Below are 115,343 nucleotides of genomic sequence, written 5' to 3'. Positions count from 1 at the left end.
TTCAGCTCCTTTTGCAATCAATTCCTCGATTTTGTGGCCGATTTCCTGGAGTAAGTTTTCTACTTCTTCAAATGATGATTTTTTAGTAGTCATGCTTCCTTGGTTATGGTAAAAGAATATTCTATCAATATACAAACAGATAAGGATAAATGTGGTTCGCATCGATATGAATTTATACCTTTTTCGGAGTGATTTACTGGAAGTTCAGCAATACGGTGATGGATTTTCTTCTCAATTCTTCAATGGCACCGGCAAATTCAGGCTCAGTGGTTGCTGGTTCATAGATATTTGATAGGCCATGGGAAAACCTGATTTCGGGGGAGAATTTGAAGAATTTAAAGTAAAAATCGAATCCCATACCCAGCTCCAAAGCCACATCCTTTCCTTTTATGACCAGTGGATCTGCGTCTGCTTCGTCTTGGGACTTGGTCCTAAACATCGGGTTGGCTCCTCCTGTAAAGAACATTCGGGTATTGTTGAAGCGCATGGATTTATACTTAAATATCAAAGGCAACTCCACCATGGTGGCTTCGGTTATGATTGATTCTGTCCTCACTCCAACTCCAGTTTGTTCAAAATCATCATCCCGGAAATAATTGATATCAGTCTGGTATTCGTAAAAACCAACTTTGGGAGTAGCTAAAAAATTAAGCTGATCGTGCAACCTGAAGGTAAGTAAGAAACCCAAAGAAAAGCCAGGAGAAAATACAGGCATGATGCTTTGTATTTGCCTGTATTGGGTCTGCGTTGGATCCATATAGGCATTGCTGTATTTAAGCCTTAGGCTAGACGTGTGACCAGCCAAAAAGAAGCCGTAGCTGAGAAACTGGTTGTCTTGGCCAGACTGGTTAAGCGGAGCATAACTGCTCTGCGCAAAAAGTGGACACAATAATAGTAAAGAGAAAATAGCCGTGAGGCTTATTTTTCTCCGATATAAATTGAGCTTATGCCGAATGTCAGCGGTCTGCATTTTGTATTGGTAAAACCTACTTTCTTTAACACTGTCAGAAAATCATCCCCATCAGGGAAAGCCTGTACTGACTCAGGTAAATAAGTATAGGCAGATTGATCTTTGGATATAAGCTTGCCTATCTGAGGTAAAATATACTTGAAATAAAAATTGTATCCTTGCTTAAGAGGAAACTTTTTAGGCTTGGAGAATTCAATGATCACCACTTTGCCTCCTGGTTTAAGTACACGGAACATATCCGCAAGTCCTTTCTCCAAGTTTTCGAAGTTTCTTACCCCAAAGGAAACGATGACAGCATCAAATTTATTTTCTTCAAAAAGCAACTTTTCGGAATCACCCATTTGTAACTCAATAAGGTGATCCAGCTTTTTGTTTTTGATTTTCTTTTTGCCTTCAGCCAACATGCCTTCGGAAATATCCACTCCGATTACCTTTTCGGGGTTCAGCGCCAGCGCTTCAATAGCAAAGTCACCAGTACCAGTAGCAATATCCAAGATCAGCTTTGGCTGATCTTTCTGAAGCATTTTGATGGCTTTTTTCCTCCATGTAATATCAATGCCCAGACTCAGGAGATGGTTCAGTAAATCATAACGCTTGCTGATATTGTTGAACATGTTGGCCACTTGGGCCTTTTTTCCTTCTTGTTGATCTTTGTAGGGAACTACTGACATTGAATTACTCTGTTTGGATGCGCAATATTACTAAGTAAACACGAGCAATGGAAAAATGTTAAAGATTAATTGGTGTAAGGGTTTTGGAAGGAAAGGCTTACCTTTGTGAAAAATGAGAAGGAAATGATTAAGAAGGCGACATTTTTAACAAGTAATTCAGACTATAGAAAGTGCCCAACTCCCAACAAACCGGAGTTTGCTTTTATAGGCAGATCCAATGTAGGGAAAAGCTCATTGATCAATATGCTGACCAATAATAAGAGCCTGGCCAAAATATCTGGAAAACCGGGTAAAACTCAGCTTATCAATCATTTTGAGGCTGATGGAAAATGGTTTATTGTGGATTTGCCCGGGTATGGATTTGCTCAGGTGAGCAAGACCTTAAAGTCTGATTGGGAGAAAATGATCAAAGGATACCTGACCAATCGGGAAAATCTTCAAGCTACTTTCGTTTTGATTGATAGCAGACTTGACCCGCAAAAGAAAGACCTGGAGTTTATCCTTTGGTGTGCTCAAAATGGCGTGCCTATTGTTTTGGTGTTTACCAAAGCCGATAAATTATCGGTCAGCAAGGTAAAGGGGAATATCCAGAAGTTTATGGCTACGTCGAAGACTATATTTGAAGAAGCTCCTTTGTACTTCGTGACGTCAAGTGCTACAGCCGTAGGAAGGGAGGAGTTGACGGACTTTATGCGACAACTGACTGAAGAATTTTATGCTGAACAGTGATTTGCCTTGAGCTTTTAAGGCGAAATCATATATTTGCAAGCTGATTTTAAAAGATGAATTATGGGATTTAATGAAATAGCTACCGTAGCTGGTAAACCTGGATTATACAAAGTGCTTAAGCCAAGCAGAAGTGGGGTGATCTTAGAATCAATGGATGCCAAGAAAGCAAAATTGGTTGTAGGTGCTAACCACCGCGTTTCCATTTTAAGTGAAATTTCGATTTATACCATGACGGAAGAGGGGTCGACTCCTTTGCAAGAAGTCATGATCAATATCGAAAAGGAATTTTCAGGAGATACTGGTTTGGCCAAAGGTGCAGACAATGATGAGTACATTGCTTTTATGAAACATATTTTGCCTGATTTTGATGAGGAGAGAGTATATCCTTCTGATATCAAGAAGTTGATCTCTTGGTACAAAATCATCAGGGAAAATACACCTGAACTCTTGGAAGAACAGGCTGAAGGTGGTGAAGAGACTGCTGAGGAGAAAGAGGCTTAATAAAAACTTACAGTTTGAAATAGAATAATTAGCTACTTTTTGGGATTTTTATATTGTCTCAAAAAGTAGCTTTTTTTATTATGAACTCAGTGTACATATCCGAAAGTGCGCAACTTCTTCAGAAGGATTTTGAACTATCACTTCCTGAGGAAGACCTCACAAGGGAAGCACTTATTGAACTTCTTTCGCCAGTTGTAAGCAACTTGCTCAATCGTGACTTCGAAAGGCTGCTGCACATTTGTTACAGGATTGATCTTGGGGAGCAAAAGCTTAAGTACATTTTGCACCAAGCTAATCCTGAGTCTTTGGCAAAAGAATTAAGTGCTGCGTTGGTAGACAGGCAGATTCAGAAAGTTGAAATCAGAAGAAGGTACCAATAGACCCGGTCTGAAGTTTAAACTGTAGCTTCTTTCAAGTGTCCTTCCGCTTCTTCTACCATCACCGTAGAACCAATGTATAGTGGGGTTCTTTGGTGGAGGGAAGTAGGTTGGATATCCAAGATCCTGTTTTTTCCATCAGAGGCTGAAGCGCCAGCTTGCTCCGCAATAAAGGCCAGTGAGTTGGCCTCATAAAGTAACCTAAGTTTGCCTTCAGGTGCTTTTGCAGTGCTTGGGTAGATGTAAATTCCGCCTTTCAATAAGTTTCTGTGAAAGTCGGCGACCAAACTGCCAATATATCTTGCGCTAAAATCCCTTTCCTTGCAGGAGGTTATATAATTTTTGATTCCCTCGCTGATTTGAGAGTTCAAGCCTTCATTGATGCTGTATATTTTTCCATCTTTTGGGGCGCAGATATTGGGGTGTGAGAGGAAGAATTCTCCTAAAGATTGCTCATAAGTAAAGCCATTGACACCCTTTCCTGTGGTGTATACGAGCATGGTGGAGGATCCATAAAGCACATAGCCAGCGGCTACCTGTTTGTTTCCTGGCTGCATGATGTCTTCTGGCTGAATGGGACTTCCTACAGGCGTAACTCTCCTGTATATGGAAAAGATTGTTCCGATAGAAATATTTACATCGATGTTTGAAGAACCATCGAGAGGATCCATGGCCACGACATATTTTCCGCTGCTGTTTTGTAAATCAATGACTTCATCATCTTCTTCAGACACGATAGCACACACTTCTCCTCCTTTAGTCAAAGCCCTTGAAAATCTAATATTGGCAACCACATCTAATTTTTGCTGTTCTTCTCCTTGCACATTAGTGCTGCCAAAGGCACCGCCAATATTGGAGAGTCCCGCTCGGTTAATCTCTCGATTTACTATCTTTGAGGCCAAGGCAATGTCTCGAAGGATTTGTGATAACTCTCCCGAAGCAAAAGGGAAGTCATCTTGTTTCATTTTGATAAAACGGTCTAAAGTGACGCCGACGGAATAGCCCAAGGCAGAGTGATCAGGCTGGTATGGTTTTGTCTTCATATCCTTGAAAAGTGCAATTTTAAATATAACCCACTGAAAAATACAACTAATATTTTTATGACAAAAGCAATTGTTTACAAATTTGGAGGTGCTTCAGTAAAAGATGCTGATGCAATCAAAAGCCTCTTTAATCTTTTATTCAATCGATTGCGGAATCCAATGATTATTGTGGTCTCCGCAATTGGGAAGACCACAAATTTGTTGGAGGAAATATTGAGACAAAAGTATGAGCAGGAAGATTTTTATTTGAATTTTACAATTTTAAGAAAAAACCATTTAGCAATATGTTCTGAATTGTTTGAGGAAGGCGATATGGTTTTTTCAATGGTTGAAAATATTTTTCTAAAGCTGGAAAAAGAGCTTGGGAAAAAACTCTCAGCAGAAAACTATGATCGGTTTTATGATGCTGTGGTGAGCTATGGAGAGTTGTTGTCAACAAAAATTATTCATGCTTATTTTTGTAAAGAAGGTTTGTATTGTATTTGGCAAGACGCAAGGGAGGTGATCATTACAGATGATAATTATCGTTTGGCTCAAGTAAATTGGCAAGAGACCGAAAAGCAGTGCTTACAGCAACTTGTTCCAAAGCTTAAAAAAATGCCCTTGGTGATCCAAGGTTTTGTCGGAGGAACCATTGCTGGAGATACTACTACTTTGGGAAGAGAGGGATCAGACTTTTCAGCAGCTGTTTTGGCCAAATGCTTGAAAGCTGGTTCTGTAACTATTTGGAAAGATGTCCCAGGGGTCTTGAACGCAGATCCCAAGAGATTTTCAGATACAGTCAAGTTTGATCATTTGGGATACAAGGAAGCCGCGGAAATGACCTATTACGGCGCCTCTGTGATTCATCCTAAGACCATCAAGCCGCTGGCAAATATGAAAATCCCACTTTATGTAAAGTCTTTTCTAGACCCTTCATCTAAAGGAACAATCATAGGCGATTTTGACGGGGATAGAGAGGTTCTTCCTGTAATAATCGTAAAAGATAATCAGATGTTGGTGACTTTTGAGGTTACTGACTTTTCATTTGTTTCGGAATCGCATATTCATCAGATTTATGCGGAATTGCATAGGTTAAAGCTTAGGGTAAATGTATTGCAGATTTCAGCAATTACAGTGTCCATTTGTGTGGACAGGGAGTTGTTTAAGCTGGAAAGGCTATTGTTGGAGATGAGACCTTATTTTAAGGTTAGGTATAATGAAGATTTGCAGTTGATAACTGTCAAGAATTACGATGAGGCTACAAAACTGAGGTTTTTCAAAACGGAGGATATTTTGCTAGAACAAACCACCAGAAGTACGTTTCAATTGGTCTGCCGGCCAATGGCTAAATAAATTTCTTGATGACTTTTTTGATTCCGGGAAGGTAGCTTAAGCCGAAAAGGTTAAGATGTACCAACAAGGGGTAGAGATTATGAATGTCAGCTCTTGTTTCAAAGCCTGGTTCTAACGGGAAGATGTCGTTATAAGCTTCGTAAAAAGCTCCTTGAAACCCACCAAAAAGTTTAGAGAAAGCCAGGTCCATTTCACGATGTCCATAATAGACAGCAGGGTCTATTAAGCATGGGGCTCCATTAGAGTTGACGATGACATTTCCTGACCATAGATCGCCATGAAGTAAGGCTGGCTTTTCGTTAGGGACAAGGTCATCCAGCTTTGAGTAAATTTTCTGGAATTTTTTGTAAAAATTTAACTCGATCAATCCATCATAATAGGCTTTGCCAAGCATCGGCTCAAGCCTTTCTTCAGCATAGAAGCTAGCCCAGCTTTTGTGGAAATTGTTTCTTTGGGGAAGAACCGCGATGAAATTATCGCTGTCTAACCCATAAAGTGGAGCCGTGGCCATATGAAGTTCGGCAAGTCCGTGCCCCAAGTCTGTCCAGTAGGAGCTGTTCGGATAACCTCCTTTGATCCATTCGATCAGTAAATAGTTTTGATCTTCAATGCGACCTGCTCCAATTGTTTTGGGAATTTGAAGTGGTGCGTGTTTATGCAATAAGGTCAAGCCTTTTAGTTCTTGATGAAAGACGTCGGATGAATTAAGATGGTTGGATTTTAAAAAAAGCGCCCCCTTGGTTGTTTCCAAAAGCACGCTTTGATTCATGGCCCCGGCAGAAATAAGCCGGACAGATTTTATTTGTGTAGGTTCATGTATGGCATCAAATAAGACATTTTCATAAAATGAATTTTGACTATGCATACACTTTGTGTTCTTTTCTTAATTGGGTAATCAGTTCTTCAATCGATTCGTTCAAGATGTTGTAAACTTTTTCGAATCCATCCTCTCCTCCATAGTAGGGGTCGGGAACTTCTTCATGGTCTGCATTAGGCTGAAATTCCCTCATTAAAAAGATTTTGCCATGGCTTTGGTTATAAGACTCCATTAATTTGTAAATGTTCTTTTTATTGGACTTATCCATGGCAATGATGTAATCAAAATCTCGGATATCGGTGTGGTTAAGCTGTCTACCTCTGTGGGAAATGGCCATACCATGCCCTTCTGCGCATTTAATGCTTCGCTCATCAGGAAGCTCCCCAATGTGATAGTCGGACGTACCACAGCTATCACTTTGGAATTTGTGTCCCAAATCAAGTGCTTTAATTTGATGATTAAAAATGGCTTCAGCCAATGGTGATCGGCATATATTGCCCAAGCAAACGAATAAAACTTTGATCATTTTTGTTTTTATAAACCTAATGCAATTTCTAAGTTCAAATATAGCAAGCTATGACCCATTAAAAGAAAATAGGTTTGTATTTATGCCTTTTTCTTTGATTTTGGATGCTGTTATATGGTCGAATAACACTTGGTAAAAGTGTCTCTTCCATTTCTAGTGCTTAAAAGAATAGTAAGTTTCTGCTGAGGTGTAAAATGAATCAACCTTGGTGAGCCTATTCAACAATACTATGCATTATAGTTTGAGAATTGATAAAAATCAAGCCTTGATTTATTTTATTCAAAAGTAAAACGGTTTTTCACTTTTGAAAGGCTTTTTAAGGGGGATGAAAGTTTGCTGGAGAAAGTATTGAAAGCGATGAACCAAAAAGAAAACCACCATTCATCTTGAACTAACTTAATGATGAATGGTGGTTGAACGGCTTTATCGAATTGATACGCCAAGTCCTAAACTGACTGTGTTAAACTCTTGGAAAGTATAGTCGGCATTGAGAAAAACAGGGCCAAACTTAAACCTTGCTCCTAAAGTGGCCATAGCCCCTTTTGCATCGTATTCAAGATTGACTGGATCGGTAATGCTTTCAGAAGTGCCTTCTATGGAGTATGTACCCAGCATGTTATAGGTAGAAGAACCAGTATTGTAACCTGCTGTCCCATATACGGTCAGGATTGAAAGCTTTTTACTTACCAAAGCTTGAAATGTCCAAGTATCGAGGCTCATTTCGCCGAATTGCCCCATGTCCTCTTCTATAAAATATTTCGCATTTAGTGAATTGTATGCAGCCAAAACGGAAAGATCAAAAGGGAGGATTTTGATGCCTGGAATGTGTTGTTTGATGTCATGTTTTACACCCAATCCCCATTGGGAAATTTCAGCATCCTCAACTGACACTTTGGGGATAAATCTACCAATAAATTCAAATCCAGCTGGAAGCCCAATCGCTCCTTGGATGGTTGGGGCTGGGACATATTTTACAGGGATGTCTAGCCCTGGTGGGATGTCTACTTCAGCAATTAACGTTTCTCCTTCATAGATTTCCAGCGTTCCGTTGGCATCAGGATCACCATAGAGTGTGGGCAGAGAAGTAGTTCCATTACTCCCTTTTACCCTTATATTTTCATATTCTGAAGGGTCAAAAGTAAAGTTCTCATACCTGGCAGGAACCCTTGCTCCACTTACGGAAAACTTAAGGTCAAACCCTAAAGTACTATGAGGTTTGGCGGTATGTGCCCAGCCTGTTCCCATACTGTAGATGAAACCTTTGGCTGCAGGTTCTACATAATACCCCATATAGGTGTTAAGGTCACTTACTCCAGCTTGTAAGATTTTTTCAATATCAATGTCGCCTTGGCCAAAAACTTTAGTGCCGGAGAGTAAAAGGCCTACTAAACAAAAAGATAATATTTTTTTCATTCTTATAGTTGGTTATGTTAAATAAAGGTAGCGAAATTTAAGTCAAAGATGTGACCATAAAAGTAGCTCGGGGATTTTTTTTTGAAAATTAATTTAACTTTTCTACTTTTGCGGAACTATTACTAAATAAGAATCATTCTTATCTCTGAATGAATATTGAAGCGGTAAAAAATAAAATTGTAGAAGGTGGACTGAAGTTTACCCATCAGCGGATGGTGATCTATGAGGCAGTGTCTAGTACTCATAATCATCCCACTGCCGAATGGGTATTTGAGCAGATTAAGGAAAACAACCCGTCCATTTCACTAGGTACCGTTTATAAAACGCTGGATACTTTTGTGAACGCCCAGATCATTCAAAAATTTGTTGACAACAATGGAGTAATGAGGTTTGATGCCATTCTCGAGGCCCACAGTCACTTATATGACAAAGAGACCAATGAAATCAGGGATTACCAGAATAAAGAGTTGGAGACTTTGATTAAAGGCTTCTTTGAAAAAAATAAAATTAAGGATTTTGAAGTAGAGGATATATCCGTGGTCATCAAAGGCCACAACAAATAAAAGTAAATTAAACATAACTAATCATTTAAAATTAAAAGTATGTCATTAGTAGGAAAAAAAGCCCCTTTATTTAGCGCACCAGCAGTTATCAACGGAGAAGAAATCGTTGAAAGTTTTTCTTTGGAGGAGTTCATTGGTAAAAAAGAAGTGATTTTCTATTTCTACCCAAAAGATTTCACTTTTGTTTGCCCAACTGAAATTTTGGCTTTCCAAGAGAAATTGGCTGAGTTCGAAAAAAGAGGTGTAGCTGTAGTAGGTGCTTCTTGCGATACAGAAGAAACTCACCTTGCTTGGTTGTCTACTCCAAAAGCTAACGGTGGTATTGAAGGTGTTACTTACCCATTGGTTGCTGACCCTGCAAAAACTATCGCTCACAACTATGGTGTTTTGGCCGGTGAGTGGAACTATAACGAAGAAGGAGAATTGACTTATGAAGGTGCTCCAGTTGCCTTTAGAGGTTCTTTCTTGATCGACAAGGCAGGTGTGGTTAGACATGAAACTATCAACGACCTTCCTCTTGGAAGAAACATCGACGAAATGATCAGATTGGTAGACGCACTTCAGCACGTAGAAAAATACGGTGAAGTTTGTCCAGCTAACTGGGAAGAAGGTAAAGAAGCCATGAAAGCAACTAAAGAAGGTGTGTCTGAATATCTTTCTAAAAACTAATCATTGCTTAATGCAAAATAATGAAGCCTCGGTGTTTTGCCGAGGCTTTTTTTGTGGCGTTTGTTGGGACTGCTCCGTCTAGAAGGGGAATCTTATTTTTAATTAAAAAACCTGTTTTATGAATGCACTTAGGTACACTCCGGCAATTTTAATAGCTCTTTTCCTTTTTTCTTGCGATAGTGGCCAAGATGACCACCAAAACCAATTGGAGAAAAGTGAAAAAAACTGGCAAGTTCTGAAATCGGAAAATGGAGAATCTTACCGCTATCAAGTAAGTACCTCTTCATGGACAGGCTACAGTTCGATTACCACCATTACGGTATTGAAAGGTTTGGTGACCAAAAGGGAGTTTCAAAGTTATCTTCCGGACAATGAAGGAGGCCAGGAATTAGTCTATAGTTATGTGGAGGAAGGTGAAAAGATTGGAGCTGATACAGAAGGGGCTGAGCCAATTACCTTGGATGAACTTTATGATGTTTGTAAGGAGGAATACTTGACCGTGGATCCCAATTCAAATACCATTTATTTTACCGAATTTGACAATGGACTTGTAAAGAGTTGTGGGTATGTGCCACAAAACTGTGTGGATGACTGCTTTTTTGGTTTTAGTTTGAAGATTATTGAATGGCTGGAATAGCGATTAAGAAATTGATCCTTGAAGGAGTTTTACAATGGTGATGTGAGGCTATTTATTGACCTACAATGAAGGAGGTTTGTTCCGATCTTGTTAATTTTGGGTATGAAATTGTTTTATGATTTTTCTGTTTGGGCCATGTCTGGCTTATTACAATTGACCAAAGGAGGTGAGTCTAAACTGTCGCGACTTGTAAAGGGGAGAGAAGGGGTTTTTGATCAACTTGAAAATTTCATGAAAGAATTTTCAGGGAGCTTGGCTTGGTTTCATGTGGCCTCTTTAGGGGAGTATGAACAGGCAAAGCCGGTGATAGCAGCATTTAAGAATGCTTTTTCTGATCATGCTGTTTTGGTTACTTTTTTTAGTCCAAGTGGCTATGAAAATGTGATTAAAAAGCCTCAGCTCCATGTCGATATGATTACCTATTTGCCTTTTGATACCCAAGCCAATGTACAGCGGTTTTTGGACTTAGTAAATCCAAGTGTGGTTTTTTTTGTGAAGTATGATCTTTGGGCCAATTATATCTTTGAAACAAAAGCACGTGAAATTCCATTGTTTCTCTTTTCTGCCTCTATGCGTAAGGACCAGATTTATTTCAAGTCCTATGGTAGCTTTTTCCGAAAAGTATTAAAGTGCTTTGACCATATTTATACCCAAAACCAACAAACGGTGAAGTTGTTGGATGAAATAGAAATATCCAACACTAGTATTGCAGGTGACACACGCTATGATAACGTACAGCTGATTTCTGAAGCTCCAAAAGTATTTCCTGAAGTAGAGACATTTGTGGGCACCGATCCAGTAATTGTGGTGGGGAGTGCTTGGGAAGAGGATATGGAGTTGATCATTCCATTTATCAATAAGCATGACCAGTATAAATATATCATTGCACCTCATGATATCAATCACATTGTTATTGATTCATGGAGGAACCAAATTGCCAAGCCCTGTTTGAAATACTCTGAAATGATTGATGGTGAATCTGGAAAAGCCGATGTGCTGTTTATTGATAATATAGGGATGCTTTCTTCCCTTTATCAATTTGCCCATTTGGCTTATGTGGGTGGAGCTTTTGGAAAAGGTCTACACAATATATTGGAGCCTTTGGCTTTTAGGGTTCCGGTGTTGTTTGGGAAGTTAAAGCGAGTAAGTAAGTTTCCAGAAGCAGCTATCAGTGAAGGTTGTGGTTGTGGCTTTGAAGTGGCAGACAAAGCGGCGTTTGAGAAAATAGTCTTAGCTTTGGAAGAAGTAAAGGCTTATGAGAAGGCAGCCAAATCTGCAGATAGATTGGTGAGAGATAATCTGGGAAGTGCGCAAAAAATCATCAATGGAGTGCAAAGAATCATCTTATGAACATAAAAGGAAGGGTAATTAAGTCAACAGGTAGTTGGTATCTTGTGAATACTGATGAGGGGCAGGTCAACTCCAGGCTACGAGGGAAGTTCAAACAGGATGACCTGAAGCTGACCAATCCGATTGCTGTAGGGGATTTTGTGACTTTGTCAAAAGAGGAAAACCAAGATACAGCCATAATTTCCAGTATTTTGCCCCGAGAAAACTATATTATCCGAAAGTCCACCAGAAAGAGCCATTTTTCCCACATCTTGGCTTCCAACATAGACCAAGCCTTTTTGGTGATCACATTAAAACAGCCAAGGACCTCCTTGGGTTTTATTGATCGGTTTATTGTAAGTACAGAAAGTTTTCGAATTCCCACCACTTTGGTTGTCAATAAAATTGATGTAATCAAAAAAGAAAAGGATCAAGAGTTTTTGCAGGATATTCGTGAGATTTATGAGCCCTTGGGGTATCCGGTCTTGGAAATATCCGCTTTGCATGATGCCGATTTGAAAAGTCAGTTTTCGGAAAAACTTAAAGGAAAGACAACGCTGCTTTCTGGACATTCTGGAGTAGGAAAATCCACCTTGCTTAACAAATTGGTGCCAGATGCAGGGCAGTCTACCAAGGAAGTTTCAAGTTTTACCTCCAAGGGAGTGCATACCACTACTTTTGCAGAAATGTTTCCAGTGGAAGATGGTGGTTATTTGATTGACACGCCCGGTATTAAGGAGTTTGGGATTCTGGACATTGAGGACGAAGAACTCTCCCATTATTTTGTGGAGATGAGAAAGTATTTGGGACAATGTAAATACAACAACTGTAAGCATCTCAATGAACCTGGCTGCAAGGTGTTGGAGGTGCTGGAAGAAGGATACATTCACCCCTATCGATATGATAGCTATGTCAAGATTCTTCATGAAGAAGATTCCTTCAGGTAATTGATGCTGAGTTACACGTGATTTACCTAGGGCTACCTATTTTACCAAGGATCTCGGATCGATAATTTCACCTTAGTTTACAAGTCATTGATTCTTTTGCCTTCTCCTTGTTCAGTAAAAAATATTGATGCTACAAGTACTTCGTAAAGCGCCTCCCCCCCTTATTCAATATCTTAACTAAGCGCCCATAAATTTTAGGCTTGATGGGTTGCTGCCTTGATGCAGTTCAGACGTTTCTGTCTATTCCCGTTTACCTAGTCTTTGCCTTCGCTTAGCTCATATTTGGGGAAAAACAGAATTATCTTCGGATCACTCAGGGATCACTTACGGATCACCTTCGGATCAAGCTCGGATTATACCGAGAGAAATCCGAAGATAATTTGGGTGTAAGGTTTGTTTGATCCAAAAATAAGTAAACGGAGTAACTGATCTACCTTAGGGGAATTACCAAGATGTTAAAGGACAGCTGTAAGTCAGTAGTATTAAAACCATAACTTTCCCTTTCTTCTGATTGGCAAAAGGTATACCTGGTTGAGTGTGGAAGTATGATCACAAAGTAATGGAAAAAATTAATCTTGAAAATGGTTCTTTTCTTCAAGACCAAGGGCCACAAGGTGAATCAGTTTATATTTTCCCAAGGAATCCAAATGATGTCATTACCCTACTTTCGTTGACTGGATTGTCACACTATTTTATATGGAGCCCAATTCTGTTATTCTAGTCTTGAGAGTCGTGGTATATATTATCTAGTATAAATCTTTGAATCCACTCGGTTTTAAACTAATTTTCCCTTTTAAAACAGTTTGATCAGATCATCATGAGTGAAATAAAAACTTTGGTGCTGAACCATAAGCAAATCCAACAAAAAATCACCCGGATAGCATATGAAATATATGAAAGAAATGTAGGTGAGGGGGAAGTAGTTTTTGCAGGAATTTCAGGAATGGGCTACGTCTTAGCGGGCTTGCTGGTGGATAAAATAAAGGAAATATCTCCTTTGAAAGTGGAGAAGATGAAAATCACGCTTGATAAGTTTACCAAAAAACAACCTGAAGTGGAGCTTTCCCATGATATTGACTTTGAGAATAAGTGTCTGATCATTGTAGATGATGTGCTTAATTCAGGAAGGACATTGACTTATGCCATGGAGCCTTTTTTGAAGTATGAGATCAAGAAAATTGAAGTAGCTGTTTTGGTCAACAGGAGTCATAAATTATTTCCAGTTTCCGCCGATTATACGGGTTACGAACTAGCAACCACCTTGAGTGAAAATATTCAAGTAGAACTTAATGAAAGCGATTCTACTGTTTACTTACAATAATTCCAAACAACCATGTCTGTTCATCAGTCTACCAATATAAAAAGAATTACCACTCATGTGCTTCAGGAAATGAAAAACCGAGGAGAAAAAATCTCCATGCTGACAGCATATGATTTCTCCATGGCTGGGATTTTGGATGCCGCGGGAATTGATATCATTTTGGTTGGAGATTCAGCTTCTAATGTCATGGCTGGACATGAGACCACCTTGCCCATTACTTTGGATCAAATGATTTATCATGCCTCATCTGTAGTAAGGGCTGTGAAACGTGCCTTTGTGGTAGTGGATATTCCTTTTGGCTCTTATCAAGGGAATTCATCTGAGGCTTTGAGGTCTACCATCCGGATCATGAAGGAGGCTGGTGCGCATGCGGTGAAAGTGGAAGGAGGAGCCGAAATCAAGGAATCAGTGGTGAGGATCTTAAGTGCAGGGGTTCCGGTAATGGGGCATTTGGGATTGACCCCTCAGTCCATTTACAAGTTTGGAACTTATACAGTTCGGGCAAAAGAAGAGGATGAAGCGGAAAAGCTTATTTCAGACGCTAAGGTGTTGGAAGAATGCGGTTGTTTTGCCATTGTTTTGGAAAAAATCCCTGCAGAACTTGCCAAGCGTGTAGCTGAAAATGTGTCCATTCCAGTAATCGGAATTGGGGCAGGTCCTCATGTGGATGGACAAGTATTGGTCGTACATGATATGTTGGGGATTACCCAAGAGTTCAAGCCTCGCTTTCTCCGTCAGTACGCCGATTTACGGGGGATCATGACAGAGGCCGTTGAGGGTTATATCAAAGATGTGAAGTCCAAAGACTTTCCAAGTGAGAAGGAAAGCTATTAATCTTTTACGATTTTAGTAAGATAAAATCAAGTTGATTTCCAGAAAATTAAATGTTTCAATAGCAGCAGGTTTATGATTGTAATCCCAATTAATTTTATCAATAACCTGATGTCATAGAATATTTGTTGGTATAATGTTGAGTTGTAGCAGGTAAACAAAGTTTTTGTTCATTTAGATTCGTCTAGTCTTTTAGCCTAACCACTCCCAATTCCGCTTTTAACCTTTGAATACGCGATATTTTGCGTATTTTAGCGGCAAAATCAAGTGCACCGGCATTTAATCATATAATTATTTAGTCAATATACACACAGGCCAACTTTGGGTTGTGCTTTGTCGTGTCGAAATTTTAATAAAATGACCACTACAAAAACACCGAAGATCCTTTATACGCTGACCGACGAAGCGCCAGCTTTGGCAACCTATTCTTTGTTGCCTATTATCAAATCTTTTACAGATTCAGCTGGTGTGTCAGTAGAGACCAGGGATATATCTTTATCGGGTAGGATTATCGCCAACTTTCCGGAATACTTAAAAGAGGATCAGCGCATCAGTGATGCATTGGCCGAACTGGGAGAGATTGCTAAAACTCCAGAAGCCAATATTGTAAAGCTGCCTAATATCAGTGCTTCGATTCCCCAATTAAAAGCAGCTATCAAGGAGCTTCAAGGACAAGGCTATGCATTGCCGGACTATCCAGACGAGCCAAAAACCGAAGAAGAAAAAGGCGTAAAGGCCAAGTATGATAAAATCAAAGGCAGTGCAGTAAATCCAGTTTTAAGAGAAGGTAATTCAGATAGAAGAGCTCCTCAGGCGGTGAAGCAGTATGCCAAAAACAACCCACACAGTATGGGTAAGTGGAGTGCTGACTCCAAATCCCATGTGGCCAGCATGAGCGAAGGTGATTTCTACGGAAGTGAGCTTTCATTAACTATGCCGGCAGAGGGAACTGTTAAAATTCATTTGGAAGGTAAAGATGGAGCTGTAACTATCCTAAAAGAGGGTTTGAAGCTTCAAGCAGGTGAAGTGATAGATGCTTCCGTGATGAGTGTTAAAAAACTGGAAGCTTTCTTGGCTGAGCAAAAAGAAGATGCTAAAAAACAAGGCATTCTATTTTCATTGCATATGAAGGCTACTATGATGAAAGTTTCTGATCCTATCATTTTTGGCCATGCTGTTAAGGTTTTCTTTGCACCAGTATTTGAAAAACATGCCCAGACCATTCAGGAGATTGGTGTAGATGTTAATAATGGGTTTGGTGATTTGATCAGTGCTTTGGACAAACTTCCCGCTGAAAAGCGTCAGGAAATAGAGGCTGATATAGAAGCATGCTATGCTGATAGCCCTGATTTGGCCATGGTTAATTCCCACAAAGGAATAACCAATTTGCATGTTCCAAGTGATGTGATTATTGATGCTTCCATGCCAGCAATGATCAGGACTTCTGGTCAAATGTGGAATAAAAATGATGCATTGCAGGATACTAAGGCGATTATTCCAGATCGTTCTTATGCAGGTGTTTATCAGGAAACCATTGACTTTTGTAAGAAAAATGGTGCTTTTGATCCAACTACTATGGGGAGCGTACCTAATGTAGGGTTGATGGCTCAAAAAGCAGAAGAGTATGGCTCTCATGATAAGACATTTGAAATGCCTGCAGAAGGTACTGTAAAAGTACTTAGTGCTGCTGGTGAAACATTGATGGAGCATGCAGTAGAAAAAGGTGATATCTGGAGAATGTGCCAGACCAAAGATGCTCCTATCCAAGATTGGGTAAAACTAGCTGTGAACCGTGCCAAGGCCACAGGAGTACCTGCTATCTTCTGGTTGGACAGCAATAGGGCGCATGATGCCCAGTTGATAAAAAAAGTGAATAAATATCTTCCAGAGCACGACGCTAAAGGATTGGATATTAAGATACTTTCTCCGGTGGAGGCCACCCGTTTCTCATTGGAAAGAATCAAAGAAGGTAAAGACACCATCTCTGTTACAGGTAATGTGTTAAGAGATTACTTGACGGATCTTTTTCCTATTTTGGAATTGGGTACAAGTGCCAAAATGCTTTCCATTGTACCATTGATGAATGGTGGAGGCTTGTTTGAAACGGGGGCCGGAGGATCTGCTCCTAAACACGTTCAGCAGTTTGTGGAAGAAGGTCACCTTAGATGGGATTCTTTGGGTGAGTTTTTGGCATTGGCTGTTTCTTTGGAACATTTGGGCAATACTTTTGACAACGAAAGGGCCATTGTGTTAGGTAAGACTTTGGATGAGGCTACTGGTAAATTCCTTGAAAATGGAAAATCCCCATCCCGAAAGGTGAATGAATTAGATAACAGAGGCAGTCATTTCTATTTGGCGCTTTACTGGGCAGAAGCATTGGCGGCTCAAGATAAGGATGCTGCGTTGAAAGAGATTTTCACCAAAGTGGCCAAGGCTATGGAGGAAAATGAGGCAACAATTATTAATGAATTGAATGGTGCTCAAGGAAATCCTGTGGATATCGGAGGTTACTTTAAGCCTGACGAGGCAAAGACTTCCAATGCCATGAGACCAAGTAAGACGCTAAACGAAATCTTGGAAATGGTAGTAGCGAGTGTGTAATTTATCACTCAGTGAATGTAACAGAAAAGGCCATCCACACTAAGTGGATGGCCTTTTCTGTTTTAATGTGACAAGGGAGATTTATAGTTCCTTGATCATGATGTTTTTGAAATAAACATTGTTGCCATGGTCTTGAAGGGCGATTTTGCCTTTCTTATATATACCAAAATGTTCTGCGTTTTTGAATTTACTTCCAGCGATGAGTGCTTTCCAGTTGTCATCCCACATGGTGGTTTCCACTGTGGTCACCCCATTGAGCTTGAAAGTTAACTTGGCATCGTCAACGATGATTTCAGTAGTGTTCCATTCTCCAACAGGATTGGAAGCTTCTTCTGTTGCTTGGATCATGTCATAGAGGTCTCCAGTGCGATGCTTCAGGTTTTTGCCATCCGGGTGTCCTTCATCATCTAACAACTGATATTCAGGGCCTGTAACATACGGATGTCTGAATTGCTCATCCTCATGTACCATGAACATGATCCCAGAGTTCCCATTGTCGGAAATTTTCCATTCCAATTTAAGGTGGAAGTTGCTGTATTCATCTTTGGTGACAAGGTCCCCTCTACCTTCTTTTTCAGAAGAGTCAAGGTATAGAACACCATTTTCCATTTTCCACGCAGCACCTAAAGATTCTTTATTGTAGGTTTTCCAGCTGTCCAAGTTGGATCCATCAAAAAGAATGGTCCAATCTCCTTCAGTTTCATTGGAAGTGCTTTGAACGGTCACAGTCTCTTCGGACGAGGTGTCCTCAGTTTGACCAGCTCCGCAGGATGTGGCCAAAAGCACTAGGACTGTTAGGGATAAAATGTTTTTTTTCATATCTGATTAAGATTATAAAAGAGGCCTTTTAAAGGCCTCTTTTGGGTTTATTTTTTCAGCATTAAAACGTACTTGACCATTATTTTTGCATCGTCTTCAGAGAGTCCAGGGTGCGCGGGCATGGGAATTTCTCCCCATTCTCCTACACTACCGTTAACCACTCTTTTGGCGAGTGTTTCAATGTTTTCGTCTGTGCTTTCGTATTTGGCTGCCACATCTTTATAGGCAGGGCCCACGATTTTTCTTTCTACCATATGACAGCTGGGGCAGTCAGATTCCTTAACTAAAGCAAGTCCACTGACATAGTCAGGATTGTCTTTATACATTTCATCAAAGCTCATTTCTTTGGCCGGAGCGGCCGCTGGAGTGCTGGTAGCTTCCTCACTGTTGGTATCGGAGCTCCCTCCGCATGCGTACGCTAATCCTGCAAGTGCGATCACACCTGCGCTTGCTACTTTACTGAAGTTCATTGGTTCTATAGGTTTGTTTGATTTAAATTATATTCCTAATACTTTTTTGTTCAGCGCTTCATCGGTACCGGCTGAAGCAAAGTCATCGAATGTCTTTTCAGTGACTTTGATGATTTTCTCACTGATAAATTTCGCCCCTTCAATGGCTCCTGCTTCGGGATGTTTGATGGCACATTCCCATTCCAGTACTGCCCATCCATCAAAATCATATTGAGAAAGCTTGCTGAAGATGGCGTTGAAATCAACCTGGCCATCTCCAAGAGATCTGAACCTTCCTGCTCGGTTGATCCAGCTTTGATAGCCCCCGTATACTCCTTGTTTGCCAGTTGGGTTAAACTCAGCATCTTTCACATGGAACATTTTGATCCTGTAGTGATAGAAGTCAATAAATTGAACATAGTCCAGGCATTGCAAGAGGAAGTGGCTTGGGTCATAAAGGATATTTGCTCTTGGATGTTGGTTTACTTTCTCCAGGAACATTTCAAAAGTCACTCCGTCATGCAGGTCTTCACCAGGATGCAGTTCATAGCATAAATCTACACCATTTTTATCAAATTCATCCAAAATAGGCAACCACCTCTTGGCCAATTCTTCGAAACCTTTATCCACTAAGCCTGCTGGGCGCTGCGGCCAAGGATAAACGGTGTGCCACATTAATGCACCACTGAAAGTTGCGTGAGCAGTAAGTCCCAGGTTTCTGGAAGCTTTTGCCGCATACATCAGCTGTTGGGTGGCCCATTCTGATTTGCCTTTAAGGTTTCCTTTCAACTCTTCAGGAGCAAAAGCATCAAACAATTCATTATAGGCCGGATTTACAGCCACCAATTGCCCTTGTAAGTGGGTGCTGAGCTCTGAAATGACCAATCCAGCATTTTCAACAGTGCCTTTGATTTCATCAGCATAAGATTGATCTTCGGCGGCTTTTTGCAAATCGATAAAGCGACTATCCCAAGATGGGATCTGAATGGCTTTATAACCAATGCTTTTGGCCCATTCACTGATGTCTTTTAGGTTGTTAAAAGGAGCCTTATCGTCTGCAAATTGGGCTATAAATAGCGCAGGTCCTTTGATGGTCTTCATACTACAGGGTCTTTTAAGTTTATCTCAATTAATCGTTTTAGCATAAGTTTTGAATTGCAAAATACATCCTTTTGAAATATTTTTTCACAAAACCGTTGTTTTTTGAACTGGAAAATCCAGTAAGGGACAGTATTCAGTGCCAATGGCAATGGCTTTGAGCAACTCTCTTGAATTACAGTTTGAATTTGGTCCATTTTTGCTCAGACTGACCACTTTTTACCACATGCTCTATAAAGGCCATGCCTCTAAGCCCGTCCTCAGTGCTTGGAAAGTCAAGCCATTCTTTTTCTGGTTCTGTGCCGTTTAGTTTAGCAGTGAGCGTTCTGGCAAAATTTCTGTAGTGGTTGGCAAAAGCTTCCAAGTAGCCTTCAGGGTGTCCTGCCGGTGTTCTTGTATTGGCCAATGCATAGCTGGAAAGGTACGGGACATTGGCTCCCGCACGATAAATTTGATCAGGTTGCTCTGGATGTCGGACGATAAGGGAATTGGCATCTTCTTGCTGCCATTCCAAACCCGCTTTGTCCCCATAAACCCTTATTTTGAGGTTGTTTTCTGCGCCAGTGGCGACCTGAGAAGCCATAAGTACACCAGATGCTCCTCCTTCAAACTTCAATAGAACAATGCCGTCATCGTCCAATGTCCTTCCAGAAAGTGTTGTGTTTAGATCAGCACAAAGTTTATCCAGTTTCAACCCGCTGACATATTCCGCTAAGTTCAGGGCATGCGTGCCTATGTCTCCCATGCAACCGGCCACTCCACTTCGCTTGGGGTCTGTTCTCCAGCCAGCTTGTTTGTTTTCTTCTTCGGAGACGTTTTTCCATAGCCAGCCTTGAGGGTATTCCACATAGACTTTTCGGATGTTTCCCAAGGTGCCATTGGAAACTAGTTGTTTAGCTTCTTTTACCATTGGGTAGCCCGTATAAGTATGGGTCAGGCAAAATAACAATCCTGTTTCTTCGATTACCTTATTAAGCTCTTTGGCCTCTTCATAGGTCAAAGTCATTGGCTTGTCCAAGACCACATGAAAACCATTCTTTAAGGCTTTTACGGTAGGGTCGAAGTGAACATGATTAGGAGTGACAATGCTCACAAAATCAATTCTTTGATCTTTAGGAAGTGCTTTTTCCTTTTCGAACATTTCATCATAAGATTGGTAGATACGGCTGTTATCCAAAAACAATTCGGCGCCTGCTATTGCTGATTTTTCAGGGTTACTGCTGAATGCTCCTGCTACCAACTCTATCTGACCGTCCATATTGGCGGCTATTCTGTGAACGGCTCCAATGAAAGATCCTGGACCGCCCCCGATCATACCCATTCGAAGTTTACGATGGTTCATCATTATTCTAGGGTTTTATACTTTAATCGATTTATAATTTTTAGTTAGATTTAAAATTGTCCCAAAAGGGATGTTTTTTTAAAGACACAAATGAGTTTTAAGTGATAAAATGTGAAATAGTATTGTGAACGGTAATGAATAGTAAATCAGAACGCTTATACTTACATGTTTGTATCAGAAAAACTAAAATTAAACGAAAATCCCTAAAATTTAAATTAATATTTAAGTAGTTTGGCTTTTTCTTTTTAAGTTGAAAATTAAAAAATAAAACAAAAAACCTATCAAAAACCTATGAGTTTCAATACGAAGTTTAAGCTGTCCTTCATGATGTTTCTTGAGTTCTTTATCTGGGGAGGCTGGTTTGTTACCCTTGGACTGTTCCTAGAAAAAAACTTGAGTACCACAGGAGCACAAAGTGCAGCTGCGTTTTCTACGCAATCTTTCGGAGCTATAATTGCTCCATTTATTATCGGGCTTATTGCAGACAAATATTTTAATGCAGAAAGGATTTTGGGGGTGCTTCACCTGATTGGTGCGGTACTAATGTTCCAGATGTACAATGCAGAGGATTTTACGGCTTTTTATCCCTATGTATTTGCCTATATGGTAGCTTATATGCCCACCTTGGCTTTGGTGAATTCAGTTTCCTTCAATCAGATGTCCAATCCGGAAAAAGAGTTTGGAGTGATCCGTGTTTGGGGAACTATTGGCTGGATTATAGCAGGTTTGACGATTAGTTTGGTCTTTGCATGGGACTCATCGGAAAATGCAGCAGCAGGCATGTTGAGAAATACATTCTTGATGACCTGTATTGCTTCTCTTGTGTTGGGAATATACAGTTTTATGTTGCCTAAGACCCCTCCAAAAATTGCAAAAGGCGAGAAAAAAACCATCACTGAAATTCTCGGATTGGATGCTTTTGCTTTGTTGAAAGATAAAAACTATTTGATTTTCTTTCTTGCCTCGATCATGATTTGTATCCCATTGGCTTTTTATTATCAAAATGCCAGTTTGTTTTTGGGGGAGATAGAAATGACAAATCTTACCGGTAAAATGGCCTTAGGTCAGGTAAGTGAAGTGTTGTTCATGTTGTTGTTACCTGTATTCTTTGGTAAATTCGGAATTAAGAAAACGCTACTTGTGGGGATGATTGCTTGGGTGGTGCGTTATGCGTTGTTTGCCTATGGTAATGTGAATGAGTTGTCATTTATGTTATTGATCGGAATTGCCCTACATGGTATTTGTTATGACTTCTTCTTTGTTTCAGGGCAAATCTACACGGACTCTAAAGCAGGAGAGAAATTTAAAAGTGCGGCTCAAGGAATGATCACCTTGGCTACTTATGGAGTGGGGATGTTGATTGGCTTCTGGGTAGCTGGAGTAATCACAGATACTTACGTTACTCCTGATGGAGCCCATGATTGGCAGACCATCTGGTTGATTCCATCAGGAATTGCGGTGTTGGTAGCCTTAACTTTTGCCTTGGCATTTAAAGAGAAAAAGCCAACACCAGTGGCTGCCTAAAGAGATGCTATCATGTCAGAAAGAAGATCTGCATTAAAGAAAATGGTATTGGGCACTGCTGCTATAAGCGGCATGCCTTACCTGAATTTAAAAGCAAACAATAAACAAAACATGTTGAAAGGAAATATAAACCACTCGGTTTGTAGGTGGACTTATGGTCACTTGTCTTTAGATGAATTGTGTGTCCTTATCAAGGACATTGGTTTTGGTGCTATCGATTTGATGGGGCCGAAAGACTGGCCTATTGCTCAGCAGCATGGTGTATATAGTTCCATGTGTAATGGGGCAGAAATTAGTCTTGAGGAAGGCTTCAGCCATTCAGAATACCATGATACACTGATTAAGAATTATTCTGAAATGATTCCTTTGGTCGCCAAAAATGGATACAAAAACCTGATTTGTTTTAGTGGAAACCGCAATGGGATGGATGATGAAACAGGGCTTCAAAATAGCGTAAAAGGTTTACAGAAATTGTTGCCTATAGCTGAAAAACATGGTGTTACCTTGATCATGGAGCTTTTGAACAGTAAAATAGACCACCCGGATTATATGTGTGATAAGAGTGTCTGGGGAGTGGAGTTGTGCAAAAGATTGGATAGTGATAACTTTAAATTACTCTATGACATTTACCACATGCAAATCGATGAGGGAGATGTGATCAGGACTATTGGAGAAAACCATCAGTATTATGGGCATTATCATACTGCTGGGAATCCAGGCAGAAATGAAATAGATGAGACACAAGAGCTGAATTATCCAGCCATTATTAAGGCCATTGCTAAAACAGGCTTTAAGGGGTATATTGCTCAGGAATTTATACCCAAAGCAGAGGATAAGGCCGCATCCTTGCGAAATGCCATTGCCCTTTGTGACATTTAAACCGAAATAACCTAATTAAAACCTATAGATGAATTATGGCAAATCAAGAGTATGATGCAATCGTCGTTGGCTCTGGTATTAGTGGCGGATGGGCTGCTAAGGAGTTGACCGAGAAAGGATTGAAGGTTTTGCTGCTTGAAAGAGGGCAAGACGTAAAACATGTAAAGGATTATAAGAATGCGACCCTTCCTCCTTGGGAAATACCGCACAGGGGACGCAGGACTACCGAAATGGTGGAGAATCACCCTAATTTAAAGCGCGATTACGTATTGAATGAATTAGTGTTGGATTGGTGGGCGCATGAAGATTCCTCTCCGTATGTAGAAGAAAAGCCTTTTACTTGGTTTAGAGGTTATCAAGTAGGTGGCCGTTCCTTGCTTTGGGGGAGACAGAGTTATCGTTGGTCTGATTTGGACTTTGAAGGTAATGCCAAAGAAGGGATTGCGGTAGATTGGCCGATCCGCTATAAGGATATCGCTCCATGGTATGATTATGTAGAGAAATTTGCAGGGATCTCTGGTAATAGAGATGGCCTGGATGTGCTTCCTGATGGGCAGTTTATGCCTGCTTTCGCCATGAATTGCGTGGAAAAAGATGTAAAGGATAGAATAGAGAAGAAGTTTGGCGGTAAGCGTCACTTTATCAATGCCCGAGTGGCCAATATTACCCAGCCACTTCCTGGCAGACCTGGCTGTCAATCAAGAAACAAATGTTGGTTAGGCTGTCCTTTTGGAGGGTACTTTAGTACACAGTCTTCAACTTTGCCAGCAGCTGAAGCTACTGGAAACCTAACGCTTAGACCTTATTCCATTGTTCATAGATTGCTTTATGATAAGGATACACAAAAAGCGACAGGGGTAGAGGTAGTGGATGCAGAAACCATGGAGACCATAGAGTACAAATCCAAGATTGTGTTCTTATGTGCTTCTGCTTTGAATTCTGCTCAAGTATTGATGCGTTCAGCGACTGATATTTGGCCAGAAGGTTTAGGGAGTAGTTCAGGAGAGTTGGGACATAATGTGATGGATCACCATTTCCGACTTGGTGCAAGTGGTTCTATTGAGGGATATGATGATAAGTATTATTTTGGAAGAAGGCCGGGAGGTATTTATATTCCGAGATACAGAAACGTGGGAGATGATAAGCGCGATTATGTGCGTGGATTCGGTTATCAAGGAGGTGCCAGTCGTAGTGGATGGAGTAGAGATGTGGGTGAGATCAACATCGGTGGGCCTTTAAAGGAGGCTTTGACCGAACCAGGACCATGGAGTATTGGGATGACGGCGTTTGGAGAGATATTGCCTTATCATGAAAATAAAATCACATTGAGCAAAGATGTGAAGGATAAGTGGGGAATGTATGCTTTGGTAATGGATGCTGAGATCAAGGATAATGAAATGAAGATGCGTAAGGATATGATGGCCGATGCTGCTGAAATGTTGGAGGCAGCTGGCGCTAAGGATATTCATACCTATGACTCTGGTTATACTTTTGGTCAAGGGATTCATGAAATGGGTACGGCCAGAATGGGAAGAGATCCAAAAACCTCTGTGTTGAATGAGCACAATCAGGTTTGGGATGCCAAAAATGTGTTTGTGACCGATGGTGCTGCCATGACTTCTGCGGCTGCTGTGAATCCGTCGCTAACTTATATGGCATTGACAGCCAGAGCAGCAAGCTTTGCAGTAGAAGAACTTAAAAAAGGTAACCTTTAAAAGACACAAACTATGGCAATGAACAGAAGAGATGCATTGAAGAGCTTTGTACTGATGATGGGCGGAACCATGGTCGGTGCGAATGCGATATTGACAGGTTGTACACCTGATAAGCAAATCGAAGGTCTTGATTTTACCCCTGAGGAAATAGCCTTTTTAGATGAGATTGGTGATACTATCATTCCGAGTACAGATACCCCTGGCGCCAAAGCGGTAGGTATCGGTTCCTTTATGGTGATGATGGTGAAAGATACCTACTGGGAAGAGCAACAAAAGGAGTTTATTAATGGTTTGAATGCACTCAGGAAGGGTTTTAAAGATGAGGTTGGTAAAGACTTCATGGATGCCAGCCAGGAGCAAAGAACCGTTTATTTGAATGAGCTCAATAAAAAGGCAAAAGAAGAAAATGGTCCAAAGTATTTCAATATGTTGAAGGATTTGACCGTTTTGGGATATTTTACTTCGGAAATTGGAGCCACAGAAGCCTTGAATTATGTAGAGGTCCCAGGTAAATGGGAGCCATGCATTGATTACAAAAAAGGAGATAAAGCGTACGCTATATAACAGATACCAAGCGGGATAGCAATTAATTGATGTCCCGCTTTTTGAATTACACTTGATTTATTAAGATCCCCTAAAATGAAAGAAAGACGAAAGTTTTTGAAGTTGGGTGCAGCATTTACAGCAGGTGCTTTTTTGCCATTGCAGTTTTGCTCCTCACCTAAAAAGGAAACTGCTACTGCAGTAGTTGAAGAAGCAGTAGCAGAATCAGTAAAAGAAACAATTTCCAAATTTGGTGTCCAGCTTTACTCTGTAAAAGAAGATATGGCTGCAGATGCTAAAGAGACGATAAAGAAAATCGCTGGTTACGGTTACAATCAGATAGAAGGATTTGATGGAGGAAAAGGGATTTTCTGGGGTATGAAAAATACCGAATTCAAAACCTTTACAGAAGATTTGGGGTTGGACTTTGTAGCATCGCATGCCAACGTATTTGATAATACAGAGAAACTTGCAGCAGAAGCTGGAGAAATTGGGATGAAATACCTGATCTGTCCTTGGATCGGGCCTCAGGAGTCTATGGAGGAATGGAAAAAAATCGCAGATAGATTTAATGAGGTAGGTCAAATATGTAAGAATAATGTGGTGAGGTTTGCCTACCATAATCATGGCTATACATTTGAGGAATTGGAAGGCCAGATGCCTCAGGACTTTTTGTTGGAAAATACAGATCCAGAATTAGTCGATTATGAGTTGGATATTTATTGGGCGGTTACTGCTGGAGCTGATCCTGAAGCTTATTTTGAAAAATACAAAAATAGATTTAGGCTTTGTCATGTAAAAGATAGGGAAAAAGGAGCTCCTTCAGGAAAGGCTGATGCATCTATTGTATTAGGGGAAGGAAGTATTGACTATTCTAAAGTGCTAAGGACTGCCAAGGACAATGGGATGGATTATTTTATTGTGGAGCAAGAAAAATTTGAAGGGGTAAGCCCTTTGGAGGCAGCCGAAAAAAATGCAGCCTATTTGAAAAAACTTGAAATCTAATAATAGGTTAGAACTATTTGAATTTAAAGCAGGTCAATTTGACCTGCTTTTTTTATGGAGTGATAGGCTGACTTTTGTTAATTCTCCTCAAGTTATCCCAACTTTTTCCTTGGGTTTATTCGTTCATAGAAATAGAGTGACATGAGTGTTGGATTTAATAAATCACCATTATGAGTTTGGCCATCCCATTATTCCCTTTAAAACTAGTTGCCTTTCCTGGGGAACGTTTAAACCTCCATATTTTTGAGCCCCGCTATAAGCAGTTGATTAGGGATTGTATCGTAGGTGAATTGCAATTTGGCATATGTGTCTTTACAGATCGATTGATGTCACACGGCACCATGGTGAGGTTGGTGGAGGTTTTCAAAGAATATGAGGATGGAAGGTTGGATATCAAGACGGAGGGTCTTGGTGTGTTTAAAATCAATACTTTTCAAAATCCCTTAGGTAGTAAGTTGTATGCTGGAGGTGAAGTAGAACTTTTAGAAGAGGACAATAGGGTTTCTGGGGGAGTTTTCAAGGAGTTTGTATTTTATTTGAGGGAAATGCTCAGGTTGATGGGGATTGATGCTTCAGAAGGGCTTGAAAATGTGAATTCTTTTACTTTTGCGCATAAGCTAGGGCTTAAACTTGAAGAGGAGTATGCCTTAATTCATATGCAACGAGAAGCTGAGAGGCTGATTTTTTTAACCAATCATCTAAAAAAAATGCTTCCCATTGCCAGGGAGCTGGAAAAAGTCAGGGAAAGGATCAAGATGAACGGGCATTTCAAGTCACTTGATCCTCTCGATTTTTGATATTATTATAGTTTAGAAATATTTTCTTTTTTCACATAAGCTTCCTTTCCTTCCCATTCTATTTGGTACCAAATGTCCTCTGTGGATTTTATGGTGACCCTGTGTCCGGGGTTTACTTTTTTGATGAATTTACCAGCGGCTGTAGGTTCGCCCATGATGATAGTGGGACTGTCTTTAATGATCCCAGTTTGAGGACTTTTCAGCATGTTATTGCTAAGAAATGTACAAAGCAACAAGATCATGCTCGGGATAAAGTATTTTGGTTTGTTGGCCCTGTTTCTTACAATGGTGAAGATTAGAGATACAACGAGCAATAGGGCAAAGAAAGATGTGATTTCTTGTTGATAGTCTGTGAGTAGTTTGAAAAACTGTGCTCGATCAGAAACCTCATAGCCCTTCAGGTCACGCTGATCTGTTAGGGATTTGATTTTGCTGATTACTTTGGGGCTTGGGTTGTGGTCATAGTATTTGGATAGGTAAAGGGTAGCATCATTGTATTGTCCCATTCCTTCTGTGATGTAGGCCATCTTTAGAAGCATGGCAGGAGAGTATGATTCTTCAGTTTGAAGAATGTCTGAGTAGATGTTGTAGGCTTCTTTGTAGCTTTTGGCATTAAACAAAGAATCTGCTAAAATCAAACTTTTGTTATCTGCTTGACAATTAATGCTTTGCAGTATAAAAGTGAAAAATATTAAAAATTTTACAATAAACTTTCGGCTGATGTTTGGCATTTTCAAATTGGTCTCTTAAATTTGCAGTCCAATTACGACAAAGATATAACAAAATGCAAGTCGAAATTGACAAAAAAATGGAAGTTAAAAGTACTTTCCGGTCCAATTAATAGAGGTTTTATGATCTCATTGGGTTTGAAATATATTGGAATGGTAAAGCAAGAAATTGCCTTTCTGAGAAAATAAAATGATTCCGTAGCTCAGCTGGTAGAGCAATACACTTTTAATGTATGGGTCCTGGGTTCGAGCCCCAGCGGGATCACAAGTTTGAAATTTAAATTTGATAATATCTTGATTATATAATAATTAAGTTGTTAAATTTGAATTCTCAAAATAAAATTCCTTATTAAAGTATAGGGGAAAGTTAACGGGGTGTAGCGTAGCCCGGTCATCGCGCCTGCTTTGGGAGCAGGAGGTCGCAGGTTCGAATCCTGCCACCCCGACAATCCAGTGTTACTTTGAGATATAAGTAAACGGTCCTGTAGCTCAACTGGATAGAGCAACTGCCTTCTAAGCAGTAGGTTAAAGGTTCGAGTCCTTTCAGGATCACAAAGCGGAAAGCAGTTTCCGCTTCTTCTTTATCAAAGATTCCGTATCCCCATAGTCATTGGGATGGTAGGTCAACGAACTACCTTTAGGAGAAAAAAATGATTCCGTAGCTCAGCTGGTAGAGCAATACACTTTTAATGTATGGGTCCTGGGTTCGAGCCCCAGCGGGATCACAAAAAGCCTGACTTTGAAGTCGGGCTTTTGTGTTTAGAATGCGTTCTGATTTCTATACGAAAAAGGGGATCAAGGGATCAAGCAAGATTGAATCAAACTGAAAAGTTGAGGGTTCAAATCCATGTTCATGCTGTATATCCCGATAATCGGTCCAAACTATTCCTCTCTTCACTATCTTAATTCTTGCCAAGATAGAATCTTTGATGATTTAAAAAGTTGATCAGAATTGCTTGTCGTTTCGTTTAAAGGTGTATCCCATTTCTGAACTATATATAGCGCTTCCTTCTTTAGGTCGAAGAAAGTCAATTTTAGGTAAACTCCCATCTTCTTTCCTTGGTAAGGCTAATTCTGATGCGTCAAGCCCTACAAAGTCTGAATCTGATAGGGGAGTTTCTTTTGGCGAAAAAGAATTGTTTGATAGTTCACACTTTTCCAAATCAACATGGGTAATGTGCTTTGATGCTCTAGGATCATAGGATACATTGTTTCTAATAATATGGCCATAACCGGGGACATCCTTTATTTCTTTGGCTGATTTTCTGTTGAGCATGTTGAAATTTGATGGGTTTTGATATCCAGTGTTGTTGATCCAGCTTATGCCTCCAAGGTGATGGTTGGCATAGAAACCTTGGTTTCGATTATAATAAGCCAAACAATTGACTACGATATGCTTCGGAATGACTTTTGGATTTCTTGGTGTGGAAGACATTCCATATCCTCCAGACTTAAAGCCACTACCATCTCCAGCAGCAAGTAGGGTATTGGGCTGGTAGCCGTTGTAAAAGGACCAGCAGTCTTCTATGGTTATTGCTGCTTTAGAATTGATTAGATCAAAGCCGTCGTCACTGTTATACCATGCACGGCAAGCTTTAAATATATTCCCCACACTGGATTCAGTGGTAGGGTGGCCTCCAAACCCATCTACATTTCCACCCTTTCCACCATCTGAGATGGGATCATAATTATTGTATGCATCACAATTCAAAATCATATTGTGTGACCCTTTGGTGAGATAAAAGCCAATAGCCATGCCATCATGCATTGCTAAGTGTTCGTAAGTATTGTAGTTGCCGCCTTCATTGCGGAAACATTCTGATTGAGTATGTCCTGTGATAGTCACTTGAGTACCTATGATCTCGAAATTTTTAAAGTGAAGGTTTGACCCAGATACATGGAATACAATGACTCGCTTGTCTTTTGGGCGCACGGCAGATAAATCAAACACTGGCCGCTCTGATCGATAACCGCCGTAATAAGTCTTTTGAGATGAACTTACCCCACTTTTGTCCATTTCAAATACGTAAGCCCAAAGTCCATTTGAGCTAAATTTCATGATTTGATTCTCAGTTATTTTGTAGGTGCCTCCCCTGATAAATACAGAGTCACCAGGAGTCACTAGCTCCTGTACGTGCTGGAGACTTGCAAAAGGCGCCTCAAGGCTGCCTTGATTGGTGTCGCTTCCATTAACTGCTACAAAATAATTTTTTGCAGGAAGGCAATAGGTGAGAAGGATAAGGGAGAGGGTTAGTAATGACTTCATGTCTAAATGTAATCAATACTGATTTGAAGTATGTATGGGAGTGTAGGGTAAAAAGAAACCCTGCTATTTTCATAAATAGCAAGGTCGGTTCAACTTTTTGAAGTGAAAATCTATTTCTCTATCATTTTATAAACCCGGACATAATCTATTTTAAAGGTGGCAGGGAATATCGTTTCGTCGATTCCTTCTGTACCTCCCCAATCTCCTCCAATAGCCAAATTAAGCAAAAGGTGGAACTTCTTGTCAAACGGCCAGGAAGCATAGCCGCTCCCTTCATTTGTAAAGGTAAAGAGTAATTTATCATCGATATAACCTCTGATAGCATAAGGAGTCCAATCCACTCTGTAAAGATGAAAGGCTTGGCTGGCATGGTTGACCAATTTGTTTTTGCCTACTTGGGTTCCCTTTTTATGGTTGTAAGATTCCGTGTGAACTGTAATATGTACGCGGTCTTGGTCATAGCCGACATGTTCCATGATGTCGATTTCGCCAGATTCCGGCCATCCTCCGTATTCCCAATCAGTAGGAAGCATCCATATGGCGGGCCATGTTCCTTTGCCTACAGGAAGCCTTGCTTTTACTTCAAACCGACCATATAAAAAGTCTCCTTTGTTTTTGCTTACTAATCTGGCTGATGTGAACCGGTTACCTTCCCTTTCCTCTTTTCTGGCTGTAATGGTAAGGACTCCATCTTTTACTTCTGCATTGGACAGATTGTTAGTGTAAAACTGAAGTTCATTATTTCCCCATCCATCTCCTCCTAAGTCGTAGCCCCATTTTTGGGGATCTGGTAATCCGGTATAGTCAAATTCATCTTTCCAGATGGCATGATCTTCAAATTCCCAGCCTAAGTCTTTAATAGGGATGGGGGGAGGGATATTGGGATTGACTGGTTCAGATTGGCCTGCGCAGGACAGGGGGAGTAAACCGATGAATAAGTAAACTAGTGTCTTAAAGGCTGATAATTGAGGTTTCATAAATAGTATAGTTTACAAATTGATTTCACTTGGAGCTACCGATTGGATAGTGGTGGTGTTCGGTATGGTATGTTCAAAATGTATGTTTTTGAGAACTTCCTGTGTTACGGATTTTCCTTCAGTGGGGTATTGGCCATTTATACGCCTAAGGGCTGCGTTTTCTGACACATCAAACCTTTTGTAGGTCCAATGGCACCAGCCGATATTGGCTTGCTCTAATTTTTCTATATTTTGCTTGAGCCATTGTTGGTTATTTTCGCCAGTTTCTCCTACCCAAACAGGGACATTCCATTTCTCTCTGAATGCGATTAAGTTGACAATTCTATTGATCTGATTAGGGTTAGGGTCAAGAATCGTGTCCTCATCAACGGGAATCCAATATCGATGGGCATTATAGATTAGGTTTTGGTTTTGTGAGAATACAGTAGGGATCATATGGTCATAGTTATTTCCCCATCCATTTCCTTCTATCATTATCAAATGGGTATCACCCAAACTTCTGATCTTATTGATCAAGCGCTCAAAGAGATTATGGATTGGTTGGTTTGATGGGACGTTATTAGGCTCATTGATCAGGTCGTAAAAGGCTATTCGGTCATCATTAATATATCGTCTAGCCAGCATTTCCCACAGTTTTAGTGTGACATCTTGGTAGATCAATCTTCCTTTATCATCTTTTCGATTCCATAAGTCATTTTTGACCAAAATATCCGCAATATTGCTATCGGTACCTTGTCCGCCTGGTGCAGCATGGAGGTCTAGAATGACATACATGTTTTTTTCTCCACACCAATCCAATAACCGATCAATGACCTGAATCCCTTCAAGTTCATCAGGAGTTCTGAAGAGGTCGCCTTGATCCATCCACTTAGATAAGCCCGAGATATATTCATCGATCTTTTCTGGTGATTGAATTACCTGATTTCTCAGGCGCCTTTGCTCACTGGTAAGGAACAACTCATAATGCATGGGTAATCTTACGGCATTAAAATCCATAGAGGCAATGTCATTAATGTCGGCTTGAGTAATGAAATTGTCCCGCCAATTTTGATAGAAAGAAGCTACTTCCTCAAAAGTGAGTCCTTCATCATAATAGGCCTTTTTCATTTGCCACTGAGTTCCGATATCACTTCCATTGGGGTTAAGCATATAGCCTTCCTGAAGGAGCCATCCTCCAAGTCCAACGGCTCTTAAAATAACTTCCTCCCCACTTGCATTGACTACTTTTGGTCCATCTGCGGCTAATCTGGTTAGTGAAGATGAGACTGATTTGTGACTTTCATCGTAGGAGGAGTTTTTTGTGGAACAACTCGAATTTAGGTTTAAAAGGAGGGTGATGAGAAATAAATATAATAGGTTTGATAGTTTTGTCATGTTAAAAGGAATTTGAAAGCCCCCTAATCAGTTTAGCTAACCAGAGGGCTTTGGGCTAGGGTTATTTTGTGCCTCCGTATTCCTGGTTTTGTTCAATCAAAGTGTTGTCCAGTTCCAGAAGTGGGATAGGAAGTATTTCATGCTTACCAGCTACAAAACCTCGGTCTGCTAATGCTTGGGCAGCTAGGCCTGTTCTTACTAAGTCAAACCATCTATGGCCTTCTCCTGCCAATTCCAAACGCCTTTCTTCCATAATGTTTTCGAGGTTTACAGGGACCGGATCTAGCCCTACTCTTGCCCTGACCGCGTCCAACAGTTGCTGGGCACGTCCTTGGTCTCCACCGCCCCGAATCAGTGATTCTGCTTCCATTAAATAGGTGTCAGCCAACCTGATTTCATAAATGTTTTGCCTAAAATTCAATTCCATGACACCCCCACCAGTAGATCTTTCAGATTGTCTTCCAGCGTATTTTTCAAGGAAATAGCCCGTGTTCATAAAACCCTTTTCATAAGTCACTGCACCAGCTTTCTCTAAGCTGTCAAGGTTGGCTAATGTGTACCGATATCGAGGATCCCCATGGATCGCTTCAAAGAAGTCTTCAGTGAAGGGTAAGAAACTCCAACCAGAAACATAGTCTGGTGCATCTTCACTAATCGCATTATATCCTCTAGGACCTACCATGATATTAAGGACATTCCCTTCAGTACATGATACACAGCCCCAGTCTCCATTGGATTGGCTAGTGAAACTGATTTCAAAAATAGATTCGCTGTTGAATTTATTGTCGATCACCCACAAGTCTCCAAAATTGTCTAACAGTTTGTATCCGTATTGACTGGTCTCGCCTGGAGTACCATTGACGTCCGCAAATTCTTGTGCTGCCTGGGTGAATTTTTCCTGATGTAAATATACTTTTCCCAACAGGGCTTTGGCCATTCCAACGGTGGCTCTTCCGGCTTCCGTGGCTAAATCAACAGTAGCAGGCAGCCCATCGATAGATTCCTTTAGATCGGTTTCGATCTGCTGAAAAACTTCTGCTGGATCTGCCTGAAGTATATCGTACATTTCAGAGGTCGAAACAGGTTCAGTTAATAAAGGGATATTTTCAAAAAACCTTACTAAATCGAAGTAGAAATAAGCCCTGAGAAACTTGGTTTCTGCAGCATACCTGGCTTTCAACCCTTCGTCCATGGGGACTTCAGGTAGTTTTTGCAAAAGTACGTTAGCGCGAAATACACCTGAAAAGCCTTTACTCCATAAATCTCCTTGAGGTCCGGTAGATGGATCCAAAGTGTAGTTGGACCACACCTGTAGGGCGGTGATGTCAGTGGGGCCACCTCCACCAGCATAGTGATCGTCAGAAGCTGCGTTTAAAGCATTTTGTTTGGTTACAAAACCATTGCTTTGCCATCCAACAACGTCATAGACTGCTACCAGGCCATTGTAAGCTTCTTGTTGGTTTTGGTAATAATTGGCTTCCAGGTTGGTGCCTTTAGGCTTGATTTCTAAGAATGAATCGGAACAGGATCCTAAGGTCAGCAGGGCCAATGCTGAGGCTAGTATATTGATTTTATGTGTTTTCATAATTGATTGCGTTTGTCGTTAAAATCCAACTTGTATACCGACCATAAATGAACGGGCTTGAGGATAGATACCTCGGTCGATACTCATGACACCTCCGCCTATTTCAGGATCATAGCCTGTATACTTGGTGACGGTCAAAAGATTCTCGCTCATTACATAAACCCGGGCTCTGGTCATGCCGGCTTTTTCAATGATACTCTTAGGGAAAGAATATCCAAACTGGAGGGTTTTGATTCTAAAATAAGAACCATCTTCTAGGTAGAAGTCTGAAGGATTATTGAAGTTCTTATTAGGGTCACCTTCGACGATTTTTGGGTGATCGTTCGAAGTGCCAGGTCCTGTCCATCGGTCTAAAGCCTCGGTTTGCCAGTTGGCATTGCCTATATCCAGTCTCCTAAGACCTTGGAAAATTTTGTTTCCAGCAACTCCTTGTCCAAAGACAACCATGTCAAAGTTTTTCCATTCGAGATTTGCCGTAAAGCCATAGGACCATGAAGGTGTTGGGTTTCCAATGAAGGTCCTGTCTTCCTCTGTTATTTGCCCATCATCATTCAAATCCGCCCAGATAAAATCTCCTGGCTGGGCATTGGGTTGGATCATATTGCCCTCGCTATTGGTGTAGTTTTCTACCTCTTCTATTGTTTGGAAGATCCCCATTGTTTCAAACCCGAAAAATGAATTCATGGACTGTCCGACAGCTGTGCGGGTGATGGGATAGGAGCTTGCTTGAAAACTCTGTCCCCCGGAAAGGTAGGAAATTTCTTCTCCTAAATTGGTTACCTCGTTTTCTAGGTAAGAAACATTGCCACTTAGTGATAGGTTTAAGGCTCTCAACTGCTTTCTATATCCAATTTCAAGTTCAACCCCTCTATTTTCCATATCGGCGATGTTGGCCGCGGGATTGGAAATCGCTCCGACATAACCCGGTATTCTGGGATTTTGAAGGATGCCATTGGTTACTTTTTTGTACCAGTCAAATGTGATGTTAAAGTCTTCAAATAGGGTGGCTTCAAATCCGATATTTGCTTGACTGGTTTCTTCCCATTTTAGGTCTGGGTTAGAGGGTGCGTTAGGGCTGTAGCCGATGGAGTAGCTTCCTGTATTGCCAATGGTATAGTTTCTACCGCTTCCAATGGTGGAAAGGAAGGCAAAGTCTCCAATGTTGTCATTTCCCACAACGCCATAGCCACCTCTAACTTTCAAGAAGTTTAGTACAGCATTAGTAGGCCAGAAGTCTTCTTGGCTGGCTACCCAGCCCGCAGAAAATGATGGGAAAACCCCATAGCGGTTATTGGTTCCAAAGCGCGAGGAACCATCTCTTCTTACCAGTGCCTCTAAAAGGTATTTCTCAGCATAGTTATAATTGGCTCGGGCAAACAATGAGCTTACAGCATGTCCTGCTCCTTCGGACCCATCGGCAGTTCTCTGGTCATTAGGGACTTTGAAGTTCAATGAGGCGTCATCAAAGTTGCTGGCCGGGACATTGAAGAATGTCACATCAAGTGATCTTCCTCTATTGTCCAAATATGCCCCCTGACCTAGTAATACTGTAAAGTTATGGTTGTCGATGGTTTTGGAATAGGATATGGTGTTTTCTAAATTCCAGTCAAAGCGTCTGTTTTGGCCTCTGCTAAACTTGGTCTGATTGGAGACATTGGTAGCGTTCAAATAGAAAATAGGCGTAAAAGATTCGCTTCCCCAAAAAGAGAGTTTAGCACCCAATGTTGATCTCAGTTTTAACCCTTCAATTGGTTCTGCTTCTGCGTATACATTACCCACGATGTTGTCTGACCAGCCGTAATTGCCAAGCCTGGTTTGCATGTAGGCTAGGGGATTGGTCATTTCTTGGGCAACTATAGTGCTGATCCCATATGGATTGCCCATAGCGTCTCTTACAACTGGATTTGTGCTGTAAGGAGGTTGATTGGCAATATTAGGGTCAGTAATTACTGCTTTTGTAATCGGGTCAAGGTTAATGGCAGAGCTTAATGGTCCTCCAAACTCACTGTTTGTATTGCCCAGGCCGATGGATTTATCATGAGCATATCCTAAGTTTTGACCAACTTTAAGCCACTTGGCTAGCTTATGTTCGGAGTTTAAGCGGATGTTGGTCCTTTTGTATCTGGAAATATCTGAAGCAACAATCCCTTCTTGTTCCAAATAGCCGAAGGAAGCATAGAATGTAGAGACGTCACTTCCGCCGCTAATGCTTAACTCATGATTTTGCCTCATTGCATTATTATTGAAAATGAGGTCTTGCCAATCGGTGCCTTTTCCATAGCTTTCCGGATTAGGAAAAGGAGCAGCATTTCCAGCGTTTACGGCTGCCTCATTCCTGATCATGGCATATTGACTGGCATTAAGTAGGTCAAGTTTTTTTGCTGGAGCGGATGTGCCGTAATAACCATTGTAATTTACGCGCATTTTCCCAGCTTCCCCTTTTTTGGTAGTAACCAAGATTACACCCGCTGCTGCCCTGGCACCATAGATGGCTTGGGATGCGGCATCTTTTAGCACCTCTATAGATTCAATGTCCGATTGGTTTAGGTAGCCAATGCCGCCATTGTCTACTACGACACCATCCACTACCCATAGTGGGTCGTTATTGCCAAATGTAGTGAGGCCTCTGACACGGACAGTTGCTCCTGAGCCCGGCTGACCAGAGCTTGCTGCTACAGTAAGCCCAGATGTTCGTCCTTGCAAAGCTTGCTCCACTCGGTTAATAGGCATGCTTTCCAGATCTTCTCCTTTAACACTTGATATGGCACCTGTGACGACACTCTTTTTCTGTACACCATACCCAACGACAACCACTTCCTCCAAAGAGCTTAGGTTTTCCTCCATACTTATTTCCAGATTGGATTGATTGGTGATGGTTGCTTTTTGGGTTTCCATACCTAAAAGGCTAAAGACAAGTACATCGCCTTGGGAGGCTTTTATGTTGAATAGGCCTTCAACATCAGTAATGGTTCCTGTGCCAGAACCTTCGATCATTACAGCTACGCCTGGGAGAGGCTCGCCGTCATTTTTTAAAATTACTTTACCTGTGATCTCACGGTCTTGCGCTTGGGTTAGCACGGGCAAGAGGAGAAGACAGGAAATGAAGAATGCAAAAGTAGCTCTTCTTTCCATAGAATTTTGGGTTAGGTTATTTATTGATTTATTGGTATTAAACTTTAATCAAAGTTAATCCTATACCATGTCAGAAATGAAATATAATGCCACTACATTAACCCTACAAAATGATAAAAATGACCGTTTTTTGCTTTTTTTGGGCACTACATGGATACTACATATGCATTACGGAATTTTTGCTTAGCTTTCTTGTTGATTAGTTGGATGAATCGTTGTGATCATGGTCAGCTGTGGATTGGATCAAGAAATCAAAGAGATTTGTCTCTGGGGTAATTTGTAATTTTTTTCTCAGTCTGTAACGTCCCACCTCAACTGCTTTTAAAGAAATACTCAATAATTGAGCGATTTCCTTGGAGGATAAATTCATTTTCACAAATGCACAAAGCTTAAGCTCATTTGGAGTAAGGTCAGGGTATTTTTCTTTGAGTATGCTCAGAAAGTTAGAATGGACATGGTCAAAGTGCAGAGAAAAGCGATCCCAGTCACTATCGCTTCTTTCTACTTCATTGATTAACTTCAAAAGCCGCTTAAAGTCTGCAGATTCACTTTCTAAACTGTGGTTTTTCCCTAAGTACAAAAGTTCTTCTTTAATTTTGGTTAGGACTTTTCCACGTTGAACAAGATGCATGGTTGTGGAGGCTAATTCTTGATTTTTATGGTTGATGTCTGCTTGAAGTTTTTCGTTTCTTAGTTTTACGATTTCCTTTTCGTTTCTGTCAATTTCAAGCTGATGGTATTTTTTTAGGTGCTTTTGTTCTTTGAGGTGTTTTTTCTTTTGCCTCTTTAAAATAAGATAGATACTTCCTGTAAGGATCAGAAGATAACAGCAATAGCTCCAAACAGTATTGTACCAAGCAGGAAGAACTGTGAAACTATAGGTGCTGATAGTAGATTCATTACCAAGGTTGTTTCTGGATTTTACTTTGAAAGTATAATCGCCAGCGGGCAAATTAGTATAGTCTTTTTCACTTTTGTTGTTCCATGTGGACCACTGCTTGTCGAAACCTTCCAAAAGATAACTGTATTCTAGGTTGCTGAATTGACCAAAAAGCGTGCTTGAGTATTCGAAATGAAGTGAGTTTTGGGTACTGCTGAAAATAATTGGAGATGCTTTTTCTGTAGGTTTTCCTTTAAGTTGAGTGTGCCCTCCGAATACGACACTATCCTTTTTTCCAAACAGACTGACCTTACCTATCAAAATATCGGGTCGGGTAATGTTGTTTCGGTATTTTTCGTAGTTAATATGAAAGAACCCTTTGTTAGCGCCAATGAAAATATTGTTGGCATCTAGAGGTGTGATCGATTCATGTCCACCTACTACCTTTCCGGATAGCTCGGGTAAGTGAATGATGGAAAAAGGGTGTTTTTCATTGGGTTTGCTGAAATCTATTACACTTACGGTCTTGTTGGATACATACCAAATGTTGCCTTGTTTGTCTTCTTGTAAATGCTGGATGCTCACTCCTTCCAATGCTCTATTTACAAGATCAGAAGCTTTAAATTTGTGTGTGTCTTGATCGAATTCATAAATGCCATCTTCTGTTGCGACCACAATTCTGTTTTTGATCCTAAACAGGTAATTATAGAGGTCTGATGGAAGACCATCTTTTGCACTGAAAATCGTAGTTTTTTCTATTCTTGATTGATTATCGGATAAGTCTATTTTAAATACTCCACGATAGGGATGTGAACCCCAAATGACTTGATGCTGATAGTCCATTATCATAAATCTCAAGGACTCAGACAGGCCTTCCATGTGTTTTTGATGGAGAAATGCTCCGTCTTTAAAATCAATTTCGGATAATCCTGTGTAAGTGCCTATATATACCTTGTTGCTGGGCATGATGTTTGACGAAGGTTGGAAAATCCAAGTGCCGGGTGTAGGGTATATTTGATAGGATGTTCCGTTTTCAATGAAGAAAGCCCCTTCTTCATGGGCCATTAGCAAATGATTATTCACTTCCTGCAGGTTCCAAACTTGTCCTGTGCTAAAACGCACTGGAGAAAATTTGCCTTTACTGAAACTTAAATCTTCTTCTTTTTCATTGAATTTGAACTGGTACAACCCATCTGAAGTGCCTATGTACAGTTTGTCATGGAAAAATGATGACGCGTATCCTGTCACCCTTTTGTTTTGGTCTGGATGTATTTGCTTAATAGCTCCATTAATGTCGATATAGTCAATTCCATCATCCAAACCTACCCAGAGTCCTTTGTTTTGATCAATAAATATGCTTCTGATATTGTTGGTTTGCATACCTTCATTATAAGCGTATTGCTGAAGGAGTTTACCTTGCTTGTTCATGATCAATAACCCAGCTGATTTGGTGCCTAACCCGATCCATTGATCATTGATGCTCACCATGCAATTGATGCGGTGGTTAGTGAGTAAATTATCAAAATCTGTTTGGTATCTTGTGAATTCATTATTGTGTAGAAGGTAAAGTCCGTGGTCGGTAGAGGAGAAAAGCGTAGAGTCTACACCCAACTCAGTTACTCCATTTAAGTCTGGAAGGGTGAAATTAGTATCTTCAACTACAGGCTTCCAGACTTCTCCATCAAATATCAATAGCCCATGCCCCTCTTCTTGGGCATATATTCTTTCTCCTGATTTTTCCAGGAATTTCCATTCTGTGTCAGATTTGAAAACCCTGATTCTATTGCCTTTATAATGAAGGATTTTGGTGAATTCCATAAAAAATACCTCGTCATTATGGATCACTATATTCCAGATATCAGCAAAGTTTCTGTCTTCTTCAGGGATTAAGTGTTTTAGAGAGTTAAATTTTAACTCTCCATTAGACTGAGGAGCGAAATAGCCTATATCATCTTGTCCACCAACAAAAATCTTGTTTTCTGAATCTAGTTTTACAGACCGGATGATGGTTTGATTGGGTAATTGGTGTAGGTTCCAGTACCTACCATTAAATGTAAGTAAGCCTTCATTGTTTCCGAAATATAGTATCCCTCTTTCATCCTGAGTAGTTGACCAATTTTGTAACCCTGCTTTATATTCAAGGTTGTTGTAGTTAATGATCTTTGGGGAAGCCAATTGTTGTTGGCCCATTGAGTACAAATTGACGCAGAGAACAGAGAGTGATAAAAGGAATATTTTAAGCATAGGCATTTAGGTAATTTTCTTTCAGGAAAATTCTGCATAATTATAATAAAATAAACTTACACCAAATGGATTTTTCAAAAAGCTAATTTTGTTTGAGTTGAAATAAGTGAATGTTTTCTTTCTTTATTAATAAAGCATTTAGAAGAGATAATCTTACAACTAAAAATTATTTGAAAAAGGTAGTTTTATAATTTTGATTACATTTGTGTTTTGCTTTTTGGAAGCAAATTAGTGCTTATAATTGTTTTGCCGTTAGTATCAAGAGTGAATTATTATTTCACGGAACATACAGGTTTATGGACAATTTTTTTTTATAATTATAATTATCTGATTTTCAATGGTTAATGCTTGAATGGTATTATGGGGAACCATTTTTTAGAAACTCTAAGTGGAAAAAGTAGTTTTTTTGATATTTTATTTTGCAAAGTGCTTTTTTTGCATGGTTACAAAAAAGAAATATTCTGATATTTAAAAATAGAAATTATTGGTATAGTTATTGAAAAGCGTTTAAGTGGGTTTTATGGCTGATAATTTATATTCGAAAGTAAATGTTAAAGTTGCTTTTTTTTCTTGGTTTTAAACAATTTGGAAGGAAATACTTGTTAAAAAATTCCAATTGAAACCGTTTAAAAAAAATATCTTTTCTACATTTGCCAACGTTTTTACCTTCAAAAGTTGGGTTGAATCCATTTAGTTTAAAATGTTAGAGATATTGAATAAAGGTTTTAAGAAGGCAGTTCTGGGTATTGTTTTTTTGAGCTGTACGACAACGACAGTTCTTGCCCAAGTAAGAGAAGTGAGAATCACAGAAGAGGAGCTTGAAGAGCATGTTGCTTTTTTAACATCGCCAAAAAATAATGGGAGGTATCCAGGCTCAAGAGGAAACAAGCGTGTCGTCAAATACATAGAAAACAGTTTTGAGGAAGTCGGGGTAAAACCTTTTGATGGGGAATATCTTCAGGAGTTTAAGGCTGAACTTAGGGTAGCAAATGGTGAAAGCCCAAGAAATCCAGTTAAAACTTGGAATGTGGTTGGCTACATAGAAGGAAACGACCCTTATCTAAAAGATGAATACGTGGTGTTGGGTGCGCATTATGATCACTTAGGATTAGGTGGACCTTCTTCTAAAAAACCTGGTGTTAAAGAAATTCATCCTGGAGCAGATGACAATGCTAGTGGTACTTCAGCATTATTGGAGATTGCTGAAAAGCTTGTGGGCAATCGGTTTATGCTTCGTAGGAGCGTGATTCTGGTAGCTTTTGGTGCAGAGGAACAAGGTCTGCTAGGATCAAAGTATTTTGTAGATAACCTGCCAGTAAAAAAGGAAAACATCAAGCTCATGATCAATATGGATATGGTGGGTCGTCTGAATCAAGAGGGGCAAGTTTATATGGGAGGGGCAGGGACCTTTCCTGATGGTGTAGAGTTGATGAGAAAATTAGGAAGTGAGTTAGGTTTAAATCCAGTTGTCCACGCTGGAGAAGTGGGAGGTTCTGATCATGTGTCTTTTTATAGAGCAGGAATTTCGGTGATCGGAATGCATACTGGAGGTCATCCTCAATATCACAGGCCAGAAGATACCATCGAGTTTATTAATTTCCCTGGAGAAAGGAAGGTAGCTGAATATGTTTACAGGACCATCATAAAAATCGCAGGAGAAGATTACGAAATGGAATTTATCAATCAAGACTAAAGATTGAATGAGATATAAAAAAGTCCCCTTCATTTCGATGAAGGGGACTTTTTTCATTTAGCATAATCAGAAACCAATTGAATTACCTCCGTCAACCGGGAGAATTGTTCCTGTAACGTAGCTCGAGTTTTGTGATGCAAAATAATAGACCGCATCTGCTATGTGTTCTGGAGACCCTAGCTTGCCCATTGGGGTACGGGAAAGTACCTTGTTTTTACGTTCTGGGTCATTGTTGAGTGCTTTGGCGGACATGTCTGTAGCGATAAAGCCAGGTGCAATACAATTGACCCTAATGCCCAAAGGAGATAATTCTACTGCCATGGCCTTGGTCATTCCTTCGATGGCAGATTTGGATGCGGTGTAAGCAATTACCTTGGGGATGCCATACTGGGAAGCCATGGAGCTAATGTTGATAATAGAGCCAGACTTTTGTTCTGTCATCAATTTGGCAACTTCCCGGCTAAGTGAAAAAACAGCCACTACATTGGTAGTGATTATCTCTTGAAATTCTTCATCAGTTACTTCAATAAGAGGTTTTTTCATGTTGATCCCGGCATTGTTTACAAGAATGTCAATACTCCCGTGTTCTTTTACAATTGTCTGTACTAATGCTGGTATTTGCTCCAGCTTGTTGAGGTCAAACTGGTAATGGAAACAGTTTTGACCAATCTGCTCTTGGGCTTCCAAAAGTTTGGTCTTGTTTCTGCCAATAATAATGGTAGTGATTCCATTTTTAGAAAGCTTGCAGGCAGTGGCCAAGCCTAGTCCTGAAGCTCCTCCCGTGACCACGGCTATTTGTTTGTTTGTATTTGATATATTGTTCATTGCTTAGTGCTTATATGCCGGGTGCAAAATGCGGCTTGTAATTTTTGAAATCCTCCAGCGTCTTATTCGGTTTTTCGACAGCATCAGGTAAGGGAAGTTTTGAAAATTGTTGGAAATATAGCAAACAGGCATCTCTCCACCATTTTGCTTCTTTCTCTTGAATTTTCATAAAGGATAATATATGTTGGTATCGTTCATTGTCAATTGACTTTTCTAGTGTACTCCATTTTTTAATAGCTGTAGTCGTTTGGTCAACTCCTGCCTGATAATGAAGAGCAAGTTCTTCCCATAGTGTTTTTCCCGACTCCATACGGTATGCCCATGGGAGGTGGTGAAACCACAGTAAGTATTTTTCAGGACAAGTCTTGGGATTGCTAAATTGTTTCTCGATATAAGGGGAGTATTGGCTAAGGGCATCACTTCCTGAGGAGGTCCGGTCAAACCCAATTCCGTCGGATCCTGCTTGATGATAATAAGTAGAGGTCCAGTCATCTCGGTGCTTGTCAGTGATCCATGGGGCTGGGCCATAATGATGGTTCCATCCCATGATATGGTGCAGTCCAAGTGGTGTCATGTAGTTGACTGCAGCTTCGCGGGATTTGGACATTATATCTAATGTAGTGCTTATGAATTTAGGGTCATTGCTAAAAGTCATTGCAATCCAATCTTCAGCGATTTTTTCTGAACTGGCATAGGGATTCCATGCTAGCTTGCCAAAAGCATACCAGTTGGCTTGACCAAAATGATTACCGGTCCAGTTTCTATCTGACCCAATATTGGAAACTCCAGCCATGCCACTTAATTGATGGTTTTCTAAACTGCCATCTATGATTTTCACAACAGTAGACCCTGGCCCTTTACAATAAGTGTCCGTGTTTAATACTTCTTCATATAGTTTGGATAGGTAGACCAAGTGAGTGCCTTGTCCAAGGTATTCTTGGGTGATTTGAAACTCCATCATCAATGGGGTTTTGGGCATCGCTCCAAAAAGAGGGTGAAAAGGTTCTCTTGGTTGAAAATCTATGGCTCCATTTTTTACTTGCACCAATACATTGCTTTCAAATTCCCCGTCCAAAGGCTTGAATTCATTATACGCTTGTTTGGCCCTGTCGTCGGGTGTGTTTTCACTATAAACAAATGCTCTCCACATTACAATACCGCCGTGTGGCTTCAGGGCTTTGGCCAATAAATTGGCTCCTTCGGCTTGTGTTCGTCCGTAGTTATGGGGACCGGGTTGTCCTTCAGAGTCTGCCTTAACCAAAAAGCCTCCAAAATTTGGAATGTAAGAATAGATTTCTGTTGCCTTGTCATTCCACCATTTTTGGACTTCTTCATCCAATGGGTCTGATGTTTTAAGTTGGCCGATTTCCATAGGGGCACTGAATCTAGCGGTGAGGTAAACTTTGATGCCGTATGGTTCAAATACTTTTGCTAAAGCAGCAGCTTTTTCGATGTAGGCCGCTGTGAGTACCAATGCATTGGCGTTTACATTCGTCAGGACAGTGCCGTTGATTCCGATGGAAGCATTGGCTCGTGCATAATCAATGTACTGTTGGTTGATATGGTCTGGAAGGAGGTGCCAGTTCCAGATGGAGGATCCAGCATAGCCTCTTTCCACAGTTCTGTCCAGGTTGTCCCAGTGGTTCAGGATCCTGATTTTTGTTTTAGGGACAGAAACAATGTTTAAATCAACGATGCTCTGGTGAGTTTGTAGTAATTTGAGAAATTCAAATGTTCCATAAAGCAAAGCTGCATCAGCGTTGCCGGTGATTAATGTAATTGGCTGATTTTTGTATTGAATACTCTTTATGATAAAGCCTTCTTGTCCTAAGCCGTCTAATTGATTTTGGCCAATAAACTCATCGAGCCAAGGGAGGGATTCTGGCGTGGCAATGACAATATTATTTTTTTTAATACCATCTTCAGTGAATACAGGGAAGGTAGAGAGCATGTCTTTGAGCGCGATGGAAAGTTCATTTTTGATGACATCGGTCGTTGCAGAATGGTTTGGGATGGTGATTTGATGGATGCTGTTCAGGTAAGATTCAGCCAGTTCTTTATTTTCAATTTTTTCATATTGTAGCCATAGCTTGTATCCGTCTTTGGCAAGAACATTAGTACTGTACAGACATAGCAAGGCTAGGACGAAAAGAATGATTGAAGGTCTTTTCATAAGATTTAAAATGTTTATTTTGGGTTATTGAACGTGTTTCTTTAAGTTGTCTTTTGCCTCAATGAAGAGGATCTGACAATCAGTTCGGATCTTAATGTAATAGTATTTGTATTTTGTAATACTCCTTTGGAGTTGTCTCCCAGGTGATTGATGAGGTTTTTCATTGCTACCTCTCCCATTTCATAGCCTGGGTAATGAGTAGTGGTTAGGTTAGGTTCGATAAGCCTTGAGATTATGTCGTTATTAAAACCTACTACGGCAATGTCTTCGGGTATTCTAATTCCTGCTTGCTTCAGTGTTTGGATACAACTTGCGGCACAAGCATCGTTTGAAACAAAAAGTCCATCTGGAAGAGTTTTTTTGTTTATTATTTTGTTAGCAATATCCTCTCCTGCTTCCTCGTTAAGGTCTGAATAGATCACGTTTTTTGAATTAAAGGGAATTTCATGGTCCATTAATGCATACTTATATCCCTTGAGTCTATCAGCATATACATTGATCTTAGTGTTTCCCAAAACGTGTATGATGTTTTTGCATCCTTGTTCGATCAAGTGTTTGGTGGCATTGTATGCGGCTTGAGTGTTGTCGATTACAACCCCAGTACACCCTGAATTGCTGGCTACCCTGTCGAAAAACAATACTGGTGTGCCTTTATCTAGGAAAGCATTGAAATGCTCTACGTTTTCTGTGTTACTAGCCAAAGAAACCAATAAGCCGTCTACTCGGCTATTGAACATGGTTCTGGCGTTTGCTTTTTCTTTTTCTGAAGATTCAAGAGATTGGCTTATGATAAGGTTAAATCCTGCATCATTGGCCACCTTTTCCATTCCTGCCAAAACTGAAGACTGGAAGGAGCTGTTTAGCCTTGGAACGATTATACCAATGTTGTTGGTTTTTTTACTCCTTAAGTTGGAGGCAAAAACATTTGACCGGTAGCCCATTTGTTTGGCTGCATCAAAGATTTTTTGCTTTGTTTTTACATTTACCGCAGGGTGGTCATTAAGGGCTCTACTTACCGTAGTGGGAGAAACGCCTAAATCTTTGGCAATATCGTAAATAGTGATTTCCTTATTCATTTTCCAGGGTCCTTTCTAATTATGCGTAAGTCGCAAAATACTATAATCACTTGCGGTTTTCTATAAATTGTAGCGACATTTTCGTTTAATATAGGTTTTATGTTGCTCTTTTATCAATGGGTTTAATGTCTCAGGTGCTTATAGTTTTTTATTATTTGGTTGAATATAATTTATATTATTGATTTATGAAATCGATTTCATATTAAAAAATAATTATACGACTAGTTTAGAGCCTTTATTTTTACTTGTATGGTTTAATATACCTTTTAATTTTGCTCAAAACTTAATTTATGCAATAGTTTGAAGCTTTATTGCGGAAATGATGATGTTTCGTTTCTTAAAAAATATTATTTAATTAAAATTTTCAAAATATTGATTAGTTTAATCGATTTAGCTGGTTTTATAATCTGTAACAAGATAATATTTTATTTTTTATAGGAAAATAGGTATGAAAAAATTTCTGCAATCGGTTGTAATTTATGTTTTTTTTTGTGAGGTTTAGAATATCAATCCTTTCAGGAAAGATCCTCCGGTTAGAGGGGGAGGTATTTAGTTTTTATGTGCAATTAGTTAAACCCAAAACAAAAAAAAGTATGGATTCAACCTTTACCAAGTGTGTTCGGTCAGAGAATGATAGGACCGCTGGCAATGAGTTATTAAAATGGATGATTTTATTAGTGTTTATGCTAGTTGGTCATCTTTCAATGGCTCAAAATGTATCAGTATCCGGCGTGGTACTGGATGAGAATGGAGTAGGGTTACCAGGAGCAGCAATACAAGAGAAAGGGACAGCCAATGGGGTCGTTACCGGTTTGGACGGGGAATATAATATTTCCGTACAGAGGGGAGCCACATTGGTATTTTCTTTTTTAGGGTATGCTCCTCAGGAAATAGAAGTCGGAAATCAGACTTCCATTGATGTGAACATGGTGCCTGATATGGGCGCATTGGATGAAGTGGTAGTTGTGGGTTATGGTACATTGCGCCAAGAAGCTGTAACAGGTTCAGTGGCATCGATTGGTGGTGATGAAATGCGGGAGGTAGCATCTGCCAACGTGACCCAGGCTTTGCAGGGCCGGTTGCCCGGTGTGAATATTTCTCAGACATCTTCCAAGCCGGGAGCGAGTATGCAAATACGTATTCGAGGTAACCGTTCGCTAACAGCCAGTAATGACCCGCTTATTGTACTCAATGGGATTCCTTTTGCTGGATCCATAGGAGATATCAATCCAGAGGATATTGAAAGTATAGATGTATTGAAAGATGCTTCTGCTACTGCTATTTATGGCTCCCGTGGTGCCAATGGTGTGATTTTGATAGGAACCAAAAAGGGGGCAAAAGGCCAAGAGGCGAAAGTAAGCTACAGTGGTTTTTATGGTCCGAAAACTGTGTTTTCAAAATATCCCATGATGAATGGGCCTGAATTTGTCGCGATGCGGGAAGCGGCCGGCATCTACACTAATGGTGCGGATGAGTCCAATGATGTTGATACTGACTGGCAAGACTTGCTTTATAGAACTGGCGTAATGTCTAGCCATGATGTGAGTGTGACCGGTGGAGGTGAAAAAAGCTCCTATAGTTTTGGCTTAGGATATTATCATGACGAAGGAGTGGTGCCCACCCAAGAATATGACCGGTTTTCGTTAAGGGCGTCAGTGGACCAGGAAATTGGTCAATACCTAAGGTTAGGGTTCAACACCAACACTAACTATAATGTTACACAGGGATCCCAGGTGGGACTTTATAATACTTTGAGCATGTCTCCCATTGCTTCTCCCTACGAGGATGATGGTACTTTGAGAAGGACGGTTAATATGCCATTGGATGAGAGTTGGGTATCTACGCGTGAAGTATTAAACAATATTGATGGTCAGTGGCTGGATGAAACCAGAGCATATGCAACTTATAATGCCATTTATGCAGAGCTAAAGATACCTGGGGTTGAAGGGTTAAGATACCGGGTAAACCTTGGGCTAGACTATCGCCAAAGTAATCGAGGTGAATATACGGGGAGGGGAATCAATAGTTCCAATCCCGAGACACCCTCTACTGGTGCAGTAGGGAATACCCATACTTACCACTGGATTGTGGAGAATTTGTTGACTTATGACAAAATTTTTGCAGAAAAACACAGTGTCAATGTAACCGCATTATATTCCTCTGAGCAGAATAAATACCACCGTTCTAGGATGTGGGCCAGAGATATTCCAGCTGATCAGTTTCAATTTTATAATTTGGGATATGCCGATGGTGAAATCCAGATCAATCCCGCTGATCAACAATATGAGCTATGGGGGTTAAGATCCTATATGGGACGGGTGATGTATTCTTATGATGATCGGTATATGATCTCTGCCACCTTGAGGTCTGATGGATCTTCACGTTTGGCTTCAGGCCATAAATGGCATACTTATCCAGCGGTATCTGCGGGTTGGAATATTGGAAATGAGTCTTTTATGAATAATGTACCTTTAGTAAATATGCTAAAGTTACGTGTAGGTTACGGGCAAACATCCAATCAGGCAATTGCGCCCTATGCTACACTGGGTGGATTAGGCACTCGTCCATATAATTTCGGCAATGATACTTATGCCACGGGATACTTTGTAAATTCTCTTCCCAACCCTAATTTAGGGTGGGAATATTCCGAAACGTTGAATTTTGGGGTGGACTTTCGTTTGCTCAATCACCGTTTATCCGGTACTGTGGAATATTATATCACCAATACCAAGGATATTCTTTTAGGGGTAAACCTACCTGGTACTTCGGGTGTGAGCAGTTATACTGCCAATATTGGAGAAACCCAGAACAAGGGAGTTGAGATTTCGCTGAACGGAGTGATCATAGAAAACAATGATTGGACTTGGGAAGCGGGTTTTAACTTGTATGCCAACCGTAATAAGCTGGTTTCATTGGCATCTGGCCAAGAAAGGGATGAAGGAAACTGGTGGTTTGTTGGACATCCTATTAATGTGATTTATGATTATACATATCAAGGGTTATGGCAGGAAAGCGATCCTTATTTGGATGTTCTTGAGCCAGGAGGAAATCCCGGGATGATTAAGGTAGCCTACACCGGAGAATACGCGGATGATGGTACGCCGGTAAGGGCGATAGGGCCGGATGATCGTCAAATTCTGGATTTACAGCCTGATTTCATGGGAGGTTTCAATACCCGTGTGGCCTATAGGAATTTTGATTTAAGTTTGGTGGGAGCTTTTAGGAGTGGAGGAATTTTAATAAGTACCCTTCATTCGTCTACAGGATACCTCAATATGCTCAGTGGCCGAAGAAATAATGTAAAAGTAGATTACTGGACCCCTGAAAATACGGACGCAAGATACCCTGCTCCTGGAGGATTGGCCAGCGGTGACAATCCTAAGTATGGCAATACCTTGGGCTATTTCGATGCTTCATACTTGAAAATCAGAACCATGACACTTGGTTATAATTTTGATCAAGGAAGCAATTGGATGAGTAAAGCAGGAATCAGTAGATTGAGAATCTATGGTGCTGTCCAGAATCCATTTGTACTGTTTTCTCCTTTCAATAAGGAGACAGGAATGGATCCAGAGACCAACTCATATGGTGATGAAAATGCAGCGACAACAGGTACTTACCCCAATCGCTTGCTGACCATAGGTACCAACTCTCCATCCACTCGCAATTTTATAGTAGGTGTAAACTTGACATTCTGAATTAACTATGAAAAAGATACAAAAACATATATATGCATGGATGAGGTTTGCGGTTATTACATTGCTCCTTACTTCATGTGCTGACATATTGGAAGAACAACCTCGAAGTAGTTTCGAGCCAGGGTTTTTCGAGACTGAAGAGGGAGTCCTGGGAGGATTAACCTCCATGTATGCCCACCTTCGCTATATTTACGGCCAAGCTTATTATTATAATACTTGCCAGACAGGTACAGATGAAGTGACCTATGCACAAAGTGCCGATCAAAACTTCTTGGTAATGGATCTAAGTGGTCAAGGAGTAATAGATGCCACTAGTAGCCGTGCTGATGTTCTTTGGGGAACATCCTTTTCTAATATCAATACAGCCAGTGGTATTATTAAGTTTGGATTGGAGGCTGGTGTTTCTACAGGCCTCATCGCTGAAGCCAGGTTTTTCAGGGCATTCGATTACTTTCTTTTAGTACAGACCTTTGGAGGTGTGCCTTTAGATTTGGGAGCAGGAGAATTGGAGTTCAACACCAACCCTGCAAGGACTTCTGTTCGAAACACCGTGCCAGAGGTCTATACCAAGGCTATTTTTCCAGACCTGATTATGGCAGTGAATGACCTTCCAGAGGTGGGACGTCTTACCGGAACTGCTACTAAAACCTTGGCGCGTCTTTATTTGGCAAAAGCCTACCTTACCTATGCATGGTGGCTAGAAAATCCTAATAACATTCCTACTTATCCTGAAGCACAGCGTGTGGATCCGGATGGGCATGATGCACAATGGTATTTTCAGCAAGCATATGATATCGCACTGGAAGGGATAGAAAATCCAGGACCTTTTGCATTGCAAGAGACATTCTATGATGTAAACGTAGCCGAGAATGACCGTAATAATGAAATGCTTTTGTATGCTGATCATACAGAGACCAGTGAGTTTTACAATGGTGGAAGCCTGACTTACGGAAGTGGTGGTGCTCCGGATAACTTTGCGGGCTGGATGATGACTTGGAATTATACCGTAATAAGAAGTAGTTCTTCCAGTTCGCAGTGGACAAATGATGTCGAGTCTGTGAGACGTGCAGCCATTCAGTCCACGGGGCGTCCATGGACAAGGATGTGTCCGACTATTGGGGCTGTTACCAATACCTTTGCGGATAAGTCGAACGATTCCCGCTTTGATGGTACTTTCACCACAGTCTATCGTGCCAATATCGATAAATCACCATCAATTGGTGGACCTGTATATAATGCCAATTTAATGGAAATCGCACCGGGTGATCCTGTCCTAACGTTCCTTAATGAGGAACCTGGACAACCTGTGTCTTATCCTACACCGTCCAGCTTAGGCGCAAATATTGGTGCGGGAATATTGCCGGGTAGGGCTGACTTTGTGATTCCTCCAAATGGTATCAGTAGGATCGTATATCCTGGACTTTGGAAGTTGGGACCCTATCGAACAGATAATGGTGATGGGCTTGGACAACCTAATGCCGGCAGTACCCGTCCATTCAATATTGCCAAGTTTTCAGAGCTGTATTTTGTGGCTGCTGAAGCCGCAGTGAAAGGAGCAACTGGTCCGCAAAGTGCAAGAGATTTGATCAATGTCATTCGTGAGCGGGCCGGGAAATGGCGATGGGATAATAAAGGCAATCAAGAGAAAGTGGAAGATCATAGTGCTGAGATGATAGCAGCCACACCTGATGTGATTGATGTCAATTATATTTTGCTGGAGCGCTCCAGAGAGTATTTTGGAGAAGGATACCGCTGGTATGATTTGATCCGTACACAGAAATGGGGAGATCTGGCCGGTACCTATAGGATCGCGGGTTCTGGTTATGGCGATCATACTCCCCAAACCATCAATCGTACCATTGAACCACATCATTACTTAAGACCCATTCCACAAGGTCAAATGGATTCAATGGAGGGAGACAAGAGTAACTATCAAAATCCGGGATATTAATTGGTTCGTGTAGTTTTGGTTATAAATAAATGAGGATAAGGCCCATTAGTACATGTGGGTCAGTACGTGGCCCAAGCTGATTTTATACAGCTTGGGTTATGTGCTTAGATAGTGGATGTTTAAAAGATAGATTTAAATATATTAATAGTTAAAAGTAAAGTATGGGATTAATTCAAACTTGGCGATGGTACGGGCCCAACGACCCGGTAAGTCTTAAAGATATCAAACAGGCAGGTGCAGCAGGAGTGGTTTCTGCCTTACATCAAATTCCCCATGGCGATGAGTGGCCAAGAGCGCTGATCTTGGAACGAAAACGGCAAATTGAAGAAGCGGGTTTAAAGTGGTCTGTGGTGGAAAGTGTACCTGTTCATGAAGCCATCAAAACACGCAATGAGCATTGTGAATTTTATCTGGAAAATTACCGCAAAACATTAAGGAATCTTTCAGCTTGTGGAATAAAAACTGTCTGTTATAATTTTATGCCCGTTCTGGATTGGACCAGAACTGCATTGGCCTGGCCGCTTGAAAATGGCGCCAAAGCACTTTATTTGGACTGGGTGGATTTGGCAGTTTTTGATATAAAGGTTTTAAAGAGGTCTGGTGCATCAGCTTTTTACCAAACAGAAATCCTAGAGCAAGTAGAAGAAAGGTATGCCAATATGGCCCCTGAAAAATTGGATGAGCTTACCGAGGTTATTTTAATGGGAGTGCCGACCGAGGGGGGAGTTACTTTGGGAAATCTACAAGAAAGTATAAAGATTTATAAAGGAATAGGGAAGCAAGGGCTACAGGAAAACTTGGTCTATTTTTTATCCAGTATAGCAGGAGTATGTGAGGAAGAAGGGATTCAAATGACCATTCACCCTGATGATCCTCCATTTGCTATTTTGGGCTTGCCAAGAATTGCTTCCAGTAAGGAGGACCTAGAGTATATACTTCGAGCGGTTGATAAACCGTTTAATGGATTTTGTTTTTGTACAGGTTCGCTTGGAGCAGGAAGTCATAATGACCTGCCTAAAATTCTGGATGCTGTGGGAGGTCGCGTATATTTTGCGCATCTCAGAAACGTAAAAAAAGATAGGTTGGGTAATTTTTATGAATCAGATCATTTGGACGGGGATGTGGATATGTATGCCATTATGAGGAAGCTGGTGGAGTTGAATGCTAAGAGAGAATTGCCTATTCCATTCAGGCCTGATCATGGCCACCAAATGCTAGACGATCTTAATAAAGTGACCAATCCCGGATATTCTGCCATTGGACGTTTAAAGGGGCTTGCAGAGCTGAGGGGCTTGGAATTAGGGATTTCCAGAACTTTAATGATTCAAGAATATTAGCACTATGAATAAACTTAAAAGCCTTAAAGTTTTTTTATTTGTATTGATTTTCCTTTTGTCGAACTCCTACACGATGGCTCGGCAGGATAAGCATATTGTCACAGAAGCTGGCGGATACGGACGCTTCCCTCTTGTTAATGACATAGCAGTTCCATTAATAGTGGATGATGCTGTTGATGAAGGGGTAATGATTGCCGCCAAAAATTTTCAAAAAGATATCAAGGCCGTTACTGGAAAGGAGACGGATTTAATTAGATCAAGCTCTATTCCTGAGTCTCAAAATATGGTCATCATTGGAACCTTTGGAACAGGAGGACTGATCGATCAGTTGGTGGCTTCTGGAAAGCTCAAGGTGTCGGGGATAGCAGGCAGGTGGGAAACCTTCGTGGTTGAAACCATTGAGGAGCCTTTTGTAGGGGTAGAACAAGCTTTGGTCATTGCGGGCAGTGATAAGCGGGGGACAATTTTTGGAATTTATGAAATGTCTGAACAGATCGGCGTGAGTCCATGGTACTGGTGGGCAGATGTTCCGATTAAGAAAAAAACAAGGCTTTTTGTGGAGCATACAAGGTATAGTCTCGGTTCACCAGCAGTCAAATATAGAGGGATTTTTATCAATGATGAAGCGCCTGCTTTGGCTGGATGGGCAATAGAAAAATTTGGAGGTTTTAACCACGATTTTTATAAAAAAGTCTATGAATTGATTTTGCGGCTAAAGGGTAATTTTCTCTGGCCGGCCATGTGGGGAAGGTCACTTTATGACGATGATCCTATGAATGCTGAGTTGGCCGATCAATATGGAGTGGTGATCAGTACCTCACACCACGAACCCCTAATGCGTGCCCATGTAGAATGGAGTCGATACGGTAAAGGGGACTGGAATTATAAGACCAATGCTGAGGAACTCCAACAGTTTTGGAGGACGGGAATCAAGCGGATGGGTGAAAATGAAAGTATAGTGACTTTGGGAATGCGTGGAGATGGTGATGAACCGATGAGCGAGGAAAGTAATATCGCCCTTTTGGAGAAAATCGTTAAAGACCAAAGGAAAATTATTCAGGAGGTAACTCAAAAGCCCATCGAGACAACACCGCAAGTATGGGCGCTTTATAAAGAGGTGCAGGAATACTACGACAAAGGCATGCGTGTGCCGGATGATGTGACGTTGTTATTGTGTGATGATAATTGGGGAAATGTCCGGAAATTGCCTGAAATAGGGAAGGAACAGCATGCTGGGGGTTATGGTATGTATTATCATTTTGACTACGTCGGTGGGCCTAGGAATTACAAATGGCTAAATACAAGTCAGATTTCAAGGGTCTGGGAGCAGATGCATTTAACCTATGAGCATGGTGTGGATCGGATATGGGTTGTCAATGTAGGAGATATCAAGCCGATGGAATTGCCCATTTCATTTTTCTTGGATTATGCTTGGCGTCCAGAGGAATGGCCTGCTGAAAGGCTTCCTGAATATACCGTGCAGTGGGTCCGTGACCAGTTTGGTGTTGGTTTGGAAAATGAAATTGCTGACATTTTAGAGCTATACACCCAATTTAATAGCAGGAGAAAACCTGAAATGCTGGATCAGCATACGTATAGTTTGACACATTACCAAGAGGCTGAGCAGGTGGTCAAAGACTATAAGGGCCTGGCAAATAGAGCCCAACAAATCTATGATCAGTTGGAGCCATCTTATCAAGCGGCTTATTTTCAACTGGTGTTGTTTCCTGTATTGGCTTGTTCCAATTTGAATGAAATGTACTTGGCTACGGCAAAAAACCATTTATATGCTGAGCAAGGCCATGTACTCACCAATCAAATGGCACAGGAAGTGGAAAGCCTTTTTAAAAAGGATGCTGCGTTGACCATGGACTATCATGAACTGTTGGATGGTAAATGGAACCATATGATGGACCAAACCCATATTGGTTACACTTATTGGCAGCAACCAGAAAAAAATGCAATGCCCACTGTAAAAAACATCAGTATACCAAAAACGGGAAGTTTGGGCGTGACGGCCTCTGGAATAGCTGCCTTTTATCCCGATAGTAAAAGTTTAGCGCTTCCAACCATCAGCCCTTATCAAACTTATAATGCATTTATCAACCTTTTTAATCGAGGGCAGTCAGCAGTATCTTATGAAATTGTAAAAAAGCCAGCATGGCTTTCCCTCAGTGAGGAAAATGGAACATTCAAAGAAAAGGAACAACTTGAGGTTTCCATAGATTGGGAAAGTTTAGACTTGGGAAAACATGAAGGGGAAATAGTACTCCAATCAGCAAGTGAATCGGTGACGATAAAATTACCGGTGCATAAGTTCCAGGTGCCAGATGACTTTACGGGATTTATAGAAAGTGGAGGTTATATCTCTATGGAAGCTCCGCATTTTACCAACCAAAAGGTCGTGTCTCCAGTTAAATGGCAGGTAATTCCCGGTTTAGGAAAAACAGGTGATGGGCTAACCGCTTTCCCTGTTTCCTATAAAATTGAAAAAGTGGAGCGTCCCCGTAATTATGTAGAATATAAGGCTTATTTTACTTCAAAAGGGCCGATAAATATTTATACCTATCTTTCTCCCACACTGAATTTTAAAAATACAGAAGAAGGCTTGCGCTTAGGGATTTCAGTGGATGATGAAGCTCCCCAAATATTGTATCTGCACCATGGAGAAAATGGATATATGTGGAATAAATGGGTGGGTGAAAACATCAATATCCAGACCAGTAAACATGTGATTGATGCGCCAGGCGAACATAGTGTCAAAATTTGGCTGATTGATCCTGCCGTGGTGATCCAAAAGATAGTAATTGACACTGGAGGGCTCAATGAAAGCTATCTGGGTCCTGAAGAGAGTTTTATGCATTTTTCAAAATCAAACCCATAAGCCATGTATTTGTCGAAACAATTCTTGAAATCTTTAGTCTTATTAATTTTTGTATGGATAAAGGCTTCGCAGCTTCATGCGGAAGTGCGACTTCCCCATTTGATCAGTGAGGGGATGGTGCTGCAGTGGGGAGAAACCATTCGGATTTGGGGATGGGGAATGCCCGGAGAGCAAGTGGATGTAAAGTTCTTTGGGGAGGAAAAACAAACCAAAACCAATGAAAAAGGACTTTGGGAAGTGGTCTTTGATGGAATGGAAGCCGGTGGGCCCTATAAGATGTTGATCAAAGGAGTTGACAATAGTTTTCAATTCAATGAGGTTTGGCTGGGGGATGTTTGGCTATGTTCCGGCCAATCCAATATGGAACAGACCATGAGCCGAGTGGAACCGATGTTTCCCGAAGAAATCCAGCAAGCGAACAATCCTATGATTCGCTATTTTGATGTGCCGGATGCCTATGATTTCAGTGAGCCTCAGCAGGATGTCAAGGGAGGGAAATGGTTATCAGCCAATAAGGCAAATATATACCAGTTTTCGGCCGTGGCTTATTTCTTTGCCAAGAAAATCCAAGAGGATTATGATATCCCAATAGGTTTGATCAATGCAAGTGTAGGTGGTTCGCCTATTCAGTCTTGGATCAGAGAAGCGGAATTGAAGCGGTTTCCGGAGGATTACGATGAGGCCATGCGTTTTAAGAATCCTGATTTGATCAAAAAGATTGAAAAGGACGATCGGGAACGAATGACAAACTGGTATAAAGAACTTAACCAAAAAGATAAGGCTTACCAAAGCCAGACTGGCAATTGGAATCAGGTTGATTTTGAGCCGCTTGGCTGGACTAAAATGGAGCAACTAGATTTTTGGCCAGAGCCGATGCATGGGGTGTTTTGGTTTAGAAAAACATTTGAGCTGGATGAAAGCTTAGAGAATGAGGCCAATGCCAAGTTGTTGCTCGGTACCATCGTGGACGCTGACTCTGTGTTTATCAATGGGAATTTTGTAGGAAATACTACTTATCGGTATCCTCCCAGAAGGTATGAAGTACCGAGAGGTGTTCTAAAACCTGGCAAGAATGTCATAATGGTTAGGGTGATCAATGAGCGTGACCGGGGTGGATTTGTCCGCGATAAACCTTATGAACTTGTGTTGGGGGAAAAGGTGATTCCGTTACAAGAGGATTGGGAATATCACTTGGGAGCGGAAATGCCCGAACTTCAAGGTCAAACTTTTATTAGGTGGAATCCTCTAGGACTCTATCAAGCCATGGTAGCGCCAATACATCATTTTCCAGTGAAAGGAATCCTGTGGTATCAAGGGGAATCCAATACGGGTAGACCTGATCTATATGTTGCGCAGATGGAAGCTTTGATCCAGGGTTGGAGAGCAGCTTGGAAGAGGGATGACCTGCCTTTCCTTTTTGTTCAGCTACCCAACTTTATGGCCAGCAGTGAGCAGCCGCAAGAAAGTAATTGGGCAAAACTGAGAGAAGCGCAAAGAAAGAGCTTGTCCATTCCCCATACCGGAATGGCGGTGACCATTGATGTAGGAGAAGCCAATGATATTCATCCACTGGATAAAAAAAACGTAGGGAATAGATTGGCGCTACAGGCCAAAAAGGTAGCTTACGGGGAAGATGAGGGAGTTTTTTCCGGACCAATGATCCAATCGGTGGAGAAAAAGGGGGCATTTTTGGAACTGACTTTCGCGGAAGTAGGGGAAGGGTTATTGACCAGTGATGGAAATTCTTTAGCCGGTTTTGCGGTGGCTGGAGAAGATGGGGTGTTTGTTTGGACAAAAGCACAAATAGTAGGGAAAAAAGTAATGGTGAAGTGTGAAGCAATAGATAATCCCCAGAAAATTCGATACGCTTGGGCTAATAATCCTGTCCAGGCAAATTTAATGAACCAACAAGGATTGCCTGCATCGCCTTTTGAAATGACGTTGGAATGAGTATTTAAGGATCATCGGGTCTCATCCACTAAGCTCTTGTCATGAAATGAGGATAATTTATAATTATAGTTCTTGAAGTAATGAGGAAACTTTCCGAAAAAAACAATATCTTATCGCCCAATTTGAAATCAATAAAAACCATTAAACCTGATTAGAAAAAATGACCTTTAACACTTTAGACCTTGTTGTCTTCGTGGCGTACTGTCTTTTGATTATCACTATGGGGATCGTCGTATCCCGTGAAAAGAAAGGCCACGTTAAAGATTCCAAAGATTATTTCCTTGCCAGCAAAGCACTGCCATGGTGGGCGGTGGGAGCTTCTTTGATTGCTTCCAATATTTCTGCTGAGCAATTTATCGGGATGTCCGGCTCAGGTTTTGCCTTGGGGCTCGCGATATCCACGTATGAATGGATGGCTGCCGCTACACTTTTGGTTGTGGCGATATTTTTCCTTCCCATTTACCTGAAAGAAGGCATTTATACCATGCCCCAGTTCCTGAATAGAAGGTATGATGGACGGGTGAGGACGGTCATGGCCATCTTCTGGTTACTGATTTATGTATTTGTCAACCTTACCTCTGTTTTGTACTTAGGAGCCTTGAGTTTGGAAACGATCATGGGCGTGCCTCTTCAATATGGTATATTCGGTTTGGCGCTATTTGCGATGGTTTACTCCATTTATGGTGGACTGAAAGCAGTGGCTTGGACAGATGTGGTGCAAGTCGTGTTCTTAGTTGCTGGAGGATTGGCGACCACTTATTTGGCTCTTTCTATTGTGGGAGATGGCGATGTATGGTCAGGACTTGGCCAGCTGAGACAAGCGGCCCCTGGTCACTTTTCGATGATTATTGAGAAAGGTGAAATGATGATTCCTGACGGAACCGGTGGTGTTCGGGATGCCTATTTGGATTTGCCAGGCATTAGTGTGCTGATCGGGGGGATGTGGATCATCAACCTGAACTATTGGGGATGTAATCAGTACATTACGCAGCGGGCGCTAGCCGCAAAAAGCTTAAATGAAGCACAAAAAGGAATGATTTTCGCTGGATTCTTAAAACTTTTGATGCCTTTGATCGTCGTGATCCCTGGTATTGCAGCATATGTGATCATCCAGCAAGGCGCAGATGCTTCTTTTATAGAATCCATGACTGATACGGTTACAGGCTTGCCTAAGTCAGATAGGGCCTATCCTACCTTGTTGCAGTTATTGCCTCCAGGATTGAAGGGCTTGGCTTTTGCTGCTTTGACAGCAGCGATTGTGTCTTCTTTGGCTTCTATGGCGAATAGTACTTCTACGATCTTTACGATTGATATTTATCGTGAGTTTATCAATAAGAATGTGTCGGAATCCAAGCAGGTGACCATAGGTAGGATTACTGCAGTGGTGGCCTTTGTGGTAGCCGCGATTGTGGCGCCTCAGTTGAGACAGCTGGATCAAGCTTTCCAATATATTCAGGAGTATACTGGCTTTGTGTCTCCGGGCGTATTTGCTATTTTTATTTTTGGTTTCTTCTGGAAGAAAACCACTTCCAATGCCGCCTTGACTGCGGCTGTATTGACGATTCCACTATCGGCGGCTTTCAAATTTATTACGCCAAACTTGCCGTTTATCGATCGTATGGGCGTTGTTTTCCTAGTATTGTCCGTGTTGATGGTGATCATCAGTTTGTTGGAAGGAAAAGGAAAAGACAGTAAAAAAGCGATTGCCATCGATCAGGAGCTTTTTGCTACAAGTACCAAGTTTAAGATTGGAGCCATTTTGATCTGTGGTATTTTGGCCGCCTTGTATATCGTATTCTGGTAAGATCAAAAAAAATATATAATATTCAGGGGCAGCTCAATTGGGCTGTCCCTTTTTTGGTTTATTAGCCTTCCAGAGCAGGACTGGTAATCTATTGTTTCTATTTAAAACTACTTTGTTATGGTGTTTTTTAATAATTAAAGATTCATTAATTTGTTGATATACATGTGTTTAAGATTGGGGCAGGTGTTTTTAGATAGATACAAATGAAATATTGTGCTTCATTCCAAAAGAAAAGACAAGTAGGTAATATGAAAACTATAACAATAGAGGAATTAGCTTATTTGATGAAGGATGCTAAAGAACAAGAAGAGCCTCGACCTATCTTTTTTCTTGGGGCAGGAGCATCAAAATCTGGAAATATTCCATTAGCTAAAGAAATTGTAAAAGACATATTAGATAGATATTCTGATAACCCATTTATAAACAAACTTAAAGAAAGTGAAAGGACCTATTCAAAGCTCTTAGCTTGTCTTCAACCTCATCAGAGAAATGTATTATTGAAAAATTATATTGATAATGCGAAAGTAAATGTTACTCATATCTATTTAGCCCAATTACTTAAAAACGGATATGTCGATTATATACTTACTGTAAATTTCGATAACCTAATGCTACGTGCACTTTCATTGTTTAATGAATTCCCGGCAACATATGACATGGCGATTCTTAAAGACCTTACCACAACTACATTTAAAGAGCAGTCCGTAGTTTATTTGCATGGGCAACATCATGGGCTTTGGTTACTAAATACCGATGATGAAATGAAGAAGGTTAAAGCAACTCTGCCCAGAATATTTGATAGCATTAAAAATAAAAGGCAATGGATATTAATTGGTTATAGTGGTTCTGATCCTGTTTTTGAGCATATTAAAAAATTAGGCCGGTTTGATAATGGGTTGTATTGGGTTGGTTATAAAGAAAATGAGCCAGAGACGAAAGTTAAAGACTTTTTAAATTCCTTAAATATCAATGGACATTATATTCAAGGGTATGATTCAGATTCATTTATGTTAAAATTAAATGAATCATTAGGTCTCGGTCAGCCAAAAATTTTAGATAAACCATTTTCTTCATTAAGAGAGATGATTGAAGGAATAAATGACATTAACGAAGAGGAACATTTCAAAGGAGTAAAAGAAAGGCTAGAAATTGCTAAAAAAGATATTGAGAGATCAATCAAACAGTTTGAAATGAAAGAATCCATTCAAATTGAACAAAATGATTTAGATGTTGACAAATTAAAGAAAGAGATTATTGATTTATTAATTTCTAAATCTTATGATTTAGAGCGTGTAAAGTCGATTGAAGAAAAGACAGTTGAATTGGAGGATGACGGTATTAACAGTTTGCTGTCTGGTTTGTACAATAACTGGGGGAATAAGTTGGGTGACTTAGCAAAAACAAAATTGGGAAAAGAATCAGAGGATATGTATAATCAGGCTTTTAAGAAATATGAGAAAGCCCTAGAAATAAAACATGATTTTCATGAAGCTTTGTACAACTGGGGAAATAAGATAGGTGATTTGGCAAAAATGAAATCAGGAAAAGATGTAGAAGGTTTGTATCAACAGGCGTTTGAGAAATATGAGAAAGCCGTAGAGATACAACCTGACTTTCACGAAGCATTATTCAATTGGGGAAATAAATTAGGTAGCCTAGCTGAAATAAAATCAGGAAAAGAAGCGGAATGTTTATATCGACAGGTATTTGATAAATATGAGAAGGCCCTAGAAATAAAACCTGACAAATACGAAACCTTATACAACTGGGGAAATATGTTAGGAAAATTATTGAAAACCAAATCAGGAAAGGAAGCGGAAGTTTTATATCGACAGGTGTTTAATAAATATGAGAAGGCCCTAGAAATAAAACCCGACTTTCATGAAGCCTTTTATAACTGGGGGACTTATTTAGGAGATTTAGCCAATACGAAATCAGGAAAAGAAGCGGAAGGTTTGTATCGACGATCCTTTATAAAATTCGAGAAGGCCCTAGAAATAAAACCTGATAAATACGAAGTCTTTTATAATTGGGGGACTTATTTAGGGCAATTAGCTGAAATCAAGTTAGGAAAAGAATTTGAAGATATATATCGGCAAGCATTTGAGAAATTCGCTAAGGCCCTAAAAATAAAGCCAGATTATCAAGAAGCCCTATACAACTGGGGAACTTATTTGGGTAACTTGGCTGAGACCAAAACAGGAAAAGAGTCTGAAGATTTGTATAGAGAGGCAATTGATAAGAGCAAAAAGGCGATTGAATTAGGAGCAAGTAGCTATAACCTGTCATGTATATATGCTATAAAACAAGACAAAGAAAATGCTTTAAAATATTTAGAAAAATGTCTATCGAATAATGAGATCGAAGTTGAGTTAGTTTTGAATGATGAAGATTGGAAACTATATCTTGAGGATGCAGATTTTATTTTACTGACTGATAAATACAAACACTGAAAGTATAGTGGTATATGATAAAGATTGATACACTTTTAACCACTATTCTCTATAAATCTCCTTCCGATAAGCCGAAGGCGTCATGCTCTTAACTTCTTTAAATTGTCGGTTGAAATTGGTGATGTTTCTATAGCCACATTCGTGAAAAATCTGAGAAACAAAGCGGTTGGGATCCCGCAGGAGTTTGCAGGCATGAGCTATCCTGATCTCTTTCAAAAACTTTGTATAGGACTTTTTGGTGTTGAGCTTAAAGAAGCGCCTAAAATTGGATGTGCTCATTTTGACTATGGCGGCAACTTCCTCCAGTTTTATGTTGTCTTGAAAACGCTCAAAGGTATATTCCAGCACCTCGTCAATGATCCCCTTGGAATCAAAGGAGTCAATGGGCTCATGGGTCAGCAAAGTGTTTTGGGTTTGGGTGCTGATTTGGTGCAGGATATCCAGCAAGGTGCCGATATGCTCAAAACCTTCTGCGTCAACCAATTGTTCGATCTTGTCGACCATGGTCGGCTGTAGTGCATAGTTCACTGCAAGGCCTTGTTTCAGTTTGATCAATTTGTTGGTAGCTGTCAGTTCAGGCATTTTCAAGAAAGTGCTGCCAAAGATGCTTTGGTCAAACTGGATGACCACCACCCTGCAGAAAAGATCCTCATAGGCCTTCCTGAACCAGTGCGGAACATTTGAGCCAATGTAGAATAGGTCGCCTTTGGCAAATTCTCCGACATAATCCCCAATGATAGCCGTGCCAAACCCTTCTTTTATCAAGAGGATTTCGTTTTCGACATGCCTATGCCAGGGAGTTTCAAAGGTAGGTGTGCTCATCATGATAGACACGAAGGACTTGAAGTCTTGCCGAGGTAGCTTTTGAACAATGGGTTTCATAGGAGCAAGGGATTGAATAAACTTTTACAAGATACGTAATGATACTCTTTGATTATGTATTTGATCAAAGAGTATTATAATTTAATCAAATAATGTAAGAAGGTGCTGTGTTTTTCATCGAACTTTGTTCAAAGAGGTTCTTGGATTACCTCATTGAAAATGGTACAATGTTAATCAACCCAAAATAATTCATGCGACAATTATTGATCGGATATGATATCGGAAGTTCATCTGTGAAAACGACCTTGTTGGATGCGGATTCCGGAAAAGTGATCGCCTCCGAAGGCCAACCTAAAATTGAAATGCCCATTGCTTCACCTCACAAAGATTGGGCGGAGCAGGATCCCATAATGTGGTGGAAATATGTGGTTGAAACCACCCAGGCCGTGCTGGCAAAAGGTCAGGTCAAGAATGGAGAGGTCAAAGGAATAGGTATTTCCTATCAAATGCATGGCTTGGTATTAGTAGATCAAAACCAAGAAGTCATCAGGCCTTCCATTATTTGGTGCGATAGCCGTGCCGTATCGATTGGAAATGTGGCTTTTGATACTTTGGGGGAAGACTTTTGTTTGGGTAACCTATTGAATTCACCCGGAAATTTTACTGCTTCCAAGCTGAAGTGGGTCAAAGAAAATGAACCTGAACATTATGCGAAGATCCACAAGGTGATGCTTCCAGGTGATTTTATCGCCATGAAACTTACTGGAGAGATTTTTACCTCTGAATCAGGGCTTTCCGAAGGAGTTTTCTGGGACTTCAAAGAAAATAAATTGAGCCAAGAGCTGTTGGATCACTATGGGATTGATAAGACACTCTTGGCAGAAGCGGTTCCTTCTTTCTCCGAAACCGGGAGGGTGAGTAAACAATGCTCCCAATTGACCGGTCTGGAAGCGGGAATTCCCGTGACTTACCGAGCGGGAGATCAACCTAATAATGCCTTTTCACTCAATGTCTTGGAAAAAGGGGAACTGGCCACCACGGCTGGTACATCAGGAACTGTTTATGGGGTGAGTGATCAGCCTGTTTTTGATCCTCAATCCAGGGTAAATACATTCCTTCATGTCAATCACAAAAAAAATGATCCGCGCCTTGGAGTGCTTTTGTGCGTCAATGGAACGGGCATTTTGAACAGTTGGCTCAAAAGGCTTTTGGGTGGTGAAGCGATTTCCTATGAAAGTATGAATGCATTGGCTGCTGAAGTTCCAATTGGAGCGGAGGGGCTGAGTTTTATTCCTTTTGGCAATGGAGCAGAACGGATTATGGAAAACAAGACCGTAGGAGCACATATGAGTGGCCTAAATTTACTGAAACATGATCAGCGTCATCTGCTCAGGGCGGGACAAGAAGGCATCGTAAGTGCCTTGACTTTTGGTTTTAATATCATGAAAGAGATGGGGCTTACGCTTAAAACCGTTAAAGCGGGTCGGGCAAATATGTTTTTAAGCCCGTTGTTCAGGGAGGCCTTTGTCAATATGAATGAGGTCAGCTTGGAGTTTTATGATACCGATGGTTCCCAAGGTGCTGCAAGGGGCGCAGGTATCGCGGCTGGGATTTATGAACAACCCAAGGAGGCTTTTGTAGGATTGGAAAAAGTGGCTTCTTTTGATCCTGATCCGATTCTGGTCAAGACCTACAAGGAGGTCTACCGGCAATGGGAGGAGAATTTAAAGAAAGTCCGGTAGCGCTTGGGATGTTAGAAATAGTAAGATAGAACAGCGCTCATCTGTGCGATCAGCGGACCTCAAAAACAAGAACTAAATAACCAATAACCAAATATATCATGTCAAAAACCTATTTTCCTGGAATAGAGAAAATCAAGTTTGAGGGAAGGGATTCCAAGAATCCTTTTGCCTTTAAGTTTTATGATGAAACGAAAGTAGTGGCCGGAAAGACCATGAAAGAGCATTTTAAGTTTGCCATTGCATATTGGCACTCCTTCAATGCTACGGGTGATGATCCTTTTGGGCCAGGCACCAAGACATTCGAATGGGACAAGTCCGAAGATGCCCTTCAGCGTGCAAAGGACAAGATGGATGCGGCTTTTGAATTTATCACCAAGATCGGCGCACCCTATTATTGCTTCCATGATGTGGATTTGATCGATGAAGGAGCCACTATTGAAGAGTATGAAAGCAGGATGAAGGCCATCACGGAGTATGCGAAGAAAAAGCAGAAAGAAACCGGTATCAAGCTGCTTTGGGGAACAGCGAATGTATTCAGCAATCCTCGCTATATGAACGGTGCTTCTACCAATCCTGATTTTGATGTGGTTTCCTGGGCTGCTACACAGGTGAAAAACTCCATTGATGCCACCATCGCCCTAGGTGGTGAAAATTATGTGTTTTGGGGCGGTCGAGAGGGCTATATGTCCTTGCTCAATACCGATATGAAACGTGAAACAGAGCACTTGGCAAAGTTCCTGACGATGGCCAGAGATTATGGGCGCAAACAAGGGTTTAAGGGGAATTTCTTGATCGAACCCAAGCCTATGGAGCCTACCAAACACCAGTATGATTATGACTCAGCCACCGTTGTGGGTTTCTTGAGACATTATGGCTTGGAGAAAGATTTTAAGTTGAATATTGAAGTGAACCATGCTACTTTGGCGGGGCATACCTTTCAACATGAACTTCAAGTGGCTGCTGATGCAGGCTTGTTGGGTAGTATTGATGCCAATAGAGGTGATTATCAAAATGGTTGGGATACAGATCAGTTTGCTTTAAACCTTCAAGAATTGACAGAGTCGCTGTTGGTGATTTTGGAAGCTGGAGGTTTGCAAGGTGGGGGTGTTAATTTTGATGCCAAGTTGAGAAGAAATTCCACGGATCTTGATGATCTTTTTCATGCTCATATTGGAAGCATGGACGCCTTTGCCAGGGCATTGCTAATTGCGCATGATATCTTGGAACATTCTGAGTATAAAAAATGGAGAAAGGATCGCTATGCTTCTTTTGACTCTGGTAAGGGCAAAGAGTTTGAGTCAGGGAAACTGACTTTGGAAGACTTGAGAGCCCATGCAATAGCCACTGGAGAACCTGCTTCTAGGAGTGGTAAGCAGGAGATGTATGAGAATATTCTGAACCAGTATATTTAAATTACCAAAAAGAAAGAGGCTGTCTCATAACAAGGTAACCGTCATTTTGATCCTGATAATTATCGGGACAAGTAATGACGGGAATATGGGAGACAGCCTCTTTTCCTTTGTAGTCAAAATATAAAATAGTAGACTTGGAGAAGCTTATTTTAATTTTTTCATCGGAGTAATGGTTTCAATGCTACCATCTGGACGATGTGTGAGTTTGGTCATTTTGATATTTCTCAAATGGGTTTTTCCTGACAGTTGAGTGTCGTGGTAAAAAATGTACCATTCCCCTTCGACTTCCACAATGGAGTGATGGTTTGTCCAACCCATCACAGGTTTGAGTATTACACCTTGATAGGTGAAAGGTCCATAAGGATTGTCTCCTGTCGCATATGCAATGTTGTGCGTGTCACCTGTAGAATAGGAAAAATAATAGGTGTCATTGTGTAGATGCACCCAGGCCGCTTCAAAAAACCTCCTATCATGATCTCCTGCTTTGATAGGTTCACCTTCCTGATCTAAGATTTCAATAGCTCGAGGAGCTTCTCCGAATTGTAGCATGTTTTCGCTGAGCTTGGCCACTTGAGGTGCTATGGCTGGTTCATCATCTGCTGGTTCATCTGCATAGGGGCTGTTGCCTGTGGATAAGTACTTACCAGTTCTCCATTTTTGGAGCTGTCCTCCCCAGATTCCTCCCCAATAAATATAGTGTTGGCCATCTTGGTCTTTGAACACGGCCGGGTCTATGCTAAAGCTGTTTTCGATAGGCTCGGGTTCGGCTTTAAACGGGCCAGTAGGTTGATCAGCAGTGGCTACCCCCAGTCTGAAGATATCCTCTTGGTCTTTGGCTGGAAAGTAGAGGTAGTATTTACCGTTCTTTTCAGCAGCATCGGGCGCCCATAATTGTCTTTTGGCCCAAGGAATGTCTTTTAGGTCCAATACTTTTCCATGATCAATTATTTCTGATGAAGGAGATTCCATAGAATAAACATGGTAATCCATCATATTGAAATGTGCACCAGAATCATCCTCCTCCACGATAGTTTCCACATCATGGGAAGGGTAGATGTAAAGCTTGTCCCCAAAAACATGGGCAGATGGATCTGCCGTGTAATGATCGGTGACCAGTGGTTGGGATAGGAAGCTCAGGCTGTCTTGTTGGGAGTTGTCCATGGTGGATACGCTTTCTTGTTCCGAAGCATGGTTTGAATTGGACTGGCAGCTACTGAGGAGCAGAGCTGAACTCCCGATCAAAACGGTTAATTTCAATGCTTGATTAATTTGTAACATGTTGGTTAGGTTAGGTTTAGGTGTTGTTTTAGTCAAAAATAACAAAAATAATTTTGTGTTGAAACTTTCATGAAATCGGTTTCAAGAAATGTTTGAGAAAAAGCGACGCTACACAAACATCGCTTTTTCTAATATAGATTGTTACTTATTATTTTTATCTGATTATTCGCTATGATGCCAGTAATCATACATCCTTTGCTCAAGTGGTCGAAAGTCTGTCTAGCAGCTAGGTAGACCTGAACTCTGAAGCAGTTAATACGTTAATCAAAAGGCTAGTTTCTACTCGCTTTTAATCTTTACTGGTAAAATTGCGGATATACATATATTTTTATTTGTCATTAAGGTGATAGTAGGCATCGCTCCACTTTAACTCGTTTTGGATTTCTCTTAAAGTAGTATCCTTGTCGATATTGACACTTTCGATACCGGCCATCGTGGCAAAGTCGTTCAAATGTTCTGAAGTTAAGCTTTGGCTAAAGCAAGTGTGGTGAGCACCACCTGCCAAGATCCAGGCCGCACAACCTGTTTTCATGTCTGGCATAGGTTTCCACATGACCCGTGCTACGGGCAGTTTAGGCAGGTCTTTCAAAGGAGCCACTCCTTCTACATCATTCACGATTAGTCTGAATCGATTGCCCATGTCTACGATGGAGGCGTTTAGTCCAGCGCCATCTATACCATTAAATACCAACCTGACAGGGTCTTCCTTACCCCCGATACCTAAAGGGTGTACCTCGCAGGATGGCTTTCCAGCTGCCAAGGTAGGATCTACTTCTAGCATATGAGACCCAAGAACCAGGCTGTTGTTAGGGTCAAAGTGATAGGTGTAATCCTCCATAAAGGCATTGCCACCTTCCAGTCCACTTCCCATTACTTTCATTGCCCTGACTAGGGCTGCTGTCTTCCAGTCGCCTTCGCCGGCATAACCATATCCATCGGCCATCAAACGCTGTGTGGCGATGCCAGGCAGTTGCTTCATGCCATGAAGGTCTTCAAAGGTGTTGGAGAACCCCTTGAATCCACCTTCTTCCAGAAAGGCTCTCATGCCAACTTCAATTTTAGCAGCGTCCAAAAGTGATTGTCTTTTGGCTCCACCGGACTTGAGGTCAGCAGTGAGGTTGTAACTGGCTTCATATTCTTCCACTAAAGCTTTCAACTGTGCATCTGAAACTGCATCAATCTTTTCAACCAGATCACCTACTGCATAGGTGTTGACAGCGAAACCAAACTTCAATTCTGCTTCTACTTTATCACCATCTGTTACGGCTACAAAACGCATATTGTCTCCAAAACGGGCGAATTTGGCTCCTTGCCAATCATGCCAGCCACTGGCTGCTCTGGCCCATACATCAATTTGTTTATGAACCACTTCATCTTTCCAGTGACCTACCACTACTTTTCTGTTCACTTTCATTCGGGCAGTAATAAAACCGAATTCCCGATCACCATGGGCACTTTGGTTCAGGTTCATGAAGTCCATATCAATGGAGTTCCATGGAATATCCTGATTATATTGGGTATGCAGGTGAAGCAATGGCTTTTGAAGGATTTTCAAGCCATTGATCCACATTTTTGCAGGAGAGAAAGTGTGCATCCACGTTACCAATCCGATACAATTATGGGCTTGGTTGGCTTCTTGGACAATAGCATAAATCTCTTCAGTGGTTTTTACCACAGGTTTAAATACAGTGGTGACAGCTATTTGGGTTGAATTGTTGAGTTCCTGAGCAATGATTTGGGCGTGCTCGGCCACTTGACGAAGGGTTTCTTCTCCGTAAAGGTGCTGACTGCCCGTGATAAACCAAACCTCATTTTCTTTTAAATTTTTCATATCTCTTTCTAATTGTTCTTTCTCAAAGTTGTCTTTACATCCAGAAGAAGTAGTATAGTAGCCCTACGATAAGCACTATGCCGGCTGCACCAAGATTGAAAGATGTAGTGGTATCGAATAATGCAGGGTCAACATTAAATGATTTATGGTCTGCAGTTTCCATTTTGATATTGGTATAAAGGATGATACCAAGCATCAGGAATAATACGCCAAGCATGAAGATGGATTCAATTCCCAAGTAAGCATAGCTACTAAATAATCCAAATCCGATTGCCACACAAATAATGCCCAATAGAATGAAGAAGTAGCTTGAAGCCACAGTTTTGGCGGCTTGCTTTCCTGCTTTATGATCGGGGTTGATAAAGCTCTTTTTCTCAGAGAAGCTGATCAAAGAAGCGATAAAGCAAAGGATGATGAACACATACCCCATTCTTAATATGAATGGCATTTCAGGATAGAAGACCTTAAAGACTATACCTGCAGGTATGGTCGCTATGGCTGTCCACAAAGCTGCATTGGCAGTAGCCTGTCTCCAAAGCAGTCCCATGCCGAATACCACAACCACACCTGGGTAAATATAGCCGGTGTATTCCTGGATATATTGGAATACCTGATCCAAGGAGGCCAGTTGTGGGGCGACTATCATGGCGATAAGTAGGGCCACAACAGCCACAATTCTTCCCGTCCTTACCATCTCATGGTTGTTGGCCTTTGGCTTGAAATAAACCTTATAGATATCCATGGTGAAGATGGTGGAGGTACTGTTGATCATGGAAGCCAAGGAAGAAACAATCGCAGCAGCCAAGGCTGCAAAGGCCAAGCCTCTTATCCCATTTGGAATAAAATTTCTCAAAAGCCAAGGATAGGCTTCATCTGATTTTTGGATGGTGCCAATGTGCTCAACAGGCATGTTAAGGATGGCAGATAATTGCTCTGGGGTGTAATCATTGATCAACACATAAGCAGCAATGCCCGGGATAACCACTATGATCGGCATGAGGAGCTTTAGGTAGCCTGCAAATAATAAACCTTTTTTGGCTTCTTCAATACTTTTGGCAGCAAGTCCTTTTTGAATAATGTATTGGTTGAAACCCCAATAACCAAGGTTAGTCAACCACATGCCGCCAAGAATAACAGCAAGTCCGGGAAGGTCCTGGAAAGCATCTCGGCTTCCTCCGACACCATCTGGTACCATGACTCTGCCCTGCGGCATAATCATGACAAAGTGGTCCTTGGCATCTTGATACAAGTTACCAATACCCGCTATGACACCATCACCCATACCTACAGCATCTAATGCCAGAAATGTAGTGATCAAACCACCAGCAACAAGGATGATTACCTGCACTACATCGGTCCAGGCTACCGCTTCGAGTCCTCCATAAATAGAATAAATGCCAGAGAATATCAATAGACCGATAATGCCATATTGCAAGGGGATTCCCATGATTTTGTCCAAAGCCAATGCACCTAAGTAACTTACCGAAGTCAGGTTTACGAATACATATACTAGGAGCCAAAAGACCGCAAAAGCTGTACTTACACCTTTATTGAACCTTTCGCTCAGGAACTGGGGCATGGTGTATACGCCATGCTGAAGGAAGATAGGAAGGAAGTATTTGGCGACGATGATGAGCGCAATACCTGCAATCCATTCGTAGGCTGAAATCCCAAGACCAATGGCAAAGCCCGACCCAGAAGTTCCAATAAAATGTTCAGCGGAAATGTTGGCTGCGATAAGGGAGGCACCCACGGCCCACCACGTGAGTGATTTGTCAGCCAGAAAGTATTCCTGAGCTGTTTTTTCCAAACCTTTTTTTGACCTGGAAACCCATAAGCCTACCGAAACAATGGCTATGGCGTAGAGTATGAAGATAACATAATCTAAAGTAGAAAAACCTGCAGTCATGATATGATATTGAGGGTTTATGTTAAGCGTATTGCCTGAGCAATTCCAATGTAAAATTTATTTAAGTGTCATATTTACACCTAAAAAATCAGAAAAAAAAATAATGAGCAAAAAATTACTCATTAACTCCTGGAATTTCATTTCTGGGAATGAAATTCAAAACGGTTTGAAATTGATCCTTGTAGGTGGATTCATTGATGCTGTAATAAAATGCACCTTTTTTCGAGCTGGTCTTATCTTTATCATTTTCTTTGATCAACATATTGGTAGAGAGTACTTTTCTAGTAAAGTTTCTCTTATCAATTTTGGTTTCATACAAGCTTTCATACATAGCTTGTAAGTGGGGAAGGGTAAACTTCTTGGGCAGCAACTCAAACAAAATAGGGTGAAGGGCGGCCTTGTACCTGAGCCTAGTTTTTGCCATTTCAACCATTTCTTCATGGTCAAAAATAAGATGGGGCAATTCATTCATACTGAACCAGTGAGCATGGAATGTATCGCTGATCTGTTTTTCATATTTATGGATATCAATCAAGGCAACATAGGCTACGGCAATGGTTCTTTCTACAGGATCGCGGTCAGGTCTGCTAAAAGTATGCATTTGCTCCATATAGACATCTTCCAGGCCGGTTAGCTGTTTAAGAATTCTGTTGGCAGCATCATCAAGTGATTCTGTAGGCTGAAGGAATCCTCCCATAAGACTCCATTTTTCCTTTTCTGGCGCAAAGCCCCTTTGTATCAAAAGTAGCTTGTAATCTGAACCATCAAAGCCAAAAATAATACAGTCAATGGCTGTTAGAGTCCTGGTTTGATTAGAATATTTGATCATAGTTGTCGGAGTAATAAATCGTCTCTAATGAGCTAAAAAGCTGAACTGAATAGTAAGTGAATCATTAATTAATGGGATAGGAGTTTTAAAACTAAGTGTTAATCTTCTTCTCGCTAAATCAATGGAGACGCTTGGGTTTTTTATTAATTGAAATATTGCTGTTCATACCTTATGCCTAAGTTAACAGTATAAGTTTAGTGTTCATCGTTTACTTCAATCCAATAACCATTTGGGTCTTGGATATAGATTTGTTTAACCCCATCAGGGCGGATGTTGACCTTGCCCTTTTCTCCTGGCCAATCCTCAAATGAAATATTATTGGCTCTTAACTTTTCAATAAAGCCATCCAAGTCGGCCATGCTAAAGCAAAGGTGATTGATTTTGTTGATAGTAGGAGCTGTCCAAGGAAGTTGTTCTATCAGGTGAAGTTGGCCGCCACCTATGTCGTACCAAGTGTGCAGTCCATCTTTAAAAGGTTCTTCTATTTCTGTTAGGCCTAAGAAATTGCCATAAAAATCAGAGCTCGCTTTTAAGTCTTCTACATATACAGCTATATGGTTTAATTTGGTTTGACTAAAGGCACTCATGCTAATACTTGTTAATAATAAAATGGAGAGAAAGGCTAACAGGTTTTTCATTGTGCTTGATAAGGTTGTAATGGATTCAAGTAAGCAATTTAAATAAAAAATAAAAAAAGCGGGTAACCACCCGCTTTTTTGTGTTACTGTGACACTGTCTCTTGTTTGAAAGCTAGTTTTTCGGCTTCATTAAATAGTTTTATGCCCTGGAGATAAATTTCATTAATGTCATTGATGACCTTATAGAATGCATTGTCATCATAAATATTTCTTCCCATATGGGCTTTGAGTAGAATCTTCAAATAGGCTTTTGATTTTTCAAAAGCTTTTTTATCAAATTTCACATTATTTTTTTCTCCTATAGCAATGACTTCTTGAAGCATTTTATCAGAAATCTCAAAGTCATTGTAATAGGTTTCAAATGACATATTTTCAAATTTCTTCTTATTATCTTCCAAGTAGTCCAAGATAAATTCCCTGTGGGTATCTGTTCCAAACAGCCTGTTGACATAAGCACTGGTCATGGTGGTGTCCATTGGGACAAAATAATCTGGCATGATTCCTCCGCCACCATAAACGGTTCTTCCTTTAGTAGTTTGGTACTTCAGGGAATCATTGAAATGGATACTGTCAGCACTGAAGAATTCACCATGCTCAAATCGGTTGATCCAGTCCATGCTGTACTCATCTGGATTGTCGCCATAAGGCTTTTGGATAGATCTGCCTGATGGCGTGTAATACCTTGCAATGGTCAGTCTCAGTTCAGCACCATCAGAAAGGTCAATTGGCATTTGTACCAATCCCTTACCAAACGACCTTCTACCTACAATCAAAGCCCTGTCATTATCCTGAAGTGCTCCGGAAACAATCTCTGATGCGGAAGCGCTGCCTTCATTGATCAAAACAACCACTGATCCGTCTTCAAACACACCAGGCCTCATGGCATAAGCCTTTTGGTTGTAGCGATTGACTTTCCCTTTTTGGGAAACAATTAAAGCATTGTCTGCTAGGATTTCGTCAGCAATGTTGATAGCAGCTCCCATGTAACCACCTGGGTTGCCTTGAAGGTCAAGTACCAATTTGCTCATGCCTTCGGCTTTTAACTCTTCCAAAGACTGTTTGAATTCGTCATAAGTAGTTGCTGCAAAACGAGTGATCTTGATATATCCCGTGTCATCATTGATCATGTAAGACGCATTGATGCTGTATTGTGGGATTTTATCTCGGGTAATGGCAAAGTCCAAGAGGTCCGCTTGATGTTTTCTTTTGATGGCCACATTGACCACACTTCCTTTAGGGCCTCTCAAAAGATCAAAGACATCTCTATTGGTTACGCCGGTTCCAGCCACGGTTTCACCATCTACCTTGATGATCTGGTCACCAGACTGAATGCCCAATTTTTCAGAAGGGCCTCCGGTCAGAGGCGCCACGACATAGATGGTGTCCCTTAGAATTCCGAATTCCACGCCAATACCATCAAACTCCCCATCAAGTTGTGATTGGGCCAATTCTGCATCCTTGGCAGGAATATAGCTGGAGTGAGGATCAAGTTCCTCAAGCATTTTTTCAATGCCGTGCTCTACTAATTCGGTGGTGTTGACAGTGTCCACATAGTCTCTGTCAATATAAGTAATGATTTCCTGCAACTTGTACAAAGCCGCTTTCAGATCATTGTGGTCAGTTTTAGGTTCAGCAAAAGTAGCCCCTATCCAAATGCCAGCAGAAATAGCCAAGGCCAGAATGATAGGAAGTCTAATTTGTGCTTTGGTGTTTTTGGTTGGTTCTTTTTCAGAACCTAAAGTCTTTCTTTCTTCGCTCACGATGTCCTCATTTTATGATTACTAGATTAGAGTAAGATCAATATTAATCTTCAAATATACAATTTAACATGATTTTCCACTATTTCGTTTTTATAAACGTAATAAAATCAATTTCGGTGACTGATATGCTCAAATTTTAACCGAAAAAATTTTACTTTTGCTTACATGCCAAATTTTCCGAACATACAGAAACGCTCAATTGGAGAACTTGTAAAGGAAAACTATGTTTTCGCGGGAGTGCTGCATTATTTTGGAATCAGCTTTTACCGATATGAGCAGCAGTCTTTGGAGGAAGTTTGCAAGGCGTTTAAAATCAATCCCCGGCAGCTGATCAATGAACTGGAGGTATGGGCTTGGAGAAAAGAGCCAAGCAAAGAGGAACTATATCTACACCCCATTGAGGTATTGGTGGAGTATCTCAAAAATAAGCACCATTTCTTTTTGAGACATGAGTTGCCTTTTCTCTCCAATATGATTGAAGGAATCTCCACAAACGATCAATATGCCAGCCTTTTGGGGGATATGAGGTTGATGTTTCCACTTTTTGTGGATGATTTTATCCACCACATTCATGAAGAGGAGAATACGCTTTTTAACAGAATCAAGACGCTGCAGGAGATTGAAGGTGACCGGTACAGATTGGAGGAAGCTTTAAAGGTTTTAGGACATTCTCCCATTGCAGATTTGGCAGAAGAACATGAGGTACATGATGACGAAATGGAAGGTATCCGCAGGCTTACCAATGGTTACCTATTGGACCAAGCTGCTCCTACTGCGATCAAAGTGCTTTACCATGAATTGCAGAATTTTGAAAAGGAGCTGATCATTCATGCCACCATTGAGAATGAACTTTTGTTTCCAAAAGCTGTTGAGTTGGAGAAAGAGGTGAAAAGGAAGATAATCAGCAAAATAAGATTGAATTAGATGGGAAGGGTTTTAGCCATTGACTTGGGAACAAAAAGAACTGGAATTGCCGTTACGGACATACTGAAGATTACAGCCAATCCACTAGAAACCATCAGGACAATCGACTTGGACAAATTCCTGAAGGATTATTTTTCCAAGGAAGAGGTGGAAACCATTGTGGTGGGCTTTCCTAAGTCCATGGACGGCAGTGATACCAATATGACCCAACCGTCGATCAAGTTAAAAGAAAAATTGGCCGCACAATATGCGGACAAGAAAGTGGTGCTGGTCGATGAGCGATTCACTTCCAAGCTGGCCATGCAGAGTATGATCACCATGGGCAGTAAAAAGAAAGACAGAAAAGAAAAAGCCGGAAATCTGGACAAGATCAGCGCGGCGATTATATTACAAACCTATTTAGAGCAAATATGATATATCCGATAGTAGCATACGGAAATCCGATATTGAAGAGAGAAGCAGAAGAAATCAACGAAGGAGAAGATATTAATGGCTTGATCTCGGGTATGTATGACACCATGGATCATGCAAGTGGAGTGGGGCTTGCTGCCCCCCAAATCAACAAAGGCATTAGGCTTTTTGTGATTGACAGTACCTTGATGCTGGATGAAGACAGTGAAGAGAAAGGTATCAGAAGGGCTTTTATTAATCCAATTATATTGGATGAGTATGGTGATGACTATAGCTTCGAAGAAGGCTGTTTGAGCATACCTGATGTAAGGGCAGAAGTCATTCGTCCAGAGAAATTGACCATCGAGTATTTTGATGAAAACTGGAACCTGAAAGAAGAAGAGTTTTCTGGGATGACAGCGAGGGTTATACAACATGAGTATGACCATTTGGAAGGGATACTTTTTGTGGATTACCTGAAAGGTTTGAAAAAGAGAATGGTCAAGAGTAAATTGATAGATGTCAGCAAAGGTAAAATACCTACTGACTATAGGATGGTTTATCCTGTTAAATAAAATTTGTAAAACGATATATTGAAAGTTGATTGGGACTGATCCTGATCAACTTTTTTGTTAAAATCAAAGTTGATGGAAAACCTAAAGATTGCCTTGGTGCAAACCGATTTGTTTTGGCAGGATCGAGAAGCAAATTTGGCCATGTTGGAAGAAAAGCTATGGCCATTACAGGGAAAAGTAGATTTGATCATTCTTCCGGAAATGTTTCCTACCGGGTTCTCTATGCAGGCAGAGCTGTTGGCTGAGCCCATGAACTTTACCACCACCAAGTGGATGAAGCAAATGGCCAAACAAAGCAAGGCTGTGGTGACAGGAAGTGTGATCATCAAAGAGGATAAGAAGTTTTTTAACCGCTTACTATGGGTAAGTCCAGATGGTACCGTCCGACATTATGATAAAAGGCATCTTTTTAGAATGGCCCAAGAAGATCATCATTATAATATGGGCTTGAAAAATGAAGTCTTTGAACTGAAGGGCTGGAAGATTCTGCCCCAAGTCTGTTACGACCTTCGTTTTCCAGTTTGGTCCAGAAATCAATCCAATCAAAATGGTGAGATGGACTATGACCTTTCCTTTTATATAGCGTCTTGGCCTGCTGCTAGGGAAAGTGCTTGGGATGCTTTGTTGAAGGCGAGGGCCATTGAGAACTTGTGCTATACCATTGGGGTAAACCGGGTGGGAGAAGATGGGAATGGTATCACTTATTCCGGGCATTCCGCAGCGTATGATTTCAAAGGAAGCACCATGGCTTTTGTAGCTGATAAGGAAGATATTTTGAACGTGAATCTTGACGCTGAGGAATTAAGGCAATACAGGGAAAAATTCCCAGCTTGGAAAGATGCCGATCGGTTTGAGGTAAAGTAGTTGTTTGACTTTTTTGAAAGTAAAGGATAGTTAAACAACTTATTGTACAATCAATTTTTTAGTCATCCTCTTTCCTGAATCACTGACAAAATCCACAAAATAGAGGCCCGGGCTTAGGTTGTGTAGGTCCATTTCTTGGATGGTGTTGGCAGTTATATCGAACTCATTGACCAGTATTTGTCCCATGGAATTGATTAATCGGGCTTGTCCAGCTTCATTGGCAATGACCTTCAATGGCCCATTAGTTGGGTTAGGGTAAACGTTGACCTGTAGTTCTCCTTCTACGGGAGGATTGGTTCCGTTTGTAATTTCTTCCAAGTATTGAAGTCCTCCTGCCCTGTTGCCCAAGACCAAGTGGACTTTGCTGCCAAAGGCCTCAGGAGCTGTGGCTATCCAAGTATTTCGGCCTAGCTTGGTGCTTTGTACCCTTCCATCAGGAAAAGCCAGTAAGTCTGTATTAGTGTTGCCTGAGGATGCAGGAAAGTCAGAGATATAGGAGAGAATTCCTCTTTGATCAATTGCATAGAGATCCAATTGGCCATTCGAATTGGCTGTTTTGACTACCAAATTGCGGCTGCTGGGATTATCAGTAAAGCCCAAGTAGTCATTGTTCAATAATTTAAATTGAGGCATGTTGTCCTCAAAGGTAACTAGGTATCGCTGTAGTTCACCGGTTTGCCTGGCCAGTAGTAAATAGTCCTCTCCTTCATTTTGGTAAAATTCAAAATGGTCATTGCTTCGTAGTGTGACATTGGGAATGGAAACCAGTTGGAGATTGTTCGCATCCAATGTATTGGAAAAAAAGAGTGATCGACTTAGCACAAAGTCCACAATTTCCACACCTGAAACAAACAGGTAGTTATCGTTTTCAGAAGAAGTATACTCCAGGTACTGAAGTTCTGTCAAACCCAAGTTTGATAAGTTGAGGTAATCAGCTTCTGCCCATTCCAGACTTTCCCCGTTCCATACATAACGGAATGCCTGCCCAACAGCACTGCCTTCTTGAATTGTGTTGGCCGTTACGATAAGCGTTCCTGAGGAAGCATTTCCTTTGAAAAATGGACGAGAATTTTCACCTAAGTCTATCATGTCCTCCTGCAGAAATGCAATAGTCACCAAAGAAGAGTTAGACGTTGGATTTTTCAAATACAAGCTTTTTGAAAAATCGATTCCAACGGTTAGGGAAGTTTCTGAACTGTTGGAGCTAATGAGTAATTGATTGTCCAAGATTTGTGGAACGTGGAAGATCGGAAATTGAGGGAATGCCCCATAACCAGGGAGACTGGTGGTGAACTCATTGAAAATGGGAGCCGTATTGCTACCCTGGTTTTCTAAATAGTAAAGCGTATTACATTCATCCTGGCCCATCACCATGTCCAGGACTCCATCACCATTAAAGTCCCTTAACAGAATGGCATGTCCCCCTGAATGTTGGATAGCATTGTTTTCGTTTTCGGGAAGCTTTCTGGAAATAGGATTACCATCACAGGTTTGTCCAAATGAGAAAGTGCCACAGCCACAAAATTCAAAATTCCCCCACCGAATTACTGGGCTTGCAAAGCCATCAATATTGGCTGTGCCAGTCCGCTCTACGCTGGTGTTTTTGTAAAACTCCAAATAATCCCCGGAGGCAAAATTAAAAGTTACTATATCCAAATCACCGTCACCGTCGATGTCTTGGATGGCAGGGACATCAAGATTGTTGGCTTGGAAATTTGTGCCGTTTTCAAGCTTTAGAAAGGTTTCAGCAACTTCCCAAGTGGGAGTGCTGTCTCCATTGTCACTCATGTTTTTATAGGCTTTGATCCCAAAAGCGGTGCTAGTAAAAAGGTCTTTTTTGCCATCTCCATCAAAATCTGCTAAAACCAGAAAACCACTGACGTCGGCAGGAAAAAAATGATGCATGTAGGGAAGCTCATGATATTGACCACTATTCTGTTCAAAGACCTTAATGCTTCTCGAATTGATATCCCAAATGACCAACTCTTCCACTCCATTTCCATTGAGATCCATGGATTGCACCTGGGCGGAATTGATGCCTCCAGCAAAAGGCATGGGAAGGACTTGCTCATTTTGGCTTATGGTTTTTTCTTGGTACTGATAGGCTTTTTGGGCAAAGCTGGAAAAGTGAAGCAGAATTAAAAGGAAAGGGAAAAGGTATTTCATATCCGTAAAGATCAAGAAACTTTATTTTTCATCTAAAATTAAACGAACAATCTTGCTTAAAGATGTAGTGGATTCATTTATTTTGGGTAAAAGTTAAATTAATCATGTCCACCATCGAATCCTTATATTCAGTTTATCAAAATTCCACTGGGGTAAGCACAGATACGCGCAAAATTGGTCAGGGAAATATCTTCTTTGCCCTAAAAGGCCCAAACTTCAATGCCAATAGCTTTGCAGCACAAGCCTTGGAAATCGGTGCTGCCACTGTTGTGATTGATGAGGAAGCTTATTTAGTAAAAGGAGATGAGCGATACATATTGGTGAAGGATGTTTTAACAGCCCTTCAGCAACTGGCCAATTATCACCGAAAGCAGTTGGATATTCCTTTTTTGGCCATCACCGGATCCAACGGCAAGACTACCACCAAGGAATTGGTCAATGCCGTGCTCAGCAAGAAGTACAAAACTTACGCTACGGTGGGGAATCTGAATAACCATATTGGTGTGCCATTGACCTTGCTGGCCATGGATAAATCCACGGAAATCGGTATTGTGGAAATGGGAGCGAATAAGATTGGAGACATTGCGGAGCTATGTGCCATAGCAGAACCAACTCATGGTCTGATAACCAATATTGGCCGAGCCCATTTGGAAGGTTTTGGTGGATTTGAAGGAGTATTAAGAGCTAAGACTGAACTGTACCAGTTTTTGATCAGCCATCAAGGTAAAATCTTTGTTAATAGCCAAAATCCGGTTTTGGGCAATATGATTAAGCGAATGGATGCCCCCGTCACTTATCCAGCCAAAGGAGATAGCTATCATTGTGAGTTTGTGGAGGCCAATCCTTTTGTCAAGTTCAAGACAGCCAATGGAGAAGAACAACTGACCCATATGTTGGGAGGTTATAATTTTGAAAATATTGCTACGGCTTTAACCGTAGGGAAGTTTTTTGATGTTCCTGAAAGTGATGCTGTGGATGCGGTGTGTACATATACTCCTGGCAATATGCGCTCACAGTTGATCGAGAAAAGAAGTAATTTGATTGTTTTGGATGCTTATAATGCCAATCCCAGTAGTATGGAACAAGCCATTCGTACTTTTGGCAAGATGAGTGGAAAGCCTCATAAAATGGTGATTTTGGGAGATATGTATGAATTGGGGGCAAGCGCTGCAGAGGAACACCAAAAGCTAGGGGAATGGGTGAGCGAATACGATATTGAAAAGATTTGTTTTACAGGCGAATTGGTACAGCATGCTCTGTCCAAAGCCCCTAGGGCTCTTTACTTTCCTGATCCATTTAGCCTCAGAAACTGGCTGGCCGATTCCCAACTGGAAGAGCATTTGATCCTGATCAAGGGCAGTCGTGGGATGAAGCTGGAAGGCTTGGTTGATTTTATTTAAGGGAAAATAAAGTATGTAGCTTTATCGCGATACCAATGTGAATTTCTAACTAGCATTTTTAACGTGTTTCTTTTAGTTACAGATCAAATGCTATGCATTAATTGCTTTATGGTTTTAATTATCACCAATTAAAAATAAGATGAACTTAAGATTTTTATTGATTGGATTTTTTATCAGTTACCTTTTACTGTCGATCCCAAATTTATCGATTTGCCAAGAGTTGGATAATGTACCTAAAGCTTTTGAGTCCCTAGGACATGAACCAGAAATTATCATTTTTGAAAGTAAGGTCCAGGTGCCCACAGCAGGAGGACATTTGCAAGGGGTGCAATTGGTGGAAGTTGATGGTGAAGAAAAGTTATTTGTTTCAGGAAGCTCCCATCACCAATCCTATATAGTGCAGTTGGATATGGCTTCCAAAAAGGCAGAAAAGGTGATTCCCCTGATGGATGAGCCATTCAGGCATGCCGGGGGCATACAGGCCTCGAAGGGTTACCTGATCGTGGGAATTGAGGACAATCATAGCAGAACTTCGGCTAAAGTTTGTTTGTATGATTTCCAAAAGGATGACCTTATAAAAGCAAAGCCAAATTTCATGGTCACAAGGAATGGAGAAGAAAAGAGACCAACAGCAGGGGCTACAGGCCTATTGGCAATGGACAAGGACTTTTTGATGGTTGTTGGCAATTGGGATGCACGGAACTGGGATTTTTATGAGTTGGAATTTGGTGAAAAGGATCCTTCCCTAATTTATAGTTTTGAGGCTCCTGAGGACTGGGCGAGCTATCAGTCCATTAACTTGCTTAAGGACAAGGAGGTGATATATGCCATTGGTTTTTACCAAAAGGGAAATGTAGATTATGCGGATTTGATATTGGTGAGTAAGATGGAGAATTTTGATCCAATTATGAGAAAATTAAGCACTAAATCATTTCATTGCAAAGATGGTGTTGATTTCTCAGGCGCAGCTGGACTGCAAGTGGATAAAGCTGGAAACTTGGTTTTTTGGGGAACCCAGAAAAATGCAGGAAAGCAGATTATTGTTAATAGGTTTTCTGGGAAGTAGAAGTTTTTGCAGTCATTTGTTATTGGTAAAAGTCGGAAGACTTATTTAAATAAAATTGTAGTATTTGAAATACTAATGACTAATTTTTAGATGTAATTACCTTCTTGAGGCAGAGCTAAAACTAAATATTTTGAAAGTGAAAATTTTATCCATATTTCTAATATTAGGTGTGATTTTGAATAGTTGCCGAAGTTCCAAGCCTGTAAGTAGTTCCACGCAATTTTTTGAAGGGGTAGTAACTTATGAAAACTCAATTGTCTCTAAGAGACTTTCCGATAGAGACCAGGACTATTATAATCTTTTTGGTAATATCAATACAATGACATATGCTAGAGGGAATTTTGTAAACGAATTTCCACATGGCCAGGAATATACTCGAACTTTGTATAACAAGATGTCTAATAATTATTATATGTTTTATACTTCAGGAGAGATTTAATTCTTCAATTGTTCAAGTGATTCAGACGAAATTATTAAATCTAATGAACTCGTTGAAATTTGTGGTTATCAATGCAAATCAATAAAATTTGATTTTGGTCGGTTTTCGATGACTTACTTTTATTCTGAACAACTCCCTGTTAATCCATCATCATTTGAGTTGCATCAGTATCGCCATTTCAATACTCTCTTTGAACAAACAAAATCAATGTATTTGAAGTCAGTTATGGAATACAAAGACATGAAATTCATCTCGACTGCAATTGAAATCAAGATAAATAAGGTTTCAGAAAAGGCTTTTGAAAAGCCAACCAATGCGGTAAAGTTCTAATCTAAATACGTCTAACAAGCTATACAGGAACCATTAGCAAAGACAAGTGAATATGAATAGGGTAATAGGAGGACTAATTTTGATGTTATTATTTGGTTGTGCGCAAAACAACCGTGAGGACCAATTTATTGCTCAATTTTATTCCAATAAGGAAATAGCTGAACTGGACCAACTGGCTCAGTTTGTTAAAAACGAAATTTCGGGAAACTGTATTAAAACACCAGAGGAATGCTTTGACCAATATTTTGATCAGTTCAAAATGCTTAATGCTAATGAAGAAATAGATCTTAAAGTATCCAAGAAATCAGGACAGTCATTTTTAGCTAATTTTGACAAGTCACTTTTTAAAGACATTTGGATATTTTGTGATGGACAAAGGTCAGTAGGGGAAGATAGCCTGATAAATGTGCGTAGGCTGTGTATAAACCCTAAAGGAAGATTTACTTCCTTTCTTCTGAAACTGACCGAAAATCATAACCAGCTCAATGTTTATGGAGAGACTTTTAAATATACTGGAGATTATACCCCTTCTATGAATATGTTAGTGTTAAAGCAACCTGAAAAAATTAATTTTCAATCCAAGGATGAATTTCTTTTAGTGGCTGTCCAACTTTTAACGCTAAACTATCCAGAGGAAATATATTTAGATTAGATTTGGACAAATCTGCTAGTAAAAATCAGATCCAAAAGAAAAGGAGCCTATGATAAAGACAATGCTATATTCCTTGATAAAAATTACTTATCTCATATTTAATTTATGAGTTTTGAAAAGAATTATAGCGACCAAGTATTTGAACAAGTCTTAGAAAATATTTCACATAATTGTGACCTTAATTTTACCTTTTTTATGGGGTCTACTAATTTGGGAAGTATTTAAGCCTCCTGAGCTTTCTACTTTAACCAAGAAAAATCGTGTAAAAAGAAAAGGGGATTTTTCAGATAACTGCAAGAACCTGACGGGTCTTGGTGACCTCTGAAAGTTTTGTTATAAGTCTTCAGACCTGAAACAATGATACTACCGAATCGTAATAAACGAAAACCTTTCCCCTTTCCTGTAAACTCCCTCTCTTTGGGGCAGAAGCAGAAAGCCAGCTGTTTGGGCAAGACTAAATAAATCACCCGAACCATTGTGGTTTAGCGGTAATACCCTACCATTTTCAGAGTTAAGATTTACTGAGATAAACCTTGCTAAGTTAGGACAGCCGGGCATTTCTTCTCCGAGTTCCTTGGTTTCAAAAGTCCAGCTATTTCCCAAGGAAGCATATAGCCACTGTTTGAAATAAAAGAGGTGGTTGACATAGGTGGATACAGGATTGCCCGGATAGGCAAATATTTTGGTATTGAATTCTTCGTGATACCCAAACCAAAAGGGTTTTCCCGGTCTTTGTGCCACGCGGTGAAATAATTTCTGAACACCCAAATTCTCAAAAACTGTAGGAAGGTAATCAAATTTTCCCATGGATACTCCCCCACTAAGCAACAGTACATCGAATTTTTGGACCAGGATTTTTAGTTGGGTTTGCAGTACCTTTTGGTCATCGATGATATGGTGCCGCTCAGCATGGATCCCTTCTTGAAGTAAGGAAGCCCAGAGGTTATAAACATTTGATTTTCTGATTTGGTGGGCCAGAGGTTTTTCATCGATTTCTATCAATTCGTCTCCGGTAGAAATTATGGCAAGTGTAGGAACTTTAGCCACTTCTACCCTGCTTTTGCCTACGGTTGCTAAAATACCAATATCTCCAGGATGGATTTTTTTTCCTTTCTGAAGCACTAATGTGCCTTTTGGGGAGTCAGATCCTTGTCCATGTACAAACCGTTTGATAGCTTTTTCAATTTTTACATAAGCCGTGCCTTCTTTGATTTCCACTTCTTCATAAGGAATGACGGTGTCAGTACCTTGGGGCAAGATGGCTCCCGTCATCACTTCCAGGCAATGGTCTGGGGCTTTCAAGGTCATTTGTGGAGCCCCAGCTGCTTGAATGCCTTGGATAGGGTAGTTGGGTCTTAAAGGATCATTGAGGTCTTTTAGCTGAATGGCAATGCCATCCATCATCACCCTGTCAAAAGGTGGTGCATCGCGGTCGGTAAAAATATCCTCTGCTAAAAATCTACCCACAGCCTCTGTCAATGGAACTTCTTCCGCTCCATAGAACTGTTTTTGGCTAAGTACAAGGTCGAGGGCTTTCTGGATATTGATCATAATGGATGCTATGTATTTGTTTTGAAGTGAATGTCAAATTCCATTTCAGTCTTTAAAAGTGGATTGCACTGAGACTAGCGAAAAAGGGTGAAAGAATTATTTGTCCTTACAAATTCCCCCTTAAAGCTTCGTCCTTAGTACTGCTTTCCAAGGCATTGATGCCTCCCGATAAATTGAATATTTTTGCTGTTGGGTAGGTTTCATGCAGGAAGCTGGCAGCTTGCAGGCTTCTTTTTCCTGATTGGCAGAGTAAAATGAGGTCTTTGTTTTGATCTAGCTCCAAGTGTCGGTTTTGAAGTTCCTGTAAAGGGATATGTGTGGCATGTTCCAAATGGTACTGCTCGAATTCTTCTGTTGTTCTTACATCAACTAATTGATAAGGTAAGTTTTTCTTTAAGCGATGATAAAAAGCCTCAGGGTCGAGCTGTTTCACCGTGTTGTTTGATGCACACATGGGTTGATGGTAATTGGGTTTTAGCGCTTTGATGTTTTTATTTTGCGGAATTGCTGGCACTCCAATTTTAAGGTGAGTCTGTGCCAAAGTGTCAATGATCAGAAGCTTGCCGACCAAAGGTTCACCTATTCCTGTAATCACTTTGATAGCCTCCAGCGCCTGATAGGTACCTATAAGCCCTGGGAGTACACCCAAGACACCATTTTCATCACAATTTGGAATCATAAGGTTTTGGTTTGATTCCGGAAAAAGGCAACGGTAAGTAGGTCCATCTTGGCAATTCATTACGCTGACTTGTCCTTCGAAATCTTGAACCGCTCCGTAAACAAAAGGTTTGTCGAGAATGACACAGGCATCATTGACCAGATAGCGAGTTCCAAAATTATCAGTGGCATCAATGACCAAGTCATACTTTGAAATAATACCCAAAGCATTCTCAGGTGTGAGAAAGGCTTGATGGTTGATCAGTTGTGTGGCAGGGTTCTGTTGGTGGAGCCACTGAATCAGGCTATCGGTTTTAGAGAGACCGATTTGGTCAGGGCTATAAAGCGTCTGTCTGGGCAAATTGCTTTCTTCAACCACATCTAGGTCCATGATGCCAAGGGTGCCTACACCTACTCCATTGAGGTATTGGGCGGCTGGAGTGCCCAAGCCACCGGCGCCTAATATCAGAACTTTGGCTTGGGTCAGCCTATCTTGACCTTCTTTGCCAAAGCCTTTAAGTTTAATGTGTTTTTGATAGCGGGACTCAGCCATTATTCATCTATTCTTGATTTGGCCAGCTCATAGTCTTCAGGGAAGTTGGCATTGAACAGTTCAAGGTCATTTTCAGGATATATCAAATGGACTTCCGTATTCATCAGGAATTTTCTGGGGCAACTTTTTTGCGTTTCAATCATAAACGCTTCTGCTGCCATTAGCCCACTAGGCTCCCAAATGCCAATCAGCGGTTCAGGAAGTTTGGATTCATGGGTAGCGTAAACTGTGGCGGATTTTTGGGGTTGTCGCTGTTTGACCAAGGCTCTGAGGTTGTTTTCATGGATATGAGGCAGGTCCACAGCCACTACCAACCATGCTTTATCCGGGTAGGCATGGTGAGCAGAGAGCATCCCGTTTAAGGGACCTTTGTACTGATCCTCATCCAAAATATAATTGAACCCCGAATCAATGATGTTTTTTTGATCAGCCCTGCAGCTTATAAAAGTTTTGGGGCAAAGTTCCCTCAGTGTATGGTAGAGGTAGGAACGATGGTTGGTTGCGTAATATTGGAGCTCGCCTTTGTCCTGTCCCATTCGGCTGCTTTTGCCACCAGCTAGAACCAATCCATAAAGATCATCTGTTGAATACATGTTTTCCTCCTTCTTTGGCCATTAATTTGGTTTCGCTAATAATAATATCATGCGACAAAGCTTTGCACATATCATAAATGGTCAAAGCCGCCACACTAGCTGCAGTCAATGCTTCCATTTCTACACCTGTTTTTCCTTCACATTTTACAGAGGAGAGGATTTTGAGTTGGTTAGTTTCTGGAGTGATGTCAATTTGTATCTTGCTGAGGGCAAGGGGATGACAAAGTGGAATTAAGTCCGATGTTTTTTTTGCTGCCATGGTTCCAGCTATGATAGCTGTCTGAATGATGCTGCCTTTTTTTCCAAGAAAGTTATCTGCACTCAATGTTTTGAATACTGTTTCTGGAAATTTAACGATGGATTGGGCTGTAGCGGTACGTTGTGTGATGGCTTTTTCCGATACATCGACCATTTTGGCCTTGCCATCTTGATCCACATGGGAAAGTTGGGAATTACTGTTTTTCATCCTCCGATAAGTGTCATTGATTTTTTGGTAACGGATCCTTTTTCGGCTTCAAAGCCATCCTTGTGACGGGCTTGTAAAGCGGTGTAGATACTAAATTTCAATTCGCTGATATTGGTATATTCCCTTAACAGGGATTTGAGGTCAATGGTTTCCGTGGCATAAAGGCAGGTCTGCATTTCTCCTTTGGCGGATACCCGCACACGGTTGCAGGTGCCACAAAAAGTCCTTGAATAGCTTGGAATGACACCAAATGATCCCTTGGCATTTTTTACTTTATAATTGAGGGAAGTAGAAGTAGGGGGAGCTGGAAGTCTTTCCAAATCACCAAATTCACTTTTAATGTGCTCTATAATGGAGATATAGTCCCATTTTAAAACGGGCTTCTCATTTGACTGGCCATTGAAAGGCATTTCTTCCAGAAAACGAACGCTAATAGGGTGTTTTTGGACAAACTTGATAAAAGAAATAATGTCATCCGTGTTTTTACCATCCATTACCACGCAGTTGAGTTTGACATCAAATCCCTCCTCCATCATTTGGTATATATTGGCCATTACAACGTCAAATTGGTCCCTTCTGGTGATGTGGTTGAATCTTGCTTTGTCCAGGCTGTCAAAGCTGACATTGATGGTAGTGATCCCTAGTTTTTTGAGTTGGGCTATATGAGGGCCTATTAAGGTGGCATTGGTGGTGATGGAGATTTCTTCTAGGTTCGTAAGTTGGTTGATTTTTTCTAGAAATTCTATCAAACCTTTGCGTACAAAAGGCTCTCCACCGGTAATCCTAATTTTGTTGATGCCCATTTCCACAAAGGCTTTGGCCAAGGTGTACATCTCTTCCCAAGTCAGCAAATCTTTTTTATGGGCAAAGTTTACCCCTTCCTCCGGCATGCAATATTGACAACGTAGGTTACAGTTATCCGTGACAGATAGTCTCAGGTAATTGATGTTTCTTCCATGATTGTCAATTAGCATAGGCGTTGGTTTAGGTTAATTTTACAAACTTTGAAAAAGTGTTTTCCCAAATTAGGTAGTGATACAGTTTTTTCAGTTCAATTTAATTATCCACCACTCACTGGTGGAATTAAAGCTACCTCATCATGTTTATTAACCAAGGTGTCTTCACTAGCATAAAACAAATTGACAGAAATGGCCAGAGATGGTAAGTTGATCAAATCTGGGTATTGCCGATAAAGCAAATTCTTTAAATCTTTTACTTTGACAAAGGTTTCATCGACTGGGAAATCGATCATTGCGGCTCCAGTGATTTCCTTGGCCACTCCAAATGCATGTATCTTCATGATGACTAATTTTAAACTTCTTTTTGAATGGATACTCTTGCTTTAGTGTCTTTAAATAAGTGCTTAGCAGATGAAAAGCAAGATACCAAATATATTTATAATTACGTAAAAATACGTAGTTTTTTTACCTTATTCAAATAGAAGTCTTTATCAATTTAAGCATAAAGCAGGAACAGACAAAATAGCTTTTGATCAGTGGGAATTATGTGCTTTCAATATGCTGCTTTAGGCCAGGTTCATCTTCCAGCTTTTTCAAGAGTTCTACCACATTATTGACCTTGAGCTTTTTCATGATGTTGAAACGATGGGTTTCTATTGTCCGTATGCTTTTTCCTAATCGCTCCGCGATTTCTTTATTTCCTGTGCCTTCTGAGATCATTTTAAGGATCTGTTTTTCTCTTTTGGTGATGTCGTAAGTATTGGTGCTGGTGACGTTTTTGGAGATTTTCCTATCTTTTACATTAAGGTAGCTTTTTACCAATACTTGGCTGATGTCCCCACTGAAATATTTTCCGCCCTCATGGATGGTCTTGATGGCCTTCATGAACTCATCTTTACTCGTGTCTTTCAAAAGGTACCCATCGGCGCCGCATTCGATAGATTGCAGGATGTAGTCCTCATCATCATGCATGGAAAGTATCAAGGCTTTGGTATTGGTTTTAAGTCCATTTAGCTTTTTAGTGGCATCCAGTCCATTCATGACAGGCATTCTAATATCAATGATCAAAAGATCAGGTTGTGAAGAAGTGACTTGTTCAAGGGCCTCCTCACCATTGGAGGCTTCCCCGACTACTTCTATTTCGCCTTCATTTTCTAACAGGTTTTTGATACCGCTTCTGACTACCATGTGATCATCCGCTAATACTACTTTTATTTTTTCCATGATTACTTTGTTTTACTGCTTAATCCAAGGGAATATTAATACTGATTGTAGTCCCTTTTCCCTTTTCAGAAGAAATGGTGCACTGTCCATTGATGAAATTAGCTCTTTCTCTGATATTGAACAAGCCATGTCCAGACGCTGAAAAATGACCTTTCATTTCTAGTTGGGTGATGTCAAAACCCTTGCCATCATCTGCAATCTCTAAATTGAGGAAGCGCGAATTATGGGAAAGCTTAATTTTAACTTCACTCGCCTCGGCATATTTAATGGCATTATTGACGGCTTCTTGGCAGATTCTATAGAGGTTGTTTTCAATTTTCCCCTCTAGTCTGGAGAGAAAGCCTGTTTCGTTTTCAAAGGTTACTTTCAGATCTGAAAGCTTGGTAATTTCTCTGCAGAATTTGTTCAACACTGGGACAATGCCATAATCTGAAAGGGCAGAAGGAGTTAGGTTAAAAGAAATCCTTCGAACTTCCTTGATGACATTTTTGAGGAGGTCTTTGGAGGTCTTTAGCTTTTCTTTTTCGAAGTCAGAGCTTACCGAATGAATTCCTTCTAAATTGAATTTCATGGCAGATAGTAATTGCCCAACTCCATCATGCATGTCCCTGCTAATCCTCTTTCTTTCTTCTTCTTGTCCCTCTAGGATCAGGGCAGACCTAAATTGTTGTTCTTTGACTTTTTTCTCTATACGTTCTCTATTGATTTCCTGTGAAATGGCTTCTGCTTCTTTCTTTTCAGTTTGATCGGTACTGATGATCATTAAGGAGGCCACTTCACCACTGTCATCCATAGTGGGAGTGATATTCATCTTCAACCAGACAAAATCCCCAGCATCATTGGTGACTTTGATTTCTCCGCTCCAAGTTTTGCATTCAAACATCATCTTTTGAATATTTTGGAGATATTTTGCGTCATAGCCTTGTTCTTGGAGCCAATCAAATAGGTTGTAAGGGCTTTCTTCCTCAAACTCCATAAGCTTGGAGAATTTGTCTGAAAAATAGTAAAAGTCCCCATTGGGTTTGCTTTTTGCAAAGACCGTAAAATCTTCAACCGCAACATCCACTTCTAGAAGATCCTGATAAGCCTGTTCTAAGGAGCTATAAAGTGAGCTGATTTCTAGGGTCATTTTTTTTGATTTCCTTTCTGACTGAAGCAGCTTGAGGAAAGTCTTTTTGATGGTTTTGGCTGAAGGAATGAAGATGAAGAATATTTCAAATAGGATCACACCAAGTGAAAGAACCAAAAGGAATATTTCTACACTTTGGAGGTTGGTTACTTTGGTTTTCGCTTCATTATCGTATTGAAATACGATTTGGTCCATGCCATTGAGGAAATGCTCTTCGTGCTTGATAATATTACTGATATCTTTTCTAAATTCTTGGGTTGGTGTGGACAGTTCCTGATGAAGTAATCCCAGAATGGACTTGGCAGAAGCAAGTATGGTTTGGTGATCAGTTTCTATTTCTTCAAATAGCGCTTCCACCGTTTTACTGTTTTTGCCATTTATGCCTAGTGATTTATTACCCTGCCTAAGTCCCAAATGGGCTTCTTCCCAATCTTGAACCGCATTGTCAAGTTGTTTAAGATAGAGGGATCTTTTATCAAGGCTTATGGAATCTCCCAGCAGTAAGGCACACTTACTGATTCGCTGACTGAGCATCCTTTGCCTACCTGAAATATTAATGACTCTTGAATCATTTTTTTGTTGACTGATAAACTTTTGAACCAAGACCTGGCTGAGTATGATGCTGGTGGCAATGGCACACAAAGCAATGAGGTAATACCTTGCCAGCTTCTCATATGTGGGCTTATCTGAAAGATCGTGGTTTTCCATACTTTGTTTATTCTATGCCAAAGTACGTAAATACACTTAAAAAAATAAGTAAACTTTATTTTCTTTGGGGCAAAGAGTCTTTTAAAAGAAGTGTGCCGTTTAGGTAATTGAGTTTGATGCTGTTTTCATTTTCTTGCGCATACCTGATGTTTTGGATTTCCAATTTGATCTTAAATCCATTTTGTTCAGCAGAGTAGGTGAGTAATGAAGGGGCTACTGTGGAATTTTTTTCTTGAGTTTTGGATAACTCAGCAACCATTGGTCCTAAATCAACATTGGTTTCGTGATTTGCAGAGGAAATGGCCAAACCATTCTTTTGAGGGTTCATGGTGACTTTATAAGTTTCGTAACCCGCCATGAATACGGTCGTGTCCATTGCGCTGATATTAATGTTCTTGAGATAATCATACCCTCGTGTGGATATACTGTGCCCATTCATGTCTGCACCCAATGAAAGGGAGGGTTCTGTTAAATTTAAACCAAGTTCTGGAATTCCCATGGTTTTAAGATATAAGGTAGAAGCAGGCACTTCTTCCCAATCCTTTTTATCTTCATTGACAGCTATCAAAATTGTACTCATGTCTTGGGAAAACCAAGACTTCATACTACTTAGGCCATGATGATCTTCCAGGTATTTTACTATGGATCTTATTTCGGAGATTTGTTCTTCGCTGGCTAGTGGAGTGAAATTTTGATTTTGGGAAGACTTGAGCTCAGGTAATTTATTCTTGTCCCAAATGATTTCATGAATTACGGTTTCTTCTTCCAGTATATGCGTTTCCATCAATAGTGCCTTTAGTCTTCGGTACTGACTTCGTTCACTTACAGAAAATATCCCCCAAGGGCCAAATGAAACTCCAAGGAGCATAAAAGCCAAGGTAAAGGGAATTATTTTAATATTCCTAAAGCCAAGGATGAAGTAAAAACAAACCAATGTCAACCATGTCCCGATCAATACAATTAAGTATCGATTAATGGTAACGCCATAATCGTTTATTCGAATGCCAATGGCTAAAAAAAGTATGGCGACCAAAGGCAAAAGCAAGTAGTAATAGGATTTTGAAAATGTGTTGATCCAGTTTTCTTCCTTGTCGTTTTTGTACGGATAAAGTAAAAGCAGAGCCAGAATCCCCAATGTGGCTACGCAAATAATCAAATAGGAAACTATTCCCTTTGGCCAATCCCAACTGAGTATGATTTTAATACTGTATCCATATAGGATAAGAAGATAGACGGTTAGGAGTGTAAGAAGAATGTATTGACTGAAAATTTTAAGACCTTTAGGGTAACTGACTTCCTGATCCAACTCTTCTAGGTTTTCAGAGATGCCCGCAATGAAAAACCAAGTGTTGAAAATACCTGCTATCATGATGAAGATCTGCAAGTATAGGATGTTCTGAAACTCAACTTCAAATAGCAAGTGAAGTGCCAGCATGGCCAATACGATACCAATATAGAGCACAAATGAAAATAAGGCGGCGGTTAGAAATCTTAAAAACAGGGTTTTATTGTAATTCCAAAAACCTAATGTGTTTTTGCTTGGCGTGTAAGGTGCAAAAGAAACCAAAAGGTGGATAAATAAACTAAAGATCGCAAAGCGATAATAAGGCATGATGGTGCTCTGGCTGTCTTTTCCATCCGGAAGACTATAATAAATTGTCAGTAGGAAGGCTAACGAAAGGCCGTTTATAATATACAAGTAGGGTTTTGGGAGCCTCTTTTTCTCCCAAAATATTTTTGCACATAAGAAAAGAGAAATTCCCAAAGCTCCTGTAAGCATACCATTGATATATGGGAATGGATTACTGATAATATCTTGAAATTCCACCAGATAATTCCCAACTGCTGTAGCCACTATGACCGAAAGGATAACCATTGGAAAGCGGTTAAGTGCTTTTTGGGCATGATCGTTCAAGTAGCTTAAGGAAGGAAGTTTCATCTGTTATGTTTTTTTTTTTGTGGGCTTATTATGGCAATTTAAATGAAAAAAACTGAAAATGAAGGTGTTCGGTATCGGATGCTTGAAAAAATATTGTAAAAAAGTTCAAGGGAGTAATATCGACGTGGGGCCTTACTAAAACGATTAGGGGAAATACTTTAAGCTAAGAAACCCATCGAGTTAAATAAGAAACGGGGCCCTTGTATGGTGCCCCGCTTAGTAATGAAAAATAGGTCTACTACTAATTGTTGTTTTTAATCCTCAAACCCTACGTACACAAAGCCATCTTCAACTTTGATGGGGTAGGTAGCTATATCGCAGGTGTCTCCATTGAGATTTTTTCCTGATTTTAATGAAAAGGTTTTTTTGTGAAACGGACAGGCTACTTTTGGGTCTCCTTCATAAGACCCAATCATACCCCTTGAAAGGATCATTTGCATTTTATGCGGACAGAGATTTTGGCAGGCATACCACTCATTTCTTCTGGAGAAATTGAAAATGGCAATTTGTAAGTCCTTGTATTTGATACAAGCTCCGCCGTCCTCAGGAAATGAATCTACAGTTGCGGCTTTGTACCAGTTGGTGACTTTGCTTGAGTCGGCAGTTCTGTATTTTTCCAATTCTGAAATCATGGTGTCTGGATTTAAGTTGGTTGATCAATTTTTTAGTAGAGATGGTTAACCCCAAGAAGCTGGGATTTTTTGTCCTCTCATTTCTTGGAACTTTAGGCTAGGATCTTCTTCATCCGCATTGACAAAGTGCTTGAATTTGGCTCGTAGATGAGGAGTGTTGACCACTTCTTTCCATTCACAAGCATAGGTGTTGATCATAAACTCCATTTCTTTTTCCAGCTCCTCGCCAATGCCAAGGCTGTCATTCACGACTACATCCCGAACATAATCCAGCCCCCCTTCCAACTTATTTAACCAAGTGGCCGTTCTGGTTAAGGGTTCTGCCGTCCGGATATAAAACATAAGAAAACGATCTATGAACTTAAGACAAGTCTCCGTGTCTACATCATTGATCAGCAATTGCGCATGTTGTGGCTTAGAGCCTCCGTTTCCGCAGATATAAAGATTCCAACCTTTCTCAGTGGCGATAATCCCGAAATCTTTGCTTTGAGCTTCCGCACATTCCCTGATGCATCCCGAAACAGCTCCTTTTAGTTTATGAGGTGAGCGAAGCCCTCGGTATCTTTCTTCTACCTGAATGGCAAATGAAACCGAGTCTTGTACGCCGTATCGGCACCAAGTACTTCCCACGCAGCTTTTGATGGTCCTGAGTGACTTTCCGTAGGCATGGCCACTTTCAAAACCTGCGTTGATCAATTCTTCCCAAATGTCTGGTAATTGGTCCACTCTGGCGCCGAACATATCTATCCTTTGACCTCCAGTGATTTTTGTGTAGAGCCCATACTTTTTGGCTACTTCACCTATTACGATTAGTTTCTCCGGAGTGATCTCTCCTCCAGGGATTCTAGGAACTACAGAATAGGTGCCTCCTTTTTGGATGTTGGCTAAATACCTGTCATTAGTGTCTTGGATGGTATCCTGATGGGTGATCAGTTCATTCCAGGTGGAGGCTAAGATGGAAGCCACTGCAGGTTTGCATGTCTCACAGCCGTCACCTTGTCCAAACTGATCCAACAGTTCATTATAAGTTTTGATTTTTTTAACTTTTACCAAATCGAGCAATTCTTGGCGAGAGTAGTCGAAATGTTCACAAATGACGTTTTTAACTGTCTTGCCCATTGCTTTTAGTTGGTGTTTAAGCAAGTCGTTAACCATAGGCATACAGCCTCCACAGCCTGTTCCTGCTTTTGTGCAAGACTTGATTTCATCAACTTTGGTAACTCCATCGTTTTTGATCAAGTTGCTGATACTTCCCTTAGTGACATTTTCACATGAACAAATTTGGGCTTCTTCCGGAAGGCTTTCCACACCCGCTCCTACTGCTTCTTTTCCTCCTCTCGCTCCTAAAATAAGGTCTTCAGGCTCTGGGGGAAGTGGCATTTTGTTTTGGGTCATCTGCCAAAGCATATTATAGGCAGAGGCATCACCTACCAAGATTCCGCCAAGCAGCCTTTTACCATCCAAGGAAACATTGATCCGTTTATAAATACCGCTATTTTTATTTTCGTATACAATAGGTTTAAAGGGCTCTACTTCTCCAAATGGGTCTCCAAAACTCCCCACGTCTACGCCAATTAGCTTCAGTTTTGTAGACATGTCAAAACCCATAAAGGGCTTAACCTCCGCATTGGCCAGTTGATTGACTACTTGAGTGGCCATTTCATAGCCTGGAGCTACCAGTCCATAAATCATGTTTTGATAAGAAGCAGCCTCTCCGATAGCGAAGATATTTTCATCCTTTGTTTGTAAAAATTCATTGACAATAATGCCACCCCTGAGAGCGGTATCTAAGCCGCAGTCTTTTGCCAACTCATCCCTAGGTTTGATGCCAGCAGAGATAATCAACATATCAACAGGTAATTCCGTATCGTCCGTGAATTTTAGCCCATTGATTCTGCCGTTTCCTGTAATGTTTTGCGTGTTTTTTTGTAAGTGTATACTTATACCCAAATCCTCTAATTTAGACTGAAGGGTATTAGAGCCTGCTTCATCTAGTTGACGAGGCATTAATCTAGGAGCAAATTCAATGACATGGGCTTCTAGTCCCATATCAATTACCGCTTTGGCAGCTTCCAAACCCAACAAGCCACCTCCAATTACAGCAGCTCTCTTGGCGTTTTTAGCGTAATCGATAATTGCATCAAGGTCTTCTAACGTTCGGTACACAAAAACTCCTTTTTTGTCCACTCCCCTGATAGGAGGAACAAAAGCTCCTGATCCGGTCGCCAAGATGAGCTTGTCGTAATCGTAATCGTGTCCCGTATGACTGATGACCTTCTTTTGATCACGGTCTATCTTCACAATCATTTCGTTGGTATGCAGGTCAATTTGGTTTTCCGCGTACCATGACCTTGGTGCCATGATCAGATCGTCTGCAGTAGAGCCTGAAAAATAAGCACTGAGATGCACTCTATCGTAAGCAGGCCATGGTTCTTCCCCAAAGACCGTGATTTCAAAATCTCTATTGGAATTTTTAGCTACCAGTTTCTCACAGAACTTGTAGCCAACCATTCCATTTCCGATTACTACTATCTTTGTCATACGATTATAGGTTAGTTGATTTGATTTGGATGTAAGTAGTTAGGCTTATCATCCAATTGATTATGAGGGCTAAGTTAAAAATTAAAATTTTAAAATACGTATAATTACGTAAAAAATTACTTAAATTTGTTTTAGTTACTAAGTAATACATCTTATGAAAAACATTTCAAATCAACTTTCGATTGTAGGTGCTGGTCCAGGAGATCCTGATTTAATTACTTTAAAAGCCATTAAAGTGCTTAAAACTGCAGATGTGGTATTGTATGATGCACTGGCCAATGAGGCCCTTTTGGAGTATGTGCCGGTTACAGCAGTAAAAGTTTTTGTCGGTAAGCGGGCAGGAATGCACTATCGGCAGCAGCGCGAAATCAATAAGATGATCGTGAATTATGCAAAAACATTTGGACATGTGGTCAGGCTGAAAGGTGGAGACCCTTATGTTTTCGGAAGGGGACATGAAGAAATGGAATATGCTGCTCAGCACGGTTTGGATACCCAATATGTTCCGGGAATCAGCAGCGCCATGGCAGTACCGGGGCTTTCGGGGATTCCATTGACCAAAAGAGGTGTCAATGAAAGTTTTTGGATAGTTACGGGAACCCTTAAAGATCATTCAACAGCGAAAGATCTTTATTTTGCCGCCCAATCTTCTGCAACGGTGATTGTACTGATGGGGGTGAAGAAGCTGCCAGAGATCGTGAATTTGTTCAAAGAACACAGGGGAGGAGAAGAAGCCATAGCCTTAATTCAAAATGGAAGTAAAGAAGATGAAAGGTCCATTGTTGGTAACTTGGGAAGTATCATGGATATTCAGGCCAAAGAAAAAATTGCCGCTCCTGCAATTATTGTAATTGGTGCTGTGGTGAGGGAAAAGGGAAAGCAGCTAGGAAGCTTTTTGGAGGAAAAGGCTGTCGTTAGTGCTAGGTGAATGGATAGTTGCGTTTGTTAATTTAAAAGTGGGGTTAGTCTGATAAATGTCAATTCATCATTGATATTATGAAAAATCCAGAGTTTTCCATCCTTGACAAAATAGTGAGATATTTTATAGTTTAATTCTGGGATAAGCAATTCGTGTTCTACTTGGAAGTCTTTTTGAAATACCGTCAGGTAAGTCTTGATGTTTTTGATTTCAGGGAAAATACTTTTATCCTTCGGGTTTTCTGAAAATTCATATTGACAGGAAAACCTGTAATATTTTTTGTTTTTATCATCAAATACCACAGGGCCAAAGCGAATTTGAGTAAGCATGTTTTCATAAGCATTTAGCAAACCTGCTTGGTTTTTAAAGTGATGCTCTTGTTGAGAATTTACTTCATCAAGGGTGGATTTGCTTGAATAGTCAACAGTTTTGATTTGGTTGGTAGTGGTGTCAAACCAATAGATTTCATTGGTGAATTCATGTGAAATTAATGGGAGAGCATTTTCGATAGATAAATAGACTAAAGGGGGCAGAAAGGAATTGTCCTCCGAAATCAGCGAATAGGTTTTTATTTTATTATGCGGATCAATACTCAATCTTTTGATCAAATTGTTTTTGAAATCAAAGACTGCTAAATCTGCACGATTAGTAGAATGTGGCCCTTCTTCTTTAGCGATGGTGAAAAGTTTAGCAGAGGACTGATTCAGAAATATCTTTTTGCGGATGATTTCTGAATCATTGAGCGTTTGGCCTTTCCAAGAAGTGTTTTTTAAGTTGATTTTCTCAATAGCTTTTCCGTTTAGGTCAAAGATCTTGGCGTTATAAAAACCATTGGAAATCAATAGCTTGTTCTTGTCAAATAATTGAAAACTTGTAAAGTTAGTCCCTGTCCCGTTTGGTCCTTCCTTTTGGAACGGTATTTTGTTGATTAAAACGCCTTTCTCCAGGTCGATTACCTCTAGCTTATGCTCAAAGTGGTTGAAATTATAAAGGAAATTTCCGTCCATACCTGAATAGTCCAGTTGATATTTTAGATCCAAAATCTCCCCTTTGCTATCAATAACAAGTGTGTCCAAGTCATAAGTAATAGAAGCAGTATGGGAATGGTTGTCTTTTTCTTTACAGGCAATCAATAAAACTAACAGTAACCAAATGTGTATGGTTTTCATTGAAAAGGAGTTAAAAGATATATGCAATATTTGTAAAGCCAATATCATGAATGAGAAAAGGAATAGAAAGTGCTTTAAATATTTTTAACTGAGCTTTAAGGTTTTTTAAGCAATGGAGTTTTAATGCAAAATCCCAGAACATTATTCCACAACTCTCCATAAAACCTGTTAAATTGAACTTTAAACTGAAAGATCAAAAAATGCAGGCGAATAAATTTGAAAGGACTATAGAAGAGTTTGATGTGATCAATGCCCAGGATCCCCATAAGGAGTTGGTCAATGGAGCTGAAATCCCCAAGGAGCTGGTTTATGGGCACCGTATGAGTGGTATGCTTTTGGAATTTGACCCAGATGCTTCTGAGGCTTTACGACTTGCCGCAAGGTGTCAACATATCAAGCGATGGGCAATCCCTCGCGAAGATTATGATATGGATAGAAAAGGTTATTTGATGTGGCGCACCCGGTTGAAGAAGTTTCATGGGGAATTGGCAGGTTCGATCATGGAAAAGCAAGGTTATTCCCAAGATGAAATTAAGAAGGTAGATGACTTGCTCAACAAAAGAAGGTTGAAAACAGACCCTGAAGTGCAGGCGTTGGAAGATGTGGTTTGTTTGGTGTTCTTAAAATACTATTTTGATGACTTTATCGCCAAACATCGGGATGAGGAGGATAAGCTAGTGGATATAGTCCAGAAAACCTGGAAAAAGATGTCAGAAAAGGGCCATGAAGCAGCTTTGGCCATGTCTCATTCAAATGAGGCTTTGTCTATCGTAAAGAAAGCATTGTCTTAATTTGAGCAATTCAACAGTAATAAGTTTTTTCAGATAATTACATGCCTTTTTTAGTTTTGGAAGTGAATACTACTTGTTGGGTAAGGTTGTTTTTTAAGATGAATTAAAGGACTGATATTATTTTATCCCATTTATATCAAATATTTCCCGATGAGGTTAATTTGTTTGATTGCTTTCATGTTTTTTAATAAATTTATTAGTGTAGCTAATTGATGATAAGTTATTTTGTGTTATGAGCTAAAATCGAAAGATTTTTACAGCGAAAATGAAAAGAACTTTACTTTTTGATCAAAACAACATTTCAGAGTAATTAATCTATTGATGATGAAAATCAATACAGCCTTAGGCAGTAAGCCCATGATTATCGGAGCGACAATTCTTTCAGTTTTGTTGCTAGCTTTTGCTATGTTCCCATTTGGAGGAGAAGAAGCTCACTGGGCGCTTGCTTTTATGGGGAAGTTACACCCTTTGTTGGTGCATTTGCCGATAGGTGTTTTGATTGCTTTATTTACATTTGAACTTATCGATTATTTTGTTCCGACTGCAAATTTAAAATCCGCTTGCAAATTATTGCTTTGGTTGGCTGTCATTACTGCGATCCCAACTGTGATTGTGGGTGCGCTTTTGGCAGCTACAGGAGGCTATGGCAGCGAGGTATTGGTTTGGCATAAATGGCTGGGGCTGGGTACGGCTTTTTTGAGTATTTGGTTATTGGTACTTAGAAATCGTATTGAGGAAAAAGATTTGTCCTATAATTCCTATCGAGGATTATTGCTTGTTAATGTAGTATTGCTAAGTGCTACTGGGCATTACGGTGGGGCCTTGACACATGGTTCGAATTATTTAACCAAAGATTTACCAGATGAAGTAAGGGTCTTTTTGGGGGATGATCCTTATGCCTTGGACGGGCTGATGGCAATGGAAAGTGGCCTGGTCAACCAAACCTTGGAAGCTTACAACTTTGATGAAGACATTAACCCCATTACTCAAAATTATTGTGTGAGTTGTCATAATGGAGATGAGAAAAAAGGAGGTTTGAGGCTGGATGATATCAATCCTGACATGATCCACGGGCAAGATGCGGAGACTTGGAGAGCTATGCTCAACATGGTAAATAGTGGAGAGATGCCGCCCAAGGAAGAGGAACAACTTTCCGATGATGAGAGAAGGGTGCTAGTGGATTGGATAACAGCATCGATTCATCAGGCTGTGGCCATGAAAAAGTCAGAGCAGCAGCCTGTCATTAGGAGGTTGACAAAAGATCAGTATTCCAATACCTTGGCTAGCTTATTAAATGTTCCGGTCAATTTTGGTGATGTGCTTCCCAATGATGCCAAGTCTGAAATGGGATTTAGCAATAATGGCCAAGTGCTTCAGATTTCACCATTGCATGTCGATTATTATAAACAGATTGCAAGGGAAGCGCTAGATAAGGCCATAGGGCCGGAAGAAAAGCCTGAAAGCACCCATTATAAAATAACTTTTGGAAAAGGGATTGGTAAAGGCAAAACTGCTGGCATGATCGGTGGATATCAAAGTGCTCCAATCAATTCAGATGATTTTGTGGTAGAAATAATTGATGGAAACGGCAAAGTCAAAGTAGGCAAAGACAGTTTAAGTAAAGCCCAACTTGAAGAGATTAAGAAGAATATTGGAGTGGGGATGCGTGGATCCCATGCGGACAGATATCAAGTAGTGGATGAAGGGATTATTTTGTATTCGGCTTTACCGCACAAGGAAGTGACACCTAAATCTTGGCAGGGACCTTCGCCAAATCTTAAGCTTTTATTTAGAAAAAACTTCCCTGAAGAAGGAGATTTTGAGTTTAGGGTAAAAGCTTCAAAGGGCTACCAATGGTTTACTCAAAAAGAAGGATTTATTAGCTTGAGAAATGAGCAACCAGCTGAGAAATTGGCTTCAACTATCATATTGAAAGCTGAGGCAGCAAAGGAGAAAAGCAATTTAGTTAAAAAGGGGATATGGATGTCTCCAAAAGAGTTGACCAAGGAAAGCAAAGCAATCTTTAGTTTTCAGGCTCCAAAAGACGGGTATTATCAAATAGACTTTGAGCATCCTTATGTAGGGGCTGAGGGGATGCCTTCGTTGGAGATGCTATTGGATAAATTCAAATTACAAGAGCGTTTCCATTTCAGTGAAGATTTGAGAGGTGAAGCTAAAATCATGACACCTCTTACTTTGGCCTACTTAAATAAAGGGGAGCATCAGTTGAGTATAGGGGGGACGTTTTTTACTGGTTTTAGTCAAGTTATCATCACACCCTTCCCAGAGGACCATCCGGTGGCCATGCAGTTGAAAGCTGAGGCAGACAAGAGCCGAAGTAAATATGAAAATGATATTCCTGTTATCAGGACCTTTGCAGGGTCTAGAACGGACGATGGGATGGACTATAAGACTTTTGATAGGTTCAGGGATGTAGAGAACGAAAAAGGAAACTGGGAAAACTATGTTTTTAAAGGCCGTTTGGAGAACCTTCCTATACCTATGATCGATACGGTGGAAACAGAGATATTGGCCAATATCATGATTTTGGGACTATGGAATGACTATTTGGTGAAGGACAATGAAGATTCAGGGCCGCCATTATTGATTCAGGAATTGGAGTTTGAGGCACCTTATTATCCTGAGTGGCCTACCAAAAGTTATTTGGAGATTTTCCCAGCTTCTTCAGACAAAGGGAATCAGGAGAAGTACACGAAAGGGGTTTTGCGTAAATTTATGGAAAGGGCTTATCGAAGACCCGTTAAGGAAGATGAGTTGAAGCCTTATTTGGAGTTTTGGAAAGATATTAAGGATGATTACCCGAGATATGAAGATGGTGTCAAAGAAGTATTGATTGCTGCATTGTGCTCTCCTAAGTTTTTGTATCTGGCCGAGCCAGAAAAAGAAACCGATCATGATGAAAAGGAATATTTCCTGGCTTCCAGGTTGTCCTATTTCCTATGGGATTCCGCGCCAGATGAAGAATTGATCGATTTGGCTGAGGAGGGTGATTTGCACAAAGATCGATACCTGAAGAAACAAGTAGCAAGAATGATCAAAGATGAGCGTGTATGGAATATGATCCGCTCTTTTTCCAATGAATGGCTGCGTGTGGACAGGCATGAAGCGATGAGTACCAATGTCAATGCTTATGCAGATTATACACGTTTTGTGAAGCAGGATATGGCTGAAGAAACCTACCAATTTATGCATTATGTGCTGGAGCAGGACTTGAGCATCATGAGTATGATTGAATCTGATTTTGCAATGCTGAATCAGAACTTGGCAGAGTTTTATGGCATAGATGGAGTCAAAGGCAGTCATTTCAGGCCAGTGGCCATTACGCCAGAAATGCACCGCGGGGGCTTGCTCTCTCAAGGAGCTTTTCTTAATGGACACTCAGATGGTACACAAGCCCATGCAATCAAACGTGCCGTTTGGTTAAAGACTAAGATATTAGGAGATAGGCCACCAGCTCCACCACCAAATGTACCAGAATTGGACCCAGAAACGCCGGGCTTTGAAGAATTGACCTTGAAGGAGCAACTCTTTATCCATCGTGACAAAGCAGCTTGCATGGACTGCCATAAGAAGATTGATCCATATGGTATCGTGTTTGAAAATTATAATGCGGTAGGACTTTATCAAACTGTTGCTAAAGAAAAGGAGATAGATACTCGGGCAGAACTGCCTAACGGTGAGGTGGTTGATGGAATTGGTGAAATAAAGTCGTATATTTTGAATATGAAACGCGATGACTTCACAAGAAGTTTAGTGAAACACTTATTCTCTTATGCATTGGGTCGCGATGTCACCTTTGTGGATGAACGTGAAATTGAGCAGATCGTTAGTAAGGTCCGTTCAGATGATTATAAATTCCAATCATTGATTGAGCATATTGTGTTGAGCCCTTCATTCAAAGGGGAGGGCTGAGCAGCTTTTAGCTAACACCATTGTGAGGTAAATGGTAAAGTGATAGCTGTTTAACCTTGCTTCTGGAATAAGAATGAACTGATATTTTAATAAATGTAATCATGGGAAAGAAATCTTGGCATTTAGATCGAAGGACATTTTTAAAAGGCCTTGGAGTAACTTGTATGTTGCCTTATATGGAAGCAATGGGAGCACCTTTGGCAAAGGTAGGCTCAGTAAGTGAGGCTCCGAAACGACTTTGTTTTGTTTACTTTCCCAATGGGGTAGGGCTTCCTCCAGAAGGAAATCCCAACCATGAACAATGGAATTGGTTTCCTATAGGAGAGGGAAAAGACTATCGGTTTACCAAGACACTTTCCCCTTTGGAACGGCACCGAAAAGAAATATCAATCCTGGGAGGTTTAAGCCATCCTAAAAGCCGAAGGTTGTTAGGTCATTTGGCAGGAGATACATGGCTTACAGGTGGCGACCTTAGAGGCAGTGAGTATAAAAACAATATATCTGTGGACCAGGTGGCGGCGCTGCATATGGCCAAGCACACTAGATTTCCTTATCTAGCCCTTTCCACAGATGGTGGGGTAGGGTATAAGTCTAGGGTTTCAACACTTTCATTTGATCCGAACGGAAGACCTATACCTTCAGAACATAGGCATAGGGAGATCTTTGAAAGGTATTTTGCACCCGGTGGAGGAGAAACCTCCCAATTGAGAAGAAAAAGCTTGCAGCAAGAGAAAAAAATAGTGGACTTGGTCCTTGAGGATAGCAAAAGTTTGCAAAGTAGATTGGGGCAACATGACAAGATGAAGCTGGATGAGTATATGACTTCATTGAATACCGTGGAGGAGCAAATCAAAAGAAATGAAAAATGGCTGAATGTACCTATGAAGGAATTCAGTGCTGACCACATTAATTTGAATCCAAATGCCACAGTTGATCCTGAAAGCTATATCCGTTCTTCATTTGATCTAATGGTGTTGGGGATGCAGACAGACATTACACGGGTAATGACTTATATGATGGCGCGTGAAGACGGTATGGGCTTTGGAGAAAATTTCCCTAAACTGGCTTTGGGAATCAATAAAGGCCACCATGCGATCAGTCATGATAAATCTTTGAACCATTGGCAGGAATGGGGAAGCTATGACCAGTGGTTGGCGAGACAGTTTTCCTACTTTTTGGATAAAATGAAGACAACTGAAGATGAATTTGGTCCATTGATCGATAATACTTTGGTGCTTTATGGAAGTGCTTGTAGCAGCACCCATGATGCGGTTAACTATCCTTTGGTTTTGGCTGGTGGCAAAAATATGGGAGTAAAGCATGGTACCTATACAAAATTTGATGACCACAGCCCAATGTCCAACCTTTTTGTAAGCATGTTGCATACGATGGGGATTCCAGTTGAGAGCTTTTCTGATAGTACTGGAAAATTGGATACGAACATTTTAGGGTAAATAGAGGCCTTACATTAATGTCCTTAGGTATGTGCAAAAGGAGAGTACCATTTTGAAAAAAGTAATATCAAATCATGCTATTGTAAAATGGCATGATTTTTACTTTTGGCTTCATGATAAAGTTTCACTGTTTTGAAGAACTTATATCAAAGGATGAATAACCGACAGATCTACCATTATATGAATAAATACTTGCTACTATTTTTTCTAATCGGGCTATGTCAAACAGGTTTGGGCCAGCATATAGAAAGGGATTTCTTTGGAGAGTTGGTTTACAGGTCACCCAGGGGTGGGTATGAAGCCAATTTGGAAAAGGATATATTCAAAGATTTGAATTTTACCGACAATCAAGGGAATAAAGTTACTTTTAAAAGAAAGTATATTGAGCAGGAATATGGAGATATGCTGGATAATGAACATGATGAAAAGGTGTTTTTTATTAGTCTGGTTAGGGAGTTTCGGAGAGAGAAAAATTATGAAGCAGTATATTCAATTGATATTTTTGATCAACTGATAATTGAGGATAACCGAAATAATAAGATTAAAGAAGGTAAGGATATTTTTGGCAACTATAACCGTGAGGAGATAAGAAATGGAAGACGAATCTATATCCAAAAGGAACCTGATGGGGGATTGAGGTTTGAAAATGATCATGAAAAGGCTTCTTTGGAGGACAATATATTTGGGGAGTGGGTCTATGAGGATAGTAATGGTAATAAGTTAGAATTTAGCAAGAAAACGTGGAAGGAGCTTAAGCATAAGTATGGAAATAACGAAGCAATTTTTGATTTCTTTCTCAATGAGTTTCTTTTTATCCATTAGTGTTCCCGTTTCATTCACCTTGGCTTTAATATGTTTTTTAGCGTGATTGGACAGGCAAAAAGTGATTTTGACAAGGATTTTTACGAGGACTTCTTATATTTGATTTTATGAAAATACTCGTAATCGATATAGGAGGCTCTAATATTAAGATTTTAGCCACAGGTCAAGAAGAGCGTATTAAGATTCCTTCTGGAAGTGATTTTTCCCCTGAAGAGATGATACCCCAAGTCAAAGAGCAAGCGTCCAATTGGGACTATGATAGGGTTACCATGGGATTCCCAGGTATAGTGAAAAACAATAAAATTCTCACAGAACCGATCAATTTGGGTGATGGTTGGGAAAAATATGATTTTGAAGGAGCATTTGGTTGCCCAGTAAAGATCATTAATGATGCAGCTATGCAAGCCTTGGGGAGTTATGAAGGGAAGAAAATGCTTTTTATGGGCTTGGGGACTGGTTTAGGAACGGCTATGATCGTTAACAATACCATTATCCCCATGGAAGCGGCTCACTTGCCTTTTAAGAAAGCCACTTTTGAAGCTTATTTGGGTAAGCCTTATTTTTACAGTAAAGGCATGAAAAGATGGGAAGGACAGGTGCATCGAGCTGTCAAACATTTTTTTAGAGCTTTTCAGCCGGAAGAAATTGTATTGGGTGGGGGAAACTCCAAGCATCTAGCAGAAATTCCAGAAGGCTGTAGACTTGGAAATAATAAGCATGCTTTTAAAGGAGGATTTAGACTTTGGGAAGAAGATTTCAATTTATGAGGCCTTTACGCCTCAATAATTAATTTTTGAATTCATTGAAGACTATCTCATTACCCATTTCAACTTTAGAAAGATGTCGTAGATTACTGTCCCAATCCAAAGGGGTCCAGTATTTTGGGTATTTTAAAATTACCTCGTGGCCGATAAGTTTTTTGCGTAAAACATGAGCGTCAAGGCCTGCCTTAGTGCCTCGATTGATGTAAAAAATTTTATCATTTTCATGCAGTTTAAAAATGATATCATTGCTTTGACTTTCAAAAATGTAGGAGACTATACCTTTCTCGACTAGTGCATTTTCTTCTTCTACCACTGGCACTGGACGTAGTGTCATTACTGCGATTACTATAAATAATCCTAACACAATGAGGACAATTTTACTGCTCATTTTGATTTAACTTTTTAATAGAGGGTTGCGGTTTAAATTGGTGTCAAATTAATAAAAATAGTGCTTAAAAGCGTAAAAATGAATGTGTATTTTATTTATTTTTCTCAACTGCCTAACTGTAAGTTGGTTTGGTTTTTTTGTTTAGAGAGTGGGTTCGTAGGCAATGTTAATGAATCTCCCAAATAAGAATAGTTGTTTTTGTTTCAGTGGAAGATCGGTTCTTTTGTTGTCTGTTTTTATATCTTTATTAACGTAATACTGTAGATTAACTTTGCTTAGCATTTAAAATATATTACTACTTTTGAAAAATATACGAGAAAAATTACAGGCCTCAGTGATGTCTATTCATTCTCAATATGCTATTATACATTGACTAGGATTGAATTTTCTATTGCCACTTTTATAGGGTCGGAAGTTTATAGATAAACCAATGAAAAATTACTGCTTAATTATTTTTTTGATAAATAAAACCTTGGTGTTTCCAGATGGAAATAAGTTCTGGGGAAAGGTTGAATTTAAAAAAGAGACTGCTGATGTACAGTTATTTTGATTTTTCAATAGGGTGGCGAAGTTTGTTTTTATGATTTTGGAAAGTTTTTCTGCTATCAATTTTCAATGCTATGTCTAGGGTATTAAAGCATTTTATTAGTTTCCTAATTCTTTCATTTTCAATGCAGTTGGCTTGGGGACAGAACTCCACTATTGGGAGAGAGTTTTGGGTTGGGTTTATGGAAAATGTACAGGTTTATTATGGGGAGAGTGATAAAGCTGTTCTGATTATTACTGCGGATGAAAAGACTACTGGGGCGATTGAGTATTTGGGGCAAACAGCTTCATTTGATCTGGAGAAGGGGGAACAGTTTATTTTTAAGTTGGAGTCTTTGGAGTTAGACCTTTTACACAGAACTTCGGAAGAAGTGGAGGATAAAGGTGTCTATATCATTTCAACGGGAAATATTGCTGTACACGCTTTTAGCGAACAAATATTCTCTGCTGATGGGACTGTTATTTTACCGGTAAAGACTTTGGGAAGGGATTATCTTGTCACTTCCCACTATGAGGAAGGAAATGGTCCTGCCACTTTACTCATTGTGGCAGTGGAAGATAATACAGAAATAGAAATTGTCTCCCCCATAGATTCTTTTAACGGTAAATCGGCAAACATCCCTTTTACCATTTTACTCAACCAAGGCCAAAGCTATCAGCTAAAAGCGAATGGAGACCTTACAGGAACGAGGGTAAAAGTGCTTGGCGAGGACGTGAATGACTGTAAGAAAATAGCGGTTTTTGGAGGGAATATGTGTACTACTGTAGGCGGTTGTCTTGCATGTGACCATCTTTTTCAACAATCTTATCCAGTCAGTACGTGGGGAACGGATTACATTCATGTGGCTCTGAAAGGAAGGACTTCAGGAGAATTGGTTAAGGTTTTGGCCTCGGAAGATGGAACCATGGTGAGGGTAGATGGTAATCTTAGAGGCACTATTGATAGAGGACAGTTTATGGTGCTTGATTTTCAGGTAGATGAATCTGCTAAAATAGTTACATCCCAACCTTCATCGGTAACAGTTTTTTCTAAAGGTATGCTCTGTAATGATGTTCTCATCGATGAGCTTTTGTTTGATGGAGATCCTTTTATGCTGACATATAGTTCCAATGAACAATCATTAAAAGAATTGGTGTTTAATTCCATAAAACTACCAAAGATAGAAAATCATTATGTCAATATAGTCGTAAAAAGTGGAACTCAAGACAAGACAGTTTTAGATGGAAAAAATATAGGAGAAGAGTTTTTTCCACTGTTGGGGGATCCTGGGTTTCAGATTGGAAGAATTAGTATTTCTGAAGGAGTGCATCATTTGACCAATCCAGATGGATTTACTGCTTATGCATATGGGTTCGGTAGGACAGAATCTTATGGTTATGCAGCTGGTGCTGCTTTAGATAATTTGAGTCTTGATTTTGAATCAAATTATGAGTTTGAAGTTGTTGGAGATAAAGTGGCATGCTTAAACCAAGAAGGTGTTTGGAGCGCAAATATCAGTGATCCCAGTTTTGAGTATTTTTTCTGGGATTTTGGAGATGGAAGCCCTGTCCAGTCTGGTAGGGAAGTTCCGCATACTTTTACTGAACCAGGGCGATATGTAGTGAGTGTTTCAGTATCTAAAACCCTCAGTACGTGTGAGGATCAAGAAGAAGCTTCATTCGAAGTTGAGGTGTTTGAAATGAAGGCAAAATTGGAAGGGGAAACTTATGTTTGTCAACAAACTGACATTTTGATGTACCGTTTGTTGGAAAGGCAAAATATCGAATCAACAGAGTTTGAAGTCATTGGAGGGGAGATAATAGAAGCTTATGCCGATTCAGTATTGGTAAAGTGGGGGCAGGCAAGCACAGACGCCAGGGTTATCATGAACCCTATTTCGAAAAATGGTTGCCCGGGTCTCCCTGTCACATTAGAGGTGGTAATAGGTGCTGACCTAAATCCGGTCGAGCCGATCGGGCCACGTGAAGTGTGTTTTAATCCTGAATTAACCCAAATATACTCAGTAGAAAGTCCATTGGCCGAACGGGAATATGAATGGGAGGTAGTTGGAGGTAGTATTGTTTCAGGGCAAGGCAGCGGAGAAATTGAAGTGATGTGGGATCAGCCAGGTATAGAAGGGAAGGTGGGATACACGGTTTATAGCTCCAATAACGCATCATGCTCAGGAATGTCCCCAAAAGCTGTAGTTATCGTTACGAGTCAGATGGCTATTGCAAAAACCACAAGTGTGGCCTGTTTTGGAGAGCTTTCTGGCCAAATAGAATTGACCATGATAGGAGGCCAAGGTCCATATAGCTTTGAGTGGCTACATGATCCTACGCTAAGCAGCCCTATAGCAACAGATCTTGCTAAGGGAGTTTATACTGTTTTAGTGACGGATAAAAATGGATGTAGCCAGCGTATAAATGATATTGAAGTCCTTGAACCCGAATTATTAGAGGTAGTTTCAGTAGAACCAGTTCCCATTACTTGTCTTGGAAGGAGTGACGGTCTAGTAAGCTTGTCTGTTAATGGAGGAACAAAGCCCTATCAACTTGACTATAATGGAATTCATACTTTTTCCGAAGAAATAACCATTACAAATTTACCTATGGGTAATTTTGACTTAGAGGTCATCGACAAGAATGGTTGTAAGGTTACTGTAAATTTTGAAATTAATTCTCCTCCACCTCTAAAGGTAGAAGTAAGATTGGCAAAACCAGCTTGCCCAGGAGAAGAGAATGGTGAACTCATTGTGGTCACGGATGGAATTATTGGTCCTAAGGATTTTAATTGGATAGGAGTTGGTCAGAGTTCAGCTTTGGCAACTGGGTTAGCAAAAGGAGAATACCATTTAGAATTAAGAGATTCCGATAATTGTATTTATGTGGGGCAAGGCTGGGTGGAAGAAGCGGCGCCTGAAATCAGGATGCCAACAGGGTTTGATCCCAGAATGGCTCCAGGAGCTTTTTTAGGGGTGTCTAACTGTGATGTTCTTTTTGATCTTTGGATTTATAATCGCTGGGGTGAATTGGTTTACTTCAACGATACCGGTTGGAATGGAAAAATACATGGAAAGGATGCTCCTACAGGAGCTTACGCCTACATCGCTAGATATTATTATGTTCTAGATGGAATAAATCATCAAGTCGAAAAAAAAGGTGCTTTTGTGCTTATGCGCTAAATCCTTTCTCAAAAGGAACACTCTTAATATTGGTTTTGGAAATAGTATATCATTTAAATTATGCCTAACAGTAAACGTAATTTTCTATTTTTTCTTCTTTTATTTTCTTGTCGATTAGTTTTGGGACAGAGTTCTACAATTGGCAAGGAGTTTTGGGTTGGGTTTATGGAGAATTTTGGGACAGAAGAAGGCTTGCATAATGATGCTGTTATTATTATCACCGCTGATGAAAAGACTTCTGGAGCGATAGAATATATGGGGCACTCAGCTTCTTTCGATTTGGAAAAAGGAGAACAATATGTATTACGGGTAAATACTGGTGATTTGGATTTGCTTCATAGGAAATCAGGTGTGGTAGAAAATAAAGGTGTTTTTATATCAGCTTCAGGTAATATAGCTGTTCATGCTATGAATGAGATGGTTAGAACAGCTGATGGAACGGTTGTCCTGCCTATAAATGTATTGGGAAAAGACTATTACATCACCACTCATAAAGAAGTTGCTCCTTTTTCTAGTACTTTACTAGTAGTAGCCATAGAGAATAACACAGAAATAGAGATTACTACTTCAGTGAATTCAATCAGTGGAAATAAAGCGGGGATACCATTGCTTATCAAGCTTAACCGAGGACAAAGTTATCAGATTAAGTCTGATGGAGATCTGACAGGTTCTCACATCCGTGTAGTAGGTGGAAATGTAGGTGATTGCAAAAAGATAGCAGTATTTGGTGGAAGTAGATGTACCTGGGTAGGGGATTGCGATGCGTGCGACGTACTTTTTCAACAAGCTTATCCTGTTGGTTCTTGGGGAAAAAGTTTTGTACATATTGCGTTGAAAGAAAGAACATCTGGAGAGATGGTTAAAGTCTTGGCATCAGAAGACGATACGCAAGTAAAGGTTAATGGGGAAGATAAGGGATCAATTAATAAAGGTCAATATATAACTCTTGATTTTGAACCCGACGAATCTTCAAAAATAGAAACATCCAAACCTACGTCCGTTACGGTGTTTTCCCGTGGGGTAGGGTGTAATGATGCGCAAATTCCAGAGCTTGCTGGGATTGGTGACCCTTTTATGATTACTTATAGTCCAAGTGAACAGTTCTTAAAAGAGTTGACTTTTAATTCTTTGAAATTGCCTTCTATAAGCAATCATTATGTCAATATTGTGGTGAAAAGTGGGGACCAGAACAAGACTATTCTTGATGGCAGAAATATCGGGAGCTCATTTAGTCCTTTGCCTGGAGATACTGATTTCTGGATAGCTAGAATTAATGTGCCAGAAGGGGTACACCATTTGGTGAATTCCGAGGGGTTTGCTGCTTATCTATATGGTTTTGGGTTTCGGGAATCTTATGGCTATGCAGCTGGGGCCTCTTTGGATAATCTGAACATGGATATTGAGTATGATTATCCATTTGAAGTGATTGGAGATAAAATTGCCTGTTTAGATCAGGAAGGTGTCTGGAGCATCAACACTAATAATTCTAACTTTACCTATTTTGAATGGGATTTTGGAGATGGCAGCCCCTTAAAGATAGGTCAAGAGGTTTTACATACCTATGCAACCCCAGGTAAGTACAACATAAGGGTTACTGCTGCAATTAGTCCCAATTCATGCGATGGCCAAGAAGAAGCTTTCTTTGAAACTGAAGTGCTGGAAACAAATGCTAAGCTAATCGGAAACACATCTGTTTGTCCGGATGTCGAGCAAATAATGTATTATGTGGAGGATAAACAACATATTGGGAAGGTAGAATATGAGGCCATCGGAGGAGAAGTACTGGAGACTTATGGGGATTCCGTATTGGTTAGATGGGGTGAGGCTAATCCCAATGCGAAATTAATATTAAGGCCTTTTTCAATTAACGGTTGTCCCGGCAACTTGATCCAACTTGATGTCCAAATAAATTCCATTCTTGATGTCTCAGCCCCAATTGGTCCCAAGGAGGTATGTTATGATCCTGAGGTTGTTCATGTCTATGAAATTATTGCCCCTGTTTCAGGTAGGAGTTTTCAATGGGAGGTGATAGGAGGTTTCATAGCATCAGGGCAGGGCACTTCGCGCATTGAAGTGATTTGGAATCACCCAAACATAATTGGTGAGGTACACTATGTGGCAATTGGTCCGGAAGGAGATTCTTGTTCTGGTACATCTCCTTCTATTAATGTAAAAGTGGCAGATAGATTGGCTGATGTCTTAGTAACTGACGTAGAATGTTCTGGAGAGAATACTGGAAGGATCGAGTTAAACTTGACAGATGAAAATTTAATTTATTCATTTTTTTGGGAACATGACCCTAATTTGTCAGGGGCAATTGCTGAAAATCTGAAAGCTGGATATTATACAGTTATTGTAAAAGAAGAAGAGGGCTGTAGTCAGACAATTAAAGGGATTGAAGTGAAAGAACATATTCCCCAAATCAGAATGCCGACAGGTTTTGATCCTCGACAAGTGTCAGGTTTTGAAGGTGTGTCTAAGTGCGATGTGGCTTTTGAACTTAAAATATACAGTCGCTGGGGAGAATTAATTTATTCAGGTTCAGAAAGTTGGGATGGTAAAATGAACGGAAAAGAGGCTCCTTTAGGGAAGTATATTTACCTGATCAAGTATAACTATAGCTATCATGAAACACTTCATGTCAAAGAAGAAAAAGGGAGCTTCACTTTAATTCGATGATGGTGCAGCTGCTTTAATAATCTTCAAAAGATTTTGGGTTGGGGAAATTGTCACTTTCGTCTTCGTCTGGACGCTTGTGGAGGCACTGGAAGTCTTTTTCAATTAAAATCAGGTTTGCAAAATCACTGCTAGCATGCTGAGTGGACCGCATGGATACTTCATCAGAAGTGGCCCATGGGGAAGATATCGATTTGGGGACGGTAATTTTCAATAAATTGTCAAAATAGGTGGCTTCAATGGTACTTGAATTTTCATCAGGAACAAGGGAATAGGCAAATCCCATTGCTTTACTGCCCAAGAAAAGCTGCTCAGTAACTGGCAGCCCTTTGCTGATTTTGTCTACCTCGGTTTGACTAAGTCGTAGTCTTATAGCATTATTGTTTATTCTTAGTTTCATGTTTATGTGCGATTAGGCTAACAGCTAGTTGAATATACGATTTAATTAAAAGCCATATGAAAAATCTATAACTAACTTTGAATCAATTTGAAAGCAGATTTAGGGCTTTCACATACTGAACAGCAATAACTGGCAGGAAGCTTCATGAAGGATGTGCCGGCTAGAATGGCAGATTCTGGATCCCCATATTTTTCATCATAAATAGTCATGCAGTTTGAGCACTGGTATTTTTTATGGTTTTTGTGTGTTGCTGTTTTCTCTGATTCTATAGTTTCTGGGCTTTTTCTTACTTCAAGTTGATCATAATACTTATAACTCAGCTCAATTAATAAGGGAGGAATGGTGTCAATTGGGACATGCTTTGCATAATAGAAATATTCAGAAAGGTTGGGGTTAAAATCTTTCGAATAAAGAATGTTAAAAGTATCGGGATCACTGTCCTTTTCTTTGGTCGCCTTTTCGATGGCTACTGAAGTAAACAGCGCCATATGGCGGGTTTTGATGGAAAAGCTAAGCCCATAGGTGCTGATATCCTGTTTGTCCAATGCCCTGACCAAATAATTTTTAATTTCCAGTGCCTCTTCGTCCAAAACAGGTAAATGCCAATTTAGCTCAAGAGAACTGTGCCGGATGTTAATGCCATATTTTCCTAAGAGCTTTTCCCAGCTAAGCCGGTCTTTTTCTGCAATGCCTTTTACAATGATGGATTTCCAAGGGGTAAGCGATATTTTACCGATATTGGTTTCAATACAGAGTTCACAGAGGGCTTTTAGAAAGTTAATAGTGAACTTGTTATTTCTCCAATACAACCCTAACCAGTATTTGCCACCAACGATTCTGTTCATCCCCTCATAGTAAGGGGAAGTGGCCTCTGGGTAGTCTAGTTCTTGCTCTACGGGGGTAGTATTGGGTGCAACGGTGTCCTTGGCTTTTTGATAAATTTCAGGGAACTTAAGTTGGCAGTTCACAGGGTCAATTTCTTCAATGGCTTTGGCCACTTTGGCCAAATCATAGCCGTAGATCAGGTCAGGGCAACACCAGGGTTTGCTGTCCATTTCTGAAAATCGAAGGTAGAGGTACCAATAATTATCTAATGAAGAAGCGACAAAATTGATATTTCCTGTAAAAAGTGGGACCAGGTTTTGGACAGGATCGGTGATGTTGACCTTTAACTTTGGTTTGTAGTCAAAAGTGTCCAAAATATAGTGGTAAGTGTGAGATGCCAGCCAATGGGTGGTAGGCATCACATCTAAAGCAGGATAAGAAGAAACAATGTTTTGAAACTCCTCTCCATCGGTGTCATAAGCTGTGCTAATGGCATTGAAAGTTTCCTCCAATGTCTCTAGGTTTTTATCTTTGACCGGAAAGAGGACATCCTGTCTTGAACCAAGATGAATATAGTTAGTGCCAAGCTTATTTGCTGTGCTAATTGTTTTTAGGAAGTCGCCCGGAGAAATGATTCCTCCTTTGACAAATACCCTTACTAAGTCAGCTTTTTGCATTGTTTCTTTATCTAATATGCTTTGGTAAAGTTAGAATTTTGAGTTTAAGAATCAGTCTATTTATATATCAAATATAGCTGGCACAAAATCATTCAAAGGGACCAATAAGTTGTATTTAGGCCAGCTTTATTCTATACTTTCACCAATGGCACTAACTCTTCTTCAAGAATACTTTTAACTTCTGGCTTGCAGCTACCACAGCCGAGTCCAGCCCCTGTTTGTTGACATAATTGCCTAAATTCATGGCATCCTGATTGAATTGCTTTAGTGATATTAACTTTGCCTACATTGCCACATGAGCATACCATCTCGCCAAGCATTTCTTCCTTATTGGAGTTTCCTCTTAAAAGTTCTT

General features: G+C 40.4%; 88 protein-coding genes and 4 tRNA genes (2 of these 92 only partly in view). 47 read left to right on the top strand and 45 right to left on the bottom strand.

Annotation, left to right across the window (positions count from 1 at the left end):
* From IFO69_RS04785 to ubiE, 3 genes are all read right to left on the bottom strand, one after another.
* Positions 1-93, bottom strand: the 5' end (the start) of a protein-coding gene (locus tag IFO69_RS04785; RefSeq protein ID WP_192008823.1) for a hypothetical protein. It extends 231 nt beyond the left edge of the window; the window shows 93 of its 324 coding nt (coding positions 1-93); it begins with the start codon at positions 91-93; its stop codon lies beyond the left edge, outside the window.
* Positions 94-193: 100 nt separating this feature from the next.
* A complete protein-coding gene (gene porT / locus IFO69_RS04780; protein WP_192008820.1) occupies positions 194-970 on the bottom strand; it encodes a type IX secretion/gliding motility protein PorT/SprT in 777 nt (258 codons plus the stop codon).
* Positions 919-1,641, bottom strand: a complete 723-nt coding sequence (gene ubiE, locus IFO69_RS04775; RefSeq protein WP_192008818.1) for a bifunctional demethylmenaquinone methyltransferase/2-methoxy-6-polyprenyl-1,4-benzoquinol methylase UbiE — start codon at positions 1,639-1,641, stop codon at positions 919-921. The genes porT and ubiE overlap by 52 nt, the downstream gene beginning before the upstream one ends.
* A 123-nt stretch (positions 1,642-1,764) precedes the next feature.
* Here ubiE and yihA point away from each other — a divergent pair, with 123 nt between their 5' ends.
* The 3 genes from yihA to IFO69_RS04760 all read left to right on the top strand — a co-directional run bounded on the left by yihA (position 1,765) and on the right by IFO69_RS04760 (position 3,251).
* Entirely contained in the window at positions 1,765-2,370 is a 606-nt protein-coding gene (yihA, locus tag IFO69_RS04770; protein WP_192008816.1) for a ribosome biogenesis GTP-binding protein YihA/YsxC, read from the top strand.
* 60 nt (positions 2,371-2,430) lie between these two features.
* Positions 2,431-2,871, top strand: a complete 441-nt coding sequence (locus IFO69_RS04765) for a DUF5606 family protein (RefSeq protein ID WP_192008814.1) — start codon at positions 2,431-2,433, stop codon at positions 2,869-2,871.
* An 80-nt stretch (positions 2,872-2,951) separates the two neighbouring features.
* Positions 2,952-3,251: a hypothetical protein gene (locus IFO69_RS04760; RefSeq protein ID WP_192008812.1), complete on the top strand. Its 300-nt coding sequence runs from the start codon at positions 2,952-2,954 to the stop codon at positions 3,249-3,251.
* A 14-nt stretch (positions 3,252-3,265) separates the two neighbouring features.
* On the opposite strand, the gene fbp is transcribed toward IFO69_RS04760, so the two are convergent.
* The gene (gene fbp, locus IFO69_RS04755) at positions 3,266-4,291 is read right to left on the bottom strand and encodes a class 1 fructose-bisphosphatase (protein WP_192008810.1); all 1,026 of its coding nucleotides are present in this window, start codon (positions 4,289-4,291) and stop codon (positions 3,266-3,268) included.
* A 57-nt stretch (positions 4,292-4,348) separates the two neighbouring features.
* Here fbp and IFO69_RS04750 point away from each other — a divergent pair, with 57 nt between their 5' ends.
* On the top strand, positions 4,349-5,626 hold the full coding sequence (locus IFO69_RS04750) for an aspartate kinase (RefSeq protein WP_192008808.1): 1,278 nt from the start codon (positions 4,349-4,351) through the stop codon (positions 5,624-5,626).
* Here IFO69_RS04750 and IFO69_RS04745 read toward each other — a convergent pair.
* From IFO69_RS04745 to IFO69_RS04735, 3 genes are all read right to left on the bottom strand, one after another.
* On the bottom strand, positions 5,619-6,491 hold the full coding sequence (locus tag IFO69_RS04745; protein ID WP_192008806.1) for a fructosamine kinase family protein: 873 nt from the start codon (positions 6,489-6,491) through the stop codon (positions 5,619-5,621). The two genes, IFO69_RS04750 and IFO69_RS04745, sit on opposite strands and share 8 nt — an antisense overlap.
* Complete coding sequence (locus tag IFO69_RS04740; protein WP_192008804.1) at positions 6,484-6,969, bottom strand: low molecular weight protein-tyrosine-phosphatase; 486 nt, start codon at positions 6,967-6,969, stop codon at positions 6,484-6,486. Before IFO69_RS04740 ends, IFO69_RS04745 begins: the two co-directional genes overlap by 8 nt.
* A gap of 423 nt (positions 6,970-7,392) precedes the next feature.
* Positions 7,393-8,382 carry a DUF6588 family protein gene (locus tag IFO69_RS04735; RefSeq protein WP_192008802.1) on the bottom strand — a complete coding sequence of 330 codons (990 nt, stop codon included), beginning with the start codon at positions 8,380-8,382 and terminating at the stop codon, positions 7,393-7,395.
* Positions 8,383-8,531: 149 nt separating this feature from the next.
* On the opposite strand from IFO69_RS04735, the gene IFO69_RS04730 reads away from it, so the two are divergent.
* From IFO69_RS04730 to IFO69_RS04695, 8 genes are all read left to right on the top strand, one after another.
* Positions 8,532-8,945, top strand: coding sequence for a Fur family transcriptional regulator (locus IFO69_RS04730; RefSeq protein WP_192008801.1), 414 nt, complete (start codon positions 8,532-8,534; stop codon positions 8,943-8,945).
* Positions 8,946-8,984: 39 nt separating this feature from the next.
* Entirely contained in the window at positions 8,985-9,614 is a 630-nt protein-coding gene (locus IFO69_RS04725; protein WP_192008800.1) for a peroxiredoxin, read from the top strand.
* Between the two features lie 118 nt (positions 9,615-9,732).
* The gene (locus IFO69_RS04720) at positions 9,733-10,251 is read left to right on the top strand and encodes a hypothetical protein (RefSeq protein ID WP_192008798.1); all 519 of its coding nucleotides are present in this window, start codon (positions 9,733-9,735) and stop codon (positions 10,249-10,251) included.
* Positions 10,252-10,353: 102 nt separating this feature from the next.
* Positions 10,354-11,601 (top strand): 3-deoxy-D-manno-octulosonic acid transferase, encoded by a 1,248-nt coding sequence (locus IFO69_RS04715; protein ID WP_192008797.1) that lies wholly within the window; start codon positions 10,354-10,356, stop codon positions 11,599-11,601.
* A gap of 2 nt (positions 11,602-11,603) precedes the next feature.
* Positions 11,604-12,527: a ribosome small subunit-dependent GTPase A gene (gene rsgA / locus IFO69_RS04710; RefSeq protein WP_192008981.1), complete on the top strand. Its 924-nt coding sequence runs from the start codon at positions 11,604-11,606 to the stop codon at positions 12,525-12,527.
* Positions 12,528-13,344: 817 nt separating this feature from the next.
* On the top strand, positions 13,345-13,848 hold the full coding sequence (locus tag IFO69_RS04705) for a phosphoribosyltransferase family protein (protein WP_192008795.1): 504 nt from the start codon (positions 13,345-13,347) through the stop codon (positions 13,846-13,848).
* 12 nt (positions 13,849-13,860) lie between these two features.
* Complete coding sequence (gene panB, locus IFO69_RS04700; protein ID WP_192008793.1) at positions 13,861-14,682, top strand: 3-methyl-2-oxobutanoate hydroxymethyltransferase; 822 nt, start codon at positions 13,861-13,863, stop codon at positions 14,680-14,682.
* 354 nt (positions 14,683-15,036) lie between these two features.
* Positions 15,037-17,280 (top strand): NADP-dependent isocitrate dehydrogenase, encoded by a 2,244-nt coding sequence (locus tag IFO69_RS04695; protein ID WP_192008788.1) that lies wholly within the window; start codon positions 15,037-15,039, stop codon positions 17,278-17,280.
* Between the two features lie 81 nt (positions 17,281-17,361).
* Here the strand turns inward: IFO69_RS04695 and IFO69_RS04690 are convergent, their stop codons facing one another.
* The 4 genes from IFO69_RS04690 to IFO69_RS04675 form a co-directional block, all read right to left on the bottom strand.
* Positions 17,362-18,099, bottom strand: a complete 738-nt coding sequence (locus IFO69_RS04690; RefSeq protein WP_192008787.1) for a 3-keto-disaccharide hydrolase — start codon at positions 18,097-18,099, stop codon at positions 17,362-17,364.
* Between the two features lie 47 nt (positions 18,100-18,146).
* Positions 18,147-18,569, bottom strand: a complete 423-nt coding sequence (locus IFO69_RS04685; protein ID WP_192008785.1) for a c-type cytochrome — start codon at positions 18,567-18,569, stop codon at positions 18,147-18,149.
* A 27-nt stretch (positions 18,570-18,596) separates the two neighbouring features.
* Positions 18,597-19,649 (bottom strand): sugar phosphate isomerase/epimerase family protein, encoded by a 1,053-nt coding sequence (locus IFO69_RS04680; protein ID WP_192008783.1) that lies wholly within the window; start codon positions 19,647-19,649, stop codon positions 18,597-18,599.
* Between the two features lie 172 nt (positions 19,650-19,821).
* Complete coding sequence (locus tag IFO69_RS04675) at positions 19,822-20,991, bottom strand: Gfo/Idh/MocA family protein (protein ID WP_192008781.1); 1,170 nt, start codon at positions 20,989-20,991, stop codon at positions 19,822-19,824.
* A gap of 288 nt (positions 20,992-21,279) precedes the next feature.
* On the opposite strand from IFO69_RS04675, the gene IFO69_RS04670 reads away from it, so the two are divergent.
* The 6 genes from IFO69_RS04670 to IFO69_RS04645 all read left to right on the top strand — a co-directional run bounded on the left by IFO69_RS04670 (position 21,280) and on the right by IFO69_RS04645 (position 27,451).
* Positions 21,280-22,512 carry a nucleoside permease gene (locus IFO69_RS04670; protein WP_192008779.1) on the top strand — a complete coding sequence of 411 codons (1,233 nt, stop codon included), beginning with the start codon at positions 21,280-21,282 and terminating at the stop codon, positions 22,510-22,512.
* A gap of 12 nt (positions 22,513-22,524) precedes the next feature.
* On the top strand, positions 22,525-23,391 hold the full coding sequence (locus IFO69_RS04665; RefSeq protein WP_192008777.1) for a hydroxypyruvate isomerase family protein: 867 nt from the start codon (positions 22,525-22,527) through the stop codon (positions 23,389-23,391).
* Between the two features lie 35 nt (positions 23,392-23,426).
* Positions 23,427-25,106, top strand: coding sequence for a GMC oxidoreductase (locus tag IFO69_RS04660; RefSeq protein WP_192008775.1), 1,680 nt, complete (start codon positions 23,427-23,429; stop codon positions 25,104-25,106).
* 12 nt (positions 25,107-25,118) lie between these two features.
* Complete coding sequence (locus IFO69_RS04655) at positions 25,119-25,670, top strand: gluconate 2-dehydrogenase subunit 3 family protein (RefSeq protein WP_192008773.1); 552 nt, start codon at positions 25,119-25,121, stop codon at positions 25,668-25,670.
* 75 nt (positions 25,671-25,745) lie between these two features.
* A complete protein-coding gene (locus IFO69_RS04650) occupies positions 25,746-26,654 on the top strand; it encodes a sugar phosphate isomerase/epimerase family protein (protein WP_192008771.1) in 909 nt (302 codons plus the stop codon).
* 170 nt (positions 26,655-26,824) lie between these two features.
* A complete protein-coding gene (locus IFO69_RS04645) occupies positions 26,825-27,451 on the top strand; it encodes an LON peptidase substrate-binding domain-containing protein (protein ID WP_192008769.1) in 627 nt (208 codons plus the stop codon).
* 5 nt (positions 27,452-27,456) lie between these two features.
* Here the strand turns inward: IFO69_RS04645 and IFO69_RS04640 are convergent, their stop codons facing one another.
* Complete coding sequence (locus IFO69_RS04640) at positions 27,457-28,089, bottom strand: tetratricopeptide repeat protein (protein ID WP_317173421.1); 633 nt, start codon at positions 28,087-28,089, stop codon at positions 27,457-27,459.
* A gap of 282 nt (positions 28,090-28,371) precedes the next feature.
* Here IFO69_RS04640 and IFO69_RS04635 point away from each other — a divergent pair.
* The 4 genes from IFO69_RS04635 to IFO69_RS04620 all read left to right on the top strand — a co-directional run bounded on the left by IFO69_RS04635 (position 28,372) and on the right by IFO69_RS04620 (position 28,904).
* Positions 28,372-28,444: transfer RNA gene (locus IFO69_RS04635), tRNA-Lys, on the top strand.
* A gap of 106 nt (positions 28,445-28,550) precedes the next feature.
* Positions 28,551-28,625: transfer RNA gene (locus tag IFO69_RS04630), tRNA-Pro, on the top strand.
* Between the two features lie 32 nt (positions 28,626-28,657).
* A tRNA-Arg gene (locus IFO69_RS04625) sits at positions 28,658-28,731 on the top strand.
* Positions 28,732-28,831: 100 nt separating this feature from the next.
* A tRNA-Lys gene (locus tag IFO69_RS04620) sits at positions 28,832-28,904 on the top strand.
* Between the two features lie 221 nt (positions 28,905-29,125).
* Here IFO69_RS04620 and IFO69_RS04615 read toward each other — a convergent pair.
* The 6 genes from IFO69_RS04615 to IFO69_RS04590 all read right to left on the bottom strand — a co-directional run bounded on the left by IFO69_RS04615 (position 29,126) and on the right by IFO69_RS04590 (position 40,583).
* Positions 29,126-30,445 carry a right-handed parallel beta-helix repeat-containing protein gene (locus IFO69_RS04615; protein ID WP_192008764.1) on the bottom strand — a complete coding sequence of 440 codons (1,320 nt, stop codon included), beginning with the start codon at positions 30,443-30,445 and terminating at the stop codon, positions 29,126-29,128.
* A 110-nt stretch (positions 30,446-30,555) separates the two neighbouring features.
* On the bottom strand, positions 30,556-31,422 hold the full coding sequence (locus IFO69_RS04610; protein WP_192008762.1) for a glycoside hydrolase family 16 protein: 867 nt from the start codon (positions 31,420-31,422) through the stop codon (positions 30,556-30,558).
* A gap of 12 nt (positions 31,423-31,434) precedes the next feature.
* Positions 31,435-32,796 (bottom strand): glycoside hydrolase family 5 protein, encoded by a 1,362-nt coding sequence (locus tag IFO69_RS04605; RefSeq protein ID WP_192008760.1) that lies wholly within the window; start codon positions 32,794-32,796, stop codon positions 31,435-31,437.
* Between the two features lie 61 nt (positions 32,797-32,857).
* Complete coding sequence (locus IFO69_RS04600) at positions 32,858-34,381, bottom strand: RagB/SusD family nutrient uptake outer membrane protein (RefSeq protein WP_192008758.1); 1,524 nt, start codon at positions 34,379-34,381, stop codon at positions 32,858-32,860.
* Positions 34,382-34,399: 18 nt separating this feature from the next.
* The gene (locus tag IFO69_RS04595; protein ID WP_192008756.1) at positions 34,400-37,513 is read right to left on the bottom strand and encodes a SusC/RagA family TonB-linked outer membrane protein; all 3,114 of its coding nucleotides are present in this window, start codon (positions 37,511-37,513) and stop codon (positions 34,400-34,402) included.
* Between the two features lie 199 nt (positions 37,514-37,712).
* The gene (locus IFO69_RS04590; RefSeq protein ID WP_225443982.1) at positions 37,713-40,583 is read right to left on the bottom strand and encodes a ligand-binding sensor domain-containing protein; all 2,871 of its coding nucleotides are present in this window, start codon (positions 40,581-40,583) and stop codon (positions 37,713-37,715) included.
* A gap of 754 nt (positions 40,584-41,337) precedes the next feature.
* On the opposite strand from IFO69_RS04590, the gene IFO69_RS04585 reads away from it, so the two are divergent.
* Positions 41,338-42,330 (top strand): M28 family metallopeptidase, encoded by a 993-nt coding sequence (locus IFO69_RS04585; protein WP_192008752.1) that lies wholly within the window; start codon positions 41,338-41,340, stop codon positions 42,328-42,330.
* Positions 42,331-42,396: 66 nt separating this feature from the next.
* Here the strand turns inward: IFO69_RS04585 and IFO69_RS04580 are convergent, their stop codons facing one another.
* Genes IFO69_RS04580 through IFO69_RS04570 form a run of 3 tightly spaced genes read right to left on the bottom strand, consistent with a single transcriptional unit; the run spans position 42,397 to position 46,404 of the window.
* Positions 42,397-43,155: an SDR family NAD(P)-dependent oxidoreductase gene (locus tag IFO69_RS04580; protein ID WP_192008750.1), complete on the bottom strand. Its 759-nt coding sequence runs from the start codon at positions 43,153-43,155 to the stop codon at positions 42,397-42,399.
* Positions 43,156-43,165: 10 nt separating this feature from the next.
* A complete protein-coding gene (locus tag IFO69_RS04575) occupies positions 43,166-45,328 on the bottom strand; it encodes an alpha-glucuronidase family glycosyl hydrolase (RefSeq protein WP_192008748.1) in 2,163 nt (720 codons plus the stop codon).
* Positions 45,329-45,369: 41 nt separating this feature from the next.
* Positions 45,370-46,404: a LacI family DNA-binding transcriptional regulator gene (locus IFO69_RS04570; protein ID WP_192008746.1), complete on the bottom strand. Its 1,035-nt coding sequence runs from the start codon at positions 46,402-46,404 to the stop codon at positions 45,370-45,372.
* A 593-nt stretch (positions 46,405-46,997) separates the two neighbouring features.
* Here IFO69_RS04570 and IFO69_RS04565 point away from each other — a divergent pair.
* The 7 genes from IFO69_RS04565 (at position 46,998) to IFO69_RS04535 (ending at position 62,481) form a co-directional block, all read left to right on the top strand.
* Positions 46,998-50,102, top strand: coding sequence for a SusC/RagA family TonB-linked outer membrane protein (locus IFO69_RS04565; RefSeq protein WP_192008744.1), 3,105 nt, complete (start codon positions 46,998-47,000; stop codon positions 50,100-50,102).
* 7 nt (positions 50,103-50,109) lie between these two features.
* Positions 50,110-52,053, top strand: coding sequence for a RagB/SusD family nutrient uptake outer membrane protein (locus IFO69_RS04560; RefSeq protein WP_192008742.1), 1,944 nt, complete (start codon positions 50,110-50,112; stop codon positions 52,051-52,053).
* A gap of 161 nt (positions 52,054-52,214) precedes the next feature.
* A complete protein-coding gene (gene uxuA / locus IFO69_RS04555; protein WP_192008740.1) occupies positions 52,215-53,390 on the top strand; it encodes a mannonate dehydratase in 1,176 nt (391 codons plus the stop codon).
* A 4-nt stretch (positions 53,391-53,394) separates the two neighbouring features.
* Positions 53,395-56,274, top strand: a complete 2,880-nt coding sequence (locus tag IFO69_RS04550; RefSeq protein ID WP_192008738.1) for a glycosyl hydrolase 115 family protein — start codon at positions 53,395-53,397, stop codon at positions 56,272-56,274.
* Between the two features lie 3 nt (positions 56,275-56,277).
* On the top strand, positions 56,278-58,224 hold the full coding sequence (locus IFO69_RS04545; protein WP_192008736.1) for a sialate O-acetylesterase: 1,947 nt from the start codon (positions 56,278-56,280) through the stop codon (positions 58,222-58,224).
* A 160-nt stretch (positions 58,225-58,384) separates the two neighbouring features.
* A complete protein-coding gene (locus IFO69_RS04540; protein WP_192008734.1) occupies positions 58,385-60,028 on the top strand; it encodes a sodium/sugar symporter in 1,644 nt (547 codons plus the stop codon).
* Positions 60,029-60,276: 248 nt separating this feature from the next.
* A complete protein-coding gene (locus IFO69_RS04535) occupies positions 60,277-62,481 on the top strand; it encodes a TPR end-of-group domain-containing protein (RefSeq protein WP_192008732.1) in 2,205 nt (734 codons plus the stop codon).
* 42 nt (positions 62,482-62,523) lie between these two features.
* Here the strand turns inward: IFO69_RS04535 and IFO69_RS04530 are convergent, their stop codons facing one another.
* A complete protein-coding gene (locus IFO69_RS04530) occupies positions 62,524-63,363 on the bottom strand; it encodes an AraC family transcriptional regulator (protein ID WP_192008730.1) in 840 nt (279 codons plus the stop codon).
* 191 nt (positions 63,364-63,554) lie between these two features.
* Here IFO69_RS04530 and IFO69_RS04525 point away from each other — a divergent pair, with 191 nt between their 5' ends.
* Positions 63,555-65,045 (top strand): xylulokinase, encoded by a 1,491-nt coding sequence (locus tag IFO69_RS04525; RefSeq protein ID WP_192008728.1) that lies wholly within the window; start codon positions 63,555-63,557, stop codon positions 65,043-65,045.
* A 98-nt stretch (positions 65,046-65,143) separates the two neighbouring features.
* On the top strand, positions 65,144-66,457 hold the full coding sequence (gene xylA / locus IFO69_RS04520; protein ID WP_192008726.1) for a xylose isomerase: 1,314 nt from the start codon (positions 65,144-65,146) through the stop codon (positions 66,455-66,457).
* 144 nt (positions 66,458-66,601) lie between these two features.
* On the opposite strand, the gene IFO69_RS04515 is transcribed toward xylA, so the two are convergent.
* From IFO69_RS04515 to IFO69_RS04490, 6 genes are all read right to left on the bottom strand, one after another.
* Entirely contained in the window at positions 66,602-67,735 is a 1,134-nt protein-coding gene (locus IFO69_RS04515) for a glycoside hydrolase family 43 protein (protein ID WP_192008724.1), read from the bottom strand.
* A 328-nt stretch (positions 67,736-68,063) separates the two neighbouring features.
* On the bottom strand, positions 68,064-69,566 hold the full coding sequence (araA, locus tag IFO69_RS04510) for an L-arabinose isomerase (RefSeq protein WP_192008722.1): 1,503 nt from the start codon (positions 69,564-69,566) through the stop codon (positions 68,064-68,066).
* Positions 69,567-69,600: 34 nt separating this feature from the next.
* Positions 69,601-71,475, bottom strand: a complete 1,875-nt coding sequence (locus tag IFO69_RS04505) for a sodium/sugar symporter (RefSeq protein ID WP_192008720.1) — start codon at positions 71,473-71,475, stop codon at positions 69,601-69,603.
* Between the two features lie 115 nt (positions 71,476-71,590).
* Positions 71,591-72,304 (bottom strand): NUDIX hydrolase, encoded by a 714-nt coding sequence (locus IFO69_RS04500; protein ID WP_192008718.1) that lies wholly within the window; start codon positions 72,302-72,304, stop codon positions 71,591-71,593.
* Between the two features lie 194 nt (positions 72,305-72,498).
* On the bottom strand, positions 72,499-72,942 hold the full coding sequence (locus tag IFO69_RS04495; RefSeq protein ID WP_192008716.1) for a VOC family protein: 444 nt from the start codon (positions 72,940-72,942) through the stop codon (positions 72,499-72,501).
* Positions 72,943-73,025: 83 nt separating this feature from the next.
* Positions 73,026-74,702 (bottom strand): S41 family peptidase, encoded by a 1,677-nt coding sequence (locus IFO69_RS04490; RefSeq protein ID WP_192008714.1) that lies wholly within the window; start codon positions 74,700-74,702, stop codon positions 73,026-73,028.
* 165 nt (positions 74,703-74,867) lie between these two features.
* On the opposite strand from IFO69_RS04490, the gene IFO69_RS04485 reads away from it, so the two are divergent.
* From IFO69_RS04485 to IFO69_RS04470, 4 genes are all read left to right on the top strand, one after another.
* Positions 74,868-75,626 (top strand): hemerythrin domain-containing protein, encoded by a 759-nt coding sequence (locus IFO69_RS04485; RefSeq protein WP_192008712.1) that lies wholly within the window; start codon positions 74,868-74,870, stop codon positions 75,624-75,626.
* A complete protein-coding gene (gene ruvX / locus IFO69_RS04480; protein WP_192008710.1) occupies positions 75,627-76,040 on the top strand; it encodes a Holliday junction resolvase RuvX in 414 nt (137 codons plus the stop codon).
* On the top strand, positions 76,037-76,591 hold the full coding sequence (def, locus tag IFO69_RS04475) for a peptide deformylase (RefSeq protein WP_192008708.1): 555 nt from the start codon (positions 76,037-76,039) through the stop codon (positions 76,589-76,591). The genes ruvX and def overlap by 4 nt, the downstream gene beginning before the upstream one ends.
* A gap of 72 nt (positions 76,592-76,663) precedes the next feature.
* A complete protein-coding gene (locus IFO69_RS04470; RefSeq protein ID WP_192008707.1) occupies positions 76,664-77,455 on the top strand; it encodes an amidohydrolase in 792 nt (263 codons plus the stop codon).
* Positions 77,456-77,494: 39 nt separating this feature from the next.
* Here the strand turns inward: IFO69_RS04470 and IFO69_RS04465 are convergent, their stop codons facing one another.
* Complete coding sequence (locus IFO69_RS04465) at positions 77,495-79,621, bottom strand: FG-GAP-like repeat-containing protein (RefSeq protein ID WP_192008705.1); 2,127 nt, start codon at positions 79,619-79,621, stop codon at positions 77,495-77,497.
* A gap of 104 nt (positions 79,622-79,725) precedes the next feature.
* Between IFO69_RS04465 and IFO69_RS04460 the strand changes: the two genes are divergently transcribed.
* The 3 genes from IFO69_RS04460 (at position 79,726) to IFO69_RS04450 (ending at position 83,508) form a co-directional block, all read left to right on the top strand.
* Complete coding sequence (locus tag IFO69_RS04460) at positions 79,726-81,021, top strand: UDP-N-acetylmuramoyl-tripeptide--D-alanyl-D-alanine ligase (protein ID WP_192008704.1); 1,296 nt, start codon at positions 79,726-79,728, stop codon at positions 81,019-81,021.
* Between the two features lie 139 nt (positions 81,022-81,160).
* Complete coding sequence (locus IFO69_RS04455; protein WP_192008702.1) at positions 81,161-82,087, top strand: hypothetical protein; 927 nt, start codon at positions 81,161-81,163, stop codon at positions 82,085-82,087.
* An 821-nt stretch (positions 82,088-82,908) separates the two neighbouring features.
* The gene (locus IFO69_RS04450) at positions 82,909-83,508 is read left to right on the top strand and encodes a hypothetical protein (RefSeq protein WP_192008700.1); all 600 of its coding nucleotides are present in this window, start codon (positions 82,909-82,911) and stop codon (positions 83,506-83,508) included.
* Between the two features lie 363 nt (positions 83,509-83,871).
* On the opposite strand, the gene IFO69_RS04445 is transcribed toward IFO69_RS04450, so the two are convergent.
* The 11 genes from IFO69_RS04445 to nirB form a co-directional block, all read right to left on the bottom strand.
* Positions 83,872-85,059: a molybdopterin molybdotransferase MoeA gene (locus IFO69_RS04445; RefSeq protein ID WP_192008698.1), complete on the bottom strand. Its 1,188-nt coding sequence runs from the start codon at positions 85,057-85,059 to the stop codon at positions 83,872-83,874.
* Positions 85,060-85,165: 106 nt separating this feature from the next.
* Positions 85,166-86,269 (bottom strand): HesA/MoeB/ThiF family protein, encoded by a 1,104-nt coding sequence (locus IFO69_RS04440; protein WP_192008696.1) that lies wholly within the window; start codon positions 86,267-86,269, stop codon positions 85,166-85,168.
* Entirely contained in the window at positions 86,269-86,862 is a 594-nt protein-coding gene (locus IFO69_RS04435; RefSeq protein WP_192008694.1) for an NTP transferase domain-containing protein, read from the bottom strand. Before IFO69_RS04435 ends, IFO69_RS04440 begins: the two co-directional genes overlap by 1 nt.
* Positions 86,846-87,328: a cyclic pyranopterin monophosphate synthase MoaC gene (moaC, locus tag IFO69_RS04430; RefSeq protein ID WP_192008692.1), complete on the bottom strand. Its 483-nt coding sequence runs from the start codon at positions 87,326-87,328 to the stop codon at positions 86,846-86,848. The genes IFO69_RS04435 and moaC overlap by 17 nt, the downstream gene beginning before the upstream one ends.
* Complete coding sequence (moaA, locus tag IFO69_RS04425; RefSeq protein WP_192008690.1) at positions 87,325-88,302, bottom strand: GTP 3',8-cyclase MoaA; 978 nt, start codon at positions 88,300-88,302, stop codon at positions 87,325-87,327. The genes moaC and moaA overlap by 4 nt, the downstream gene beginning before the upstream one ends.
* Positions 88,303-88,388: 86 nt before the next feature.
* Positions 88,389-88,628, bottom strand: a complete 240-nt coding sequence (locus tag IFO69_RS04420; RefSeq protein WP_192008688.1) for a MoaD/ThiS family protein — start codon at positions 88,626-88,628, stop codon at positions 88,389-88,391.
* 202 nt (positions 88,629-88,830) lie between these two features.
* Entirely contained in the window at positions 88,831-89,511 is a 681-nt protein-coding gene (locus tag IFO69_RS04415) for a response regulator transcription factor (protein ID WP_192008686.1), read from the bottom strand.
* Between the two features lie 19 nt (positions 89,512-89,530).
* Positions 89,531-91,348 (bottom strand): sensor histidine kinase, encoded by a 1,818-nt coding sequence (locus tag IFO69_RS04410; RefSeq protein ID WP_192008684.1) that lies wholly within the window; start codon positions 91,346-91,348, stop codon positions 89,531-89,533.
* Between the two features lie 55 nt (positions 91,349-91,403).
* Positions 91,404-93,287 (bottom strand): DUF4153 domain-containing protein, encoded by a 1,884-nt coding sequence (locus IFO69_RS04405; protein WP_192008682.1) that lies wholly within the window; start codon positions 93,285-93,287, stop codon positions 91,404-91,406.
* Positions 93,288-93,541: 254 nt separating this feature from the next.
* Positions 93,542-93,919 (bottom strand): nitrite reductase small subunit NirD, encoded by a 378-nt coding sequence (gene nirD, locus IFO69_RS04400; RefSeq protein ID WP_192008680.1) that lies wholly within the window; start codon positions 93,917-93,919, stop codon positions 93,542-93,544.
* Between the two features lie 45 nt (positions 93,920-93,964).
* A complete protein-coding gene (gene nirB / locus IFO69_RS04395) occupies positions 93,965-96,460 on the bottom strand; it encodes a nitrite reductase large subunit NirB (RefSeq protein ID WP_192008678.1) in 2,496 nt (831 codons plus the stop codon).
* A gap of 154 nt (positions 96,461-96,614) precedes the next feature.
* Here nirB and cobA point away from each other — a divergent pair, with 154 nt between their 5' ends.
* On the top strand, positions 96,615-97,388 hold the full coding sequence (cobA, locus tag IFO69_RS04390; protein WP_192008676.1) for a uroporphyrinogen-III C-methyltransferase: 774 nt from the start codon (positions 96,615-96,617) through the stop codon (positions 97,386-97,388).
* Positions 97,389-97,405: 17 nt separating this feature from the next.
* Here the strand turns inward: cobA and IFO69_RS04385 are convergent, their stop codons facing one another.
* The gene (locus IFO69_RS04385; protein WP_192008674.1) at positions 97,406-98,548 is read right to left on the bottom strand and encodes a DUF4221 family protein; all 1,143 of its coding nucleotides are present in this window, start codon (positions 98,546-98,548) and stop codon (positions 97,406-97,408) included.
* Between the two features lie 200 nt (positions 98,549-98,748).
* On the opposite strand from IFO69_RS04385, the gene IFO69_RS04380 reads away from it, so the two are divergent.
* The 5 genes from IFO69_RS04380 to IFO69_RS04360 all read left to right on the top strand — a co-directional run bounded on the left by IFO69_RS04380 (position 98,749) and on the right by IFO69_RS04360 (position 106,315).
* Positions 98,749-99,339, top strand: a complete 591-nt coding sequence (locus IFO69_RS04380) for a DUF4202 domain-containing protein (RefSeq protein WP_192008980.1) — start codon at positions 98,749-98,751, stop codon at positions 99,337-99,339.
* Between the two features lie 321 nt (positions 99,340-99,660).
* The gene (locus tag IFO69_RS04375) at positions 99,661-103,272 is read left to right on the top strand and encodes a DUF1592 domain-containing protein (RefSeq protein WP_225443981.1); all 3,612 of its coding nucleotides are present in this window, start codon (positions 99,661-99,663) and stop codon (positions 103,270-103,272) included.
* Between the two features lie 101 nt (positions 103,273-103,373).
* Complete coding sequence (locus IFO69_RS04370; protein WP_192008672.1) at positions 103,374-104,726, top strand: DUF1552 domain-containing protein; 1,353 nt, start codon at positions 103,374-103,376, stop codon at positions 104,724-104,726.
* A gap of 180 nt (positions 104,727-104,906) precedes the next feature.
* Positions 104,907-105,548 carry a hypothetical protein gene (locus tag IFO69_RS04365; protein WP_192008670.1) on the top strand — a complete coding sequence of 214 codons (642 nt, stop codon included), beginning with the start codon at positions 104,907-104,909 and terminating at the stop codon, positions 105,546-105,548.
* A 107-nt stretch (positions 105,549-105,655) separates the two neighbouring features.
* A complete protein-coding gene (locus tag IFO69_RS04360; protein ID WP_192008668.1) occupies positions 105,656-106,315 on the top strand; it encodes an ROK family protein in 660 nt (219 codons plus the stop codon).
* Positions 106,316-106,334: 19 nt separating this feature from the next.
* Here the strand turns inward: IFO69_RS04360 and IFO69_RS04355 are convergent, their stop codons facing one another.
* A complete protein-coding gene (locus IFO69_RS04355; protein WP_192008666.1) occupies positions 106,335-106,700 on the bottom strand; it encodes a hypothetical protein in 366 nt (121 codons plus the stop codon).
* 620 nt (positions 106,701-107,320) lie between these two features.
* Here IFO69_RS04355 and IFO69_RS04350 point away from each other — a divergent pair.
* Positions 107,321-110,410 carry a PKD domain-containing protein gene (locus IFO69_RS04350; protein WP_192008664.1) on the top strand — a complete coding sequence of 1,030 codons (3,090 nt, stop codon included), beginning with the start codon at positions 107,321-107,323 and terminating at the stop codon, positions 110,408-110,410.
* A 60-nt stretch (positions 110,411-110,470) separates the two neighbouring features.
* Positions 110,471-113,089: a PKD domain-containing protein gene (locus tag IFO69_RS04345; RefSeq protein ID WP_192008661.1), complete on the top strand. Its 2,619-nt coding sequence runs from the start codon at positions 110,471-110,473 to the stop codon at positions 113,087-113,089.
* Between the two features lie 13 nt (positions 113,090-113,102).
* On the opposite strand, the gene IFO69_RS04340 is transcribed toward IFO69_RS04345, so the two are convergent.
* From IFO69_RS04340 to IFO69_RS04330, 3 genes are all read right to left on the bottom strand, one after another.
* Entirely contained in the window at positions 113,103-113,486 is a 384-nt protein-coding gene (locus IFO69_RS04340) for a DUF7009 family protein (protein ID WP_192008659.1), read from the bottom strand.
* A 71-nt stretch (positions 113,487-113,557) separates the two neighbouring features.
* Positions 113,558-114,988, bottom strand: a complete 1,431-nt coding sequence (locus IFO69_RS04335) for a rubredoxin domain-containing protein (RefSeq protein WP_192008657.1) — start codon at positions 114,986-114,988, stop codon at positions 113,558-113,560.
* A 131-nt stretch (positions 114,989-115,119) separates the two neighbouring features.
* Positions 115,120-115,343: the final stretch of a nitrate reductase gene (locus tag IFO69_RS04330; RefSeq protein WP_192008655.1), read on the bottom strand. Its footprint extends 3,298 nt past the window's final position; only the last 224 of its 3,522 coding nucleotides appear in the window; its start codon lies off the right edge, out of view — the gene reads right to left on this strand; its stop codon occupies positions 115,120-115,122.

The organism is Echinicola arenosa, from assembly GCF_014841125.1.
In the GTDB taxonomy this organism is placed as follows: domain Bacteria; phylum Bacteroidota; class Bacteroidia; order Cytophagales; family Cyclobacteriaceae; genus Echinicola; species Echinicola arenosa.
Note: the sequence above shows the minus strand (reverse complement) of the source record. Positions and strands in the feature narration are given on the sequence as shown.

Excerpts from the sequence above, each read along its gene's own strand:
- IFO69_RS04750 (WP_192008808.1), top strand. The coding sequence starts at position 4,349 with ATGACAAAAGCAATTGTTTACAAATTTGGAGGTGCTTCAGTAAAAGAT.
- araA (WP_192008722.1), bottom strand. The coding sequence starts at position 69,566 with ATGAAAAATTTAAAAGAAAATGAGGTTTGGTTTATCACGGGCAGTCAG.
- moaC (WP_192008692.1), bottom strand. The coding sequence starts at position 87,328 with ATGAAAAACAGTAATTCCCAACTTTCCCATGTGGATCAAGATGGCAAG.
- ubiE (WP_192008818.1), bottom strand. The coding sequence starts at position 1,641 with ATGTCAGTAGTTCCCTACAAAGATCAACAAGAAGGAAAAAAGGCCCAA.
- IFO69_RS04550 (WP_192008738.1), top strand. The coding sequence starts at position 53,395 with ATGAATAAACTTAAAAGCCTTAAAGTTTTTTTATTTGTATTGATTTTC.
- IFO69_RS04450 (WP_192008700.1), top strand. The coding sequence starts at position 82,909 with ATGAATAGGGTAATAGGAGGACTAATTTTGATGTTATTATTTGGTTGT.
- IFO69_RS04435 (WP_192008694.1), bottom strand. The coding sequence starts at position 86,862 with ATGTATTCAACAGATGATCTTTATGGATTGGTTCTAGCTGGTGGCAAA.
- IFO69_RS04350 (WP_192008664.1), top strand. The coding sequence starts at position 107,321 with ATGTCTAGGGTATTAAAGCATTTTATTAGTTTCCTAATTCTTTCATTT.
- IFO69_RS04765 (WP_192008814.1), top strand. The coding sequence starts at position 2,431 with ATGGGATTTAATGAAATAGCTACCGTAGCTGGTAAACCTGGATTATAC.
- IFO69_RS04695 (WP_192008788.1), top strand. The coding sequence starts at position 15,037 with ATGACCACTACAAAAACACCGAAGATCCTTTATACGCTGACCGACGAA.
- IFO69_RS04420 (WP_192008688.1), bottom strand. The coding sequence starts at position 88,628 with ATGAAGATACATGCATTTGGAGTGGCCAAGGAAATCACTGGAGCCGCA.
- IFO69_RS04705 (WP_192008795.1), top strand. The coding sequence starts at position 13,345 with ATGAGTGAAATAAAAACTTTGGTGCTGAACCATAAGCAAATCCAACAA.
- IFO69_RS04440 (WP_192008696.1), bottom strand. The coding sequence starts at position 86,269 with ATGGCTGAGTCCCGCTATCAAAAACACATTAAACTTAAAGGCTTTGGC.
- IFO69_RS04380 (WP_192008980.1), top strand. The coding sequence starts at position 98,749 with ATGCAGGCGAATAAATTTGAAAGGACTATAGAAGAGTTTGATGTGATC.
- IFO69_RS04580 (WP_192008750.1), bottom strand. The coding sequence starts at position 43,155 with ATGAACAATATATCAAATACAAACAAACAAATAGCCGTGGTCACGGGA.
- IFO69_RS04670 (WP_192008779.1), top strand. The coding sequence starts at position 21,280 with ATGAGTTTCAATACGAAGTTTAAGCTGTCCTTCATGATGTTTCTTGAG.
- IFO69_RS04565 (WP_192008744.1), top strand. The coding sequence starts at position 46,998 with ATGGATTCAACCTTTACCAAGTGTGTTCGGTCAGAGAATGATAGGACC.
- cobA (WP_192008676.1), top strand. The coding sequence starts at position 96,615 with ATGAAAAACATTTCAAATCAACTTTCGATTGTAGGTGCTGGTCCAGGA.
- IFO69_RS04345 (WP_192008661.1), top strand. The coding sequence starts at position 110,471 with ATGCCTAACAGTAAACGTAATTTTCTATTTTTTCTTCTTTTATTTTCT.
- IFO69_RS04715 (WP_192008797.1), top strand. The coding sequence starts at position 10,354 with ATGAAATTGTTTTATGATTTTTCTGTTTGGGCCATGTCTGGCTTATTA.
- IFO69_RS04375 (WP_225443981.1), top strand. The coding sequence starts at position 99,661 with ATGATGAAAATCAATACAGCCTTAGGCAGTAAGCCCATGATTATCGGA.
- IFO69_RS04720 (WP_192008798.1), top strand. The coding sequence starts at position 9,733 with ATGAATGCACTTAGGTACACTCCGGCAATTTTAATAGCTCTTTTCCTT.
- nirD (WP_192008680.1), bottom strand. The coding sequence starts at position 93,919 with ATGATTTCAGAATTGGAAAAATACAGAACTGCCGACTCAAGCAAAGTC.
- IFO69_RS04540 (WP_192008734.1), top strand. The coding sequence starts at position 58,385 with ATGACCTTTAACACTTTAGACCTTGTTGTCTTCGTGGCGTACTGTCTT.
- IFO69_RS04585 (WP_192008752.1), top strand. The coding sequence starts at position 41,338 with ATGTTAGAGATATTGAATAAAGGTTTTAAGAAGGCAGTTCTGGGTATT.
- IFO69_RS04595 (WP_192008756.1), bottom strand. The coding sequence starts at position 37,513 with ATGGAAAGAAGAGCTACTTTTGCATTCTTCATTTCCTGTCTTCTCCTC.
- IFO69_RS04405 (WP_192008682.1), bottom strand. The coding sequence starts at position 93,287 with ATGAAACTTCCTTCCTTAAGCTACTTGAACGATCATGCCCAAAAAGCA.
- IFO69_RS04410 (WP_192008684.1), bottom strand. The coding sequence starts at position 91,348 with ATGGAAAACCACGATCTTTCAGATAAGCCCACATATGAGAAGCTGGCA.
- porT (WP_192008820.1), bottom strand. The coding sequence starts at position 970 with ATGCAGACCGCTGACATTCGGCATAAGCTCAATTTATATCGGAGAAAA.
- IFO69_RS04545 (WP_192008736.1), top strand. The coding sequence starts at position 56,278 with ATGTATTTGTCGAAACAATTCTTGAAATCTTTAGTCTTATTAATTTTT.
- ruvX (WP_192008710.1), top strand. The coding sequence starts at position 75,627 with ATGGGAAGGGTTTTAGCCATTGACTTGGGAACAAAAAGAACTGGAATT.
- IFO69_RS04525 (WP_192008728.1), top strand. The coding sequence starts at position 63,555 with ATGCGACAATTATTGATCGGATATGATATCGGAAGTTCATCTGTGAAA.
- IFO69_RS04470 (WP_192008707.1), top strand. The coding sequence starts at position 76,664 with ATGGAAAACCTAAAGATTGCCTTGGTGCAAACCGATTTGTTTTGGCAG.
- IFO69_RS04515 (WP_192008724.1), bottom strand. The coding sequence starts at position 67,735 with ATGTTACAAATTAATCAAGCATTGAAATTAACCGTTTTGATCGGGAGT.
- IFO69_RS04340 (WP_192008659.1), bottom strand. The coding sequence starts at position 113,486 with ATGAAACTAAGAATAAACAATAATGCTATAAGACTACGACTTAGTCAA.
- IFO69_RS04560 (WP_192008742.1), top strand. The coding sequence starts at position 50,110 with ATGAAAAAGATACAAAAACATATATATGCATGGATGAGGTTTGCGGTT.
- panB (WP_192008793.1), top strand. The coding sequence starts at position 13,861 with ATGTCTGTTCATCAGTCTACCAATATAAAAAGAATTACCACTCATGTG.
- moaA (WP_192008690.1), bottom strand. The coding sequence starts at position 88,302 with ATGCTAATTGACAATCATGGAAGAAACATCAATTACCTGAGACTATCT.
- fbp (WP_192008810.1), bottom strand. The coding sequence starts at position 4,291 with ATGAAGACAAAACCATACCAGCCTGATCACTCTGCCTTGGGCTATTCC.
- IFO69_RS04745 (WP_192008806.1), bottom strand. The coding sequence starts at position 6,491 with ATGCATAGTCAAAATTCATTTTATGAAAATGTCTTATTTGATGCCATA.
- IFO69_RS04760 (WP_192008812.1), top strand. The coding sequence starts at position 2,952 with ATGAACTCAGTGTACATATCCGAAAGTGCGCAACTTCTTCAGAAGGAT.
- IFO69_RS04500 (WP_192008718.1), bottom strand. The coding sequence starts at position 72,304 with ATGATCAAATATTCTAATCAAACCAGGACTCTAACAGCCATTGACTGT.
- IFO69_RS04370 (WP_192008672.1), top strand. The coding sequence starts at position 103,374 with ATGGGAAAGAAATCTTGGCATTTAGATCGAAGGACATTTTTAAAAGGC.
- IFO69_RS04680 (WP_192008783.1), bottom strand. The coding sequence starts at position 19,649 with ATGAAGACCATCAAAGGACCTGCGCTATTTATAGCCCAATTTGCAGAC.
- yihA (WP_192008816.1), top strand. The coding sequence starts at position 1,765 with ATGATTAAGAAGGCGACATTTTTAACAAGTAATTCAGACTATAGAAAG.
- IFO69_RS04665 (WP_192008777.1), top strand. The coding sequence starts at position 22,525 with ATGTCAGAAAGAAGATCTGCATTAAAGAAAATGGTATTGGGCACTGCT.
- IFO69_RS04660 (WP_192008775.1), top strand. The coding sequence starts at position 23,427 with ATGGCAAATCAAGAGTATGATGCAATCGTCGTTGGCTCTGGTATTAGT.
- IFO69_RS04445 (WP_192008698.1), bottom strand. The coding sequence starts at position 85,059 with ATGATCAATATCCAGAAAGCCCTCGACCTTGTACTTAGCCAAAAACAG.
- IFO69_RS04570 (WP_192008746.1), bottom strand. The coding sequence starts at position 46,404 with ATGAATAAGGAAATCACTATTTACGATATTGCCAAAGATTTAGGCGTT.
- IFO69_RS04650 (WP_192008771.1), top strand. The coding sequence starts at position 25,746 with ATGAAAGAAAGACGAAAGTTTTTGAAGTTGGGTGCAGCATTTACAGCA.
- IFO69_RS04575 (WP_192008748.1), bottom strand. The coding sequence starts at position 45,328 with ATGAAAAGACCTTCAATCATTCTTTTCGTCCTAGCCTTGCTATGTCTG.
- uxuA (WP_192008740.1), top strand. The coding sequence starts at position 52,215 with ATGGGATTAATTCAAACTTGGCGATGGTACGGGCCCAACGACCCGGTA.
- IFO69_RS04455 (WP_192008702.1), top strand. The coding sequence starts at position 81,161 with ATGAACTTAAGATTTTTATTGATTGGATTTTTTATCAGTTACCTTTTA.
- IFO69_RS04465 (WP_192008705.1), bottom strand. The coding sequence starts at position 79,621 with ATGAAATACCTTTTCCCTTTCCTTTTAATTCTGCTTCACTTTTCCAGC.
- IFO69_RS04360 (WP_192008668.1), top strand. The coding sequence starts at position 105,656 with ATGAAAATACTCGTAATCGATATAGGAGGCTCTAATATTAAGATTTTA.
- def (WP_192008708.1), top strand. The coding sequence starts at position 76,037 with ATGATATATCCGATAGTAGCATACGGAAATCCGATATTGAAGAGAGAA.
- IFO69_RS04385 (WP_192008674.1), bottom strand. The coding sequence starts at position 98,548 with ATGAAAACCATACACATTTGGTTACTGTTAGTTTTATTGATTGCCTGT.
- IFO69_RS04485 (WP_192008712.1), top strand. The coding sequence starts at position 74,868 with ATGCCAAATTTTCCGAACATACAGAAACGCTCAATTGGAGAACTTGTA.
- IFO69_RS04690 (WP_192008787.1), bottom strand. The coding sequence starts at position 18,099 with ATGAAAAAAAACATTTTATCCCTAACAGTCCTAGTGCTTTTGGCCACA.
- IFO69_RS04615 (WP_192008764.1), bottom strand. The coding sequence starts at position 30,445 with ATGAAGTCATTACTAACCCTCTCCCTTATCCTTCTCACCTATTGCCTT.
- IFO69_RS04655 (WP_192008773.1), top strand. The coding sequence starts at position 25,119 with ATGGCAATGAACAGAAGAGATGCATTGAAGAGCTTTGTACTGATGATG.
- IFO69_RS04590 (WP_225443982.1), bottom strand. The coding sequence starts at position 40,583 with ATGGGCCAACAACAATTGGCTTCCCCAAAGATCATTAACTACAACAAC.
- IFO69_RS04740 (WP_192008804.1), bottom strand. The coding sequence starts at position 6,969 with ATGATCAAAGTTTTATTCGTTTGCTTGGGCAATATATGCCGATCACCA.
- IFO69_RS04535 (WP_192008732.1), top strand. The coding sequence starts at position 60,277 with ATGAAAACTATAACAATAGAGGAATTAGCTTATTTGATGAAGGATGCT.
- IFO69_RS04365 (WP_192008670.1), top strand. The coding sequence starts at position 104,907 with ATGAATAAATACTTGCTACTATTTTTTCTAATCGGGCTATGTCAAACA.
- IFO69_RS04335 (WP_192008657.1), bottom strand. The coding sequence starts at position 114,988 with ATGCAAAAAGCTGACTTAGTAAGGGTATTTGTCAAAGGAGGAATCATT.
- IFO69_RS04645 (WP_192008769.1), top strand. The coding sequence starts at position 26,825 with ATGAGTTTGGCCATCCCATTATTCCCTTTAAAACTAGTTGCCTTTCCT.
- IFO69_RS04460 (WP_192008704.1), top strand. The coding sequence starts at position 79,726 with ATGTCCACCATCGAATCCTTATATTCAGTTTATCAAAATTCCACTGGG.
- IFO69_RS04730 (WP_192008801.1), top strand. The coding sequence starts at position 8,532 with ATGAATATTGAAGCGGTAAAAAATAAAATTGTAGAAGGTGGACTGAAG.
- IFO69_RS04610 (WP_192008762.1), bottom strand. The coding sequence starts at position 31,422 with ATGAAACCTCAATTATCAGCCTTTAAGACACTAGTTTACTTATTCATC.
- IFO69_RS04600 (WP_192008758.1), bottom strand. The coding sequence starts at position 34,381 with ATGAAAACACATAAAATCAATATACTAGCCTCAGCATTGGCCCTGCTG.
- IFO69_RS04725 (WP_192008800.1), top strand. The coding sequence starts at position 8,985 with ATGTCATTAGTAGGAAAAAAAGCCCCTTTATTTAGCGCACCAGCAGTT.
- IFO69_RS04355 (WP_192008666.1), bottom strand. The coding sequence starts at position 106,700 with ATGAGCAGTAAAATTGTCCTCATTGTGTTAGGATTATTTATAGTAATC.
- IFO69_RS04685 (WP_192008785.1), bottom strand. The coding sequence starts at position 18,569 with ATGAACTTCAGTAAAGTAGCAAGCGCAGGTGTGATCGCACTTGCAGGA.
- IFO69_RS04605 (WP_192008760.1), bottom strand. The coding sequence starts at position 32,796 with ATGACAAAACTATCAAACCTATTATATTTATTTCTCATCACCCTCCTT.
- IFO69_RS04505 (WP_192008720.1), bottom strand. The coding sequence starts at position 71,475 with ATGACTGCAGGTTTTTCTACTTTAGATTATGTTATCTTCATACTCTAC.
- IFO69_RS04530 (WP_192008730.1), bottom strand. The coding sequence starts at position 63,363 with ATGAAACCCATTGTTCAAAAGCTACCTCGGCAAGACTTCAAGTCCTTC.
- IFO69_RS04675 (WP_192008781.1), bottom strand. The coding sequence starts at position 20,991 with ATGATGAACCATCGTAAACTTCGAATGGGTATGATCGGGGGCGGTCCA.
- nirB (WP_192008678.1), bottom strand. The coding sequence starts at position 96,460 with ATGACAAAGATAGTAGTAATCGGAAATGGAATGGTTGGCTACAAGTTC.
- IFO69_RS04415 (WP_192008686.1), bottom strand. The coding sequence starts at position 89,511 with ATGGAAAAAATAAAAGTAGTATTAGCGGATGATCACATGGTAGTCAGA.
- xylA (WP_192008726.1), top strand. The coding sequence starts at position 65,144 with ATGTCAAAAACCTATTTTCCTGGAATAGAGAAAATCAAGTTTGAGGGA.
- IFO69_RS04735 (WP_192008802.1), bottom strand. The coding sequence starts at position 8,382 with ATGAAAAAAATATTATCTTTTTGTTTAGTAGGCCTTTTACTCTCCGGC.
- IFO69_RS04495 (WP_192008716.1), bottom strand. The coding sequence starts at position 72,942 with ATGAAAAACCTGTTAGCCTTTCTCTCCATTTTATTATTAACAAGTATT.